The following is a 115,343-nucleotide window of genomic DNA, read 5'->3' as shown; positions in this document are numbered from 1 at the left end:
GCGGTAATTTATTTTATTAGTAAGTCGCTTAACGATATAAACCTAGAAAACAAAACCCAGCACGTTAAGCTGGGTTTTTACCATTTTCAACATTACTATGGAGGTGATTAAGCGCGTGAAAGAGAAGTCTAATCATAATAATGATGAATAAGTGAGGAGTTGTCAGGTTATATGATGAGTAAAAAATGATAAGGAAGAAGCGTTTCTTTGATTCCTTTGAAAATGAAACATGCTGCCACCATCCTATACAAATTGAATATGCGCCTATCACATCATTTCATCATGTTGCAGAACGTCAATTTCCTCAACCTTCCCCTTTCCGCGGGCCTCCTTAATAGAGGCATTCAGATATATGGGAATTCCATGTTCTCTCACTTTGGCCACTTTCTCTAAATCCCGTGCTGCAATATGAGATCCCTGTTCAATCGGTGATGTAGAATATAAAAGAACAGGCGGCTTGTCTCCTTTTTTCAATGAGAAAGATCCCGAATGTCGTTCATACAAAACCGAGCGAGCCCAGTACCGGAAAGAAATAATGTACAGAGGGTTTGTGCAAAAGTGTACTGACCTAAAATTACATCCGGCTGTTTTCATCTAGGCAAGTAAATAAGCCCTTATGGTGGGCTGTGTACCCACACAAAAGAGCTTTTATATCACTCAAGTAGTGCAATGTCAATTCCGTTGGCCATTGCCTGGAATCCAGCATCACTTGGATGCAGATGATCACCCGAGTCAAAAGCAGGCAGCAGGCGTTTTGGATCTGCCGGGTCTTGGATCATCCGTTCAAAATCAATCACTTCGTCAAATGCCCCGCTTGTACGTATCCAATGATTAACCTCTTCTCTCGTTTTTTCTCCTTCTTCTGTAAAGTAGTTAGCGATGGTTGTCCCCCGAAAAGGTGTGAGTGTTCCCCCATAGACCTTGATTCCTTTCGCGTGTGCCTTGTCAATGATCTGCTGCATTCCGGCAATAATTTTGCTGGAATCGAACTCGTGTGGATCCTGTCCAATATCATTTATGCCTTCTAAGACAATCATATCGGTTACGCCAGGTTGCTCAAGTACATCATGGTTCAATCGATCGAGCGCCTTTTCACCAAAAATAGGAGAATCCCGAAGAATTCGATTGCCTGAAATACCTGAATTGATAACTGAAATTGAACGATGCTTGTACTTCTCTTGCAGTCTCTGATCAAAGTAATCTCCCCAGCTGCGGTTAGGATTCGAGGTGAATCCATAACTATCCGTGATGGAATCTCCCAACGTGATAATGACACGTGTTTTTTTATCCTTAGCGGCAACATCGATCCCTTCCATCCAAAACCAGTTTTTAAAGCCTTTTGTAAAGGAAGTACTCTGGTTTTCCGAAGTGTGATCACCCTGTTCTGATACATAGGTTGTTCGTTTTGATAGGGGATGCCAAGTCGTTGGCCCTGTGGCAGAGTGTGTATAGACGGATACAGTCAAATCTTGATTCTCTTTTACTTCAAAATCTACACTGTCACTGCTGATTTCCCTTCCCACAGGTATGACTGTGCGTTTCTTACCTTTAAAGGTAACCATACGTCCCGTTTTTGGTACCGTCTCAGCACCGGTTGCCGAATGAGCGAGTAATACTTTATCCAGCACCAAAGGCTTCACTCCATAAAGGTTAGAAAAACGCAGCCTGACATCTTTACCTCCTTGATTAGGATTTACAATCATCCGAATGGTTTGGTTCTTAAATCCATCGTGAGAAACACCGGATTCACGTGGCATCTGCTGGCTGGCTCCCCACGAAGCGATCCACTGATGGTGATTTGCCTGGGACGTATCGGCTGAAGCAATGGAGCATCCAGCCATAAGTCCAACAGCAGCAATGATTGAAAGAATCGAATGTTTAAGTTTATGCATGCAAAACAACCTCCCATCTAAATTTAAGACAATATAATTTTTAAGTATTCGAATAGTTTTGTCAATTTACGCAAAAATTGATTAAGGGCAGAGTGTAGTCGGTGCCAAAGAAAGTGTGGAGCTCAGGGATAACGGTCAATGTCCTAAATGACCTCATAATGGAGAAGAAAACCACGAATGAAGGGCAAGGACGTATCAAGAGTTAATTTAGCTCATCTAATAAAAAAACATGAATAATACCCATATCATTGGCTGATTTAATTAAATATTTAAAATTTTTTGGTAAATACATTGAAAAAAGAGGTTCATGATGGTTTAATGAAGTTAAATTTAAAACCTGATGCTATGAAGACTATTTTTTTTAAGATTATTCGAAACAGTGTTTCTTATTACCAAACAACAGGAGGTGTAAAGTATTGATCACGACCTCATTACACACGGATCTAAACTCCCTTTTACCTGAAGGTCAAATTATAACAGGTGAAAGCAAAAGCCATCCCCTGGGGAACGGGGGTTTCATCACTGTATTTCCAAAAACCGAAAAAGAAATCGAAAGAGTGTTGAAATATGCCAATGGTTATGAGAAAAAAGTTTGCGTTCAAGGGGGAGGAACGAAAAGAGGATTCGGTGGACTAATGGAAACGGCGGATATCTTGCTTTCATTATCGAAATATAAAGGCATTGTAGAACATACAGCTGGCAATATGACCATCACCGTGAAAGCAGGTACCCCTTTTCATGAATTGCAAACTTACTTAGCAGAGCATCAACAGAAGGTTTCACTGGATCCGGCTTGGCCCGAATACGCAACCATTGGCGGTATCATCGGTGCAAATGAAAGCGGTCCCAAGCGGCTCGGCTATGGTTCACCAAGGGATGTTGTCATCGGACTTCAAATGGTCTATCCCAATGGTTCAATGATTCGAACCGGTGGAAAAGTCGTAAAAAATGTTGCGGGCTATGATATGAACAAGCTCTTTATCGGGTCAATGGGAACGCTGGCCGTTATCTCTGAAGTTACACTCAAACTCCGTCCGCTTGCAAAGTATGAAAGTCTGATGCTTTTGGCCTTTCCGGAAGGAAAATTCGAGTCTATTCGTTCATTTGTCACTAGTCTTTTAGAATCGATGATGGAACCCGCCGCACTTGAATTGTTGACTCCATCCTTATCCGAAACCTTGACCGGAAAAAAATGTTATACATTAGCCATCAGCTTCGAGGATGTGGAAAGCGCTGTCCATTACCAGGAGGAATTTGTTAGGAGCATTCAGCCGGTCCAAACGAATTTGGACATTTTGCACCAAAAAGAAGCCGGGGCCTTTTGGGAGAAATTATATACCATCGGACCGAATGGAGCGATTGATTCAACTGCTAAAGAAACAGAAGCAGCGGTCAAAATTGGTGTGACGAACCTGGATGGTCTTCATGTATTAAAGGAAAGCGCTCTTATGCAAGACAGCCACAACCTGGTAATTGAGGGACATGCCGGATTAGGACATGGTTTATGCCAAGTGAATCTAAAAGGTGCGAGCGACGATGTCCTGCAGGCGATTCTTCAACTAAGAAAATTTGTTGAACAGTTAAACGGATATCTCATTGTTAGACATCTGCCTTACGTACTCCGGCAGCAATTGAGTGTTTGGGGGGAACAGCCGTGCCATTTCTATTTGTTTGAAGGAATTAAAGCCAAAGTCGACCCAAATAGAATTCTTAATGATCAACGATTTGTGGGAGGGATTTAAAGGTGAGTATAACGGAAAGCGATGTGAAGGAACGGCCAGCCTGTACAACAACCAGCCTGAGCAATTATCGATGGAGCGATCCCCCTGACGAAAACAAATGGGCGGATTGTGTACATTGCGGGATGTGTCTGGAATCCTGTCCTACATATGAACTCACCGGCCAGGAGCAGCATTCCCCCCGCGGCCGGGTCCATCTCATCAAATCGGTGGCAGAAGGAAAACTGCAAGTCAATGAACAATTTATGGATCCTGTGTTTGCCTGTCTTGACTGTCGTGCGTGTACAACGGCCTGTCCAGCTGATGTGGATGTCGGCGGTCTGATCGAAGAGGCGCGCGGGCAAATTCGCCAAGCGATGCCCTTAACCGGATACAAAAAGGCGGTAAGCAAGCTTTTTCTGGAAAGCCTGTTTCCTCATCAGCAGCGAATGAATGCCCTCGGTCGTTTATTAAAGTTTTATCAAAAGAGCGGTATGCAAAAGGTGGTCCGTAAATCGGGACTTTTAAAGGTGATGCCTGACCACCTCGCTGATATGGAACGGATCCTTCCAGACATTAAAGAACCTGTGCGTAAAAAATACAAGGGTGAAAAAGTGATCAATGCAAAAGGCGAAACAAAGCATGAAGTGGCGTTGTTAACGGGATGTGTCATGGATGTGATGTTCAGCGACATTAATGAGGCAACAATCAATGTTCTCACACGAAACGGAAATGATGTGGTCATACCAGAAACGCAAACGTGCTGTGGCGCGCTCCATGTCCATGCGGGTGAACGAGAAATGGGAAGAAATCTTGCCAAGCAGAATATCGAAGCGTTTAAAGATGCTGAAAAAATAATTGTGAACGCGGCCGGCTGTGGCTGCATGATGAAGGAATATGCCGAATTGTTCCGTGAAGAGCCCGAATGGCAAGCGAAAGCACAAGATTTCTCGGCCAAGGTTGAAGACATTTCGAAATATCTTCATGACACGGGCTATGAAAAACCGCAAGCGGAAATGAAAACTCGTATCACGTACCACGATGCGTGCCATCTTGCACATGGGCAAGGAGTGCGGGAGGAGCCCCGCAATCTTCTGCTTGATATCCCAGGGGTAAAAATGGTCCACATGCCCGATGCTGAACGCTGCTGCGGAAGTGCTGGGATCTACAATCTTACCAATCCTGAAATGGCTGGTGAGGTGCTGAAAAGTAAAATGAAGAACGTTCCTGAAGAGGTGGAAATGATTTCGATGGGCAATCCCGGATGCATGCTTCAGATGGCGATGGGTGTTCAAAAATATGGAAGAAACCAAAAAGTGGTCCACACTGTCCAACTGCTGGACTGGGCCTACCAGAAAGAAGACGAATTAAGGGGGGAGAGGGATGGCATTAAAAGAAGTCAAAACAAATGATAAACATATTAGGAACCTGGCCAACATTGTCGGAGGTGCCCGTTCGATTCTTTATCACAAAGAAGACTTGCTGGCGTATGACTGCGATGGCTTTACGATTCATAAGCATCTGCCGAAAGCGGTGGTTTTCCCCAAAGATACACAGGAAGTTTCAAAGCTCGTAAAATATTGCTCTGACAACCATCTGCCCTTTCTTGCCCGCGGTGCAGGGACCGGATTAAGTGGCGGGGCCATTCCGGTCAATGGCGAAGTGATTATTAGTTTAGTAAGAATGAAGCGGCTGTTACACGTAGATTTTGAGAACCGAAGAGCGATGGTTGAACCCGGCTTTGTGAACCTCAAGCTCACGAACTCCATCTCTGATAAAGGGTATTACTATGCACCCGATCCGTCGAGCCAGTATTGCTGTACGATAGGGGGGAATGTGGCTGAAAATGCGGGGGGAGCTCATTGCCTCAAGTACGGCGTAACCACGAATCATATTTTGGGGTTGGAGGTGGTTTTGCCAAACGGCAAGATTATCGAAATTGGGAAGAACGGCATTCCTGATTCGCCTGGATATGATTTGCTCGGGTTGATCACAGGGTCTGAAGGAACATTAGGAATCGTAACGAAAATCACCGTCAGAATTCTGAAAAACCCGGAAGCGAAACAAACCGTGCTCGCGTATTTTGATAACGTTTCCGATGGAAGCCGTGCGGTTTCTGACATTATCTCAGCGGGAATCGTTCCTGCTGCGCTTGAAATGATGGATAAGACGGCTATTGAAGCAGTAGAAGCAGCGGCATTTCCTGTAGGCCACCCTCGAGATATTGAGGCGTTGCTCCTCATTGAAGTGGATGGCATATCTGCAGGGATTAATGAACAGATTAGCCAGATCCTGCACGTATGTGAAAACCGGAACGTTCGCGAAGTGAAAGTCGCCAAGGATGAATCCGAACGAGCCAGATGGTGGGCGAATCGGAAGACCGGTTTTGGGGCAATGGGAGCCATTTCTCCGGATTATCTTGTGCAAGACGGGGTGATCCCGCGGAGCCGGCTTCCGGAAGTGTTAAGCAGAATCAACAAAATCAGTGAAGAATCTGGCCTTCGGATTGCAAATATTTTTCATGCGGGAGACGGCAACTTACATCCATTGGTCCTTTTTGACGCAAGGATTCCTGGCCAAACGGAAAAGGCTTTAGCAGCAGGGAGTGCCTGTTTGCAAGTATGTGCCGATGTGGGCGGTACTATCACAGGTGAGCATGGCGTAGGAATTGAGAAAAGAGAGGAAATGCGTTTCGTCTTCACAGATGAAGAAATCAAGGCTCAGACGGACATTCGGGAAGTATTCAATCCAGATAATCTATTAAATGCGGGTAAATTATTTCCAAGTCCGGGACGTTGTGCAGAGATTAAAAAAGAGATGAAAGAAGCGGCACTTTAAAATAGTGTAAATTTTCCGAAAGTAATTGAAAACCACGATCATTCCGTGCTATTCTTTTTTAAACAAAACACGAAACATCGTTTTGTAATAACAAACATCAAAGGTAATACAGGATTTCTAAAAAATTCGAATGGAGTTAAAGGAGGAATTTATGATGCAAAACTATGTAAAAAAAGGGAATCTTCAAGTGGCTGAAGAGCTTTATGAATTTATTCAAACGCAGGCTCTGCCGGGATCCGGATTGGATGCTGAAAGATTCTGGTCCGATTTTGAAAGGTTAGTCCAAGATTTAACGCCAAAAAACAAGGAGTTATTAGCTCGACGGGATGAAATCCAGGACCGAATTAACCGATGGCATGTGGAAAATCGGGAACGGTTCAATTTTGATGCCTATAAATCATTTCTTCAAGAGATTGGTTATCTTGAACCGGAAGCCGAGGAGTTTAAAATTACCACACAAGGGGTAGACGATGAAATTGCGGTACAGGCAGGGCCACAACTCGTCGTTCCGGTGAACAATGCCCGTTATGCGATTAACGCCGCCAATGCACGCTGGGGAAGCCTGTATGACGCTCTTTACGGCACCGATGCCATCAGTGAAGAGAACGGGGCCCAGCGCGGGGAGACTTATAATGCGGTGCGCGGGGAGAAGGTAATCGCCTTTGGGAAAGAATTTCTCGACCAGTCTGTACCTTTAAATGATGCTTCGCACGAAGACGCGGTTCAGTACCGCGTGGAGAATGGCAGATTATCGGTTACGCTGAACAACGGTAAGACCACTGGGCTCAAAGACCCTTCAAAGCTCGCGGGTGTTCAGGGAGAACAGGAAAACCCAACCGCCGTTTTGTTTAAAAACAACGGTCTTCATTTTGAAATCCAGATTGACCGCAACCACCCGATTGGTAAAACCGATGATGCTGGAATTAAAGACATCCTTATGGAAGCAGCAATCACAACCATCATGGATTGTGAAGACTCCGTAACCGCCGTAGATGCGGAGGATAAAGTGCTCGTTTACCGCAACTGGCTCGGCCTGATGAAGGGAGATTTATCGGCTGCCTTTCAAAAGGGAAGTAAAACAGTGACACGGACCCTTCATCCTGATCGCATTTACGTTTCTCCGACAGGTCAAGAATTCACCTTGTCAGGAAGATCTCTTATGTTGGTCCGCAATGTAGGCCACTTGATGACGAATAACGCGATTCTGCTTGAGGATGGAGAGGAGATTCAAGAAGGGATTCTAGACGGGGTGATGACAAGCCTTATCGCTATGCATAATCCTCTAGAAAAGGGCCCTTATCAAAACTCTTCTAAGGGTTCGATCTACATTGTTAAGCCGAAAATGCATGGATCAGAAGAGGTGGGTTTTGCCAATGAGCTCCTTGACCGCGTGGAAGACATGCTCGGACTTGAACGGAATACGATAAAAATCGGCGTAATGGACGAAGAACGGCGAACATCGCTTAACTTGAAAGCATGCATTCGTGAAGTCAAGGATAGAGTCGCCTTTATCAATACAGGCTTTCTCGACCGAACGGGTGATGAAATCCATACTTCTATGGAAGCTGGCCCTATGATCCTTAAGAATGACATGAAATCATCCAGATGGCTGCAAGGATACGAAAAATCTAACGTACTCATCGGGTTGGCTGCTGGCTTCCAGGGGCGTGCCCAGATCGGTAAAGGAATGTGGGCGATGCCGGATTTGATGGCAGATATGCTGAAGCAAAAGATTGGCCACTTGAAAGCAGGAGCAAATACCGCCTGGGTTCCTTCACCGACGGCGGCTACACTGCACGCGCTGCATTATCATCAAATTGATGTTTCTAAGGTGCAGAATGAGCTCGTTAAGGAATCTAAGGATTTGCGCGATGACATTTTAGAAATTCCTGCAGCGAAAACCCCGAATTGGAGCTCTGATGGTATTCAGCAGGAATTAGACAACAATGCACAAGGCATCTTAGGCTACGTGGTTCGCTGGGTTGAACAGGGTGTCGGCTGTTCCAAAGTGCCGGATTACAACAACATTGGCCTGATGGAAGACAGAGCAACGCTTCGAATTTCGAGCCAGCATATGGCCAACTGGCTGCATCACGGAATCTGTACGAAAGAACAAGTGTTAGAGACGTTAAAGCGCATGGCCAAAGTAGTAGATGAACAAAATGCTAATGACCCAGCTTATCGTTTGATGTCGACGGACTATGAAAATTCCGTCGCCTTTCAGGCGGCCTGTGACCTTGTGTTTAAAGGTTATGAACAGCCAAATGGTTACACGGAGCCGATCCTGCACCGCCGTCGTTTAGAGGCAAAGACGAAATTTGCCGTCAAACAATAGCATATAATCTAATCCACCTGGATTATTCAAAATGAACAATGGAAAAAGTAATCTCATGTCCTAGTGAGCCTTGAGATTACTGATTAACAAATAGATTAAGGAGGTGCCGGATATGCAAAACTTAAAGGAAAGGTCGCTAGAGCTCCACAAACGGTCGAAAGGAAAACTAAGTGTGGAAGTCAAGGTTTCCATAGAGGATGCGGATGATTTGAGTTTGGCCTATTCTCCTGGTGTTGCAGAACCCTGTAAAGAAATTTACCAGGATCCCCTGAAAATCTATGAGTATACCATTAAAGGAAACTTAGTGGCGGTGGTTTCTGATGGTTCGGCTGTCTTGGGTTTAGGCAATATCGGGGCAGGGGCCTCAATGCCCGTTATGGAAGGAAAAGCAGCGTTGTTTAAAGCCTTTGCCGGAATTGATTCATTTCCTATCTGTTTAAACACAAATGAGCCTGAGGAGATCGTTCAAATCGTGAAATCGTTGGAACCCACCTTTGGCGGAATTAACTTAGAAGATATTTCAGCACCTCATTGTTTCATCATTGAAGAACGGCTTAAAAAGGAAATGAATATACCTGTTTTTCATGATGACCAGCATGGAACGGCCATTGTGACAACAGCAGGTTTGATTAACGCGCTAAAGGTCGTTAACAAACGGATTGAAGATTCAAAAATCGTTATCAATGGCGCGGGGGCTGCCGGTATTGCCGTAACGAAGCTGCTCATTAATATGGGTGTGAAAGATCTCATTCTTTGTGACTCGAAGGGCGCGATTTATGAAGGGCGCCCGTTTGGCATGAACGCCATGAAAGAGTGGATATCCGCACGTACCAATCGGAACAAGTCCGAAGGGACATTACAGGACGTGATAGAAGGGGCAGATGTGTTTATTGGGGTTTCAGTGGCAAATGCCCTTTCGCCAGAAATGGTAGCGTCCATGGATAAAGATGCGATTATCTTTGCCATGGCCAACCCGATACCAGAAATTATGCCTGAAGTTGCAAAGGCAGCCGGCGCGGCAGTAGTGGGCACCGGTCGATCCGATCTTCCGAACCAGGTGAACAATGTACTTGCGTTTCCTGGTATTTTTAAAGGCGCTTTACGGGTGTTCGCGTCTGAAATCAATGAAGAAATGAAGCTAGCGGCGGTCTTCGCCATTGCCAACTTAATTGCATCTGAAGAGCTTACATACGATTACGTGATCCCAAATGCCCTTGATCAGAGAGTAGTAGAAGCCGTAGCGGATGCCGTAGCCGATGCCGCTATTGTTACGGGAGTTGCCCGAAAAATGAACATCGAACAAAAAGTTAAAACTTGAGAGGAGTGTCAGGATGAAATTTAGTCGATTTACGGTTCAATCTTCCGTATACAACGGTGTGATCACAGACGATAATATCATTCGGGAAATTAAGGGGGATATGTTTGGAGAATGGGAATATACAGGAAAAACGTTTTCTTGGACGGAAGTAAAACTTCTTTCTCCGCTGGAGCCTAATCAAATCATTGGAATCGGAGCCAACTACGTTTCAAACGTTGACGAACTGCCACGCGATCTGCCTGAGATTCCGGTATTTTTCTTCAAACCGACATCATCGGTTATTGGTCCAGAAGAAGAAATAGTAATACCAGATACTCTTGATCGAGTAAAGTTCGAATCTGAGCTTGCGATTGTTATCGGAAAAGAGGCGAAAAATGTTCCGGAAGAAGAGGTGTTACATTATGTTTTCGGCTATACGATCGGAAATGATGTAACCGCTCCCCAATATTTTCATCAAGACGGCCATTGGACCATTGGCAAATCGTTCGACACTTTTACTCCATTAGGCCCTGTAATTGAAACAGAGCTGGATCCTTTTCCCGTTGAAGTGACAGCAAAACTGAACGATGTTGAAAAACAAAACAGTTCAACGGAATTAATGATCATCCCTATCCGGAAAATGGTCTCCTATCTTACCCGTGTGATGACGCTAAAACCGGGAGACGTCATCTTAACGGGCAGCCCTGTCGGAGCAGAGCTAGTGGAAGCAGGCGATGTGATCGAATGCGAAATACAGGAGATTGGGAAGCTTCGAAACACTTTTGTTGCAGCAAGAGAGAGCATCAACGCTTAAGGTACGTCAAAGGCCCGGCGGCAGATATGCTATAATTTTCTTATATATACAGATGAGGTGAGGGGTTTTGGAAAGGGACAATATGGTCAAGTCCGTCAGCCGGGCATTAGATATTATTACTCTAGTAAGTTTAAAAAAGGGCGGTCTAGGGGTTACGGAAATATCCAAACAAATGGATATTAATAAAAGCTCTGTCTATCGAATCCTGTCCACTTTAGTGTTGTACGGCTATATCGAACAAGATGAAGAAACAGGGCGATATAAACTTGGTTACAAATTCTTAGAGGTGAGTTCAAAGCTGCTTGAGTCGATCGACCTGAGAGCGGAGGCCAAACCCTATTTGCAGGAGCTGGAAGATGAAACCAATGAGGTCGTTCATCTTGTCGTCTATGATCAAGGTGAAGTCGTCTATATCGAAAAATTAGATGGTAATGAAACATTAAGAATGCATTCGAAAGTTGGAAAACGTGCTCCCATGCATTGTACGTCAGTGGGAAAAGCAATCCTTTCATATTTACCTTCAAATGCTGTTATGGAGATTCTTGAACGTAAAGGAATGCCTATGCATACCAACAAAACCATTACAAATAAAGAGGATTTCCTTCAAGAATTGATGGAAGTGAAACAAAAAGGCTATGCACTCGATTTAGAAGAAAATGAACATGGAATTACTTGTATAGCTGTACCTATCTTTGACCATTTAGGAAAAGTCATTGCCGCCATCAGTATCTCAGGACCAACGATCCGTATGACAAGTGAGCGGCTTGAGCTACTTAAGCCACGGATGCAGCAGATTGGGCTGCAAATTTCTGCGCGGCTTGGATATAAGGCTCCTTAACAGGAAACATTTGAAATTCCTCTCCTTAAACATATTTCATGAAAGAGACAGCGACCACCAAGAAACGCTCAACCCAGAAGGTGAGCGTTTTTTGGTTGGTTGTCTTTATCGTTATACTATTCGTTCATCAGCTCATAAGCTTGCCCTTCAAAGGGTAATGCGCTTATTTGCCCATTTGTTTCTCTTTTAAATACCGGCCTTGCTTCCATCAACAAATCAATAGGATGAACAGCTCTTACTGAATCCTCCAGGCCCTCTCTTTTGATCCCGAGCTGCATCTGCAGGAGACAGCCGGGGTTCGTGGTTACGATCGTAAGAATGGCAGAAATCTGATCCTTTAATCACCTTCAAAAGCTGGGATGGAGATTCTTGAACGTAAGTTTCCAATAACAGCAAAGAAAAGCAGCCGTTTGGCTGCTTTTAAATTTAGGTCATCTGGATGGATTGACGTTCATATACACGCTGTATTTGTTCATTTTTAATATTAGCCTGAGCTGCTGCTAGGCGAGCAAGAGGCACTCGATATGGTGAGCAGCTTACGTAATCTAAACCTGCATCATGGAAGAATTGGATCGAGCTTTTTTCTCCTCCATGTTCACCACAAATTCCTGTTTTTAACCCCGGCTTTGTTTCTCTACCAAGTTTTACGCCAGTTTCTACAAGTTTACCTACGCCTTCTTGGTCAAGAGAAGCGAATGGATTTTCCGGCAGAATTTTGTTTTCGATATATGCCTGAAGGAACTTACCCTCTGCGTCATCACGACTATATCCAAACGTAGTTTGAGTTAAATCATTTGTTCCAAAGGAAAAAAAGTCTGCCTCGTGCGCAATTTGGTCAGCTGTTAGAGCTGCTCGTGGAACTTCAACCATCGTACCTATAAGGTAATCGTATTCGAGGCCTGTTTCTTCTTGAACTTGCCGCCCGGCATTAATGACTAGTTGACGCATTTCTTTTAACTCATTAACATGCCCAACTAAAGGAATCATGATCTCTGGTTTTACGCCAATTCCTTTTTGCATGACTGCATTGATCGCATAAAAGATCGCTTTTGCCTGCATCACATAAATTTCTGGATATATCATGCCCATTCTGCAGCCGCGGTGCCCTAACATAGGATTGAATTCATCCAATTGACGTACTTTTCTCAGAAGAAGCTCCTTCTCCTTTAATTCTTTAGAAGATGCGTTTTTCATCCGAAGCCTTGTCACTTCGACCAGCAGTTCTTCCTTATTTGGCAAGAACTCGTGAAGAGGGGGATCTAATAAACGAATAGTTACAGGGTGACCTTCCATGGCTTCAAAAATTCCTTCAAAATCTTTTTGTTGCATTGGTAATAGTTTATTAAGAGCCTCTTCACGCTGCTCGTATGTTTCAGCCAGAATCATATCCCGAACAGTAGGGATTCGATTGATGTCCATAAACATATGTTCTGTACGGCACAGTCCAATTCCCCCGGCTCCAAATTCAATCGCTTTTTTGGCGTCCTCCGGATTGTCAGCATTTGCTCTTACACCAAGTTTTCGTTCCTCATCTGCCCAAGTAAGCAACACTTGGAACTGGTCTGAAAGCTGTGGATCGATCATTGGAATTTCCCCTAACATGATTTCACCAGTGGAGCCATCTATCGTAATCATTTCACCCTGGTTAACAACCGTATTTCCTACTTTAAACCGCTTTGATTTTAAATCAATTTTTATTGCTTCACAGCCACAGATACAAGCTTTTCCCATGCCTCTTGCGACAACTGCCGCGTGGCTTGTCATTCCTCCACGGCTAGTGATAACCGCCTGGGCGGCAACAATACCATGAATATCATCAGGTGTAGTTTCTGTGCGTACAAGAATGATTTTTTTGCCATCCTTTGCTAATCTCTCTGCTTCATCCGCATTAAATACGACTTCTCCTGTTGCTGCCCCGGGAGAGGCAGGCAGCCCTTTAGCAATCTGTTTTCTTTCATAGGAATCATCAATTCGACGATGCAGTAGCTGATCAAGCTGGTCGGGATCTACACGTAAGATGGCTTCTTTCTTATTGATAATCTGTTCTTCTACTAGTTCAACTGCTATTCTAATGGCTGCTTGAGCAGTTCTTTTACCCATCCGCGTCTGAAGAATAAATAGCTCACCACGCTCTACCGTGAACTCAATGTCCTGCATGTCTTGATAGTGCTTTTCAAGCAATTGACATGTATCCACAAACTGCTGATATACTTCTGGCATTTCATATTGAAGTGTCGCAATGGGTTGAGGGGTACGAATTCCAGCAACAACGTCTTCTCCCTGTGCATTGATCAAATATTCACCATAAAGCTTAGCTTCTCCTGTAGACGGGTTGCGTGTAAAGGCAACGCCAGTACCAGAATCGTTACTCATATTTCCAAAAACCATGCTTTGGATATTAACTGCTGTTCCTAGGTGGCCAGGAATTTTTTGAAGACGGCGGTATACAATCGCACGTTGATTATTCCAGGAATCAAAAACTGCATTGATGGACAGGAATAATTGTTCCTTTGGATCCTGAGGAAAAGTTCTTCCAGCATGCTTCATAACAATCTCTTTATATCCTTTGATCACTTCCCGCCAATCTTCTGTTGCCATTTGGGGATCTGAAGTATATCCCTTTTTTTCCCTCGTTTCCTCTAATAGCTGCTCAAAGTAAAAACTGTCCACGTTGAGGACAACATCACTGAACATTTGAATGAATCTTCGATATGAGTCATATGCAAAACGCGGATTATCTGTTAGTTTGGCCAATCCTTCCACAGTGTCATCATTCATTCCAAGGTTTAATACGGTATCCATCATTCCTGGCATGGAATGTACTGCACCGGAACGGACAGAAACGAGCAGTGGGTTTGAAGGGTCTCCAAGCTTTTTTCCTGTTTTTTCTTCAAGTTTACCAAGGGCTTCCAATATTTGAAATTTGACCTCTGCAGAAATAGATTTCCTGCCATCATAATAAGATTTGCAAGCCTCAGTGGAAATAGTAAAACCATAAGGGACAGGTAACCCGATTTTTGTCATTTCGGCCAGGTTTGCTCCTTTACCTCCTAAAAGTTCCTTTAATTCGCTGTTTCCCTCATCAAACATATAAACAAATCTAGCCGTCATATCAACAAACTCCTCTCTTTTTTTAATATGGCTAATATGGAATCAGCGGTCTCTTCAACCGCTTTATTGGAGACATTAATAACCGGGCAGCCGATGCGTTTCATAATGTTCTCAGCATAATCTAATTCCTCAAGAATTCGATCTAAATTCGCATAATTTGCTTGAGTGGCTAACCCTAAATTCTTTAATCGTTCCTTTCTGATTTCATTCAGTTTGTCCGGTGTGATTACTAAACCTACGCATCTGTTTCTTGGAATATCAAAAAGCTCTTCAGGAGGTTCTATTTCAGGTACTAAAGGTACATTTGCCACCTTAAACTTCTTATTGGCCAAATACATAGAAAGGGGGGTCTTCGATGTTCTAGAAACTCCTATTAATACAATATCTGCACGTGTAATCCCCTGAACCTCTTGTCCATCATCATATTTTACGGCGAACTCAATCGCTTCAACCCTTCGGAAATAGTTATCATCCAATTTCCTCATTAACCCCGGTTGGCCTTTAGGTTCTTTATTAAACTTCTGACTAAATGCAGTCATAAGTGGACTCATTAAATCAATTGCGATAATCCCTTCTTCACAGGCTTTTTGATCCAGATATTTCTTTAAAGATGGAATGACAATCGTGTAGGCAATGATGCCATCACTATACTTTGAAACAGCAATGACATTATTCAGATCTTTGGTATCCTCTACATAGGAAAAATTTTGGATTTCAATATCTTCCCCAGTAAATTGAGAAGCAACTGCTTTTACCATCAACTCAGCTGTTTCACCGACCGAGTCAGATACTACATAGACAAATTTCTTCTTATTCACATCCTGATCTCCTATTCTCTTGTAATTACTACATGCGAGTGAACTTAATGAATATAGATACACTTTTTCACATTATTCAATTGATTTAGTTATACTATTCATCTTATTTTAGGGCATATGTGTTATACTATTTCTATTTTAAGTAGTATATTATCATTAAATATAATTAGATACAATCCCTCTTCTTGGGTTATGGTAAAAAAGTTTGAAACAATCAGTGTATACTACTGGCGAATTCACAATGCATTAAAGCGAGGGTATTTTCTTTTGCTTACTTACTAACGGTGGATTCATCAGGGTAATGGTCGAATAGACCATAAAGCCTAACAGATGAAGAGTTACAGAAATAAGTTTTTATACTCAATTAAGCAAAAAAAGAGACTGAACAAGGGAGGCATACGATCTAGAAAACACTTAGTAAAATCGGCGGCAAGTATGAAGGGGGACTATGAAATGAACGGATATTATCAGAAGGTACGGTAAGAAATACGGCTATTTACAGTATTGTTGATAATGAATGGCAGGAGGTAAAAGGTCTGCTTAGTAACCGTCTTAATGAAGTTCAATGAACATTTTTGAAGGAGGGCAATGATGAAAACGATCGGTTTGATCGGCGGGATGAGCTGGGAATCTTCGATTGAATATTACCGCATCATAAACGAAGACGTAAAAAATAAATTAGGCGGGCTGCATTCCGCAAAGTGCATTTTATACAGCATTGATTTTGAGGAGATGGAACGTTATCAAGCAGCAGGTGATTGGCAAAGAGCTGGTACATTATTAGGCGATGTCGCACAGTCACTGGAAAAGGGAGGCGCCGATTTTATCGTACTTTGTACAAATACAATGCACAAAGTCATAAAGGATATTGAGAGAAAAATCAGTGTGCCCGTATTACATATTGCTGATGCAACAGCAAATCAAATTCAACAGGCAAAGATAAAGAAGATCGGATTGCTCGGCACTAAATATACGATGGAGAAAGACTTTTATAAATCACGGATAGAATCTTATGGTATTGAGGTTTTAGTACCCAGTAAAGAGGATAGAGACGCCGTAAATAAAATCATATATGAAGAGCTATGTATTGGTAAGATTAGGAAGGCATCAAAGGATTATTACAAAAAGGTCATCCAAAGCCTGGTTGATAACGGAGCTGAAGGCATCATACTCGGTTGTACGGAAATTGGATTATTAGTTAAACGAGAGGATTCCGAAGTACCATTATTTGATACAACATTGATCCATGCTATTGAATCGGTTAAAAAGGCATTAGATGAATAACCTCCGGCCACAAGCTTAGGTGGCCAGGTCCAGCCCCTGAGGTTTTAATCGAATTCCGCCACGCTAATGCCGGCAAAATGGTCTTCAACCTTACGTCATTACAGGTACAGGGGAGAAGCAATAAAAAAGCTAAGGATTAGTATCCTTAGCTTTTTACATTTATAAAGTTGCTGTTTTGCGTTGATAGCTTAAGTGTCTCCCTTTAGTAAACGCAGGTAAGTAATCTGCATGGGCTTCCAACAGTTCTTTCGTCATGTTCCATATTTCATCCAGTGTTAGGACAGAGGAAGTGTGGGGATCGAGCATGACCGCTTGATATACATAGTCTACATTGTTTGTAAGTACAGCTTCAACGACCAGTTGCTGAACATTGATGTTGGTCATGTTCATCGCAGCCAGATGGGGTGGAAGCACGCCAACATGGATAGGCTGAATCCCTCGTTTATTCACCAGGCAAGGTACTTCCACACAGGAATTTGTCGGCAGATTTGTGATAAGGTGTGTGTTTAGTACATTTCCCCAGATCTCTCGATTGACCCCTGTTTCGAGAGAATGAATGATGGGAGCACCAAATTCATGGCTTTTTTCCATCGGAAAGGTCTGTCCTTGGTCAATCATCTTTTGTGTTTTGGCAAATTGATTTAAATTGGCTTCGCTTCTCCTCACATATTCATCAATCGGAATATCGAAGTCTCGGATTAACTGATCCCGTTTGATAAAATATGGTGTGTATTCAGACATATGTTCACTGGATTCTGTGATAAAGAAATTTAATCTTTTCATCATTTCAAAACGGACTTTATCTTTGGCATAAATGCTTGGGTCTTTCATAGCTTCAAAGAGCGAAGGATAAAGATCTTGGCCATATCTTTTTAACTCCAAGAACCAGGCCATATGATTGATGCCCGCAACTTTGTATTCCAGTTCTTCCACTGGAATGTTTAAGTAAGAGGACAACTCATCTGCTGTGTTTTGAACACTATGGCATAAACCAACAGATTTAATGGGAGAAGCTTTCTGGATGGCCAGCATGAGCATGGCCATCGGATTGGTATAGTTCAGCAAATACGCCTCTGGACAAACTTCTTCCATATCTCTGCAGATATCGATGAGAACCGGGATGGTCCGTAATGCACGGAATACCCCTCCAACTCCAAGTGTGTCGGCAATGGTTTGTTTTAAGCCATATCGTTTTGGAATTTCGAAATCAACCAATGTAGCCTCATGCATCCCCACTTGGATTAAGTTCAGTACATAATCAGCATTGACCAGTGCCTGTTTTCGATCGATGTGAGCTTCCACCCGGGCATTGTTTCCGAACTGGGCGATGATGGATTGTGTCATTTTTTCTGCGGTTTGCAGCCGATCGGCATGGATATCGGTTAAAGAAAAGACAGTATCCCGCAATTCAGGAAAACTTAAAATGTCTGTAATTAAACGCTTGGCAAAAACCACACTGCCTGCACCAATAATCGTAACCTTCATCATAAACCCTCCACTTATTTTTTATCCTTTTATTGAACCAGAAGCCAAACCTTCAATAAAATGTTTTTGCAAGAACAAGAATAGGATGACCATAGGAGCTACGGCCATGAGGGCCGCTGCCGCTACGAGATTTAAGCTGTTCGTATTTTGGCCAAAGAAGCTGGATAGTGCGACGGTAATGGTTTTTACTTCTTCAGCTTGCAGGAAGAAAATCGCAAATTGATAATCATTCCATATAAACACACAAGAAATGATTAGGATGGAAGCGGTAACTGGTTTTAAGAGCGGAAACACTACTTTAAAAAAGATAGTTAGGGTGCTGGCTCCATCCATTTTCGCTGCTTCTTCCAATTGTTTAGGGATCGTAGAACGTATGAATCCGGCGTACAAAAAGATGGTGAGCGGCATATAAGCCGCAACGTTATTTAAAACGGCAATTGTACGTGTGTTCATCATTCCGATATCCACGACCAGCTGATATAAAGGCACCAGAGCGGTTAATGGGGGAATGACCATAATGGCGATAAAAAAGACATAAACAAACGTATTCAACTTTGTATTTCTTCTCGCCAATGGGTAAGCGGCAAGTGAACCAAGAAAGATGAGAAGCAGAGCCGAAAAGAAAGTAATGATCAACGTATTCAGTAATGATGGACCTAAATTCGCCATTTCCCATGCTTCTCTAAAGTTATCCAAAGAAAGCCGGTCGGGGAAAATCCATTTCGAACTGAAGTCTCCCTTCGCTTTGAGCGCAGTCGTCAGTAAGATATAGAAGGGAACCAGATGATAGAGCGCGATGACCAAAGCAACTATTGTGAGCAGTGTTTTAGGTTTATTGATGCTTCCCATTACGCTTCTACCTCCTTGCGTTTGAAGAAAATCAAAGCAGAGATACTGATCACTAGAATAATGACGGCCATTAATACACCTTCTGTTGCTGCATACCCAGCGTCCTGCCGATTGAAATACAAGTCGTACATGAACGTGGACATGGATTGAGAAGCATTGCCGGGCCCGCCGCCCGTCAACGAGACGATGACATCAAACAGTTTAAGGCCTCCGATGATATTCAGCACAATGTTGATGGTAATGGAAGGCATCAACAGAGGCAGTGTAATATTTTTAAACTGCTTAAAAGGGGAGGCGCCATCGAGCTGGGCTGCTTCATAGTAATCTTTTGAAATGCTTTGCAGTCCGGCAAGGTAAATGATCATTGCTATGCCAACGAACTGATAAGTGTTAACAAAAACAATGATCCAAGTGTTCACGCTGGGGTTGGCTAAGGCATTGATTTTATCGAATCCCATAAGAATCAAAATATCGTTTAAGGCACCGCCTTGATAAGCAAAGAAAAAATACCAAATGTATCCCATGATCAGTGGACTGATAATAACCGGCAAGTAGATGATCGTCCGTGTTAATCCCCTTACTTTAATACTTTGATTAAGCAATAAAGCATACAGCAAACCGATAATGTTTTGAAACAACGTGCTGCCCAGTCCGTAAAGCAGCGTATTTTTAACAACCAGCCATGTATCAGGATCTTTTAGCAGGCGGCTATATTGCTGGAATCCTACATAATCATAGACTTGAGAAAAACCATTCCAGTTGGTAAATGAGATTTTTAAACCATTGAGAAACGGATATAAAATGAACAAGCAGACAGCACCCAGAGCAGGTAAATACATCCACCATAGTGAGGACTGAGGGGAATTTCTCGGTCGTTTTTTTACATTAGTAAGGACAGCTTTTTCTTTTTTGAAACCAATCAGGGTATTCAAGTATTTCAACTCCTTTACGGTCATGGACTCAGGGATGAAATAAGCTTGTCTTACTTTTTGGGTTTATACAGGCGTTTATTTTCTTCACCGATTTTCTTGGAAACTTGTTCCGGTGTCATAGATTTGGACAAAAGTTCTTGACCGGAGGCACCGAGTACATCCCACATTCCGCTAGGGAGGTAGACTCGATCGAAATAAGGTTCAACCTTTATGTCTTTGTATTTTTCATAGTCTTTAGCGAAGTAGTTATTAGCTTTGGTGTTGGTAAGTCCTGCAGGCAAAGAAGTCGCTTCAGCAATCTTTTTTACCATTTCCGGCTGAGACAGGAAATCGATAAATTTTTTAGCTTCTTTTTTATGCTCGGAATCCTTCCAGACGGCCAGTGTGTGCCGTTCTCCGCCAATCCAGCTCGGCTGGTCACCTTTATGGATGACAGGCATTGGAATTACGCCTAGCTGGACCTTTGGATTTAATTCCTTTACAGCAGGACCGAGCAGCCCTCCGCCAATAATGAACCCAATTTTGTTTTGTGCCATCAAATCTGTCATCTGCTGGTTTTGAGCGGTTAATACGTCTTTGTTCAAGTATCCTTTTTTCTGCATTTCTTCGAGTTTTTCAGGAAGGAAGGTGAATTTCGACCAGTCAAACGTTCCGGCCAAGAGCTCCTTTCTATAATCATGTTTGGGATCGGTGATCAGTAAAGGAGTGGCGAATTGATCAAAATATTGTCCAAACGAACTTTTATCCGATCCTGCAAACCAAAGAGGAGTGACTTCACCTTTGCTCTTCTTTTTAATGGCTGCCATGGCGCTCATCCAATCATCAAACGTTGCGGGTGGCTGGATTCCGTATTTTTTTAATAGGGTAGCGTTGTACGTAATGCCGTCTTTCGCCTGATTTAAAGGATAGGCATAAACTTTGCCCGACTTGTTTTTAAGAATGTCGTTCATCGCTGGATCCAAGTCCTTTACCCAGTTCATGTTTTGTAAATCCTCCACATATTCACCGTACCGGTCCTTTGACCAGCCGTGGGTGTCAAACAAATCGGGCATATCATTGGCTGCCATTTTTACACGGAGCATTCCTTCGTATTTATCAGCGGGAAAATTTTCTTTAATATCAATGTTTGGATTTTTCTTTTCAAACTCTTTAATGGCATCAGCCAAAGCCGCCTTGTCGGATTCGTTGGTGACGGTAGAGAATAAGGTTAGTTGCACGTTGCCTCCGCTTCCAGAACTGGACTGTTTGTTACAGCCCGACAATGCCAGAGCAAACGCTGATGTAAGCAATAATGTTTTACCAAACTTTTTCAATGTCATTCCCCCTAGTTATTAATGGTTTTCAAAACCAAAACAAACGATCTTAAGATGTTTGCACAATGACTGGGGCTCCTATATAATTTATAGTTGCTCCTTGGTAAATGGAGTGCCGGGCTATTCGCTTTAGAAACGAGTGATAGGCAGTCACTTATGCCTATGGCTAGATAGGCAGGTTTCTGGGCGAATAATCCTTTTTTGTTCAGATCTCCTTTTAATCTATTGAATCACCTCCTTAAAAGGATGCTCTGTTACAGATGTTCCGCAGCTTTGGCGGATGACCAGTGAAGTTGGAACCGTAACCTTAACAGGGAGCTCCCTTCCCTTCATTCGATCCATTAACAGCTTCACTCCGGTTTGTCCCATCTCCTTTGTATAGACTTTCACCGTCGAAAGGGGAGGACTGCTATATTTTGCTGCTTCAATATCATCGAACGCAACAAGGGCGACATCTGACGGAACAGACAGTCCTGCTTCCTGTAAAGCACGTAGAGCACCGATGGCCATCGGATCACTCGCAACAAAAAATGCTTTTGGAACATTCTTCTTTTTGAGTGCTTTCTTCATGAGTTCATAGCCATGAGTCATCGTATATTCACCGATGTATATATCCTCTGAACCTTCAAAGTATCCATGTTTGATCATGTTTTCAAATGTGATGAGCCTTTTGTCTTCTGATATCACTTTCTGTTGCTTAAGATGTTCTCGTTCAACCCCTCCGATGTAACCGATTCGTTTATAACCCAAATCAATGAGATGCTGTAAGGCTTTCTTTGTCGCTTTTTCAAAATCTATCGACACTGAATCGTAACGCTCCTCATCAGGAACATAATTAAGGTAGACGATGTTCTTTATGTTTTCAGAAACCTGATTGAGAACGTCTTCTCCCAAACGGCCGATTACCAGAAGGCCGTCTAAAGAAAGGAAGTCTTGGGGAACCGTCAGCATGTCATTTAACCGGTAACTTCCAACCTTATTAATCCCTTGTTTATATAATTCTTCTTCAATACCCTGGCGAATGGAGATAAAGTAAGGGTCGTTTAATTCCTCTTCGACCGTCTGGCAAGCAATGATTCCTACACTGAAACTGGTTTTTTTTGATTGCGTCTGTTGTTTTTTTCGTCTCTCATGGATCGTTTGATAACCCAGTTCTTTCGCTGTCTGCAGGATTCGCTGCCGCGTTTCGTCCTGGACAGAAATAGAGTGATCATGGTTGAGCACCCGCGATACAGTCGCTGTCGAGACATTCGATTTTTGAGCGATTTCTTTAATGGTCACCATAGTTATAAACCTCTTAACTTTGAAATGGTAGAAAATATTTACTAAATATTACTAAAATATTGATTGGTTGACTGAATCGTAACATTAAAATGATAGGGCTTACAATAGTAGAATTTAATTATTCTGACTATTAAAAGATGGATCGAATTAGTAAAGATGTAACAAAAATTTAAGTTAAAATTTTACTAAATAAATATTCTGATGCGAGGGAAGTAGATGATATGAATTTGGGGGCATCGCTTTTAGTTCGGAAGAAGGGTGGGGAGGAAGACCAGGTAAAAGATGAGCAGGAATTTTTAGACCGCCATGCATCCATTACGAAGGCGATCATGAACCTGGACTATATTTGTGGCTATTGTTATACCCAAATTACTGATGTTCAGCAAGAAGTTAACCGAAAGCAGAAAACTTAAAGTGACTCTAGCCAAAATTAATCAAATAAATTAATGAATTTACCGCAGTAAAGAAGGAGGGAGGGCCCTCCTTTTTCTTCTTGTAGAATTATAATTTCACGTACCGTATTTTAAATAATTATAATTTTCAAAATTTTTATTGACATCGGTTAATCGAAATGGTATTTTTTAGATGCAAAATTAGTCATAGACTATGATTAATTACCGACGAAAAGAGTGAAAAGACAATGAGTATACGGCTAGGAACGTCCAAACAGGAAATAACTCCCTTTCAGCCCGTCTATTTAGCTGGTTTTTCTCACCGAAAAGAACCATTTACAGAAATTAAATCGAAGTTGTATGTACGTGTTTTTTGTTTCTTAGATGAAACAAATAAGAACCCATCGCTGTTAATTACGGCGGATTTGATTTGGTGGGGATCCGATCTTGTTTCAAAACTCGAAAAGAAAATCATCGAACAATTTTCTATTCCAGCAGAGTCAATCATATTTCACGCGACACACAATCACTCAGGCCCGCAAACAAGCAAGTTATTTACATCCTATCTGGGAAGGTACAGTGACTCCTATATCGCTTTTTTGGAGAAACAGCTTCTTTCGGCGATAGAGGCTGCAAAACAAAATGCAGAAGAAGTGACGGTACAAAGAGCAAGCAGTACGGCTGATATAGGGGTTAACCGCAGAAAAGCAGTAAACGGAAAGATCATCATGGCGCCTAATCCTGATGGTCTGGTAGACAATGAAGTCATACTAGTTCGCTTCGAAACCCTACAACAAAAGACAAAAGCTCTGCTGATTCATTACGCATGCCATCCCACGACAACCGGAAATAATTATGTATCTTCTGAATTTCCTGGAACTGTGCTCGAAGAAGTTGAAAAGAGAATCGGAAATGGGTGTATAGCTGGTTATTTACAGGGTTGCTGCGGTGACATTCGGCCCGCTCTGATTAAAGGAAATGCCTTTTACAGGGGAGAGGAAGAGGATGTGGAACGTCTTGGAAAACGATTAGCCAGCAACGTACTGAATTGCTTCAATGAAAACCATTGGAAGGAAGTAGCAACTTCGAAACTACAAACTTCAACCAAGGTTTTGCACTTGAATTTTGAACACTTGCCTTCAAGAGAGTTCTACGATCCCTCCGCATTTCCTGAAGACCTTTTAATGAAAGAATGGTGCACCATTATGAACGAACGTTTTTCGGCATTTGAAGCGGGGGTACCGTTAAAGCTCCATTTGATGACGTTTGGTGAAGAACTGTCCTTTCTTTCCATGAACGCCGAAATGGTGACACAGTACGGACTCAAGTTAAAAGAAAAATATGGAGGACGAATCATCCCCCTTCCATATAGCAATGGAATGATTGGTTATGTTCCAACAGCAGGCCAGCTGAGTGAAGGGGGATACGAAGCCAATGACTCCATCTATTATTTTGCGCTTCCTTCTCCTTTTTCCAGTTCGATTGAAAACAGTATAAATAATGCAATTGATAAACTCATTCGGAAGGAAAAGAGGGAGGAATATGACGGTTTATCCATTCATGTGCAAGGCAGATCGTTTAAATGTAAAAGTATTTGAAACGAGAAAAGAGATGGGACAGCAAGCAGCAGGGGATGTCAGCAGCAAGATTAAGGAACTTCTCTCCGTTCAGGAAGATCTTCGGATGGTTTTTGCTTCTGCTCCTTCTCAAAACGAATTGCTGGAAGGTCTGGCAGCAGATAACAGGATTGACTGGAGCAGGATTACCGTTTTCCATATGGATGAATATATGAATCTGCCGCCCGGAAATTCAAAAAGCTTTGCTTCCTTTTTAAAGAATAAGTTATTTGATCGTGTTCATCCAAAGGAAGTCCATCTTATTCAGACGGCGAATGGAGCAGAAAATGAATGTGCCCGCTACACAAAACTAATCAAGGAAAAACAGGTTGATATTGTTTGTTTGGGTATCGGTGAAAACGGCCATATTGCCTTTAACGATCCTCCAGTGGCCGATTTTGATGATCAAAAAACAATGAAAGCGGTCAAACTGGACGGCGCATCCCGTCGTCAGCAAGTGAATGATGGCTGCTTCGCTTCACTCGATGAGGTGCCAAAAGAGGCGCTGACATTAACGATTCCTGCTTTGGTTTCAGCAAAATTCCTGTACTGTGTGGCTCCTGGCAAGACAAAAGCAAAAGCTGTACAATTGGTCCTTCATGGGGAAATTACAGTAGATTGTCCTGCTTCTGTTCTTCGAAAACATGAAAATTGTACTTTATATCTAGATCAAGATTCATTTGGCGGTGGCTGTTAAGTGAAACAAGTCTCCGGCATTCATTATAAAACGGGCAAGGCGGTAAAAGTGAGTTTTGAAGATGGCGTGTTTGTTTCTATTGAAGGCGAGGAACAGCGAAAGGAACTGCCGATTATTGCACCGGGATTTGTTGATCTGCAAGTGAATGGCTATAGAGGTATTGATTATAATGATACAGCGCTCACAACAGCTTCTATTGAATCTACCGTACGCCATTTATGGTGTCAGGGAGTGACTTCATTCTATCCCACAATCATTACCAACGAGCCTGAAAACATAATAAACACGATGTCTATATTCCAAGAAGCCGCTGAAACAAACGCAGCGGTTAATCAGGCCATACCCGGCATTCATTTAGAAGGGCCATACTTATCTCCCGAGGATGGTCCAAGGGGAGCTCATGCTAAACCATTCGTTAAAGCTCCTGACTGGACTGAGTTTCAGATGTGGCAAAAAGCTTCTGGAGGACGGATATCCATCATCACCGTTTCACCCGAATGGCCTGAGTCGGCATCTTTTATCAACAAATGTACAAATCATGGGGTTCTCGTTTCCATAGGGCATACAGCTGCCACTCCTGAAAATATCCACGATGCCATTCAAGCGGGAGCGAAGATGTCTACCCATTTAGGAAATGGTGCTCATGTGATGTTAAAGCGGCATCCCAATTACCTTTGGGAACAGCTGGCAAGCGATAAGCTTGCCGCTTGTATGATCGCTGATGGCTTCCATCTTCCCGATTCAGTGTTAAAAGTTATTCTGAGGATGAAAGGGGAGGGGGCCATTCTTGTCAGTGATTGTGTTTCCCTAGCCGGAATGCCTGCTGGCTCCTACCATCTTCATATTGGCGGCGATGTCGTTTTGGATAAGAGCGGAAGGTTGTATATGAAAGAAAATGAAGACCTTTTGGCAGGTTCAGCTCAAACGCAGTTATGGGGGGTCAACCATTTGTTAAGGAGGGGGATGTGCAGCTTGCCCTTTGCTGTTGATCTGGCTTCAATCCATCCTTCCATGGTAATGAATCTGCCGCAAAGGAAAGGCATCTGTGAAGGTGCACCAGCAGATTTTCTTTTGCTTCATCAATCAGGCAAGAACGTAACCCTATTCGAAACGTACAAAAACGGCATTTCAGTATACAAGAACAGGGAGGTTTGTTCTCATGAAAACACCTTTAATGACTGAATACTTGCAAGGCATTATCCTTCATTTGGAAAAAATACACAAGGAAGAGCAGCATGCCATTAAAGAGGCTGCAAAACTGGTGGCAGAACAAGTGAAACAGGATAAACTCATTTACGCATATGGGCCAGGAGGCCATTCCAATTTAGGTTCCCAGGAGTTATTTTTCCGTGCCGGCGGTCTTATGCACATCAGTGCTATGCTGGATGAAGGAACGCTCCTGAGCGGAGGAGCTCTTCGTTCCATGGCGATAGAGCGTAAACCGGGCTATGGAAACATTGTGATCGAAGACTATGGGCTGGTGAAAGACGACCTTCTAATCATTATCAACGCTTATGGCATTAATGCCGCCACCATAGATGCGGCATTGGAAGCGAAACAGCGAGGTATAAAAACCATCGGTGTAACCTCTGTGGAGCATGCATCAAGCACTCCTGCCAACCACCCTGCCCGTCACCCTTCCGGACAAAACTTGTTTGAATTGGTGGATGTCGTTTTGGACAGCAAGGTTGGAGTGGGGGATGCGATATTGCAGATCAGCGGACTGGAGCAAAAGATTGCCGCTGTTTCTACCTTTGCGAATGCCTATCTGTTGAATGCCATGACAGCTGAAGCAATAGAGATGCTCGTTGCTGAAGGCATTCAGCCGCCGATTTGGATGAGTGGAAACGCTTCCGGAGGGGATGAATGGAATGCTCAATTTATCGATCGATTTAAAGGAAAGATTAAAAAGTTATAAAGAAGTACGGAAAAAGGACAGGAGAGTAGAGAATGCCGGCAAAAGGAACTTCCGTGTTACGGGAAATCAATCAAAAAAATATTTTACACTATATTCGGGCTCATGAACCATGTTCAAGAAAGGAGATTGCTCATGCGCTGAACGTGAGCAAAAATACAGTGTCACTTGTCGTTGAACAATTGCTGAATCAAAACATGATCGCTGAGTCGGGAATAAAAGAACCGGTTGGAGCAGGAAGACCGAGAGTTTTGCTGCAATTAAGGCCTGACGCGCTGCAAACCATCGGGTTAATGGTTCAGCGGGACAACATCTCCTATATCGTGTTGGATTTTCAGCTGAATGAACTAGAGGAAGGGTCAGTCGCCATCGACAGACATTCGATCCTGGATGAGGTGATCAACCTTTCAAAAAACTTAACTTGCAGATTCCCAAAGGCAAAAGGAATTGGTATTGCCATACCTGGTATTGTGGACCAGACAAGAGGATATGTATATCAATCGGCAAACCTGAATTGGAGGAATGTTGAAGTAAAACAAATCCTTAGCTCAGTGGTAACAGTGCCTGTGGAAGTGTATAACAATGTAAAAATTGCAGCGGCCAGAGGAGCCGAAACGGTCCTGCAAAAACCCAAATCCAGTTTCTTTTATATAAGGATTAGCGAGGGGATCGGAGGAGCCTATGTGGCAGACCATCATGTAATGAATGGCAACAGCTGGACAGCTGGTGAAATTGGCCATCTATCTGTTGCTTCACAGGGTCCAATATGCAAGTGCGGACAACAGGGTTGTCTTGAAAAAATAATCAGTATGGGCGCTTTTCGGGAATTTCTTCAAAGCCTCACTTATCGCCCTTCAAACAATGAAGACTTGGATATTGCAAAGTTAGCTCAGCAAGACCATAGGGTACACCGTAAGATAGGAGAATATGGAGAGTATTTGGGCCGTGCTCTGGTACAGGTGATTCATTTGCTAAATCCTCAAGAGATCATGATTGAAGCTCCTTATAACCAAATTCATGAATTTCAAGAAAAGACGATTTCGTCCGCAAAACAACGTACCCTTTCAGACGCTTTTGCTCAAACAAGGATTGTTTTTTCTAAAGAATTCTATTCTCCGGCGAAGGGAGCAGCGGCTTCTATACTTCTGAATGCTTAAATTTTCTCAAGTTTGCTCCATCTAAACGGAGAAAGGAATGATGATATGAGGCAAGTACGTGAGCTAATCGAAGAATACAGTGACTATAAACCAATTCTATCCGCAAGACATGATTTTCATTCTTTTTGGTCCCATGCACTCCAAGAGCTGGATCGTATTGAATTAAATGAAAAGGCAGAAATCATCGATTATCCCATCAAACAAATCCAATGTGAAAAGGTTACCTACCGTGGAGCATACGGAACACCGATCAAGGGGGTATTTCTAAAACCAAAAAGACGGGAACAAAATCTTAAATGTCTTATCTTTTTTCATGGATACAACAGCAGTAAAGGATCGATCTCCCAGTATATGCAATGGCTGATTCAGGATTATGCTGTATTAGCAGTGGATTGCAGGGGAATGGGAGAGACAGGGGATGATTCCTGTTATGGTTCGGGAACATTAGGCAGCTGGGCAACACAGGGACTTTTAGATAAGAAAGAATACTACTATTATAAAGTCTACCTGGACTGCAAGCGGGCCATTGATTATTGTTTGACTCGCCCAGAAATAAACCCGCACAAAATCTGTTTGATAGGATCGAGTTTAGGAGGGGGGATTGCCCTAGCCGTGGCAGCTTTGGATTCCCGGCCTCAATTGGTAGTAGCCGATGTACCAAACATGTGTGATCTGGAGCTGGCCATTCAGCTAAAAACAGAAGGTTCCCTCGTTTTTATCGAGAATTATTTAGCCAGGTATCCACAATACACAGAAAAGGTTTTTGAAAACCTTTCTTATTTTGATAATGTTAATTTTGCTTCAAATATGAAAAGCCAAGTAAGACTATCCGTTGCGTTAAAGGATGCGGTGTGCCCTCCAAAAACAATTTTCGGCGTATATAATCTCATACCTTCTGAGAAAACGATAGAGATCTATCCTTTCTCGACACATAACGCTCCAGGAAGCCAGGAACATATTGATAAAACCCTGCACTATATCAATACGAATCTTTAAGGAAAAACCCTCTGGAACATTCCAGAGGGACGATGCTTACATCTCGCTTTCATAGTAGGTTAGCAGTTCGTCAGATATGGATTGCCATTTTTGTGCCATTTCCACGGGAATCTCCCGTCCGCTTTTCACCCGTATTTTGTTTTTCAGCTGGCGAAGCTTATTGATCGCTTTTCGATTTTTCTCTGCGAAGTAATGATCCATCACCATCTCTGCCTTATCTGCTAAATCAGTCTTTAATTGTGGCTTAAGATCTGCAGTATAAATGGAGTGATACAACCCATAGGTTAAATAGGACTTTTTCGTTTGTCCATAGGCTCTTTCTGCTCGTCTTTCATCGTATTGCATAATCTCGCCAATAATGGCGGCAGAGCTAGAATTAAATTTCCAGCTGGTTGTATCAGCAAAATCACCATTTTCTACAGTAAATCCTTCTGGTTGAAGACCATCAAAACCTGCATAAGTCCAGAAGTTCTTTACAGGTTTGGCCTCATAAAAACGAAATGAGAGTTGGGCAGTCCTTTTGCCGCTTAAATATGGCGAAAGATCGACGTTAATCGTATTCCACTGCAAATCTGTTTTAATTTCGGCAGCATCCTGTTCCCATACCACCTGGCCATCAATCAGCAATTGTTTTTTATGATAACCCATCGAGTTGGGGCCATGATCCATTGTCTGGAAAGTTAACGCATATTGATCCGATTTACGGTCTATCCGGATTTTCTGTGAAGCTTCTTCGTTTTCACCGGCTGAAGTAGGTGCACCCGCACCAACAAAAAAGTTAAGATACCCAGTATCGTTATAAGCCTTGTCATCTATCGGTTCAGGTTCAAAGTTCTTTTTGAGAACATACGTAATCACCCCTTTAATTTTGCCTGTTTTCATGTTATCCAGGGCAATTTGCACCACTTCTCTTACGTAGTTTGCTGAAGGATTGGCCGGGGTAAGGGAAAGCTGTGAGGCATACAGCATCCAATAAAGCGGAAGGTTATAGGAACTTAAGAGGCTGTACGCGTTATCAATTTGCTGTTGAGCAGATTCATAGACTTGTGTATTCCGATAGATTCCATCTCGGAAAGCCAATATGACGCCATCGATGTATGCACCTCTGGTTTGTAGAAAGCTTTCATTCAAGGAGTCAGTATACATTTGCGGAGTAAATACGAGTTTTGGGTTAATGGCTTCAGAAGTTTGTTTCATTCGAGCCATATATTCGGGGGTGTAAGTCGTCAGGTTGTGGTTGAAATCATCAATCGCCCATCCAGTAAGATTTGGGAACTCAAGTGATAGTTGGGCGATGGCTTTTGACCATGCAATGTAATCGGTGGTGTAGGGGTAAGACTTTCGAACGCCAGTAGATTCTGAGGGAGGCACGAGATAGACGACAATGTTAATATTGGCATCACGCGCTGCAGGTAAAAACTCGTTTTTTAAATCGTCCCAATCCGTTTTCTCATGCCAAACAAGGTAATAGTACGTATTAATATGAAGTTCTTTCAGTATTTGAATGGATCTTGGGGTATCAATGTGGTATATCCCATCAGAGCGAGGGGAGGTCTCCCTGACAACACCAGCATAATCTGCCAAAATCTCTCCTGGCTGTCCGTCAGTCTGGGCCGCCGCTCTTGGGAGAGGAGCGAATCCTGTCAGCAGGCTGTACATGAAGATGGAAAACAAGAGTACGATAACACTCATTTTTCTTTTCATCATTATTCTCCTTTTCAGGTTATTTTATTGTACCTTAACGTTATCAAATAGAGACGCGTCTTTAAAATGTCTAATATTAATAAAGGGAAAAATCAGGAAGTTAGTCATGCTTCAAGAAAGGAGCTTTAAAATGATTATTTCTAGCATAGAAGTTTTTCCTTTAACATTACCCATGCTTCAGGACTTTAGGATTTCAAGTGGTTCAGTTGGTGATAAGCAAGCAGGAGCTCCACATGTTTATGTGAAAATTACCGACAAGGACGGAATGAATGGATGGGGGGAAGCGCGGCCCAGCCATCGATGGAGCTATGAGACGATTGAATCAGTTACTGCCACCATCAACACTTATTTCACTCCGGCTCTTATTGGAAAAAGGATCGACAATTTTTCTTATGTGCATCAAGTGATGAACCGGGAAATTAAGAGTGGACTCACTGTTGGCCAGCCGATTGCAAAAGCGGCGATCGATACTGCGCTGCATGATTTAATTGGACAAAGGAATAAAAAGACCATTGGTGAACTATGGATGGGACCAACGAATTCAACGATCAATCTGTCCTATCTTATTAGTACAAGGGACGTGAAGGAAGCGGTTCAAAAAGCAACAGATGCGAAAACGAAGGGATACAAGGGCTTGGATGTTAAGATCGGATTTGATCCTGATCACGATATCTATATGGTCGACGCGGTAAAGGAAGCTGCACCCGGCCTATTTTTCCGGGTGGACGCGAACCAGGGGTACACAGTGGCACAAGCCATCTATGTTGCCAAGAAGCTTGAGAAATTGGGAGTGGACGTATTCGAACAGCCGCTCATCGCAAACAATCTCCTTGGCCACGCAGAAATCCGAAGGAAAGTGCATATTCCGATCGCTCTGGATGAAAGTATTTGGAGCCCTGGGGATCTTTTGCAGGCTTTTCGCCTGGAAGCATGTGATACAGCGGTAATAAAGCTGACAAAGATGGCCGGTCTGCACCGTGCGAAAATATGCGGGGAAATAGCAAGGGAGGCGGGCTTGGATTTACTAGGAGGAGGCTTGACCGAATCAACCCTTGGTCTTGCAGCGAGTGCCCATCTTTTTAATTACTTGCAAATTTCAGCGCCGGTAGATTTGAATGGACCTTTTTTTCTTGCAGATGACCCTGTTTCGGAAGGGCCAGTACGGGAAGAAGGCACCGTATTCCTTGGTGATCGGTACGGGCTCGGGTGTAAGGTTAGCAGTGATAAGCTTCAAAACTACACAGTGGAATAGAATGGTCTATTCCACTGCTTCTCTTATTTTTTTTAAATGGTCGGCAACAAATGAAAGCCGGTAAATTTGACGGGGGCGGCCTTTTGATGAGATTTTTTCCTCTCCAACAACGTCTACCAAACCTGCATCTATCCATTGTCCAAGGATCCGGTGAGAGCTTCGGATGGTAATACCAAGGATGGCTGCGAGTTCTTGAGCGGTGTAGTTTGCTTTTTTGTACCTCGCGACTTGCGCCATCAATTTGCTCATATAAGCTGCCGACATTCCAGCTTTTTCTGCTTCCTCCAGAAGTTTGTCATCCGTTATGGAAAGATCATAGATCATCGGGTGAGTGATTTCTACCGGGCCGATCACACTGAGATCCTCCCTGACAATATAGCAGGCTTTTCCGCCAAATTCCTTGCACTGGCGAAGCGCCACTCTCGCATGGTTTCCCGCATCGGTGGCTGTTCGGCCAAAGCCGATGCCAACACTTAAGGAAATGCCCAATAGTTTTTCAGCCTCATCAAGGACAGGCAAATATTTATAGCCTCTGGTTTCTCTTTCAAAGATGCCCCTTGTCGTGAAGAATAAATATTCTCCTCCGCCAAGATTTGTTAAATGGCCGTCGAGAAGTTTTACGTAATCGAGCAGGAGCCGATGTAGATCAAGCTTCAGCTTTTGAACCTCATGTTCTGATGGGTAGCTGTCCACCATCTTGCGAAACTGATCAATGTTTACTAAACCTACGACAATTTGAGATTCTTTGTTTCTTCTTGTCCGCGTGGCTAATAGGGCCCTCTCCAATGATACGATTAAATCCTGGTGGGTAGGGGTGACCCATTCATTTGGTATTCCGAGAGCGGTAAGTTTTTCGGAGACAGCTTCAACACCCGTCAACACAGAAGAGCCTGGCCTGTTGTCAAAATGCGATAAATGAAAGTTGACCATTTCCTCCGTTGTAGCCAACGGACTTCCTTGGAAAATATGCACGTCCGTGTTCTTTTCATTGAGCTCCGTTAATATTTGATTCACATACTGGTTAGGCACCGAATCAATGGTCAGCATCCTCAAGCCATACAGGCTCTTACTTCGAAACAAAGAACGATACAATCCGGTTCCCATCAGCGGTACGTAATGAACGGGAATATGAAAATTCATTTGTTCTTTGACCTTCCTGAACAAGTGATATTCCAGGAATAGCAATACTTCTACATTTGCCAGTAAGTCTTTAGTGAGTTCCAGAACTTCACTTTCTTCCTCATAACTGCGCAAAAGCGGTATGAAATTGGGAAAGGAATGCAGCGCTTCACGGACTCTTTCGATTAAAGCTGAAGGGCCGATCACACCAATAGCAACACCATTTTCCGTTTCCGCCGGAGAAAGAGCCGCCATACATTTTACCTCCTAAATATAGACATGTGTGCACATATTATAGCGGAAGAAGAATAAGAAAAAAAGACTTTTTATAGACTTGTCTTTAAATTAATATTGCCTTTATAATGAGATTGATTATTCAGAAAATTACTGGAAGGAGTTACGTAACCGAAATGCTGAAAATTGGAATGATTGGCCTTGATACCACTCACTGTCCAGCTTTTACCGATCTTTTAAACAATGAAAAAAATCCTCATCATATCAAAGGTGGCAGGATAGTTGCTGCCTACCCTGGGGGCTCGGCGGATTTTGAATTGAGCAGCTCGCGGGTTGGACCGATTACACGTCAGCTAGAAAAAGACTTTCATGTGAAAATGCTTGGCAGTCCCGAAGAAGTAGCGGAACAAACGGATGCGATTTTATTGACTTCCGTCGATGGAAGAGTACACCTTGAACAATTCAGTAGAGTTGTACCTTATGGGAAGCCGATTTATATTGACAAACCTTTAGCCTGTTCATCTGCTGATGCACGCCGGATTTTTGATCTGGCACAGCAGTACAACGTGCCGGTCAGCAGCAGCTCGTCCCTGAGATTTTCTGAGGAACTTCAGCAGGCCGCGATGGATCAAGGATCGATCTTCGGGGCAGATACATACGGTCCAATGAAAATCGAACCTCCGCTGCCCGGCCTTTTTTGGTATGGGATTCATTCGATAGAGATGCTGTTCACTGTAATGGGAACCGGCTGCCGGCAAGTGGGCTGCACTGTCAATAATGATCACGATGTTATCGTTGGCAAGTGGGCGGATGGAAGAATTGGAACGGTCAGAGGGAATCGTACAGGAAATCATCAATTCGGTGCTTTGGTTCACCGCCGTTCAGGTACTGCATTCGTGGATTGTCAGAAGGGGACAAAGCCGCATTACGCCAGCTTACTGGAAGAAGTAATGAAAATGTTTACAACCGGAGAATCTCCAGTTGGCATGGATGAATCCATGGAAGTCATCCGCTTTATCGAAGCGGCCAATGAAAGCCGGCAAACGGGTAAAACTGTTCTGCTCGGTGAAAGGATGGCCCAAAATTGAGGATGGCAAGGGTAGGTGTGTATGTGGACAAAGAATGTGCCCTCTATAAATGGGAAAAAGGCGAAAACGTCTTTGAATTATATTTTCATTCTGTATTTCAGTATGCGGGTATCCCATTCACACCGATAGTAGAAACAAATCAGCTTCATCACTTTGATGTGATTGTGTTGGCTTTGCCGCCGATTAAACATGAGGAGACAAGGGATCTATGGGATTACATCCGCTCGGGTGGCTCTGTTATTTCCATTGGCAAATTGACAGAGTTTGCAAAGGGCATGGGATTCACAGAGCACCGAATAGATGATGGCTATGCCGTGCATAATCAGCAATTTTTACGGTTTTTTCAAGCTTTTACTTGGACTGCATCATCATCTCAATTTCATTGCCAAAAATACGGAGAAATTAAAACAGGTGCGAAGAATGGACATCGTGCAGGCGCCTTAATTGAGAAATGGGATATAGGAGAAGGAACCCTTCAGCGCTGGACGGTGGATATCATTGGGGCCATCGTCGGCATGCAGCAGGGAAGAGAACCTGTCACAAAGGATGGGCAGCCAGCTCCGGATGGCACGGCTAACTTGAATGACGGGCTGTTAAAGGCAGACGATGGTTTTGCCATGGATTGGGAGATGGATCGTTTGCAAACGCCCACTGGCCAGCCCTATTTTGCTTTCCCCTATGCTGATTTATGGAAAGAAGCAATCATTTCTCATTTATTGAAAATCGTTCTTGATCAGGGATTGACACTGCCTTTTCTTGATTATTGGCCAGATGGCATGGAACAGATAGCCATGATCTCACTGGATAGTGATGTAAACGACGATGCATCCGCATATACCACTCTAGCTGTTTTGGAGGAATGTCAAATTCACAGCACATGGTGCATGCTGGAGCCGGGATACAGTCCTTCTCTCTATCCTGTTATTCGTGAAAAGGGCCATGAAATCGCGCTCCACTACAATGCCAGGAATGAGGATGCCGGTTTTTGGGATCAATCTGAAATGAAAAGGCAATTAGAGTGGCTTAATCTAGTGAGCGGTGAAGATTCCATCGTCTCCAATAAGAACCATTACACGATTTTTCAAAACTGGGGAGAATTCTTTGAGTGGTGTGAAAGCTTCGGCATCCAGTCGGATCAGACGAGAGGACCCAGTAAAAAAGGGAATGTTGGCTTTCTGTTTGGCACATGCCATCCTTATTTTCCCATTTCATGGGCCGATAAGAAAAACCGTATCTATGATGTTTTAGAAATAGGATTTTTAACACAGGACGTGGATTTATCTAGACTTGCAGACACATCCATCATTGAGCCTTTTTTAAAAACGACGAAGGGTATGCGCGGAGTTGCCCACTTTTTATTTCATCAGATCCATATTTACAGGGATCAAGCGGTGAAAGAGGCACTGAAAAAAGTGGTGCAGCGCGCCAAAGAGTTGGAATACCATTTTTGGACCGGAGATCAGATCAACGAGTGGGTAAGGCGCCGATCAAGGATGCAGATCCAAGGGATACTTTCAGGAGGAGAAGTGAAGTATTTGAACGGTTGTTCAGGTGCTGTCATTTGTATTCCGGTAAAAGAAAAAGAAAACAGTTCAGCATATATCGAACGTTTTGGAGTTTGCTGCAAAAAGCAAAAAGTCGAAGAACGAGCTGGAGAATGGGTGCTTCCTGGAAAGGAGACAAATTTCCATGAGTGAAAAGCTGGCGATCCACGGCGGCCGGAAAGTGAAGGATACGCCGTTTGGAACAGGAAAACGATTTGGGTTGGAAGAGGCAAAGGAACTGGTGGAGGCATTGGAGCAAAATACGCTCTTCTATCATAACGGAGAAAAAGTGAAAAAATTTCTTGATGCATTTAATGAAATGTACGGAATTTCCTACAGTGTAGCAGTTTCATCCGGTACTGCAGCTGTCCATACCGCACTGGGTGCAGCCGGGATTACAGTAGGAGATGAAGTCATCACGAGTCCCATCACTGATCAAGGGACTTTAATAGGAATTCTTTATCAAAATGCCGTCCCTGTTTTTGCTGATCTTCATCCTCACACGTACAATATGGACCCCAATTCTATTGAAAGGTGTATAACACCCAGGACGAAGGCGATTTTAGTTGTTCATTTAGCAGGCAATCCTGCAAATATGAATGAGATCATGGATCTGGCAAAAAAACACCGGTTAAAAGTGATTGAAGATTGTGCACAGAGCTATCTTGCTTCTTACAATGGAAGATTGGTTGGCACTATCGGTGATTATGGCTGTTTCAGCACCAATGATTTTAAGCATATCAGCACAGGTGATGGCGGTATGGTAACGGTAAATTCTGCAGAGGAGCAGGATTTTAAAGTGACCCATGCTTTTGCCGATAAGAATTATTTAAGACTGGGAGGCATCGTAAACAGGGACCTATCTTATCTTGCTCCTAACTACAGAATGACGGAACTTCAAGGAGCGGTTGGAATCGCGCAGCTGAAGAAACTCCCTGGAATTTGTTCGAACAGAACAGCCTATGGAAACAAGATTACCGAAGGCATTAAAGAGCTGGATGGCATCCATCCGCATCAAGTAGACGAGGGGAATGTCTGCACCTATTGGTTCTATATGTTCCGTATTGAACCTTCCAAATATGATTGCACAAGGGATGAATTTGCTGCTGCCTTGAAAGAAGAAGGAATACCTGCATCAGCAGGCTATATTCCGGAAGTGGTGTACAAAAGCGGATTATTCCAAAAGCGTTCGGCCTATCAAAACAGCACTTTTCCTTTTGATGTGACAGGTGCTGTCTATGAAGGGGAATTGTGTCCCGAAGCTGAAAACATACTGAAAACCGCCATTCGGCTCCCTGTCAATGAGTTTTATACAATGGCAGATATTCAAGCAATGATCGCGTCCATCCGGAAAGTAGCGTGTTTTTACCAAAAACAAAAAGTTGCCGGTACGTTACAGAGAGGAGAATCACATGGATAAGCTTGCCATACATGGAGGCGTTCCCGTCAGGAACAAGCCCTATCCCAACTGGCCTATTAGTGAAGAAGAAGAAAAACGGTTACTGTCAGAAGTGATTGATTCAGGAAAATGGGGAGGTTCAGGCGGATCCAATCTAGCAGGTTATGAAGCAAAACTTCCTGTTTTCGAAAACAAGTTTGCCAGTTTTCAAGATGCTGGTTACGGAGTCAGTGTTGTAAATGGAACCGTAGCAATCACTGTTGCTTTGCAGGCAGCGGGAGTAAAGCCCTTTGATGAAGTGATCATGCCTCCTTATACCTTTATCGCTACAGCAACAGCCCCATTAATGTTTGGAGCGATACCTGTGTTCGTGGATATAGAAGAAGATACGATGCTTCTCGACCCTGAGAAAGTGGAGGGAGCCATCACCCCGCGGACGAAAGCCATCATTGCGGTTCATATCGGAGGCACGGTAGCAGATTTGGACAGGTTAAGTGCTATCGCCCGGAAACATGGGATTGCGCTTATCGAGGATGCAGCCCAGGCGGTAGGATCTCAGTGGAAGGGAAAAGGAGTGGGAGCCATTGGTGATATAGGCACGTTCAGTTTTCAATCAAGCAAAAATTTAACCGCTGGTGAAGGAGGAATGATCGTTACAAATGACCGCACTCTTGCTGACAAGGCATGGTCACTGTGCAACGTAGGAAGGAGCCGTGACGGTGCCTGGTACCAGCATGACACAATTGGATGGAATCTGCGTCTTACTGAATTTCAGGCAGCGGTATTGCTTGGACAGATGGAGCGGCTTGAGGAACAGGTGGAACGGCGAAATCGAAACGCAGTTCTTTTGGATCAATTGCTCAAAGACATGGAGGGGGTACGATTGTTTAAAAACGATAACCGGGTGACCCGCAACGGTTTTCACCTCTATATGTTTTATCTGGAAGAAGAGTTTGCCAGGTCCTTTCCTAAGTCTGAGTTCATGAAACGGCTTTCTGCAGAAGGAATCCCATGCGCAAGCGGATATTCGTCTCTTACGAATTACGACGCCATACAAAAGTCAATCGAGGAATGGACGGGAGAAAAAAGGATACAGACATGTCCCGTTGCTGAACGAATGGGAGACCAGCAGGTTCTATGGATTACCCAAACCGTACTTTTGGGAGATGAAGAAGGGATTTATGATGCAGCAAGGGCACTTAAAAAAGTCGCTCAATCGCATCATCCTGTCATGTGAGGAGGTTGACGATGAAACTATCATTTCTGGGTGAATGGGACACATTACGAGAAGGAATTGAGAAACTCGCTCCTCAGCTTGAAATCGAGATATCAGAAGACGGTATACCCGTTAAAGTGGTCAAATCTTCTAAAGCTTTGCTTGAAGTGCGTCTGGAAAATGGAGAAGGGTTGATTACGTACCAAAAAACAATACATTTTTTCCGGGCACTGGGCCTGTTTGTAGAAGCATCTCGTAAAAAGGAAGCTTTCCGTATAATAGAGCAGCCGTATTTTGAAACGAACGGCGTCATGTTTGATTGCTCACGAAACGCAGTTATGAAAACGGAAACGGCTCAAACCTTTCTTCGATATATGGCCATCATGGGATTAAACGTCTTGATGATGTATACAGAAGACACGTATACCATAGATGACGAACCGTATTTTGGTTACATGCGGGGCCGTTTCTCTAAAGAAGAGCTGCGAGTGATTGATGATTATGCCTGTTCTTTAGGAATCGAAGTTATTCCTTGCATTCAGACACTTGCCCATTTATCAACGTATTTAAAATGGTCCCATACATCAGCTATTCAGGATACGGAAGACGTTTTGCTGGTAGAGAACCAAAAGACATATGACTTTATCGAAAAAATGATTGTTTCGGCCTCATCACCTTTCCGAAGCAGGCGTATTCATATTGGCATGGACGAAGCTCATGGACTAGGCAGGGGACGGTATCTGGATCTGCATGAAAAAAAAGACCGCTACACTTTAATGACTCAACATTTAAATCAGGTCGAACGAATCCTGAACAAATATGGATTGCGCCCCATGATTTGGAGTGATATGTATTTTCGGGTTTGGTCTGAATCAGATGCTTATTATGACTTAAATATTGAAATTCCAGTGGAAGAGACAAAAAAAGTCCCTGAAAATGTTCAAATGGTGTACTGGGATTATTACAATGAAGATGAGGCTTTCTATGAGGAATATATTAACAAACATGCAGCTTTCGGACGTCCGCCGGTCTTTGCCGGGGGAATCTGGACATGGCATGGTCCTACTATTCATTACGAAAAGACGTTCAATACAACCAATCCAGCGTTGACGGTATGTAAAAGGAAAGGGGTGCAAGAGGTTTTTGCGACTTTGTGGGGTGATAATGGAGCGGAGAGCAATTTCTTTTTTGCATTGTTAGGTATGCAATTATTTGCGGAACACGGGTTTCACCGCATGGTTGAGAAAAACCAGCTGAAGAAACGGTTTGAATTTTGCACTGGAGCTCATTATGAAGCATTCATAGCTATGGGAAAGTTAGATGTTCATCCCAAGGCAAACATACATGCCTTAATTCCGGACAGTCCGTCAAAGTACTTATTGTGGCAGGATATTTTACTGGGTTTGTTTGATAGAAATATAGAAGGCCATGGCTTTTCACGGCATTTTCAAAACATAAAAGAACAACTTCAGGGATACGTGCATAATTCTTCTCAATGGGGACAGCTGTACTCATTTATGATTAAACTGTGCACAGTATTATCGATCAAAAGTGAACTTGGGTTAAAAATAAGTGAATTTTACCATGCAAACAGGAAGGAAGAACTAAAGGGAATCGCAACAAAAGAATTGAACCTTTTAGAGGAAGCTGTGAAGGAGCTGCGATTATGCCACCGCAAACAATGGTTAACAAATAACAAACCATTTGGATGGGAGATCCTTGATATTCGGTACGGGGGACTGCTGACAAGAATCGATACAGCACGCGACCGGCTTCTCTCTTATATTGCAGGAGAAATTGACAGTATAGCGGAAGTGGAAGAGAAAAAGCTTTTTTACAACTCATACTCACCTGAAGTGGAAAAGGGGGTAGGCAAGGAAATTAAGTACCAACGCATTGTTTCTACAAACCCATTGTAAATTTTGTAAACTATTCATTTAAAGACAGTTAAAAGACTTGTCTATAAATATAGGGGTAAATATAATGAAGGTAAGTTTATAAAAGCGTTTTTACTAAAAACTTTTATAAACAAAGAAAAAAAGGTTGGGGAGGTACTTGTGTGAAAGGGAAAAAACTTGCTGCGTTCATTCTGGTGTTTTTACTCGCATTTATACCTTTGTTAGCATGTTCGAATGATGAAAAAGCTTCAGGTGACGGCAAAAATGGAAACAAAATCGAGCTCGAATTTTGGACGATTAATTTAAAGAAGAACTTCAATGATTATATTCAAGGTATGATCAGTGATTACGAGAAAGCCAATCCGAATGTCAAAATTAAATGGGTAGATGTTCCAGGTGCCGACGCGTCCAAAAAGTTTTTAACATCTTTGCAGAGTAAAAAAGTGCCGGATGTGGTTAATCTGGCCAGCAGTGATATCTCCATGATTCAGCAGTACAATGTTCTGTCCCCCATTAACAAACTTGTCTCCAAAGATGAGCTCAATGCATATATTCCTGGATTGATCGACAGCTTAACCTTCCAGGATGAACTTCAAGGGCTTCCTTGGTACTATGGCGGACCTCCAATTGGCACCATTAATACAGAAATCTATAAAAAAGCGGGTTTAGATGCTGACAATCCGCCAAAAACATGGGAAGAAAGCTTGAAAAACGGAAAACTGATTCATGAGAAACTGCCAAAAGTATATGGTTCAAACGACTTGCCGGGTATTGAAGTTTTTGTGAGCCAGGGGCTGCCAATCCTTAATGATGATCATACAAAAGCCGTTTTTAATTCCGATGAACACGTAAAATTTGTACAAATGTTCGTAGACGGGTACAAAAATGGAGCAATTGCACCTGGTGCGGTAACGAAAGATGACCGTCAGCTTCAGCAAACCTATGAAAATAAGCAGCAGGCACAGGCAGGCCAGTCCGTAGCAGCCGCTTTGCTGAATCTGGAAAAAAATGCTCCGAATGAAATTACGAAGATAAAAGTGACTAAACCTGTGACCGGAGGAGATGGAACCATAGCCGTTAAAGCCATTCAAACCTTCGTCGTACCAAAGAAATCAGAGCATCCAAAAGAAGCAGCCAAATTTGCTCTTTTTGTTACTAACGCAAAGAATCAATTGGATTTTGCCAAAATTGTTCCTATCTTCCCATCGACTACCGAAACACTGGAAGACCCATTTTTTAAAGAATCAAAGGGGAAGACCATACATGATGAAGCAAGGAAAATCATGGTGGAAACAGCTCCTCATTTAAAGGTAAACATTTTAGGGATCAAAGATGAGGAAAAGCTAAGAGACTATTATACTGAACAAATCCGTGCTGCCATGATGGGTGAACTATCGGCGAAAGAAGCACTGGATAAATCGGTTGACTATTGGAATCAAGCACTAAAGAACCAAAAATAACAATCGGTGCCTTAGAACAGCAGCGGAGGATTTCGCGTCCGCTGCTGCTGTTTGATTGAAAGGAGTGGTAATATGGCCGTCCACCAAGTAGAAACAAATATCCATCAAAAAGTAAAAGTTTCCATCAAACAAAAGAAAAAGAAAAAGTTCAACTATGTTCCTTATGTATTCCTGCTGCCGGCAATTGTACTCCTTTTGGTTTTTGAATACCTTCCTACCATCAATGCTTTCTATTATTCTTTTACCGAATATCATATTTTATCTCCTGCTGAATGGACGGGGCTTCAAAACTACAAAATGATGATGGAGGACGAAAAATTTTGGATTGCACTGGGCAACTCGATGAAATACTTTGTGATCACCGTCCCTATGCTGATCACTCTTCCTTTATTTCTTGCCATTCTTGTGAACCGGACAATAAAAGGAATCACGCTCTTCCGTGTTATTTACTATCTCCCTGTGGTAACAGCGATGGTGGCCGTAGCCATAGTGTGGAAATACTTATATCATCCTACCGGTTTAATTAATGCAGCCCTTCATGGAATGGGATGGGACCATGCGAACATTAATTGGCTGTTAAATAAAAAAACGGCACTTCCAGCAGTTTCTATGCTGGAGGCTTGGAAGGCTGCGGGCTTTTATATGCTGATTTATTTAGCGGGCTTGCAGACGGTCTCTAAAGAGTTGATCGAAGCCGCGAAAATCGACGGGGCATCAAAAGTGAGAATTCTATGGCATGTATACTTACCCCAGCTGCGGCCTGTTTTTGCTGTAACCGTTGTTATGGCGACACTCGGAACTGTTCAAATGTTTACGAGCATTTATGTAATGACAGGTGGAGGTCCCCTGGACAGTACAATGTCTCTCCCGCTTTATATCTATCAAAAAGCGTTTGTTGAATTTGATATGGGCTACGCTACTGCTATGGGTATGGTCCTATGGCTGATCCTTATGGTCCTGACCATCATCAATTACAAGCTTTCAAGAGGGGGGCAATCGATACAATGATAAAAAGACCAAAAACAAACTGGATGAAAATTAGTAAACTCGCTCTCTTGTATTTGCTTTTAATTGGGGTCGCCTGCATCTTCATAGGACCATTTCTATGGCTTTTGTCTACTGCTTTCAAGTCGAACAGTCAAGATGTATTCAGTTTTCCGCCAAGTTTTATACCAAAACCCGCCGTCATCGACCATTTTATAGAAGCGTGGACGGCAATTCCTTTTCCGCGTTACCTATTAAATTCCTTTCTATTAATCATCATCATGGTTCCGGCCCACATCTTTTTAACGGCGTTAACGGCCTATCCATTGGCCAGGATGAACTTCCCAGGCAGAAATTTTATCTTTTATGCCATTATTGCCACGATGTTTCTGCCGGAAGAAGGGAAACTCGTGCCTTTGTACATTATAGTAGAAAAACTGGGATTGGTAGATTCATGGTGGGGACTGATTTTACCGGGTCTCGTTGGAGGTTTTTCCATCTTTTTAATGAGGCAGTCCTATTTGGCCATTCCAAAAGAAATTGAGGAAGCTGCGATTATCGATGGTTGTGGCCCCTTTCGGGTTTGGTGGAGTATCATTCTTCCATTAACAAGGCCGACACTTGCCGCTCTAAGTGTATTTGCGTTTATTTCTGTATGGAACTCATTCATGTGGCCTTTGATCATATTAAAGGATGATAGTTTATTCCCGATCTCCTTGGGCCTTGCATACTTATCCGGAACATTTGGCACCGATGTAAAAACGATGGCTGCAGGTGTGGTCATTTCCCTTGTACCCGTTATTATTTTTTACATTGCCATGCAGCGCCATTTTGTAAGCGGGCTGCAAGGGTCGATTAAAGGTTAAGGAGCATTGAAAACCAATGAAAACATTAACATGGAAACAAAAGCCGCTGAGGATCGTCGATTTTATTCCGCCTGGGCCAGAAGTTTATGAAAGGCTCGATCTTCAAGAGCAGTTTCGCATTCGGAAAAGCCTGGGCTTTAATTGTGAACACGTAGAAGTACACGATATTGCAGAAGGGGAGTCAGGCATAACATACTACCCATCTGATTGTGCTGTAGAAGTAAGAAAAAATATTTTGGAACAGATCGAAGCCGAGTACGAAAATCTGGAAATTAACCCTATTGTATACTTCAATGTTCATTGGCTTTCATCCTCGCTCGCTGTGCACCATCCTGACTATCAGCAGGTATTTCCGGACGGCCAGCCCATACCGAGTGCTTATGGATCGGGAACATATTCTTGCATAAATTCTCCTTTTCGCCAGTATGCCCTTCAAGTCATAAGAAATCTGGCAGCGTATAAAATAAAAGGGATTTTCCTGGACGGTCCCTTTTTCCGTATTGAGGGATGCTATTGCCAAAGCTGTAAACATGATTTCCAAACGGCTTTTCATTATGAACTTCCTGTGTGGGAAAAAGCAGGGCCACAAGAAAGAAAGGATTTATTTCGTTTTAAAAGGGAGTCCATTGCCCTTTTTATGAAGGAAGCAAACGAGTTATTAAAAAGCAAAAAAACGGATGCCATGATTTACATGAACAGCCCTCAACTGGTACCAACCATTTATTGCAGCCGGGATAACCGGCTTACCGTTAAACATCAAGATATGCTTTTAGCCGAAGGGGGTTTTTTAGGTGACGACCTGAGGCAGGTCCCGATCTGGAAACCTGCAGCAACAGCTCAGTTGCTTGAAACCCAGTCCGAAGGTAAACCTTACTGTGTAGCCATTGCAGGACGGCATGCTCCCTGGTCCCGTTATCTATTATCGGCAGCTGAAACATGGCTGACGCATGCGATGGCTGTATCTCACGGTGCGAATACATGGTATGGCGTTTACAATGACAATAATATTGACGCAAGAATGGAAACGGTGAAGGAAATCAACGCCTTTCTAGAAGAGAATGAAAACCGTTTTACCGACACAACATCAATGGCAACTGTTGCTTTAATGTGGTCTTATGATACGGCCAATTTTTATCAATCTTCGTCAGAAGAAACTGATTTTACAGCAGGTCAGGATCAATTGAGAGATCCTGATAAGAGCGACGCCAGAGGTTCCTTTATGGGGTGGTACGATGTTTTATCAAGAAGCAGGATACCGTTTGATATAGTAGACAATACATCAATAACAGATGGATCATTCGCAAAGTATGAGCTTGTCATTTTGCCTAACGTGAGTGTCATGAGCGAAGAAGAGGCGGATCATTTCAAATCTTATGTTAACAGGGGAGGGAAGATCATAGGAACATTTGATACATCCCTTTATCAGGAAGATGGGATGAAAAGGGATCAGCCTTTGTTAGCCGAAGTCTTCGGCATAACGCTGCATACCATTCGCCACTGCGAGTACGATCATATCGAATGCGATCCCCATCATCCTATGCTTACATCCGTTGACCAGCAATTAATTCCAGCCGCACGTTTAGGAACTGAAGTTACTGCCAAAAAGGGTTCTGAAAGCGTGATGTTCTATCGGGAGAAACAAAATTCAAGATATTGTGATCTTCCTCAAAAGACCTCTTACCCTTATATTGTAAAAAGCAGTTATGGGTTGGGAGAAAGTATCTACTTTGCCGGGAATGTCGGAAAATTTTATGAATCTTATGCCATTCCTGAATATAGGAGGATCATGGTGAATGCTGTTAGCTCACTTGTAGAGATTCCTTTTAATATCAGTACGGCACAACAGACAGAATCCTTACACGTATCCTTGAGAAAGCAAGGGGAGAACCGCGTCCTTGTCCATGTAGTCAATTACACAGCTTCCATGACGAGACCGATTAACGAAGTAATGCCTTTAACGAATCTGACAATTAATATCCAATTGCCAAAAGAAGTTCATTCCGTCAGTTTTTTGCGAAACAAAAAAACCGGAGCCTTTGTGCAGCATGGGGGCCGGGTAACCATCCAGCTACCGGAAATTAAGGAATATGAAGTAGTAGACATCTGTTTAACGAGTTCGTGAAGACATGGTGCTCCTATATAAAGACATCGAAAAGACTGGTCTTAATAAGCCTATGAATTACGGGCGATCATGAAGGAAAGGAGGATGCTAATACCGCTGGTCAGGTCGAAAGAAATGGTGATGGATGCTTTTCAACAAAACTTTGCTGTCGGAACATTTCCTGCTTATAACTGGGAAATAATTCAAGACTTCTCGGAGGCGGCCGATGAACTGAAAGAACCCGTTATCCTGCAAACGGCCCCGTCGACCATTGTATATACAGCATGGCTCATGTCGTAAACATGGTTCGAACCGCTGCTGAATGTGTGAAGGTTCCAGTCGCCCTTCATCTGGTCATGTCTGAAAAGAAGTGAATAATGTTTTAAAAAAAATAATTTTATTAATTTAATGCATAAAAGCATTTACTTATTAAAGCGATATGGTTATGATAAGGAGTATAATCGTTGGGATTTAACGATCTCTTGACACACCCCCTAATGAAATACCCTCATTGGCAGCCGGATCTAATAGATTCGGTTCTTTTTTTTGCATAAGAAAAAGCGGGAGACATCCCGTTCATCTTATTCCATCAATGAAAGCAAACGATTTTTTTAAATTTCTCATCCGTAATGATGAGGCTGAAGAATCCCGCGATCTGGAACGATCAAATCTCACTCTGTACCAGTGCTCGGCAATGATCATTCTTCTGTTTTCCCCTGTATTTTGAAGATCATAATGTGCTTCCTCCAGCAGGTGTACAGCTGTATACACATCATACATAAAATAAGCCAATTTCTTTGCAAGAGCGTCTGATGACGGGCATCTAGTCTAATACATGCTCAATCAGTTCTTCCACCCCATAGAAGAAGTGTTCGTTATTTCGTGACATGATGGCAACACGTTCGTTTTTCCTGATGCGTTTTTCAATCAGGAGAGGGGCAAACTGATTGGCTTTGGCATTCATCTCATCGTATTTCATTCCAAGACATCCGGTTCACAAGCTTTAGCTTCAAAGCATTGTCTAATGAAGGAGATGAGGTCTGGAAATACGAGTACGAGACAAAGTATCGACATTTTCTGAAAAATGGAGATGGATTTCTTATTCATAAGATCAATTTTAAGGTTATACATACACCAGGACACACACCTGAACACATTTCACTGCTCGTAACAGATATCAATAGACATAAGGACCCACTCGGAATCTTTACAGGGGATTTTATGTTTGTTGATAATGTGGGACGTCCAGATTTATTAGAAAAAGCTGCGGATGAAATAGGTTCATCAGTAAAAATGGCGCGATTAATGTATCAGTCTCTGCAGCAGTTTAAAAAACTTCCAGATGATCTTCAAGTATGTTGTCCGATGTTATAAATTATGAAGAAGTGAAAACCGAATGGATATATGATGCTGTTCAAAAAGAAAGCGTATTTGTACTTGATGTCCGAAACACGAGTGAATGGAAACAGGGACATATTCCCCAGGCAATGCATGTTATGCTGGGTGACTTACAGAATCAGCATTACAAAATTCCCAATGATAAGCCACGCGTTTTTATTGTTAACTGATCGATGGAATGACAAAGTCAAATCCCTTGCAGCATCAACCGAAATCACACCCGGGAGAAAGGAGACGCTAGGATTTTTGGATTAAATCCCAATTATTAGTTATTTATTTAGACCCGGATTATAATATGTATATTGTGGCTCTTTTCAAAATTTATAAAAAAGTGGCGGGTGAGAGTGTGGAAACATTCAGGAAGCTGAAAGCATTTTATTGGCCGTATAAAAGGTATTTCATCTGGTCAGTCCTAGCGCTCATTTTCTTAACGGGCATGACGGTCATCTATCCGATGGTGCTGCAATATACGATAGATGATGTCATTTTAAAAGGTAATTATGATAAAGTTCCAATGCTTGCCTTGGCCTTCGTCGTTCTAATGACAGCAAAAGGCGGATTTACATTTATTCATCAGTATTTTGGGGATCTATTCGGTGTCACTGCAGTGTACCGGCTCCGAAAGGCACTTTATGAAAAACTTCAGTTTTTGCCCTTTCGTTATTACGACAATGCCAAAACCGGTGATCTGATGTCCAGGCTCACTGCAGATGTCGAAGGTTTTCGTTTCTTCCTTTCATTCGGCTTTGCACAGTTGATCAACTTTGTCTTTCTCATTGGTTTCAGTTTGATGGTGATGTTCTATTATTCAGTACCGCTTGCTTTTGTCACTTTAGGTGTGCTCCCGTTTTTAGGGATTGTCGTTTATCGGTTTGATAAGGCGGTTCATCCTGCGTTTCAATCGATACGGAAATCAATGGGGAACCTGAACACCAAGGTTCAGGAAAATGTAAGCGGGATGCAGACAGTAAAGTCCCTGTCCAGAGAAGATTACGAGATTGGCAGGTTTATGTCTACAAATAAGGATTATAAAGATAAACAAATCTTTACAGCTGATATCTGGGCAAAATACTTTCCGCTTATGGAACTGATCGGTAACCTGTGTGTCGTTTTTCTTCTATCGTATGGCGGGTATCTTGTCATTCAAGGGAAGCTCATGCCTGGCGAGCTTGTTGCTTTTTTCAGTTTGGTCTGGTATATCATTGGACCCATTATGGGTCTTGGTTTCATCATTAATACCTTCTCGCAATCAAAGGCGTCGGGGGAACGGTTAATAGAGCTCTTGGAAGAACCGGGCGAACTCAAAAATCAATCAGACGCTATCGGATGTGTGGAAGGGGATATTGAATTTAAGGGGGTTACTCACCGATATGGAACAGAAGAGCATCCTCCCATTGAAAATGTGTCATTTCATGCTAAGAAAGGCCAGATCATTGGCTTGATGGGAGCGACAGGTTCCGGGAAAACGACACTCACCCAGCTCATCTCCAGATTTTACGAACCACAGCAAGGCGAGATCCTCATTGACGGTAAATCAATATCTAATTATGATCCCATAATGCTCCGGCAGCATATTGGAGCGGTGTTTCAAGAATCGTTTTTATTCTCTTCAACCATCAAAGATAACATTGCCTATGGAAACCCGGACGCGGACATGGACCAAATTATTGCAGCCGCAGTACTGGCACAGGCACATGATTTTATTATGGAGCTTCCTCATCAGTATGAAACTCAGCTCGGAGAAAGAGGGCTGGGCCTTTCCGGTGGCCAAAAGCAGCGGATTTCCATCGCAAGAGCACTCCTCGTTAATCCGAGCATCCTCCTTTTAGATGATGCGACGAGTGCTGTGGATACGGAAACGGAATCTAAGATTCAGCAGGCGTTCCAGGAAGTAATGAAAGGACGAACGACGATTATTATTGCCCATCGCATCTCCTCCCTGAAGCATGCTGATGAAATTTTAGTGCTTGAGAACGGAAGGGTTGCTGCAAGAGGAACTCATGAACAGTTAATTAAGCGAGAAGGCTTGTATAAACGGACGTATGACTTTCAATACAAGGATAGGGAGGCACTCGAAGCTAAACGAGTGTCAGCGGGGTATTGAACATGGTTAAACGAAAAAAAGAACGTTTCTTTTATTCCAGCGAACCACCTATTGATAAGCCGTTTAATTGGGGGCTCATGCTCCGGCTGTTCGAGTATATGAGGCCATACAGAAAATCGCTGCTGCCGAAAGCCGTGATCGCCATGCTTCTCACGACAGGAATCCGGCTCGTCGTCCCCATATTTATCGGAGTTCTGACGTTTGATCATGCAATTAAGAATAAGAACACACCATTGCTCATTGAGCTGATCATGTCCATTGCTGCCATGTACATTGTGTCATGGGTCGCCAACACGTACCGGATCAGGTGGATGAATGAATTGGGGCAGCTCGTCATTTGTGACATACGCCAGCATTTGTTTAAGCATATCCAGCGGCTGTCCCACCGTTTCTTTGATGAGCGTTCGGCAGGCTCCATACTTGTACGGGTCATCAATGATGTAAATTCGCTTCAGGACCTTTTTACGAACGGGGTTATCAATGTCTTAATGGATTTAATATTGCTTGCTGGGATTATTGTGCTTATGTTTGTTTACAGTCCGCCCCTTGCGCTCGCAATCATGGTCGTTGTCCCGCTCATGTTTATCATTTCGACAAGTATCCGACGGCATATCCGCCGTTCCTGGCAGGTGGTGCGTGCCAGGCAGGCCAAGATTAACTCTCATCTGAACGAAAGTATCCAGGGGATCAGGGTCACTCAGTCGTATACTCAAGAACAGGAGAATATGAACTTTTTTGAAGGGATCAACAACGACAACCTTTTAAGCTGGAAACAAGCGACAAGGCTAAACGCCATGTTCCGCCCTTTTGTGGATGTATCGAATGCCATTGGGACCGTCATTCTGATTTGGTTTGGATCGCATCTCATTCAGCAAGGCTCTCTTGAGATGGGGGTGTTCATATCTTTTGCTTTCTATCTCGGCATGTTTTGGGAGCCGATTTCAAGGCTTGGCCAGGTGTACAATCAGCTGCTTGTTGGAATGGCCTCCTCCGAACGTATTTTTGAATTTTTAGATGAAAAACCAAATGTTGATGAGATTCCGAACCCGGTGGAGCTGGAAGACGTCAGGGGGAATATTACGTTTAAAAAGGTGGAGTTCTCGTACGATGGAAAGCGTAAAGCCCTCAACGGCATTGATTTGACCATTAATGCCGGAGCGACTGTTGCTTTAGTCGGGCATACCGGTTCCGGAAAATCTACCATTGCCAATCTGATCTGCCGCTTTTATGATGCGACAGCGGGAACCATTGAAATTGACGACATTCCTATTAAAGACTTAAAGCTTGATAGTCTTCGCCAAAAAGTAAGTATTGTTCTCCAAGATACTTTCATCTTCTCAGGAACCATAATGGAAAATATCCGATTTGGCCGGCCGGATGCAACGGATGACGAAGTAGAACATGCTGCAGAAGCAGTTGGAGCTCACTTATTTATCAACAAGCTGAAAGACGGCTACCATACAGAAGTAGAAGAGCGGGGAAATGTTCTGTCTGTAGGTGAGCGGCAGCTCTTATCATTTGCAAGAGCCTTGCTTGCCGATCCACGAATCCTCATTTTAGATGAGGCGACAGCAAGTATTGATACAGAAACGGAAGTCAATATTCAAAAAGCACTTAAGACCCTTCTTGCGGGGAGGACCGCCATCATCGTTGCGCACCGCTTGTCTACTATTCGTGAGTCAGATACTATCATCGTGCTTGACCACGGCAACATTGTTGAACAAGGAAGCCATGATGAACTGATGGAACTGGAAAAGGAATATTACCGGCTGGTCCTTTCACAATTTAAAAGGCTTGAAGTAGGGTGAACGGAGTTTGTAAGACGTATATAAAAAGGCCTTTCTCTTCATAGAGAAAGGCCCTATTAAGTTTATTCGCTAATAGAATGCTAGTAAAAAAATAACTATGGTACACTGGTTCTAAGCCTATAAGAAAAGAGGTTGATCAATGATTGCTTTATACAAAGTGGATAAGGAGCTGGAGGAATTCATCGCTCATATATTAAAAGAGAGCGGGATTCAAGCATTATCCTTTCACTCAAGAAAAACGGTCATGGATCATGTCATGAACCCTTTTGTCCTCATCACTCCATCCATTTATGTTAACGAGGTTCGTTCTTTTTCAATTCCCATTGTCCCCTTATCCTTGCATTTAAGTGACTTCGAACAAACAATTAAAGTCAATTCACTAACTAACAAAAATCCTTTGATCATTGTTTCTGGTGAAGAGAAAAAATGGCTGGATGCTGAAAATGCCAATCAAAAAAGTATATTGGAAATCAGGAGCAGGGAGCAAGTTAACCTTGCGAATGCAAAGACCAATACCTCATTTCTTGTTCCTTCCTGGGAAAGTCATCTGCCTATGTCCCAACAAACCAAAGAACACATTTATTATGTCCAGCCGTCGAAGGACACCATATTTTCCGCAGTACGGCAGGCGATCAATCTCATAGGTATAACGAGAGAGATGTTTAAAGAAAAATATCAGGTGAAAGCCATCGTCGATTCTGCACATGATGGATTAATAGCGGTAGACCGCCAAGGAAAAATTACTCTAACCAATGAAAATGCAAAAAAGTATCTGGGACTTGAAGGTGAGGTAGTTGGAAAACACATAACGGAATTTATTCCGCACTCCGATATGCTCAGAGTGCTGCAGACTGGACGAAAAGAAATAGGGGATGTAGCCAAGATTCTTGATCGGCAGATTATTATTAACCGTTTTCCAGTTATGCTTAATCAAACTGTAGTTGGAGCTGTATCCAACTTTAAAGAAATTACCGATCTTCAAAGAATGGAGATGAAACTGAGGAAAAAGTTACATGAGAGCGGGTTAGAAGCAAAATACAGGCTTGATGATATTATTGGTGAATCAAGAACGATTAAGGAAGCGAAAGAACAAGCAAAAATTATTTCGCAAACGGATGCAACGGTTCTGATTACAGGGGAGTCCGGAACAGGTAAGGAGCTGTTTGCTCAAGGCATCCATTTGGGGAGCAGCCGCGCTATTGGTCCTTTTGTCGCTGTTAATTGTGCAGCTTTTCCTGAAAGTCTCCTGGAGAGTGAATTGTTTGGATATGAGGAAGGAAGTTTTTCTGGAGCAAGAAAAGGCGGGAAACAAGGACTCTTCGAATTAGCGCACGGAGGGACTTTGTTTCTAGATGAGATTGGCGAAATGCCATTACAGATACAAGCTCACCTGTTGCGTGTTCTACAGGAAAGATCTGTCCGCAGAATTGGCGGCCAACGAAATATACCTGTGAACGTCCGTATTATTGCAGCAACTAACTCAGACATCGAAGAAGAAATGAACAAGAAGGAGTTTAGAACGGATTTATATTATCGGTTGAATGTACTGTCACTGGAATTGCCAGCGTTACGAGAAAGATTGGAAGATATCCCTTTGCTTATGAGACATTTTCTTGAGCAGTTCAATGAAATGCATCGGAAGCAGATCGCCAAAGTGGAAGATGGCTTTGTCCCGGTTTTGCAGGATTATCACTGGCCAGGCAACATCCGTGAATTAAGAAATGTTTTGGAAAGGATTGTTTTGCTGCAAAAAGGCACAGAAATTTCAGCTAAGGATGCTTCCTTCTTTTATCCAAAACTCAGGAAGAGACAGAGTAAGGAAACAGTGGGCAGTGAAGCAACCATAAAGGAAAGTGAAAGGGATTTAATCCGGAAGGCACTCCTTAAATATGACAGTAAAGCAAAGGCGGCACATTCTCTCGGGATTGACCGATCGACACTTTGGAGAAAAATAAAGGAATACCAATTATGAGGTTTCATCTTGAAACGAGTGTTGTAATTTGCAACAGTGAGTTCCGCATCATACTTTTCTATACGCTATAATTTCTGAAAATTTAAAATAAACTAAATTGGCACAAATCTTGCAAGTGTATGTTACTAACAATACAAAATGAGGTGATAACTTGCAGCACTTTTCAATTGCCGCCATACCTGGTGATGGAATAGGGCCTGAAGTCATGGCAGAGGGATTAAAAACGTTAACCAAGATAGGGGAACTTCATGGAGGGATTCATTTTTCCATTGATTCGTTTGATTGGAATTGTGATTACTATTTAAAACATGGAAAGATGATGCCGGGGAACGGCCTGAAAATTTTACGTGATTATGATGTGATTCTTCTAGGCGCAATAGGTGCCCCAACTGTACCTGACCACATATCGGTTTGGGAGCTGATCTTGCCTATTCGCAGGACCTTTCAGCAATATATCAATTTACGTCCGATCAAGCTTCTGAGAGGATTGGACAGCCCTCTCCGATATAAGGCGCATCATGATCTGGATTTTGTGGTGATCCGTGAAAATACGGAAGGAGAATACTCGAACATGGGAGGGCGGTTACATGAGAATACCCCCTTTGAGCTTGCAGTACAAAACAATGTGTTTACTAGATATGGAACCGAACGTGTGATCAAATATGCCTACTCACTTGCCGAAAAAAGAAATAAAAAACGGCTGACCGCAGCAACGAAATCAAACGGAATTAATTTTTCAATGCCATTCTGGGATGAAATCGTAAAGGAAGTCAGCCGGACTCATCCTTCTATACGAACGGATATATATCATATTGATGCGCTTGCCGCCTATTTTATTACACGGCCAGAAGAGTTGGATGTGGTTGTAGCAAGCAACCTTTTCGGTGACATCCTGACTGATCTTGGGGCGGCTATTGTAGGCGGTCTTGGGCTGGCACCTTCAGGAAATATTAACCCTGAAAAGACGTATCCTTCAATGTTTGAACCGATTCATGGGTCGGCGCCTGACATCGCCGGAAAAGGAATAGCGAATCCCATCGCCCAGATTTGGAGTCTCAGCTTAATGATGCAGCATCTAGGTTTTCCTGATATGGCAGACTTGATTGTTGAGTCTATCGAAGAGGTCCTTCTGGAAGGAAAAGTTTCCACGAGAGACCTAGGCGGGAAACACACGACATTTGAAATGGGAAGTGCCATTCGTGAACAAATGACGAGTAGGAGCATGAATTTTAAATAAGGAGATGGATAAAGCATGACCGACACACAGACTCCATTAAAGAGTGACAAAAAATTGCATCTGTACATTGATGGCAAACATGTTCAAACCGAGAAAAGTATTCCTGTGTATCATAAATACACAGGGGAGGTGATCGCTGCCATCGCGAAAGCAGGTAAGCATCATGTCGATCAGGCGGTGACTGCTGCGGAAAAAGTTTTTAAGGCGGACCAGCTAACAGCCTGCCAGAGATCTGCAATTCTTTCAAAAGCCGCTGATTTAATGGAAAAAAGGCGCAGGGATTTTGAACTTTCCTTAGTAAAAGAAGTAGGGAAAACCCTAAAAGATGCGGCAGGAGAACTAGACCGGACAATTAACACGATCCGTTTATCCGCAGAAGAAGCGAAAAGGATCGCAGGTGAAATGATTCCCCTTCAGGCAACGGAAGGAGCCGACAACCGGTTAGGCTTTACCATTCGCGTTCCAAAAGGGGTTATCGGAGTGATTACCCCATTCAATTATCCTTTGTTATTAGGGGTTCATAAGATCGCTCCCGCCCTTGCTGCCGGAAACACGATTGTCATTAAGCCTGCTACCACTACACCATTGGCCACTTTCCAGCTGGTCGAACTTTTGGAGGAAGCGGGTCTTCCGAAAGGCTACGTCAACATCGTCACTGGGGCAGGGAGTGAAGTGGGGGAATGGCTCTTGGAAGATGAGCGCATCGCAATGTATACATTTACTGGTTCAGGTGAAGTCGGAAGGCATATTAAAGAACGAAGCGGCTTGAGGCCGGTGGCTCTTGAATTGGGCAACAATTCCCCGAACATTGTACACAGTGACGCAGATTTAGAGTTGGCAGCGAAACTAACGGCAAGCCGCAGTTTTCATAACGCTGGACAAGCCTGCATAGCAGTACAGCGCCTTTATGTTCATCAATCAGTCTTAAATGAGTTTACGGAGCGTTATCTACATCATGTTCAACAATTGAACGTTGGTGATCCTGAAGCAGAAGAAACAGACGTAGGACCGATGATCAGTGAAAAAGAGGCCATTCGTTCAGAGAAATGGATCAATGAAGCAATAGAACAAGGAGCTAAATCCTTACTTCCTGTTAAAAGGGAAGGTGCCCTGTTATTCCCGACAGTGCTCGTCAACACAAAACCTGACATGAAGGTGGTCTGTAAGGAAGTATTCGCTCCCATTGTGAGCATCATTCCTTATCAAGATATTGATGCGGCTTTTCAGTTTGCCAATCAATCAGAGTATGGACTTCAGGCGGGTATTTTCACAATGGATTTACAGCTGGCGATGAGAGCGGCCAAAGTTCTGCAATATGGCGGAGTGATCATAAATGATGTATCAACATATCGGAATGATGTCATGCCATATGGCGGCGTTAAGAACAGCGGGATCGGAAAAGAAGGGCCGCATTATGCGATTCAAGAAATGACAGACGAACGAATGGTGGTGATTAACCTATGACTGCGGGATTGCTTGAAGGAAAAACAGCTATCATTACAGGAGCGGGCTCTGGTATGGGGAAGGCTGCAGCCAAGCTGTTTGCAGCCGAAGGAGCAAACGTCGTTTTAGCTGACTTAAATCGTGAAGCGGCCAATTGTACTGCTGGGGAAATAGGAAATACAGGGGAAGTAATGGTGATTCAAACAGATGTTGGAGAAGACGAAAGTGTCCAGAAGCTGGTTAATGAAGCCGTCCATCAATATCAGCATTTAGACGTTTTGCTGAATTGTGCCGGAGTACCTCAGTTTTTCACTCCCATTGAAGAAATGAGCATAAATGAATGGGACAAGATTATGAACGTCAATGCGAAGTCGATTTTTTTGACCACACGGCACCTTGTTCCTCACATGAAACGAATCAGGAAAGGTTCGATTATAAATATCGCTTCCATTGCGGGTATACGGGCAAGACCTGGTTTAAACGCTTATTGTGCATCGAAAGGCGCCGCGATTATGTTAACGAAAGCACTGGCGCTTGAATTGGCACCTTTTAAAATTCGGGTGAATGCCATTAATCCAGGACCCGCTGAAACGCCGATGCTTGGAAAATTCCTGCCTGGTGATGAAAAAAAAGTTGAGGAAGACAAAAAGAAAATTTTTCTGGACAGTGTTCCTTTAGGCACCTTGATTCAACCGGAGGACATTGCTCAGGCCGCTTTATATCTGGCTTCCGACTTGGCAAAAGCGGTCACTGGAGAAATCATGAATCTCGATGGCGGCCGAGGGGTCTAGTCTAATTTTATGCTTTTAAAAGAAATCAGAAAGAGAAAGGGAGGTTTATATGAATCTATCAATTGAAGAGCGAACAACAAAAAAAGTGTTTTGGAGAATAATTCCGTTTATTTTTTTGTTATACATTGTAGCCTTTCTTGACAGGGTCAACCTTGGATATGCTGCACTGGATATGAACAAAGATTTAGCCTTGGCCAGCTCTACCTTCGGATTAATCTCAGGTATTTTCTTCTTTGGATACTTTCTCTTTGAGATTCCCAGCAATATACTTCTCCACAAATTTGGAGCAAGAAAGTGGATCGCACGGATCATGGTCAGCTGGGGATTGGTTGTGATTTTGACCGGTTGGGCAGAGAGCGCCGCACATCTCTATGTTCTGCGATTTCTTTTAGGAATAGCGGAAGCGGGATTTTTTCCAGGCATTATTTTATATATTACTTACTGGTTTCGTGCAAAAGAACAAGCCAGAGCTTTCGCCTTGTTTATGACTGCGCTGGCAGCCTCAAATATCATTGGAGCTCCATTATCGACCTGGATCATGGATTCCATTCAATGGGCAGGTATGCCGGGATGGCGATGGATGTTTGTTTTAGAAGGAATACCGGCCATCATTATAGGTATTATTACGTACTTTTACTTAACGGATCGCCCTCAAGATGCGAATTGGCTGGAACAGGAAGAAAAAGATTGGCTCATAAAAGAAATTGAGCGTGAAAGTAGCCAAAAAGGAAACCTCAAACAGTCTTCAACCCGACAAGTGCTGACCAACCCTCTGGTTTGGAAGTTCTCTTTGATTTACCTAACTCTCGTAGTCGGTCTATACGGCATTGGATTTTGGATGCCGACCATCATTAAATCCTTCTCGACGGTGCTCTCTAACACTCAGGTAGGACTCATTTCCATGGTGCCCTACATTGCTGGAGGAATCTGTATGATCTTGTGGGCCAGGCGTTCAGATCGAACGGGTGAGCGAAGATTATCTACTGCACTGCCGCCTTTACTGGGAGCCCTAGGCTTGATTGGGGCTGGGATGACGTCAAATCCCTATCTTTCGATTTTGATGATGTCTATTGCGACCGTTGGAATCTACAGCTTTTTTGGTCCTTTCTGGTCATTGCCTGCACTTTTTTTGACAGAAGCTTCAGCCGCTGTAGGGATTGCACTCATTAATTCAATCGGTAACTTAGGAGGTTTTGTTGGACCCTATATGATCGGATATTTAAAGGATGCCTCCGGAAAGATGGAAGCAGGACTATTCTTTCTAAGTTTTTCTTTAATCATTACGAGTTTGCTAGTATTTAGTTTAAAAAAGGAAGGTTCAGGAATGAAAGCCGATGAACCGTTTGTAGAAACAAAATCTTTGTAGATGTGCACGCAGAGGAAGGGGATATGCATGATAGAACCTCTTATTAAAGTTAACGACCTTTCTTTTGAATACAAGTTAAATAATAAAACCTCCATTCCCGTATTGAAGGGTGTTTCCTTTGATATATTTCCGGGAGAATATGTTGCGATCGTCGGACATAACGGCTCTGGAAAGTCTACCCTTTCAAAGCACTTGAACGGGATTTTAAAACCCAGCAGCGGTGATGTTCTGGTAAGTGGCAGCAACACAAAGGAACTACAAATGCTGCGCGAAATTCGGCAAAAGGTAGGTATGGTATTTCAGCATCCCGATAACCAGATTGTTGCGACCATTGTTGAAGACGATGTGGCCTTTGGTCTAGAGAATATTGAAATCCCTGCAGCAACAATGAAGGATAGAATTGATTATGCACTAGAAGCAGTCGGGATGAGTGAGTTTCGGCAAAGACCGCCTCATCACCTATCCGGCGGACAGAAACAGCGGGTTGCCATTGCGGGTATCATTGCGATGAAACCGGATTGTTTAGTGCTCGATGAAGCAACCAGCATGCTGGATACCTACGGAAGAAGAGACATACTCAATGTTGTGCGCGAACTGAACGATGACGGGATGACCATTGTTTCCGTTACTCATCATATGTCAGAAGTGGCAGAAGCCAGCCGGGTCATCGTCATTGAACAGGGACAAATTGTTATGGATGGGTCACCAAGGGAGATTTTTCAACAGTATGAAAGGATGCAGCAATTGAAACTTGATATTCCAGTTGCGAGCCGATTAGCAAGATTGATTCATGAATATGACGAAGAATTCCAGTCAGATCTGATCCGGAATAACGAGATTATACAAGAGGTTGTCCGTCTATCAGCCAAACGGGGGGTGTTTGTGGGATGAGTGAATCTGCCATTTTAGAAGTGAACAATTTGTACCATACCTACATGGAAAAGACACCTCTTGAATACAAGGCACTGGCCGGGATTAATCTGCAGGTGAAAAAAGGAGAATGCGTAGCGGTTATTGGGCATACCGGTTCTGGAAAATCGACATTAATTCAGCATTTTAACGGACTGATGCGTCCTCAGCGGGGAGAAGTATTAGTGGATGGCCAGAATTTATCGGATCCAAAACTGGATGTTAAAGCGTTGAGAAGAAAAGTAGGACTTGTGTTCCAAAATCCTGAAGATCAGATTTTTGAGAAGCTGATCGGTGATGATATCGCTTATGGCCCTTTAAAAATGGGGCTGCCGCTAAAAGAAGTAAGAGATCGTGTGAAGTGGGCGATGGAACTGGTGGGCCTGTCTTTTGAGGAATTGAAAGACAGGGTGACCTATGCCTTGAGCGGCGGACAAAAAAGAAAGGTAGCTCTAGCCGGTGTTCTGGCTCTCAAACCAGAAATTTTGGTGCTCGATGAACCGACAGCTGGTCTGGATCCCTTTTCCAGGCAAGAATTATTGGACAGAATTGCTCTGTTGAATAAGCAAGAAAAGATGACCGTCATTTTTGTCTCACACAATATGGAGGAAGTCGCTTATTTAGCTCAACGGATATACGTATTAGCTGACGGAAAAAATCTCATAGATGGAACGCCTCGTGAGATTTTTGGCAATACAGAAATACTTCGCAGACACCATATTGCCGCACCTCAAACGGTTGAGATCCTGGCACATCTAAAACAACGGGGCTATTCCGTTGATCTAAAAGCATTTGAGCGGGAGTCTGCCGCCAAGGAAATCGTATCTATTCTTCAGCCGTTCAGGAGGTGAAAATATTGGCTGGTTTTGAATTTGAATTATCTCGCAATATAACCATTGGCCAGTATTTGCCGACAGGTTCACTTGTCCATCGTTTAGATCCGCGTGTGAAGCTATTGTCCTTCACCATACTGGTCATTGCAATGGCTATATGTGATACCTATGTAGGTAATATTATTGCCCTCGCATTTGCCATTTGCTTATTTTATATCTCACGTATTCCGATAAGTTATGGTTTGTCAGGTGTCAAGCCGGCAATCCCATTCATTTTGATATTAGCCGTACTGCAATTGATGTTCTATAACAAAGTGGCTTCCGGAGGAACGGTTTTAGTTGATCATGGTTTTATCCTGATTACCTCTGACAGTATACGGCTGGTCATCGTATCTGCATTGCGTTTCATTGAAATCATCTTTTTGAGCAGTGTACTGACACTAAGTACATCTACCACACAGATCACTCATGGGATTGAGAGTTTATTACGGCCATTAAAGTATGTAAAGTTTCCGGTTCATGAATTTGCACTGATTATTACCATCGCTATCCGTTTTGTCCCAACGTTTGCAATGGAAATGGAAAAGATGATGAAGGCCCAGGCATCAAGGGGGGCAGAGTTTGGTACAGGTGCCTGGTGGAGAATCATACAGAGGACAAAAGATGTGTTTCCGATCATTATCCCATTGTTCAATGTAGCGATGGCACGGGCAGAAGACTTAGTGCTCGCCATGGAAGCAAGATGCTACACACCAGGAAACGAACGGTCCATTTACACAAAATACAAAGCACAGAACAAAGATTATATCGCTATTCTTTTTTGTATTTTATTCGCTTCTCTCTTATTGCTATTTCCATTTCCCTACTAGATATCAACCTAACCATAAAATGCAAAACTTACAATTCTTTCAATTATAAGGAGGGTAATCAAATGGAAAGAGGATTAACGACTAGAAAGATTGTCATTGCAGGTGTATTGGGGGCAGTAGCTATTTTGCTTGGTGTCACACGGTTAGGCTTCATTCCTGTTCCAACAGCAGCCGGGAACGCAACCATCATGCATGTTCCTGCCATCATTGGAGGGGTAATGCAAGGTCCGTTTGTTGGACTGGTCATCGGATTAATCTTCGGAGTTTCATCCTTTTTGGATGCAACGATTCCGCTTTTCAAGGATCCTCTCGTCGCGATTCTTCCTCGATTGTTTATTGGTGTCACAGCCTACTTCTCATATCTCTCCTTGAAAAGAGTAAACGAATATGCCGCTATCGGTGTAGCAGGCTTTATAGGAGCATTTACGAATACCCTCCTCGTTTTAATCATGGCTGTAGTCAGAGGCTATATTGCACCTGGGGTCGCGGTTACAATTGCAGTTACCAATGGGATTCCTGAAGCTATAGTCTCCGTGATCATCACGCTGGCTGTAGTTGTGGCTTGGAAAAGACTGGACCACAGCGGAAACAAAAAATCCAAGATCTCTGGAGAAATGTAGTGGGTAATTTCCAGAATATCACCGATGTTCCGGGCATTAAAGTCGGCAATGAAGAAGATAGCAAAGGCTATACGGGCTGTACTGTATTAGTGATGGAAAATGGTGCTGTTTGTGGTGTGGATGTTCGGGGATCAGCTCCAGGGACCCGGGAAACGGATCTCCTTCACCCGCTGAATCTCATGGAGAAGGTACATGGTATCTGCCTGGCGGGAGGCAGCGCCTATGGACTTGATGCGGCAAGCGGCGTTATGAGATTTTTGGAAGATAAAGGGGTTGGCTTGGATGTTGGCGTAGGAGTTGTACCGATTGTTCCCTCAGCTGTCCTGTTTGATTTGCCGGTTGGAGATCCTTTGGCCAGGCCTGATCAAAAAATGGGTTATCAGGCCGCATCAAATGCAGCACAGGGACATTTTCCCTTGGGTAACTCTGGGGCAGGATGCGGGGCTACGGTCGGTAAAGTGGCTGGCCATCATCGTGCGATGAAGGGAGGCCTTGGCTCTGCCTCTTTCAACCTGCCCAATGGTTTAATCGTAGGTGCTATTGTCGCTGTCAATGCCATAGGCGAAATTAGATATCCGAACACTGGAGAAGTGATTGCCGGTGCAAGAGATGATCTGGGATATATCAGGAGCAGCTTGGAGTGGATGCTTGAACAGCCCGAGATTCCATTAACTGTCGGTACGAATACAACGATTGCTGTGGTCGCGTGCAATGCTGATTTAACAAAGTCACAAGCGACAAAAGTCGCCTCCATGGCTCATGACGGATTAGCAAGAACGATCTATCCTGTGCACACGATGTATGATGGGGACACCATATTTTCTCTCGCTACTGGAGAAGTGAGCGCTTCAGTAGACCTCATTGGAACCCTGGCAGCAGACGTTTTAGCAGAAGCAGTCATCCAAGCCATTCTGAACGCTGAAGGAATTGTAAACTTTCCTTCAAGTAAAGACGTCAGAAAATCACTTAGGAAAGGAAGGGAGTAATGACAACTGCCATTGAATCGATTCTGAACCATGTTGATGAAGAAGAAGTAGTCGAGCTGACAAGAAGACTCATCCGGATAAAGAGTGTTTATCGTCCCAATGTTGAAGGCGGTAATGAGGAGAAGGTTGCCCGTTTCCTCCTTGACTACCTAAAGGACATCGGGCTGGAGGTCTACTATGAAGAGGTAGTGCCAGGACGGCCAAATGTGATCGCGGTCTATGACTCTGGCCTTCCTGGTAAAACACTTTTATTTGAAGGGCATACAGATGTGGTAACTGAAGGGGACCTGGACTCCTGGACCTATGACCCATTTGGCGGAGAAATCAGTAACGGGAGAATATACGGAAGAGGTTCTTGTGATACAAAAGGAAATTTAGCTGCTGCAATCTCTGCTGTTCATTCTTTGAAAAAATCACAGATTCCTTTCAAAGGTAAAATTATACTATGTATTCCTTGTGACGAAGAAGGCATGATGATTGGAATAAAAGAGTTTATTAATAATGGCTGGGCTAAAGATGTGGATGGAGCGATTATTTGTGAACCAGAGGAAAACCAGCTATGTATAACTCAAAAGGGTGCAATGCGGATCGTTTTGAAAACGTTTGGAAAAATGGCCCACGGCGCAATGCCGCTCACCGGAATCAATCCTGTCACAAGAATGGCAAGATTGATTGTGGAATTGGATAAACTGGAACAAGCGGAAAAAGAAAGGCTGGGAGAACATCCTTATCTCGGCTGGCCGAGTATCACGCCAACTATCCTTCAATCACCCGTAAAAGGAGAACCACAAATCAATGTCGTTCCTTCACAATGTATGGCCTCTCTCGACATACGGACGGTACCTGGACAGGATCATTCACAACTCAGAAGGAATATGGAAGATATCATTGAGCGGCTCAGCAATGAAGATGATCTTTTTAGTGCATCTCTTGAAGTGATCGAAGACCGCCCTTGGACAGAGACACCAAAAGATCATGAAGTTGTTCAGGCTGTGGCAAAGGCTTATTCCGAATTGACGGGAAAGCCTCCTATCTATAATGGTGTTCCGGGGGCAACAGATGGCACGTTCCTTCATCTTGCTGGGGTGCCAATTATTACTACAGGAGCAGGTGATCGCTATATCCCTCACCATGCCGATGAATATGTTGATATAGAGGAGCTTGTTCAAACAGTGAAGCTTTACACATTTTCCGCTCTTAATTTTTTGAAGTAGTTTTCGAATGAAGAAGAAAGGCAGGTCCTTTGGAAAAAGGATTCTGCCTTCTATATGTTTGACAAATTATTGTTATACTGATTCTTTCGTCACTGCTGAAGCTAACTTTTTGTGATGGAAAACATAAGAACCGGCAATAAGAATGAATCCAACAAAAAAACCTACCCATGAACTGAACGGATCTCCGACTGCGATAGTGGAATACATGGCACCGGCAAGATCAAAGACAAACCCCGCATAAGCCCACTCTTTTAATCTTGGAAAGCCTGGAACCAGAATGGCGATGACACCTAATAATTTGGCAACGCCAAGAAAAGGTAAAAGGTAGTCAGGATAGCCCAAATGATTAAATAAATCGACAGCACTAGAAACAGATAGAATATCAGGAATGGAACCTGCTAGCATTAAGGCTGACAATAATGCTGTGAAGATCCAATACCAGACACGAATTCGCTTCATCATCTCATTCCCCTCTGCAAAATTTTGGATTGAATTTTTGTTTCACCATCATGCTTATACACAGGGGATGAGGAGTAGAATGAGACTTTATATTCAATTTAATATAAGAACAACATAAGTAGACTCGTAACAATCCCGGTCCAAATGCAGAGAATAAAACAGTATCCCATGATATCTTTAATCTTTAAGCCAAGTACTCCTAATAAGGGAAGTGCCCAAAACGGCTGAATCAAGTTTGTCCAAGCATCTCCCCACCCAACAGCCATGGCAATGGTTGCTGGATCAACACCTAGTTTTAAACCTGCGGGAACTTGTAGCGGTCCTTGTAAAGCCCATTGGCCGCCGCCTGAAGGAGCCAAAAGGTTAACTAAGCCTGCTGACCAGTATGTAAAGAGATCAAAGTTGTCTTTAGAGGCTATGGAGGCCATCCATTCAATAATGTTTGCTCCAAGCCCTGAACTTCCAAGAACGCCAATGATACCTGCATAGAAAGGAAATTGGAGAATAAGAGGAGATATGGTTTGAGTCGCCTCCTCAAACCCTTTGGCAAAGTTATTCAATGAGCCATGTAACAACAAACCTAAAGACAAGAAAAAGATATTGATAATATTCAGATCCAGACTGCGTCCATGAAGGAATTCATACCCGCAATACATTACCCCGATGGCACCGAGAACGATTCCCAAAAAAGGAGTCCATTCTAACCTTTCTGCTATTGTTACGTTTTGGGGTTGAACTATTGTATTTGAAGGCTGGGGTTGTCCTTTATAAGCAACGATATTTTTCTTTGGGGCCATTAATAAGATGATAATAGGCATCGTGACTAAAAGTACAAGAAAAATTATGATTGTGGAAGGACTAAAAATGGTCTGTGAAGTGGGAATGACTCCCATTTGTTTCATAAGGAAGTGGTCCGATGTTGCAACAGTAAGTCCAATTGAGCTTGATAGCCCTGCACTATATAGGGCAGTAGGAGCATAAGCAGCAGCGACAAGCAAAGGGAAATGAGAATAAGCATTTTTAGAGGCTACTTCTTTTGCCATGATGGCGCCAACCACGACCGCCAATCCCCAATTGATATAGTATGCAAAAGCACTGATCAAGAATGTCAGTATATACGCTTTCTGTGGGGTGTTTGCTAACCTTGCTATCGATTGAAGTCCTTTATTCAAGAAAGGCACACTTGCCAGCGTCATGCCAGTCACCATTAACAAAACCATCTGCATGGTAAAAGCTAAATATGCCCAGAAGCCATCTCCCCATGATTTTATAATGCTCATCGGCTCTGAAGGATGCATAAAAACGCCGATGAGCAGAACGAACAATGTCAGAAGAACGGCGATCACAAAGGCATCCGGAACATATTTATGGGACCAGTTTGACAATACATTTGCCAATCTTGTAAACAATGATTCTCTTGCACCTTCATCATCCACTTTTTTCTGAGCTTGGAACTCCATGCGATCATCTCCTCCTTTTATGAAGCATGAAAGAAGCATCATAAGCCCAAATCTGAACTCATGACGCTTTTTACTTAGTACCAGATGGTTTCGGCCACTTTATAGGCATCACTGTTTGGTATGGCATGTTTGCCCTGTGCTTTTGCTTTTCTTGGGTCATAATCATATACCATTCCTGTGTAACAGGAAGTTTGTCCCGTATTTACCGAACCGTTTCCGCCTGAACTGTCGCACGTTAGCGCTTTGCCATCCGTACTGCGCACAATCCTTGCATCCGCTTCATAATTGGATGTCGCTTTTCGGGTGATGGTTACCTTTGCCCAAGCGGTTTTGCATGCCGTGCTAAACTTCAGCTCTACGTAAGAAACAGAGTCGATCCATTTTTTATCTTTTGTAACCGCACTGTCATCACAGTTATTGTAGTATGGACTCTTTCCGTCATACGAATGGTTTTCTGCATGGGCAGACTGTTCAAACGTACCGAAAGATGTAATGATTGCAGCTGCAATGATCGCTATGGACAAAAAAAATCCTTTGATCTTTTTCCTCAACAAAAATCATCCTTTCTTTTTTAATACCAATCTGTCTCTCCACGGGTATACGGCCAAAATCCAACTGCCTTTGCTTTCCGGGGATCCAAGTCATATACCATAGGGGTGTAACAGGAAGTCTGCCCTTTGTTGATTTCTCCGTTACCGCCAGCATTGTGGCACCCATACTGTTTATTATCTGTATTTCGTACGACCAAGGCAGTGGCTTCACCATCTGTTTTGGCTGGTCTGCTCAAAGTGATCTTGGCCCACGCTGTCTTGCATGTGGTGCTGAATCTCAATTGCAGGGTGGCATAAGAGCCATCAGGATTGGTGATCTTCAAGGATTTTTTCGTCACACCAGAGTCATCGCAATTGTTGTAGGAAGGGGCTTTACCGTCATAGGTGTGTGTCTCCGCTATAGCTTTGCTCGTAAAGCCCCCTGGGGCGACGAGGAATGTAATACTTAAAAAGGCAACAAAGATGCAGGATGTTACTTTTTTAATCAGTCTCAACCTTATCCATCCTCCCGTTTTTTTATTCCACCCTAGACTAACGCGGTTGGAATAATATGTTAAGTGCAATTTATCCCAAAAAATTCTAGTTTTTCGAAAGTAAAATCAGCAGATAGTCGGAGAATGAATCAGGCAGAAAGTAACTGATGAAACAGGATGAGTGCAATAATGCAAAATCCCTGATCCGTTTAGGATCAGGGATTTTGTTCACTAATAACCGCGTGCCAGGCACCTGGATTATTTTAAAGCGTTTTGAATCGTTTCAAAGCTCTTTTCAATATGTGAAAGCATTTCCTGTTCGGCTTTACTGGCATTTCGTTCCTTCATCGCCAAATAAATCCGTTCGTGATCATCAACAAAATCTGAGAAGTTCTTAAAATGATTTTTTAAAACATTATTCCTGATATAAAGCGTTTTTGTTTTGATCACATCGCATAATTGGATGAGCTGTTTATTATCGGAGGCGATGTCAATCATATCGTGAAATTTTTGATTTAGATTGGTAAGGGTTTGTGCATCATTTAATTTTACAGCCTTTTTTGATTCCTCAAGAACAAAGCCGAGCTCATTCAGCTGCTCGTCCTGTATATGAGCAGTTGCCAATTTGACGGCAAGAGACTCGAGACTTTTCCTGCATTCATATACATCCACTATATCTTGAACACTAGGATTATAAACAAATATGACATTATTTTCCCGTGTGAGCAAACCATCTTTTAACAGCATCTGGAAGGCTTCCCGAACGGTTCCTCTGCTGACGCCAAGCTGTACGGCGACCTTCGTCTCAACCAATCGTTCTCCAGGTCGGAATTCACTATCCATGATCATTGCTTTTAAGATCGTATACACCTGACTATGCAAAAGTTCTGTTTTTTGTATTTCCCTCAATTCAAGACCTCCTATAAAACATAAGTTCAAGTCGTTATTTTCTGTCTAATTAATAGTTTACAACAACTCAAGGAGTTTGTGAAAGAATTTCGTCAACGGTTAACCGTTGACAAAGAAAACATAGATAATTATTATTATAATTATCAGAATTTTGGAAACAGATAACAAGTTCGCTTATGCGTACGTAAAGCGCTTACATCATTCGGGGCTAATCTACTAAATGGGGTGGAGTATGATGGATAAACAAAAGATCGGGCCGTTAAACGGGCTGAAGGTTTTGGAAATCGGCAGTTTAATAGCGGGGCCGTTCGCCGGAAGATTATTGGCGGATTTCGGTGCTGAGGTTATTAAAGTTGAGCCGCCAGGAAAGGGGGATCCCATTCGGAAATGGAGAATGCTGCATGAGGGGACTTCTTTATGGTGGTATGTGCAGTCCAGGAATAAGAAAAGCATCTCTTTAGATCTTCGAAAGGAAGAAGCGCAGGAAATCATTCGAGAGCTTGCTAAAGAGATCGATATTATTATTGAAAACTTTAAACCTGGCACGCTGGAAAAGTGGGGCATTGGTTATGAGGACTTAAAGAAATATAATCCCTCTATCATTATGGTTCGTGTTTCAGGTTATGGCCAGGATGGCCCATACCGGAATAAACCGGGCTTTGGCAGTATTGGGGAAGCAATGGGAGGAATTCGGTATTTAACCGGGTATCCTGATCGTCCTCCGACAAGAGTAGGAATCAGTTTAGGAGATTCTGTAACTGCTCTCTATGCCGTTATGGGAGCTTTAATGGCTGTCTATCATAGAGATCAAACCGGAGAAGGGCAATGTGTGGATGTCGCACTTTACGAGGCGATCTACAGCTTGATGGAAAGTGCTGTCCCAGAGTATGACCAATACGGAGTGATCCGTGAAAGAACGGGCAGTACTCTGCCAGGAATAGCACCTTCCAATACATACCTTTGCAAAGACGGAAAGTACGTTGTTATCGGAGCAAATGGGGATGGCATCTTTAAAAGGCTGATGGAAGCCATCAATCGAGAAGATTTGCGAGATGATCCTGATTATGCTTTCAATCATGGACGAGTACAGAAGGCGGAGTACCTCGATAAAGTTATCGGTGGCTGGACAATACAGCATAACTTAAAGGATGCACTAAAAATATTGGATGAATACAACATACCTGCCGGCTCCATCTATAGTGTGGAAGATATGATGCAAGATCCGCACTTTATTGCTCGTAAAATGATTTGCGAGCTGGATGTAGAAGGGCTGGGAAAACTTAAGGTTCCTGGTATTGTTCCAAAAATGAGCAAGACACCTGGAAAGATTAACTGGCCCGGTCCTAAGCTTGGAGAACATACGGAAGAAGTTTTAAAAGAAAAGCTGGGTATCACAAAGACCCGATATGAAGAATGGCAAGAGAAAGGAATCATTATCAATAACGAAACAGGAATTCTGAAATGACAGGAAGGAGAGCAGCTGATGAATTTACCGAAACGTGTAGAAATCATTGAATCGGGACCGCGGGATGGCATCCAAAATGAAAATACGTTTATCCCGACCGAAAAGAAACTGCAGCTTATTCACGCCTTAGGAAAGACGGGGATCAGAAGGATGGAGGCCACCTCGTTTGTTTCGCCAAAGCATGTGCCGCAAATGGCAGACGCCGATAGGGTCTATCGAAACATCGATCAACAGCCAGATGTGCAATACCTGGTCCTTATTCCGAACAAAAAAGGATTTGAACGGGCAAGAGATGCGGGAGCTAAAAATCTTGCTCTTGTTGCCGGGGCAAGCGAGACGTTTAACAAGAAGAATGTTCGGATGTCCGTAGAAGAATCACTTCACCAGCTATCATTAGTAGTAGAAGAGGCAAAAAGCGAGAACATGTTTGTAAGATTCAGTATCGCTACCGCCTTTCACTGCCCGTATGAAGGTCTTGTGGCAGAAGAAAAAACATTGAATATCGTGAAGAGATTGGGAACGTTAGAGGTAGATGAAATTGTTTTATGCGATACGATCGGCCGTGCGAATCCAAACCAGGTCTATCAGTTATTTTCAAAAACATTAGACCTCGGCACAAAGGGTAAAGTTACAGCACACTTCCATGATACATACGGATTTTCCAAAGCGAATTCATTCGCTGCTTTGCAGGCTGGAATTACCTCTTTCGATACTGCCATTGGCGGTCTCGGGGGGTGCCCATTTGCACCAGGTGCTGCAGGAAATGATTCGACCGAAGACTTTGTATTTATGCTTAATGAAATGGGCATTGAAACAGGCATTGATTTTGACAGGCTGATGGATTGCGTAAGTCAGGTTAAAGAAATGACGGAACGGAGGCTTACAGGCCACCTGCAGCAGGTGAGAGGAGGGAATATGGAACAGAGGGTGTAGGAGACGTGGTTTAAGCGTCTATCAAGGAATTGTAACCGCTTTCTAATCAATGGATATTAAGGGGGTTTAGGGAATGGCTATTTTAGGTTTTTTAATGATTGCTACGTTTCTTTATTTGGTCATGACGAAACGAATTTCAGTATTAATTGCTTTCGCACTCGTGCCGGTTGTCTTTGGCCTGATCGGAGGCTTTCGGCTTGAAATGGGACAAATGATGCTTGAAGGCGTCCAGAAAGTAACACCGACGGGCATCATGATCGGCTTTTCTATCTTATATTTTGGATTGATGATTGACCGAGGATTGTTTGATCCGATGATCTCCCGTTTGATTCGATTCGCAAAAGGAGATCCGCTCAAAATCGTGATGGCCTCTGCTGTCATTACGTTAATCGTGGCTTTAGACGGTGATGGTTCTGCGACGTTTATGATTACAATCACTGCTTTGCTCCCTGTTTATAAAAGGCTGGGCATGAATCCTCTTATCCTGGCGAGTACCGTGGCCCTTGGTGCAGGAGTCATGAACATCATCCCTTGGGGAGGACCGCTGGCAAGAGCCATGGTCTCACTGGATGCCTCTTCTTCACAACTGTTTAATCCGATTATTCCCTCCATGCTTGCAGGTATGGCCTGGGTTGTGTTTGTTTCGTACGTACTTGGAAAAAAAGAGCGAAAACGTCTTGGAGTTGTTCAATGGACGAATCATCAGGGGAAAAATGCGGAAGAAGAGACAGCGGCCGCTTTGGACATGCCGGCAACTCGCCTGCCAAAAATGTTCTGGTTCAATCTTATTCTAACAGTTGTTCTTATAACGGTTTTAATCATGGAAATAATGCCGGTACCTGTCTTGTTTATCCTTGCGTTTGCCCTTGCTTTAATCGTGAATTTCCCTGATGTTAAAAGACAGAATGAACAGATCGCCGCACATGCAAAAAGCATGGTAATGGTGTGCTTTACCATTTTTGCAGCCGGTATTTTCACAGGTGTCCTTTCAGGTACAAAAATGCTCGATGCCATGGCCGTGTCTATGGTCTCTATCATACCGGATTGGATGGGTCCGCACCTGCCGACTTTAATAGCCGTCATTAGTATGCCGTTAAGCTTAATTTTCTCCCCAGATGCCTTTTATTATGGAGTGCTTCCGATCCTTAGCGAATCAGCCGCCTCTTTCGGTATTGATCCTTTAGACATCGGCCGAGCCGCATTACTCGGAAACGCAACAACAGGGTTTCCGTTAAGCCCATTAAATCCATCGGTCTTTGTTCTGCTAGGGTTGTGTAAGGTGGATCTCGGTGACCTTCAAAAGAGTATTTTCTTCTGGGCATTTGGGACGACGATCGTTATGACGGTTGTTGCGCTTATAACCGGAGCTATTTCTTTCTAAATTTCATTGAATAGGAGGGAGAATATACATGCTGCCGTTAGGAGGAATAACAGTTGTTACGCTGGAGCAGGCCGTAGCGGCGCCTTTTGCTTCCAGACAACTGGCGGATTTAGGGGCACGAGTCATAAAAGTTGAGCGGCCGGTCACCGGGGATTTTGCCCGTCATTATGATTCAGCCGCCAAGGGCATGTCCAGCCACTTTGTCTGGCTCAATCGCTCAAAAGAGTCAATCACACTTGATTTGCAGCAGCAAGAAGGAAAATGTATATTGGAAAAAATTCTATCGGAAGCGGATGTTTTTATTCAGAATCTAAAACCTGGGGCAGTTGACCGGCTTGGGTTGGTTCCGATGTTTTAAAGGAAAAGTATCCGCATCTCATCATCTGTGGAATTTCGGGGTATGGAACGTATGGATCGTATAAAGATAAAAAAGCGTATGACCTTCTTATTGATAATTATCGGACAATAGGAGTTTTGTAAGAGCTTAAGAGAGTGGTGATGTGATTGAATGGATATCGAACATGGATGTTTGTTCCAGGGTCGGATGAAAAGAAATTACAGAAGGCAGGCAGCTTGAGTGCTGATGTGCTCATTTTTGATTTGGAGGATGCTGTGTCTCCAAATGAAAAAGAAATGGCCAGGTCAAGAGTGAGAAAAGCAATCGCTCTTCATAAACAAAAAGTGAATTTTGTAAGAGTGAACAGCTGCCACTCTCCTTACTTTTATGAGGATCTGACGAGTATGGTAACTGCGGGTGTATCAGGGATTGTCTTGCCAAAGGCAGAAACGAGCGAACAAATCCTTTTTCTTGACCGCATGATCAGCGAATTAGAAGCAAATAGGAACATGGATACACCCGATATTAAAATTGTTCCTCTTATCGAATCCGCTTTAGGGCTGCATCAAGCCTTTGAAATCGCGTCAGCAAGCCCTCGTGTATTACGGATGGCGTTTGGATCCGTGGATTTCGCATTGGATATCCAGGCGGATCTGACGAAAGACGGATTAGAGCTGCTTTATGCACGGTCCCAAATCGTGATAGCATCCAAGGCGGCCCGCATAGAAGCTCCAATTGACACGGTGTACGTTGATATAAGAGACAGCGAAGGGTTTTTGAAAGAAACGACATTGATCAAACAGCTGGGCTTTCAGGGAAAACTGGTTATTCATCCTGACCAGATAGAGCTGGTTAACCAGGTCTTTGTTCCAACACAAGAAGAGATAGAAGACGCGGAAAGATTAGTGAAAGCCTTTGAACATTCATTAGAAAACGGCTCCGGTGTTTTGCAGCTGGACGGTAAAATGGTGGATTTGCCAGTTGTGGATCGGGCCAGAAGGATACTGAGATTAGCAGGGGTCCTTTCTTCTTAAGCGGACAAACGGATGGGAGAGAAGAACGTGAGGACGATACGGATTGGTGCAGGTGCAGGCTATGCCGGCGACCGGATTGAGCCTGCCGTAGAATTAATGAAAAACGGCCGTTTGGATTATATCATTTTTGAGTGTCTGGCTGAACGAACCATTGCCTTAGCTCAACAAGAAAAATTGAAGGATACAGAAAAGGGCTTCAATCCATTGCTGGAGTATCGAATGGATAAAATATTGCCCTTGTGTGCTAAAAACCCTATTAAAGTGATTACGAATATGGGTGCTGCCAATCCCGTTTCAGCAGCGAAAGCAATCAAAGCAATGGCACAGGAACGGGGAATCCGCGGCCTCAAAATTGCTGCAGTTACAGGAGATGACGTGTATTCGAACATCGGGCAGTATTTGGAGCTAACCGTGATGGAAACTGGGAAGAAGCTGAAAGAAATCCAAACATCCATTATTTCCGCGAATGCCTATATCGGCATGGAGGGAATTGTTAGGGCTTTAAAAGAAAATGCGGATATCGTGATAACTGGGCGGGTCTCTGATCCTTCACTAACGGTCGGCCCGTTGATGCATGAATTCGGCTGGGAGCCTGCAGATTACGAACGGCTGGGTAAAGCGACGGCAGCAGGCCATCTACTGGAATGTGGAGCCCAGGTAACTGGAGGATATTTTGCCGATCCTGGCTATAAAGAAGTGGAAGGCCTATGGAATGTCGGTTTTCCTATCACTGAAATCAATGAGAATGGGGATATTACTTTAAGTAAACTTCCTGAGGCAGGCGGGGTTGTTTCTACTGCGACAGTAAAGGAACAAATCGTGTATGAAATTCATGATCCGGCGATGTATTTAACCCCTGATGTGATCGCGGATTTCTCCCAAATTGAAGTGGACGAGACGTCTCCTGATCATGTTTTGGTCACGGGAGCGACAGGAACAAGAAAAAGCGGCTTTTATAAAACAAGCGTAGGATATCAGGACGGTTACATTGTAGAAGCCGAAATCAGCTATGGGGGTTCAGGCTGTTTTCATCGAGCAAAGCTGGCTGAGGAAATCATAAGGAAAAGGATCGAACACTCGAATATTCACATGAAGGATTTTACCATTGATTTTATCGGCGTTTCCTCATTGTACGGGGAGTCTATATCAAAATCATTGAATCCGAACAACTTGCCTTCAGAGGTTCGGTTACGAATTGCGGCAAGGACCAGCGAACAGAAGGATGCCCTGGCAATAGGACAAGAAGTAGAAGCCCTCTATACGAATGGACCAGCAGGAGGCGGGGGAGTAAGGGTCAACATTGAGGATATCGTTTCCATTGCCTCAATACTCATCCCGGAAAGTGATATACATATCGACGTTCTTTGCGAGGAGGTGTAATTGTTGAAACTAAAGGAAATTGCCCATTCCAGAACAGGTGATAAAGGAAATATCTCGAATGTTTCTGTCATCGTCTATGAAATGGGTGATTATGAGAAGGTGAAAAATACTGTAACCGCGGATCGGGTAAAAGAGTATTTTCAGGAAATTGTGAAGGGAGACGTGAAACGATATGAACTCCCTAAGATCGGAGCTCTAAATTTCGTTATGGAAAACGCATTAGGCGGGGGTGTAACTCGCTCCCTTGCCATCGATCGCCATGGGAAAAGTTTGAGTTCAGCTCTGATGGATATGGAAATCGATCTGCCTGATTGAAATGGAAGGAGGTAAACATCCCTGTATTGACAGGGGTGTTTTAAACATGCTGAAGACTTTTTGGATTATAATGAAGTGATTCAGTTCCTTTTAGTAAAAAGAGAGGTGAGAAAAATAAAAATTAATAATTTACTAGTCGTAAGCCCCATGTACAACAAACTTAAGACGATTATTGATAAGGAGGAGCTTCATAAAAATTTTCGCTTTCTGCCTGAAGAGGAGATGACGCAGGAGGATTTGGTGTGGGCGGATGCTTATGCCTCCTTTAATTTGAAGTCCGATTATGACTACAGTTCACTTAAGTGGGTGCACTCCCTGGGAGCGGGTGTTGACTGTTTTTTATACAAAAAACAGTGGAACGAAGATGTCTTATTAACCAGAACGATTTGTTCCTTTGGACAAAGAATTGCCGAATATTGCTTGAGCTACATACTTAAGGATTTACAGTTACATGACCCCTTTCAAAAATTAAAGAATCAAAAAAAATGGCATCCCTTGACACCTGGATTATTAAATACACAAAAAATCATGGTATATGGAACTGGTGAGATCGGCCAAACGGCTGCGAAGATTTTCTCAGGATTAGGGATGGAAGTATATGGGGTGTCGTTAACAGGGAAGAACAAAGAATATTTTGAAGAGGTCTTGACTGTAGCTTCTCATTTCTCGCGGTTACAAGAAATGAACTATGTCATTAATACGTTACCCCTGACGGACCAAACAGCCCATTTCTTTGATGGACGAATCTTTCATCATTTAACTGATGCAGGTTTTATAAACGTAGGAAGAGGTGCATCGGTTGATGATCATGCGCTGATTCAGGCTTTAAATCAAGGTCAAGTCAGTTTTGCTGTGCTCGATGTATTTAATCATGAGCCCCTGCCAGAAGACCACCCATTTTGGCATCATCCCGATGTTCATATCACCCCCCATATCTCAGCAGTCACCACACCTGAGGAGGGCGCAGCCTGTTATGTGGAAACACTTAAAAGAATCGAAGGTAACAGGGTGCTTCAGAATAAGGTGGATTTTAAAAGAGGGTATTAAAAAATCTTGCCAAAACTGGACAGCAGGTAAGGGAAGGAAAAAGGCCAGCTTCGAATGCCGGCCTTTTTCTTATACAACGATTATTCCTTGTCTCTATTTTCTGGTCGAGTATGTGGACTGATTTCTTCTGATGCTTCTGTCTGAAATTGCATTCTATTAGGAGCATCAGAGCTGTTTTTTAGTACCTCTCTAGAAACATATTTATGGTAAAAATATTCAACAATTGCGATTCCTAAAGAGGCAATAAAGGAATTAAAAAACGTGTTTTCTTGATACGTCATCGTTTCACTCATACTCCAAATAACAGCAAAAGCTAATACAAAATCAGATACAGTTGCCACCGTATTATTTGTCCTGGGCAATATTGTTAAATCACCCAAAGCGTAAGCCACTACTGTTAAAACGAGAGAAATGGTAAATATATCCCGAAAAGATACATCATCTACGAATCCTAAGACAATGTACAAAATAGCAAAACTTGCAATGAATTTTATTAATAATGCTCTAAGATGTCTCAAATGGTTCACCCCCTTATGGAATTATTATCCCTTCTCCTTTTATATGTAATACATGAATTGTTAAATTTACATAGCTTTAAACGAACGTGATTTCTTCAATAATACATCTATAATCCCAAGATATTGATGAAAAACCATGGAAATGGGTGTTATAAAAAATCTGTAATTTCGAGTGCTGTCTTTTTTTAACAGTTCTTCTACGTTGCATAAACTACGTTGGATAGAGAAATGCCATTTTTATTAATAAAAAAAGACAGAGGTATTTCTCTGTCTTTTTTACTTGCGTATTGCTGTTACAGGCCCATCTAGCTGAAGGGGCAGGATTAAAAAAATTGTAACCTATTACACCTATACCGAGGTAGAGGTGCTTCTGAATTTTTCGTGCCTTTTAGTACTTGTATTCTTCCAATTCGACTTCCATGCGATTGCCATAGCGATCAGGAGGAAGATTCCCGTTATGAGAAAGACAGTATGGATCGTGAAAACTCCACCGATAAAACCTCCCAGGACGGGACCGAGCATCCCTCCGATCTGATTAGCGGTTTGATTGAGTCCGAAGGCTCTGCCTCTAAAGTCATCTGGTGTGAGTTTAACAACCAGACCATTTAATGCAGGAAAGACCGCGCAGAAGAAGATGCCGAAAATAAATCGTATGATGGAGAATCCCCATATATCGTGAAACAAAATCTGTGCTACCGTGCCAATTCCGCCGCCGCATAACCCAATAATCAAAATCGTGCGGAACCCGATTTTATCTGCTAATCTACCCCAGAACGCTCCAAATAAAATACTTGCAATACCAGGCAGTGAAAAGATCACACCTGCCAGGAATGAAATATTCTCGACAGAGCCGCCTAATTTTTTTATGTATAAAGGCAGGACAGGCTCAATGGTCATTAGCGAGCAAACAGTCACCATCGTTAATAACAGGACCAACATAAATGGGCGGTTAGCTCTCGCTGTACGTATATCATTAATGACCGATCCTCTCGTTGTACATGGGGTGAAATTATCCTCAGTTACCATATAGATGACGAGAATCGTTGATAATAGCACCAATAGTCCTCCGCTGGCAAACGACCAGCGGTTTCCGACTAACGTGGAAATACCGCCACCGAGCAGAGGTCCAATGATACCGCCAGAAGCCGTTGCTGTTGATATCATGGCCAGTGCATAACCTACATTCTTCTTTGGTGTATTCGTACCAATTAGAGCGATGGCTCCTGGAATGAATCCCGTCAGAAGCCCCTGCATGATCCGCAAAAGCAGCAATTCATAGGGATTGTTCACAAAGGCGGTAAGCGTATAGATGACAAAAAGAGAAAAACCAGCTCTAATGATCATCGGCTTTCTTCCATATTTGTCCGCTAACATGCCCCAATAAGGTGAGGAGATGGCACCTGCCAAAAATGCTGCACTGAATAATACTCCAGCCCAAATTTCAGTGTGCTGGTGGACACCGATCTGTAGAAGAAACAGAGGCAAAAAGGGGATAACCATAGAATAACTGGCCGAAGTGAAAAAAACTCCGATCCATAAAACCCACATATTTCTCTTCCATCGTTCCATCCGTCATCACTTCCTTACAATTTTCATGTAGGTTAATATTTAGCAATTATAACATTAAAGATAGTGGAATAATGGAAAGAATTGAGTGTTTTCCAAAAATGGGGTGGAACAAAAAAAGACGGATGATGCTCCGTCATTTCGCTCTTCTCCTTTCGACGAAAAATCAATGAAGCAATAAGGAAGAGGAAAGGGACAAAGAAAGTGAGGTCACAGAACTAAAGGACACATACTTGGAAAAGGTAGCGATCTCGTACGTTCCATTAGGGATTAAAGCAATAAGAAAGGGCGGAAAGGTCAATAATCGTATGGTTGTACTCATCTCATACGAAGGGATCGTGAATGAGGATATTGCTGTAACAGCAATGACGATAACCATAATATTTGGAGGCAGCTTAGGTGTAGATCGGGAGAGAACAATGGCCATAACCCCAATGAAGTTGGCTATTCTTTAATACCTTCTAGCCATTCAGTGTAGCAAACCGCACATAATGGTTCCATTTGTTCATCACCATCTCTTAAAAATGAAACGGTATAGTGTTTTCCTTCTTCGAATTCGTGGTCACAATAAAAACATTTTTCTTTCATAAGATTGATCTCCTACGGGTTAATTTCAAGTCTTTTCAACTGCAGATTTTTATGGGGATGGGTCATTTTCGATACATTCAGCCTGGTAGGAATTCTGACCAGAATGAACGGACAACAGGGTATCTGCATATCCAACAAGGCGATTTATGATTTCATCAGCCAGGGCGTAAACGAGCATGTGATACTCTGGCTTATGTAGGCGGCGATCATCAAAAATCACTGTTGTATTAATAAAAACATCACGATTTCCGTAAAGGTTGTAATGGATTATCGCTTTGCCGGCAGCGCCATGAGATGCAGGGTCACTAAATGAGGGGAGAAAAATGAACCATTCCTCTGCCGTCGCAGAACGGAAGTTCTTGGTGAACCTCATTAGATTTATCTCCTTTTCTATTGCTGCGTTCATTTTTGAGGTAGACATAGGCGGCTTCGTTATTTATTCCCCAAATTTGTTTTTTTGTTCTCGTGCAGCTAATTCGTCGGGTTGGTCTGCAGTGACCATCTCATGTACTTCACTTGGCGTTTGTTTTGGCCCTATGTTTTTTATTTTATATTGATCGGTATCCGTCTGACCTGTTCTTTCTGACATTTGAATCACTCCTTTAATTGATTTTAGTATGTTGAATTTGGCTGAATTTATTAAAAGTAACTCTACTCTCTTTACGTTTCTTCCACAAGGACACATTCTGTCGGAGGCACATCAACAAATGCTTGTATACTCGGCTGACGCAATTTTTGTCCTTCCGTCCATTCTGCAAAATGAATTTTCGCCGTGATATGCGGCTTAACCCAATGTGCGTCAGAATGGCGCCCAACAGAATTAATAAAAGGGGGCTGCTTGATTTCAAGAGGTAGCAATTGCTTCGTTAGTTCCCGCCACTCGAGGACAGAAAGTTTTCCCGTTCCTGTATGGCCTATATAGATAAATTCTCCTGATCGATCGTATAATCCGAGTAAAATGGAGTTCACGATGCCGTCTCTAAGGGTGAAACCTCCGATTGCTGCAATCAGATCACGCGTATTTTTAATTTTTATCCAAACCTCATTCTTTTCACCGATGTAATAACGGCTATCCAGCTGTTTCATAACGATTCCTTCCATGCCCGTCTGTTTAATGGCGTCAAACAAGGCTTCACCATCATCATGTGATCGAACCAGCTGCACGTGTTCATTTGGGATAATTATATTGGATAATAACTTCTGTCTCTCTTTGAAGGGTTGATCAGTTACCCATTCACCATTGTAAAACAGAACATCGAAAATCATGTAGGTGATCGGAACCTGACTTTGAATAGCTGGAATACGGCTTGGGTTACGAATTCCGTCTCTTTTCATCACCTTATGGAAACTGGGCCTGCCGTCATCTGCTAAAGAAATGATTTCACCATCTAATATCACAGAATGAGCAGAACAATAGGAGGGGACATTCGTTAATTCAGGGTAGTTTAACGTTCTTTCACGTCTTTTTCGATTAAATAGATGTGCCTCCCTACCATCGTAATACGTTAAGACATGAACACCGTCCCACTTGATTTGAGCCGTCCAATCACTCGTTGTGGGGATTCTAGCTGCCATTTTAGGTTCCATCGGTGTGATCGGTTTCAATTATTTCACCTCAGGAATAGTTTGTACGAAACTGATTTACAATATGAACGTTTAATTTAGATTAATGGAGGCATAAAACATGATCGTTCAAGTGGACGGCAGAGAAATCGAGATTACATCACCAGATAAAATCCTCTGGAAGGACTCCCAAACGACAAAGTTGGATTATGTCAACTATCTCTTGCAAGTATGCGATTATATATTGCCTTATACCAAAGATCGGATGTTGATGTACTGGTTGTTTCCTCATGGATTACACCGCTCCAAGATCGAAAAGAGGTCATTGCTTGCCAGCGCTCCGAGTTGGGTATGCAGCACTTTTTACAAAGAGAAGGAAAGAATTTTGCTGAATGATAGGGCTACTTTGATTTGGCTGGCGAATATAGAGGCAATAGAGTTGCATGTTCCATTTGACAGGTATGTCCGTCAAGACTATCCCACTGATCTTGTTTTTGATTTAGACCCTTCAAATAACGAAATTGATCTTGCTTTAGAAATCTCCTTAGAATTAAAACAGGTTTTAGGTGGAATAGGTCTGAGAAGCACGGTTAAAACCTCTGGAAAAACCGGTTTACATATTTTTGTTCCCATCCAGCCCGTTTTTCGATTTGAAGAGACAAGGTTAATCAATAAATTTGTTGCAGACTATATGCTTGAAATGTATAGCCAAAAGGTCACTATTGAAAGAGTAAAAGAAAGAAGAGGTACAAAATTATATCTTGATTATCTTCAGCTATGGAGGGGCAGAACAATGGCTGTTCCTTATTCCATCCGCGCAGCAAACGATGCTTTAGTTTCAACACCAGTTACCTGGGAGGAAGTAAGTCAAGGGTTCAAACCCGGTCATTTTACAATGGAAAGAGTATTAAACCGTATCAAGGAAAAAGGAGATATTTTCAGGCCGGATGAAGCAGTAAGAAATCAAAACAATGAACGGATTAGTCGAATATTAACCATGCTTAAATCCCGAAAATGAATAGATTGATCAGAGGAAATGATGAAACTGGATTTAATGATTTATTGAAACAGGGCGTCCAATTTGCTTAAATGTGCTACCTATAGGTTGCACTTCTGGGCGTTATGTGCTATGATTTGGTTGCACATATAAAAACAAGGAGGAATGGTAAATGGATAATGATAGAATCGAACGAGAAATTTTCATTGCTGCTTCTATCCAAACAGTTTGGATGTTGATTAACCAGCCTGCATGGTGGGTGGGAGATGCCCCGGGACCTGACAGAGTACAGGTCGATGGAAATCGTGTAGTGGCTGAAACAAAGTACGGTAAATTCCCTGTATTAATTGAACAAATGGATCGGCCGAACTGCCTTGCGTGCCGATGGGCAAGTTCATTTCCTGGAGAGGAACCAACAGAAGGAAATTCTACACTAGTTGAGTTTACATTGACTGAAAAAGATGGAGGTACTCTCCTGAAGGTGGTTGAAAGCGGTTTTTCCAAGCTTTCCGTATCAGAGCTGGAGCAACGTAAATTTCTACAAGGAAATGTGTCCGGATGGCTGCAGCAATTGGAAGTTTTGAAGAAGCGGGCGGAGCAATGAAATGGTATCAACAGATGAGACTCATTTTGAAAATGTTTTAATTGCTTTAGCAGACCCCACTCGCCGCCAATTGCTTACCTTAATTGCTGCTCGCGGGAAAGCTTCCGCAACGGCATTAGCTGCGACGGTCACTGTATCTCGCCAGGCTGTTGTCAAGCACTTAACTGTCCTTAATGGAGCTGGATTAGTGAAAAAGGACCGGATTGGACGGGAAGTGCTATTCACAGTGTGTCCGCATCAACTTTCCACTACGGCTAAGTGGATGGAGAGTCTGGCAGCCGACTGGGATCAACGATTGGAGTGGATTAAGCGCATGGCGGAAGCGAGTAATGATCCAAATGACGCTAACCTGTAAAATCTATAAAAAGGATGATTTAGCCATGAATACCGACGTAACCACGAAATTAAAAATTATGAAGCCGGCAAATGAAGTTTTTGAAGCAATCGTTAACCCTGAAGAAATGTCTAATTACTGGTTTTCTTCAGGAACCGAAAGAGTGGAACAGGGAAAAGCGATTACTTGGAGATATGATGAATACGATGCAGAAGGGGTAATCAAGGTACTGGAAGTCGAGCATAACAAGAAAATAGTGTTCTCATGGGGAGGATATGGTGAACAAACCGTTGTTGCCATTAGGCTAAAAGACGAGCATGAGAGTACAATTATTGAAGTGAATGAATCTGGTTTGAAAGAGGATGATCCTGATATTATAGCTAAAATGTTAGGACAAAAAGAAGGTTGGGTATATACGTTAACTTGTTTAAAAGGGTATCTGGAAAATGGTATCAGCACTTTGAGAGCTTCTCTAATTCATTAGCATCTCTATCAATCACAGACGTTTCCTCAACATGGGAAGCGATTGTTTTTATTTTTTCCTCAATAGATCAACTAGTGTTCCTCAGAAGTGAAAAGGCGAATGAAACTCTCTGTTGATGGGAAAACTTTTATTAAGGTGTAGACAGAAACTAACAGTGAAAAGAGGCTATGGGACATGAAGAAGCACCAGGAAAAAAAGCCATCGGTCGCTCCAGGCATGAATGATGCAGAAGAATTAGACCAAGAAGCCACACAGGAAGACATTGAAAGCGGCAATTATACAGAAGTAACAACGATGTCTTGGGACGAAGTAGACCCAAGTGAGTAAAACGATATAGGGACCGATGGCAAAACCGAAATACATAAACTGAGCGGATTTCGGCATCAATGAAGCTAAAAGTTCCCTGAATACCTAAATTGAAAAAGAACGGTTAGGCCCCTTGTTCAAAGGGGCCTTTTCAAATTCATAACGCTTTCCGTTTCAGTATCAAGAAGAGCCATCAGAGCAAGACGGCACATAAAATTCATGTTTTCAACTGGCCATTGCGGGTAATAGGTTACTATGCAAAACCATTTATAAGGAGGTAGTTGTTATGGCACAAAACAACAATGGCACTCACAATGATCGAGACTCTTATTTTGAGGACCGGGCTGGAACCAATGAAGCCCATTTTCATGTAGTACCTCATGGGGAAGAGGGCTGGGCTGTAAAAAAAGAAGGTGTCGATGAACCGAAGTACACAGCCGATTCCAAGACGGAAGCGGTAAAAGAGGCTGACCGTTTGGCCGAAGAAGCAGGTACGATGGCGGTTATCCATAATGAACACGGACGGATCGAGGACCAGCATAATTTTGAATAAGATCAAAAAAGCGGCAAACTTTGGCCGTTTTTTTGTTGGATCCGTTTGCATCGCTGCAAAAATTATTGTTTATCCATGTTATCTCCATTATCTCCATTTATATAAGGGTTGTCTGTCGTTGCGAAACGTACCGATTGAAGACTTGTTTCCGGGTCTAGACCAAATAATCCATCTACTGTTTGCTTATCATTTTTCTCTCCATTTGGAGAAAGGGACTGTGGGTTTTTTCTTTTCATCATGTTCCTCCATCCTATTATGTAGTACATATCTAGTACATATCATGCCCTGATTTTATGAAATCTTCGCCTAAATTACAGACAGTCATAAGAAACGCTGCAGTGGATTAAAGTCGCTGCTTGGAATAGAGCCGAACAAATACAAATTATTTGGCCACTTCAAAGACTAAATTTTAAATGTAGCAAAGAAGGAATTAGAGGAAAAAACCGATTTGCGTTTTGAGTATGAGGAGATAAAAGTCGGTCGAAAGGTATCCTCTATTATGTTTAACATCTATAAAAACCATGCCAAACAAGGCGATCCACTTTTCGGGTGACTTAGAATTCGAAGCACAAATTCAATAATCCTTAGAAAGAATGGGAGTATCTAAACCGGTTATAAAATCGTTGATTAGTGATTACGGTTATGAACAAGTGGAAAGAAATCTTGATAAGCAGATCTTCGAAGAGGGGAAGGAGCCAGCACTCGAAGAGAAGCGGTTTAAAGAAGAGGCAATTCGCTGTTTTAGTGACATTATCCGTGAAAAGGAAAAGTTGCAGCTCCCTCAATTTAGAGAGGAAGATTTTAGAGATAGTGAAATTAAAAGGATATATAACTCACTATTACATGTTGATGCATTACGCTGATTTAGTGAAATTTAGGAAGCTAATAATGTAAAGGTTGGAAGGGGGTCATTATAATATCAAATCATTGAAATGCATGATTACGAACGTACTACATGGTTTGAGAAATGGTCGCAAAAGTAAAACCGAAAATTGAATGTATATGTAGACCAATTAACCAGCCGATACGGCGAGGTACTCCGATCGAATGACCGTCTCCAAGAACCAGGGAAACGGAAGGTTTGAAAAGAGATGAAATTATTTCAGCAATAGCAAGCCTGGTTCAACGTCTCTCCAAAACGATCAAGACACCTTGAATTTTGGGTATTCCTCAAGGACCAACTGCGGAATGATGTTTTCATACTTGGTTGCTTATTATTTGCAGGCAGGTTGAATAGTAAATAAAGCTAAGCCCCTCACTAACAGTGAGAGGCTATAAACTGTTGTTACTAACGAAATAAAGTAAGGTCGATTGCTTCAGCCATCGCGTGATAACCTGCATCGTTTGGATGTAAATGATCCCCCGAATCATACTCTTTTCGAAGTTTTTGAGGATGTTCTGGATCCTGCATAACTTTGTCAAAGTCAATGAAATCATCAAACACTCCACTTGTACGGATCCAATGGTTCACTTCTTGTCTTACGATCTCTCCCTCCTCCGTAAAATATCCATTTATTGTTGTATCTCTAAATGGTAATAGTGTCCCTGCATAAATTCGTAACCCCTTGGCATGGACTTGTGCAGCTATCTGTTCCATTCCAGCGATGATTTTTCCTGAATCCAAGGTGTGGGGAGTATGGCCGATATCATTGATACCTTCAAGCAGGATCACATCGGTTGCACCTGTTTGTGACAATACATCACGGTTAAGTCGTGCCAGAGCATTTGCACCATATGAAGGAGAATCTCTTAAGATTTTATTACCAGAAATACCTGAGTTTAAAACGGAGAAATTTTTGTTCGCATACTTTTTATCAAGTCGATCATCCAGAATATCAGGCCACCGTAAGTTTGCATCGATCGTCGAACTATGGCCATCTGTAATGGAATCCCCTAATGTAACAATGACGCGACCATAATTGTTCTTTGTCAGCACATCTACTGCTGAGAGCCAAAACCAGGAGACAACTGAATCAGTATAAACGTTTCCGTCTGCTTCGTCTGTGTGATCTCCGCTTTCAGAGATATAGGAAGTTTGCCTAGAAAGGCGATGCCACGTGGTGGGACCACTTGCTTCTGGAACGTAAACACTGATAGCGAGATTTTGGCCATCTTTCACTTTGAAGGCGAGCGGGTCACTTATCACTTCCGCGCCGGGCTGTAGTGTAATACTTTGCTTTCCTGAAAAAGTCACGTGTTTTTGTGAGCCAGGTATGGTTTCTGCCCCACCGTTTGAAAGCGCAATACCTACTTTTCCAAAAGTCAATGGTTGTAAACTAAACGTATTAGAAAAACGAAGTCGAACCTGATCCCCAAATGCATGCGGATTGACGATCATCCTGACGGTTTGATTTTCAAATCCTTCTTGGGAAATCCCACTATCATAGGGTGATTGAGGACTAGCCGACCAGGCTCCGATCCAATTCAGATGATGGTCGCTCTTGTTCCTTACTTTGGTGTTTTCGTTGTTTTGATTTGTAAAACCTGCTGTAATACCGAGAAGTACAGTTGCTGCAACGATCAAAAAAAACATTTTCGAGCGTAACATAATCACGGCCTCCTTTTATTTTTGGAATTTTAAGAATATTTATTTCCCAGTTCAGTATGATAAGGTTTCCAACCTTCTAAGCAAGGGATTTTCTATAATAGTAACGAGATTTCCAGTCAGATAATCCTATTTATATAATAATTACATATCAAGTGGATTTGCTTTCCAAAGAGATTAGGATTTCTAAATGTTTTCTAAAGATGGACTAGGGTTTTTATTACTTTTAAGTGACTTCATGACATATGAATGACTCATCCCAAAAATATCGTGCAGGTCTTTGTATATTTGATACTTTTTTTCATACGATTGCACATTTTTTTGAATCGGGTAATATGTTTTTTCGATAGGCTGGGACATTGATTTTATTGCTTCTTTAATGTTGTCAAACCCACCACTATGTGTTCCTGCAGCCGTTGCTCCCAAAATTGCAGCACCTATAGCAGGAGCGTAATTTGATTTAGAAACTTGGATAGGAATATTTATTACATCTGTATAGATCTGCATGAGTAATGCATTTTTTTGTGGCAATCCACCGCATGCAACAACATGCTTAATATTTAATCCGTAATTTTGGTATGTTTCAAATATTATTCTTGCTGAGAAAGCAGTACTCTCTAAATAAGCACGAAAGATTTCTTCTGGCTTAGTATGAAGAGTCAATCCAACTAAAGCTCCAACTAAATCTGTATTACACAAAATCGATCGGTTTCCATTATGCCAGTCTAAGGCAATCAACCCGTTTTCCGGCGGGAGTTGGTTTGCTTTTTCTTCAAGATAATCAAAAATAGAAATTCCTCTCATTCTTGCTTCTTGTGAATATGTTTCTGGGATATGCTTATTTACGTATGCACCAAAGATGTCACCAACAGCTGATTGACCTGCTTCATAAGCATATACACCCGGTAATATTGCATTTTTTACGACACCTGAGATTCCAGAGATCTCTTTAAGTTTGTTATTCAGCATCATATGGCAGGTGGAAGTTCCCATAACCATTAATAATGTTTCTGAATGGTGAATACCGGTTCCTAAAACTGCTGAATGAGCATCAATGATACCAGTTGCAACAGGCAGGCCAATTGGCAGGTCGAGTTGATCGGCCCACTTTTCGGATAAATAGCCTGCACATGTGCCTACATTTTTTATTTCGCCTTTTAATTTTGATAGTATAGTGTCTCCAAAATTCACATCGATGGAAGAAAAGAATTCGATTGGAAATCCGTCTTCTTCATTCCAAAATGACTTGTAGGCGAGTGAACAATTACTTCTCGTAATTGTGTTTGTTAGGAGTGAGACGATCCAATCATTTGCTTCCATAAAGTACTCTGTTTCCCTGTAAATATCCGGGGCTTCTTCGAAGACCTCTACAATCTTAGGAATCATCCATTCTTCTGAAATGTTATTACCTAATTTATTCAGCCACTTTTCCTTTCGTTCAGTCGCTAGTTTTAACAATTGCTCTGTTCGATTTTTAGTTGGATGATGTTTCCAGAGCTTTACCCATGCATGCGGTGAGGAATGATATTTTGGATAGTCGCATAAAGGGTTCAAATATTTATCAACAGGTAAAACAGTAGACGAAGTAAAATCTACTCCGATTCCTACAATTTGGTGGGGGTGTAAACCTGCTTTTTCTAGTGCGAGGGGTATCCCATTTTGCAAAACGTGAAGATAATCTTTCGGATTTTGTAAAGCGCTACCAATTGGAAGTAGGTTTGAATGGCTTGGCAGAGTATCCGTTATAACACCATGAGGATAGCATTCTACGTGCATGCTCTTAATCTCGCCGGTATTAACGTTTACTACGAGAACTCGTCCTGATTCCGTTCCAAAATCAATGCCGATTGAATATTTGGCACTCATTACCGCATCCCTCCATTATGTAAGTCCATTATGTAAGCCCTTTCATACTCATATTCTAACAAAATAAGCAATAATAAACAATTCCGAACTTTTGTAAATGTAATATATGATAAAAAAACTTTACGCAATACTAACATCTTAATGAAGATATGAGTAGAAGATTTTCTCGCTTCCGAAAGAAAGTGAATAGAATAATGGGCATGTGCAACAAAGCTTTCAGAAGTATTTATCTTCATGAAGCACCATTCGTAGCGACTTGAATGCATCTGACCCTTTGGTTCCACAACTATTAAGTATAATAGAAGCCGTTTCGGCCGATCACACATAACTTGGTAGAGTAATAATATAAAGTTACCTCTTTTGAATGGCGATAGAGCCATTGAGAGATGAAGAACTAGAATATAGTTTAAAAATAAAGTCCTATAGAATGTTTGGGTATTAAAAACATTCTTTTTTATTTTTCAAATATATGTTCATTTATATAAAAAAAACACTCGTTTATGAGCATTTTATAGTTGACAGGTTTAATTTATATACATATATTGTTAATAACGAGCAAAAACGAGCATAGACATATTAATCATAAGAACCTAACTCTCGATAAGTAAAGGCAATGGTTGCCTTTTTATTTCATAAAGAGGAGGAAAGAGAATGAATATGGTAATGCAGTTGCAATCACGTGCTTATAGACTGATTAGTCCATTTCAATTACAGGAAGTGATGGTTGAGCAAACGCTAAAGGAGGGCCAAGTAGTTGTAGAACCCATTATTGCTAGTATTTGTCATGCGGATTTACGGTATTACATAGGACAAAGAAGACCGGAAGCACTTTCTAAAAAATTGCCTATGGCACTCTTGCATGAAGGAATTGGTAAGGTTGTAGAAAGTACTTCTAATGACATAAAGGTCAATCAAAAGGTCGTCATAGTTCCCAACATACCTGGACATCTTCTTCAAAATGGATTTTCGAAAGAATGCAGTTCGTTATGTGATCAAGAATTCATAGACAATTATAGCGAAAAAAATATATTTTTAGGCAGTGGATATGATGGAATTGCCCAAAATCGATTAATTCTACCTGCAGAATGCGCAATTCCAATACCCGAAAATATTCCTGATGAAATAGCACTTCTTTCAGAATTATGTACTGTTTCTTATCATGCCTTAAGCCGCGTTAAGAATAAGCTCACTTTGCCAAATACAAGGGTTGCTGTCTTTGGAGATGGTCCCGTTGGTTACCTAACCGCTGCAATGATTCATCATGTATACGGATTGGACTCAAATCGATTGACCGTTTTTGGAGCAGTTCCAGATAAGCTGGCGCATTTTGACTTTGCGAAACAAATTTTAGTACAGGAATATGATTTTCATAGCGGTGAAAAAGTGGATATGGTAGTGGAATGCACAGGAGGATCTTTTAGTGAAAGCGCGATTAATCAGGGAATTGATATTTTAGCAAGAGGAGGCTTAATAATTTTAATGGGTGTTAGTGAGGAACGGGTTCCAATTAATACAAGGGATGTGTTGGAGAAAGGCATTACCTTATTTGGGAGCAGTCGCAGCTCTTGTATGGATTACCGCGCAGTCCTTTCCGAAATGCAAGATTTAGAGTACCAAAAAAAATTAAGAGCCATTCTTCCATTGAAATTTACCCCTGTTAAAAGTATTAAAGATTTTAAACATGCGATGGATATTGCAGCTAAACATAGAAGTTGGGAGAAGATAGTCTTAGAGTTTGACTGGGAACAAACTTGAAAAAAATCTCTCTAGTCTCTGCCGGAAGACTTGACAAATAAACATTACTGAACTTAATTTTAATATAACTCTACATAAATAAGCATTTTTTAAATATTGATAGCAAAAGGAGGGAATTCAATGCTGGCAGCCGAACGGAAGTTAAAAATAATTGACTTTGTCAAAAAAAATCACGTTGCCTCAGTTACTCAACTATCCGAAGAATTCAGGGTTCACGAAGCAACAATACGAAGAGACTTGTCAGAAATCGAACGAGAGGGACACTTAAGAAGAACCCATGGCGGTGTGGTTTTAGCTGAAGGAATAAGCTCAGAGCCTTCATTTAACGTACGTGCGATGGAAAGAGTGGAAGAAAAGCAGAGAATTGGTGTGAAGGCAGCAGAAATGATAAATGAAGGAGATCATATCATTTTAGATTCAGGTACTACCACACTTCAAATCGCCAAAAATATTGTAAACAAATCAAACATCACCGTAGTGACAAATGACGTAAACATTGCTGCAGAATTTAAAGATTCAAAAGGCATTAAAGTCATTGTTACGGGAGGAATCCTTTTTCCAGAAAGTTTTATGTTAAATGGCATGTTTACCAATGAGGTGTTAAAGACACTTCATGTACACAAAGCGTTCATTGGCACGCCTGCTATCCACCCAAAGCATGGCATTACCCATTTTGAGGAACAAATGGTACCAGCGAAGATAGGTATGATCCGTGCCGCACAAGAGATAATCGTAGTTACAGATCATACTAAAATAGGTGGTGTTTCACTTCACAGGGTAGTGCCGGCTAATGGGATTGATAAATTAGTTACTGGAGAAGAGGCTTCAGAAATGCAGATTCAACAATTCGAGGAAATAGGAATAAGTGTTTATCTTGCGTAACTATATTTATAATTGAGCAATAATGATCAAAATGTAGCAACAAAAATGAACAATTTCAAGCGCGAATTATGGACCATTTTTTGTTTTTTCACGTAAATGAGAAGCAAAGAAAATGATTAAAGAGCATCCTGCTCAAAAGATATAACCATTTTTAATATGTAAGCGCTTTAAATAAAAAGCTTTTATTGAAAGGAGGCATCTTTTTTGGCATCAATAGAATTTGTTAACGTTACGAAAGAATTTGAAAAAAAGGAAATCATTAAAGATTTAAACCTAAGAATCGAAGATGGAAAATTTACCGTTTTAGTTGGACCTTCAGGATGCGGGAAAACAACACTGTTGCGAATGATTGCTGGAATAGGTCCGCAAACTTCTGGCTCAGTCCTTCTTAATGGGAAAGATATTTCAAATATTGCCCCTGGTAAAAGAGGGGTAGCGATGGTGTTTCAAAATTATGCAATATACCCTACGATGTCTGTTCGAGAAAATATTGAGTTTGGACTCAAAAATAATAAAGTGAATAAAATTGAAAGAAAAAAATTAGTGGAGAGCATCAGTGAAGCAGTGGGTTTAAGTGAGTATCTTGGCCGCAAGCCATCCACTTTATCGGGAGGGCAGCGTCAGCGGGTTGCACTGGCCCGTGCGATGGTTAAGCAACCCTCGGTCTTTTTAATGGATGAACCTTTGTCAAATCTTGATGCGAAACTTAGAGCACAGATGCGTATCGACCTCATAGAATTACATAAAAAACTTGGAACGACTTTTGTCTATGTGACACATGATCAGGTAGAAGCGATGTCAATGGCAGATACCATTGTACTAATGAATCAAGGACTCATTCAACAGGAAGCTCCTCCAGAGGAAATATATCATGAGCCTAACAACATTTTCGTGGCTCAATTTATTGGCACACCACCTATGAATATTGGTGAGCTAGGTGTAGATGGAGTTAGATTCGGCTTTCGCCCCGAGAGTGTAACTGCTTCAACTGAGCCAGTTGAGTCACCTTTTACCCTTCAGGGAGAAGTTACAACAAGAGAGATGCTTGGTTCAGAAACACTCTATCAAATAAGGTACAAAGAAACCTCCTTTATGATTAAAAGTCTCATTGATAAGTTCAGTGTAAATCAAAAAATACACATCGGTGTCAATTCGGATAAATTGTATTTCTTTGCGGATGATGGGGACCGCATACATAAAGACCATATCCACTATCGAGATTACTTTGAGGCGTTGAGAGGTTATTGAGATGAAAAACAATAAGGTATGGGAAATACTCAGGCCGTATGTAATGATAGGCCCCGCGATGATAGGCATATTCCTATTTGTAATCTATCCTATGATCTATCTGCTCTATTTAAGTTTCTTTAAGTACAACTTGTTAAACAGTGCCATGAGTAAATACATTGGATTTAGTAATTATATACAAATCTTTAGCAGGGAAGATTTTTATAAATCCTTATTAAATACGGTGATTTATACCGGTGGTGTTGTTACATTAACCATGCTTATATCCTTGCTCATTGCTGTATGGCTAAGTAAAAGAACAAGAATGAACTATATTGTTCAAGCCGGAATATTTACACCTCATATCATTTCAATCGTATCGGTTTCTCTTGTATGGCTATGGATGATGGAGCCCAATTTAGGATTTCTTAATTATGTTTTAGAAAGTTTGGGCTTACCACCTTCACAATGGCTGCAAAGCTCAAAGACAGCACTATTTTCAATCATTATTGTTTCAGTTTGGCATGGTATTGGTTACTATGTATTAATTTTAGTAGCTGCGCTTCAAGGAATATCACCAAACATATACGAAGCAGCAGCATTGGATAATACAAGTAAATTCAGAGTATTTCACAGGATCACACTGCCACTGATTTCACCTCAAATGTTCTTCATCTTAATTATTATGACGATAGGCTCTTTTAAGGTCTTTGATACTGTTAGGATCATGACCGGAGGAGGTCCAAACAATGCAACCAACACGCTTGTCTACTATATCTACGGTTTTCGGACCACTAATATTGGCTATGCAGCTGCTACAGGGGTAGTTTTGATGGCGATTATCGGCATTCTGACTATTATCTACTTTTGGTTACTTTCCAGGAAGGTGCATTATCAATGACAACCTATGAAAGAAATACAAGAAGGGGGTATATCATTTGAAAAAATATAACATATGGTTGTCATTGGATTATATATTAAAAGCTGCAGTTTTATTATCTTTCGTCTTTCCATTCATCTGGATGATTTCTACATCACTTCAAACATTTGAAGAAACCATTAAAATTCCGCCTACCATTTTTCCGTCATCTCCACAGTGGATTAACTTTGTGGATGCAATGAGTTCCGGCCCTTTTGTCACCTATGCAAAAAATTCCGTAATTATTACCTCATCCATCATAATTATACAGTTTCTCGTAATGATTCCAGCGGCTTATGCGTTTGCAAAGTATGACTTTGCTGGGAAAAAAATTTTGTTTGGTATGGTATTAATTGCCTTCATGATGCCGGGACAGGTTACATTTATTCCTATTTATTTAATGATGGCTGACTGGGGACTTATTAAAACATTGGTTCCACAAATCCTGCCTTTTATGTCTAATGCATTTGGAATCTTCCTATTGCGGCAATATTTTATGCAGATCCCAGAAGAAATTATTGAGGCGGCAAGGTTAGATAATGCCAGTGAGTTTAAGATCGTATGGAAAATCATGACACCCATGGCTAAGCCGGCGTTAGCCACTATTGCATTATTCAGTTTTGTCAGTCATTGGAACGATTATTTTTGGCCTCTTGTCATGACAGATACAAATGAAGTTAGGCCATTGACTTTAGGAATTGCAATGCTTAAACAATCAGAAGGAATTAGTAACTGGCACATCATTATGGCAGGGAATGTCGTCTTAGTTGTTCCTATCCTTATTGTCTACTTGTTATGTTCAAAACATATTGTTAAAGCGTTTGTTTACTCAGGGATTAAATAATTTTCATCATTTAATAATGAGGGGGCTTTATTATGAAGAAAAGCTATTTATTGAGTTTAGTCGCTATTATGATTTTTGTTCTTCTATCAGGCTGTAATGGGGAAGAAAAAGCAAACGGTTCAAATGGTAATGGCGGCAAAACTACTATTCAATTTTGGCATTCATTAGATGGGAAGAACGGTGAATATATGGATGCCCTCATTCAACGATTTAATGATAGCCAAGATGAGGTAAAAGTTGTAGGAACTTTTCAAGGATCGTATGATGAAGCCGCAACAAAGCTTCAACAATCCATTTCAGCTAATACAGGGCCTGATGTAACCATGCTGGAACGTGCATATGTCCAACAATTTGCAGAATCGGATGTATTAGAAGACATGTCTTCGTATCTAAAATCGAGTGGCCTTAAGAAAAGTGATTTCGCAAAGGGTTTGATGGGCCACTCAACTTTTAATGAGAAATTGGTGTCTTTGCCTTTAAACAGGTCCACACCGATCTTACATGTGAACAAAACAATCCTGGATGAAAAAGGGTTGAAAGTTCCTACAAACTGGGAGGAACTAAAAAAAGTAGCAAATGCACTGGTTGTTAAAGAAGGTGGCAAAGTTAACCGCTACGGGTTTACGATGCCTTATGATACTTGGTATCCAATTGCGATGATTTCGCAATCCAAAGGAACTTTCTTTAATAAAGACAAAACATCAATTGGCTTTGAGAAAAATGATGTTGGAGTTAAAGTTTTCGAATATCTAAAGGATATGCAAAAAACAGGTGCGTTATATTACCCACCATCCCAAGATTCCGGAAATATTGTAAACCAGATGTTTACAACAGGCAAGGTACCTATGATGTTTCAATCAACAGGCACAATCGGCGATATCAGCCAAAATGCTAAGTTTGATTATGTAACAGCTTTCTTGCCCAAAAATGATGTTTATGCGACTCCTACTGGAGGAGGAAACGTGGCAATGCTTGCTTCATCAAAAAATAAAGAAGCTGCTTGGAAGTTTATAGATTTTATGATGGAGGATCCAGATGGACTTTTACAGTTTATTTTAGATACGGGTTATCTTCCATTTACGAAAAAGATGGCTGAGTCGAAAGAAATACAAGACCTCTGGGCAAAGGAGCCAAATCGTAAAACCGCATACGATCAACTCAAATATGCTGTAGATAATAACAAAAGTGTCGCTTGGCCGCAAACCATGCATGAGTTTTTCTCTGCTATAGAGGCCATTATGTACGATGATGCTAAGATTGAACCAACACTTAAAACGTTCAAAAAAGAAACAGAAAGAATACTATCAGAAAATTAATTTCTTAAATACTTTGGAGCCTAGAAAAATACAGATGAAATTTACAAAAAATTTGTGATTTCTATTGATTTTCCAGGCTCCTTTTTTATATGAAAGGACTGAGGTATTTGATTGACCGTCTTAAAGATAATTCTTCCCTATATATTGCAGGGCACAGAGGATACATGGCAGAGTATCCTGAAAATACGCTCTTGTCTTTCCAAAAAGCCCTGGGGTTAGGTGTAGACATGCTCGAATTTGATTTAAGGTTTTCCAAAGACAATATTCTTATGGTTATACATGACGAAACACTTAATCGAACGACCGATGGTAAAGGAAAAATTAATGATTACACTCTTAACCAACTCAAACAACTAAATGCCGGAGTGGGATATGGCACTTCAGGTCAAGAGTTTCAAATACCAACCTTGGATGAACTTTGCGGGCTGCTTAAATCTTATCCTGAAGTTCTATTAAATGTAGAAATCAAACCGAGTAGTAACGCAAGAGAAGTAGCAGATGCAGCCATTGCAAAGCTGGAGGAATACAATTTTCTCTCCCGATGTGTGTTTACTAGTTTTGATGCGGAAATCGTGGCGCATATCCATGACAACTATCAACTGAAAACACAAGGATTTCCGGGACAATGTATGTTCAATTTTGTACCAGGTGCAGATGGGACGTATTCAAAAATGTGGGCAGTAGGCATCAGTATGAAACTATTAAACGCAGATTTAGTTAAGGAATTTAAGGATCTAGGGATTTTATGTTGGAGTTATTGTCCTGACAATGATCAGCAGGTATATCAATCACTGGAATGCGGAATTACTCTTATGACCTGTAATAATCCTATTCCAGCATTAAAAATACGCAATAGTAACTACGAACGTGCTTAATCAGAGGGGGGATGGATATTACCTTTACGTGGTCAAATGATTATGAAATGTATGTTCGTGTGTTGATTAGTGCTTTGTTAGGTTTTCTTATTGGCTGGGATCGTGAATCTAAAAGCAAACCAGCAGGAATAAAAACGTATATGTATGTTTGTGTAGCTAGTACATTAATAACGTTAATCTCGATTTATAGTGTGGATAAATTCAGTTCGATGAGTAGCACGATAAGAATGGATCCTATGCGATTGACTGCTCAAGTGGTAGCAGGCCTCGGTTTTTTAGGAGGTGGGGTCATTCTAAAAGACGGAATTCAAGTTAAAGGTCTTACATCAGCGGCTATGATATTTTTAGCTGGGGGAGTCGGAATTGGAATTGGAGCTGGATTTTACGGAATAGTTTCCTTTGCCGTCATCATATCGCTGGTTTTAGCGAAAATCGGTAACTTGGTTGAAAGAAGGAAAATAGTGAACTTAAAAGAACGAAAAAAAATTAAAAATATTACCATGTAGAAAAATTAAGGAGAGATGATATGAAAAAAACTAGATTACTAGGTAAAATAACCATTAGTTTTCTTCTATCTAGTATGATTTTTGCTATTTCTTCAAATACAAGTGCACAACCAATCAGTTGTACTTCGAAAGTATTTGATTTATCTGCTCCCGGAACTCCGTTTTTCCGAGATAAACCACTCCACAACGGTACGGTCCTGCAATCGTTTGCTTTCGATAACGTACATAAACATACTTACGTTGTACAGTTAACCGCAGGAGGGATACAGCTTCCTGGAGAACCTGCACCGGTTAGTGGAGCTAATAGAAGTTTAAACGGAGATTTGACCTTAACTAAACTTGATAGTGAAGGAAACGAGTTAGGGCATATGTATCTTAAAGGTTTCGGTCATGGTGTCCAAATTGGTCTGGAAACTCATGGAGAAACTGCATATATCTGGTCTGAAACAGATTCTGTGGCAGAAGGAAAAGAAGGTTGGGGTACAAAGCTTGCCAGATTTCCTTTCAATGACGGAGCTATAATGACTCCTGATAGTCCAGAATTAGAAAAACACCAGCTAATTCAGGGTGCAGACCGTACTACTGTGAATATTGATTCAGCCAACAACTTATTAACCATGCGTTACAGATTAAATGGTAGTTTTTACTTTGCATTGTATAATCTACAAGATGTAAAACAAAAGGTATATAAACCTATTGCGGATGTGGAGCAACCCTCCATGGGTACCTTCCAGGGATTTGCATCGTTTGGCAGGCATTTATACTTACTTGAAGGCAACGCTTATGGTGCGAGTGGATCTGTGGAACCTTATGGCAATACCTATATTACCTCAGTAGATTGGTTTACATCTAAAACAGTAGATAAAAAACTTTTCACTGGCGGAAATGATCTCACCTATAGAGAGCCAGAAGGCATGGGGGTCCGAATTCCGGATATCAAACATCCTCGTAAAGCACAGCTAAGTGTCGGCTTTGCTTCTAATTTCACACCAAACCGGTTGGCGAATATTTATTACTTGGACCGATTAATATCTGAGAAAAAAATCAATGGTTCTAATAATTAAAAAAGGTAAACTTAGTTTATTGAGAATTCGAATAAGATAGTTATTGATTACTGGAGCAAGGAGTAAGTATCAATAACTTGTCCATACGGTTGACATGATCAGGTAATCTATTGTCACCGCGGCGCACTTTCGCATCAATCTGCATTTCACACGGCGGTTACCCCGGAGTAGAACATTGTCTATAACTTTGCAGATTAGAAAAGAAAAAATTAAACCTTTAACCTTCAGACAAAGGCAGCCTGATAAATCGCGTTACGGGTGAGTAAATGAATAAAGAAGATTATGATAGAAGATTGGAAGAGAAAAAGGTATTTTGTAAATAATGGCTATCGTTATATAAAATGGGATGTTAACTCAAGCTTACCTAAGATTCCGTCGAGCCATAATAAAAATCACGTACCGTAAAGTGATATAAATTATTAAAACCTCAGTTCTACGCTCATCACGATTAATTTATCCATTTACTAAAATACACCACAAATAAACTGGTGAGGTGACATATGAAGGATTTTGAACTAACGAGAGTATAAGTTCTAATGCTAAAACCCGTTTTTGAGAGTATCATCTCCAGAAAGTACGGCTGAGATTTAAGGGTTCGTTCAATTAACCATTGGGAATGTGAAAGTTGATAAAAGAACATGAAGAGACTTCGGTCTCTTTTTTTATGTCCTCTTTTAAAAACACTGTCATCGCGAGCGTGATAGGTGGTAGCTTAGACACTCTTCGAAAAAGCCGAATGTACGTCGAAATGTACATCGATTTAATCAACTTTATCAGCCCGTCTTAGTGGAACCGAAACTACTCGTGGGTGATGTCCCTCGTCTAGTTGGGCTGGATGGAAACAATAAAATGAAAAAAACATCGGGAATGCCATTCATTTAGATTCTACAAAAGAAGAGGTTAATGAGAAGATTAAAAAGGCGAAAACTGACCCTGCCCGAATTCATAAAACGGATCTCGGTCATCCTTAAGTTCGCCCAACCTATGCATATCATCATGCATTTCGTAAATGAATAGAGAAAAAATTCCAAGAGATCGGCAAAAGCTAGAAGTGTACCTCCAGCCCTTCAGAGGTTCTAGTATGTAAAAAGGTAAAAAAGAAGAAGAAGGATAAAGATAACCTCCATAAAAAGCCGCTAATTATTCGGCTTTTTTATTCAATTCGAGGATTTCACAATATACAGGTATTACTGTATTAATTACGTTTATGAGCATCATTCCATACTTCGATGAGGATTGAAATATTCTATCTATATAATACTGGAGAAGGCAAAATTATAAATAAGGAGACTCAAGTATGAATAAGTTGAAATGGATATCACTTGTGCTTGTTACAACATTTTTAATGGGTTCTTCCTTTACTGTTGGAAAGCTTGGCTTGGCCTATTCTTCTCCCTTGTTGTTGGCAGCTTATCGTTTTATACTTGCCGGAAGCATCCTTGCGATCATTGTACGTGTTTTAAGAAGAGCACATCCAGCTGCAAAAGAGGGATGGGTGAAGATGCTACTGATCGGTGTTTTTCAAACAGCAGGTGTCATGGGTTGTATTTTCTTAAGTTTACGTTCGATTACAGCTAGTGAATCCTCTATACTTACGTTTACCAACCCTTTACTTGTTGTAGTATTGGGCTCCTTTTTGTTCAAAGCACGTTACAAACTTTATCAATGGGGAGGAGTTCTGTTGGGATTGACAGGGGTTGTAATTACACAGGGAACCCATCTTAAATTTGAGGTTGGAACTTTATTTGGAATTTTATCCGCTTTGCTGTGGGCGGCTTCTACCTTGTTAGTTAAGAAATGGGGAACGAATTTTGATACATGGGTTTTATCTGCGTATCAGATGCTTTTTGGTGGATTACTCCTTTTGGCAGCGAGCTTTTTACTTGAACATCCTTTTTTTCATCCTAATACTCATTCATTATCCATTTTATTATGGCTGAGTGTCATGTCCTCTATTGTTCAGTTTGCCGGGTGGTATTACTTATTGCAAAACACGGATCCTGGAAAGACAAGTGCCTATTTATTTTTGGCGCCATTCTTTGGTGTATTAACAGGCTGTATACTATTGAACGACCCTCTATTTCCGTCCTTTATCGTCGGAGGCTTCTTTATTCTTACTGGTATTTATCTTGTGAATCGAAACTTTCAGCCGAGCAAAGCAAAACGAAAATTATTTATTACCCACTAGCGGTTAAAAGATAGAACTTGAAAAAACGTCTTGAATTAAAAGAAACCTCGACCGTTTAAAACTAACGTGTTTCCATTTATTATTCCCACTTAATCTACATTATCCGTTTCAAATCCTTCTATATGGAGATACTGACAAATTAGGTGACAAAAATGATATAGGAGGATTATATGGACAGCACATACGAGGTATTAAACAAGCAAATTTCCAATTGGAACATATTATACGTTAAACTTCACAATTATCACTGGAACGTAAAAGGGCCCCATTTTTTTACTCTCCATGAGAAATTCGAAGAATTATATAATGAAGCCAATCAACATATTGATGAATTAGCAGAACGTTTGCTTATGTTACAGCAACAGCCTGCCGCAACAATGAAACAATATTTAGAACTGGCTACAGTCAAAGAAGCTTCAAATAATGAAACATCAGAAGGGATGGTACAAGAGATCATCGATGATTTTGCATTAATGAGAGATCAATTAAAGCAAGGTATGGAAATTACGGAAAAAGAAAATGATGAAGTTACCCATGATATGTTACTAAGTATTTCATCACAATTGGATAAACACACCTGGATGCTCACATCATTTTTAGCGTAAGTATCCTTGATACGTGTCCATTGTAAAAAACTACCTCGTGATCACAAGGTAGTTTTTTAACGTTCTTATGCACACCAAATTCAGTAGCGATTTCATACTTTACGACCTCAATCACGATTGCTGTATTTTTCCTTCTTTTTTATAACATTTCTCTCGAATGTATTTTTATTCTTAATGGTTAAAAGGACATTGCCAGTTGTGGTTTGAGTTAAGTATCGTGCTCTATTCCTCTCTTGGCATAGGGGGTTGGTCCTCTATGGAATCCGATACAGGTACACATTCACCACTCATATAGTAATCACTCACTTGTTCATGTGTAGTGGCCATACCTACAGAAACCTGATCTTTTCCTTTATAGTCCTCAGTCTCATAATTTCTTTCGCCCACAGTATTGCCTTCATTACTTTGTTTTTTTCTCATTTTTTTAACTCCTTCATTTCGATTATAATTTTTCTTCAACCTGCTTTCATTCATACAACAAACAACTCGTGCTTTCCCAACAAAATATAAAAGGGCTACCTATATTGAATAGGTAGCCTTGTCCATCAATATTTTGTTGTAATTAACAAAATTATTGTTGTTGCCCACCAAATCCAGAAATCTGTTGTTGTGCAGTAGCCACTAGACGTTTAGTGATTTCTCCACCAACTGATCCGTTTGCACGAGAAGTTTGGTCAGCTCCAAGTTGTACACCGAATTCAGTAGCGATTTCGTATTTCATTTGGTCGATCGCTTGTTGTGCACCTTGTACTAAAAGGCGATTACGATTTCCTCCACCAGTATTTGCCATGTTTGTTCACCTCCTTTTCACTGTTATTTTCTGAAATTGTGCCAAATACATGCCTTGAAATTTATGTAAAAACCACGAAAGGCATTTGATATAGAGGATTATGCAGGCTTTTTGGATAATGTTATTTATTCTGGTTATATTAGTCTGTATGGGCATGGGATAACATTGTTGTTCGCCAAAACACTTCCTTGGTTATCTCTTGCCTTTGATTTCATGACCACCATTCAACCCCCATTCCTTTGGGGTTTTTATCGTGAGGTTTTTTATGCCGCGCGGCAAGAGTTTAACGCTAATTCTTTGACAAACAATGTGTTTTTTGAGGCAGAAAAAGCTAAGTATTGGACCGGTTACACAAGAAATCATGAACTCACTCACAAAACAGCGGAAACCAGCGAGGTGGTTTTTCACAACAATACGGCAGCTTAATGGGTCAAACTGTTTTTTCTGGATTCAGCGGATAGAGCAAGGTTTAGGGAAAAAACTGTCAAAAGGAGTGCAGTCCTTTATGGACAAAAAATTCGTATGGAAAAAGAAAATACAAAACCAAAAAGCAGAGACTGACTTTAACAAAAGCAGAAATTAATCAAGGTTTAGTGTTGGCTTTGTGACTTTCAGGGCATCAGAACGATTTGGACAAGGATACGAACCGCGTTACACATAACAGTGCACACAAAGGTCGATCTGGAAAAGCCGGGATAGTACAGTTTTTTTAATTGCCGGTGTTATTAGCCACAAAACATATATACTTAGAGGTTTCTCTTTAACCTTGTAGAAGTAATACTTGGGAAACCTTGCGTCAAAAAAGACTGAATTTTCATAACTATTAAAAAGGATTGTTATTAAACTAGGAAGGGGGCTCTTTCTGTGGTTTCAGTTCTGCAAATACCAAGAACGATACTTTACGGCCAACATTCATTCCAGAAAGTGGGGGAGGAAACGTCTAAACTCGGAAACAAAGCACTCATCATCAGCGACCGAATGATGGAGAAGCTGATGTACGTTGAAGAATGCCAACATCTTTTAACACAAGCAGGAGTATCCTCAGTCAAGTATTTGGACATCGATTCTGAACCGACAGATACGTTTGTTTATGAAGCGCTGGACACGCTTAAAGCGGAATCGTGCAATGTGATTATTGGCTTAGGTGGAGGAAGCTGTATTGATACAGCAAAAGCAGTTGCAGTTCTGGGTACGAATGGGGGATCCATCAGCGATTATATGAATAGCAGAAAGATTGCACAAAAGTCTGCCGTTCCCTTAATTGCTATTCCTACAACGGCAGGAACCGGATCTGAAGCAACGGATGTAACCGTCATAACCGATATTGCGCTGGATATTAAAATGATGATTAAGCAGCCCGGATTCATGCCGGCAGCAGCCATTGTAGATCCGGTCCTCACCATTTCTTCTCCTAAAAATATAACAGCGGCAACCGGCATTGATGCACTTACTCACGCTATTGAAGCCTATCTTTCAAGGCGTGCCCATCCTTTTACCGATTCTTTGGCGTTAACTGCCATTGGACACATTATGGAAAGTATACGGGATGCATATCATCAACCTCAGAATATAAAGGCGAAGGAAAAAATGTCCCTTGCTGCCCTCCAGGCAGGAATGGCTTTTTCGAATGCATCAGTCTGTTTGGTTCATGGAATGTCCCGCCCGATAGGAGCCTTGTTCCACGTGCCTCATGGCATCTCGAATGCAATGCTTCTTCCTGTTGTTCTGGAGTATAGTCTAGAAGATTGCTATGAGAGGCTAGCTGATATCGGGAATATCATTTTTCATGACACGCAAGGGCTTACAAAACAGGCAATAGCGCAGAAACTAATAGACGAAATAAAAGCCCTATGCGTCGAGCTATCTATTCCTAATTTGAAAGGTTGGGGGATAATAGAGGATCTTTTTTTGCAAAGTCTAAAAAAGATGGCAAGAGATGCCCTGGCAAGCGGCAGTCCCGGCAATAATCCGAAAGTGCCGGATGAGATCGAATTAATGGAGCTGTACAAATTATGTTATGATTACCAGTTTAGTTCTCAAACGATTAAATCATAGAAATCGTACTGCCATTTTAAAAAGGCAGAAAGAGGAGGGCTTTTTTTAAAGAAGAAAGAAAACCCCTGGCTTTTTTCCAGGTGTTTTCTATACATACAACCAACCTACCATAATAAGAAAGCACGCCTATTGTCCAAATATGGAATACGAATCATTTTTCTAAATTATGTAAAATGATGATTGACCACTCTGGAATTTCGATGCTAACCTGTCATTGAAAGCAATTACATTTTACTTAAAGTGTCTGTTCTCGCGTTTCATATACTGAAGGAGGGAAATAGTGATGAAGAAGATGAGTGCTTTATTCAGTTCTGTACTTCTTAGTTCTACTTTCTTATTGCCTCTTAGTGCCAGTGCTGATCAATCGAACGGTAAATCCGATCCATCCATCACGTCCAGTAACCGGGTGGTCGAACGAATCGTAGCCCACATGACTGACAAGGAAAAGATAGGACAGCTGGTGATGCCATCAACACACGATAATACCAGTAAAATGCCGGATGACACAACCAGGCAACTTATTCAACACTACAAGGCTGGCTCCGTCATCGTTTATGGTGCCCGTGATGCCCGAACGACAGCAAAATATAATAATCAGCTGCAAAAGTGGGCTTCCAAAACACGTCTCAAGCTTCCTCTTTTAGTATCAGCGGATCTAGAGTTTGGAACGAAACAACATGTGACAGACGCAACGCCTTTCCCTCGGCAAATGGGAATCGGAGCAACAAGAGAAACGAAGACCGCCGAGGACGTGGCCAAGATCACAGCGTTAGAAGCAAAAGCTACAGGATTTAATTGGAACTATTCACCGGTCGCTGACGTAAATACGAATCCTGCCAATCCTGTAATCGGTGTACGGTCATTTGGGGAGAAAACAAACCTGGTCTCTGAAATGACGGCTGCCCAAATTAAAGGCTATCAGAAGAAGGGGGTAGTCGCGACAGCAAAGCACTTCCCGGGTCATGGGGATACGAGCGTGGACTCACACTTAGGATTAGCTGCAGTTACATATGACCGCCATACACTCGAGACCGTGCATCTTCCTCCTTTTAATGCTGCCATTGATGCAGGAGTAGATTCCATTATGACGGCTCATGTCATTATTAACGCCATTGATAAGGAGCTTCCCGCCACCCTTTCCAAGAAAGTGCTCACCGGACTTCTCAGAAAAGAGATGGGCTTTAAAGGTTTGATCGTTACAGATGCCATGAGCATGCATGCCATCGCAAAAGAATGGGGTGCTGGACAAGCCGCTGTGATGGCTGTTAACGCAGGTGCGGATATTGTAATGGCCACAGGAAATTTGGATGAACAGCTGGAAACCTATGATGCCCTTTTTCATGCACTTAAATCCGGCCAGCTATCAGAGAACAGGGTGAACGAATCGGTGAAAAGAGTCCTGGCGCTGAAGATAAAGTATAAGCTTTTTAGTGACCGTTATGATGATCCAGAAGAAGCAGTAAATGTAGTCAACAAACCTTCACATAAAGAAACGGCAGCAGAGGTTGCAAGAAAGTCCATTACGGTCGTCAAAAATGAGAAGATACTTCCTTTCAACCCGGCAGAAAAGAAAAATACACTAGTAACAGGGCCGATAATCTATGGATCTACTAATTTTATTAACAATATTGCCAGTATCGTTGATGAAAAATCTGCCGGAAATGTTATGAGTTATACTACTTCAACAGATTCGAAGGATACTGAAATCCAGCAGGCGGTACAACTCGCAAAGCAAGCGGATCAAATCATTGTGCCGACTTTCTCTCCTAGTGAACTTCCAGCCGGACAGGCGAAGCTGGTGAAGGAACTGCAGAAAACTGGAAAACCTCTGGTAGCGGTTGCCCTTGGCCTTCCTTACGATATTAAACAATATCAAGAGGTAGGCGCGTATGTGGCGACTTATGCGGTTGAACGGTGGGGCTCTCCTGTGCCGACCTCATGGAAAGCCGCAGTAGACGTGATCTTCGGAACCCAGCCAGGTGGAAAGCTGCCCGTGTCGATCGAAGGATTGTATCCATACGGAACCGGTCTGACCTATTAAAGGCGAAGCTGTAACGACATTATCATTGTGGTTTTACTTTGGATTTAGGACTAAAACTTCATTTATATATTTTCCCTACGCAAAAGCCCTGAATTCTGCTATTCTGCTGAATTCAGGGTTATTGCTTGCTTCGGTTAACTGCCGTTATGTTGACCAGCGAAAATAAATACTTATTGTTAAAGCTTAAAGAAATAATATTCCTTATTGAAATCACATACTGTATAGGTCTCCATAAGGGCCAACTGATCTCCAATCGTCGTGATCGATGTCCCTCGTTCCCAAAACCTCTCCACCTGGTCCACACGATCTCCAATTTTCGTCGTCTCTAGTGTCCATGGTTGCCCAATCGTCTGCATGAGTGCCACAAATTCTACAGTTGTGATCGTAACCATCAGTCATAGTTCCCAAAACTTCTCGATCAGGGCCGCAACACCTCCAATTGCTGTCTTCGTTGGTGTTCATCGTTTCCAAAACGTATTGTCCCTGATTGTCGTCTTTCGTCAACAAATAAGGTTGGTCCAAATCATTCATGACAGGCCATTCATTCATTTGCTGACCGCAGTCACAGCTTTGAGTAACATTTAATACATTCCCGCTATTCCTCATTTTCATTTGTTGCAATTCATGAATGAAGTCCATTGTACCCATTCTACCCATAAAAGAACTGGAACTGCTTGAACTGCTTGAACTGCTTGAACTGCTTGAACTGCTTGAACTGCTTGAACTGCTTGAACTACGTGAACTGCTTGAACTGCTTGAACTACGTGAACTGCTTGAACTGCTTGAACGGCTGCTTGATGACTCTCCTTGCCTGTTATTAGGTGAACTAAGGGAGGTACTGGACCTGCTTGATGATTCATATCTCCAATGGTATCTAGGCAAACTGGAACCAAGGGTATCACTCGGACTGGTAGGACTGGTGGGACTGACAGGACTCGTAGGTGGACTGGTAGGACTGGTGGGACTTCCAGGACCTGTAGGTGGACTGGTAGGACTGGTGGGGCTTTCAGGACCTGTAGGTGGACTGGTAGGACTGGTGGGACTTTCAGGACCTGTAGGTGGACTGGTAGGACTTTCAGGACTTGTAGTTGGACTGGTGGCGCTGGCAGGATTGCTGGGATCGCCGCTTAAATTGCTGGCAATGGCGCTTAAGTTGCTGGCAATGCCGCTTAAATTGGTAGCAATACCGCTTAAATTGCTGGCAATGCTGCTTAGATCGGTGGAACCGCTGCTTAAATTGGTGGGTTTGCTGCTTGATGCCTTTTTGCTATCGTTTCTCATCATCTCATTTGAGTTCCTTACTGGAAAAACCCAGTTAGAACCGATGTAACGGCTACTCGATGACTCTTTTCTTTTGTCTAACATCATACTGCCCCTTTCAATTTACTATATTCAGTACGGATGTTTGTAGAAAGGGACAAGTATCATGATCTGAAAAAACGGGCTGATAAACGCGTAAACGAGTGAGAGTGAACCTGCAATAGTAGATGTCTGTACATTTCATACCAAAGCCAAAGGATTTGAAATTCCAATATAGGGGCACACTTCCACGATAAGATGTATTATTTCACCCGTATTAATGTTGATCTGCCATAATAAAGTCCAACTTCAATATAGGCGGTTGCCGATAGCGACAGTGTGCAGCCCCTAGGTAATGAAAAAAATTCTGCTGTTCTTCACAGATTGTTTCTGTAAAAAATCAGAGGGCGGGGGAGACACAATGGAATGTGTGCTTTTCATTGGTATACAAGGCTCAGGGAAATCGACTTTTTACAAAGAGCAATTCTTCCATACCCATGTAAGAATTAATTTAGATATGTTGAAGACGCGGAATCGAGAAGATCTATATCTCGCCGCGTCTTACCAATCCAAGCAAAAATTTTAGTGGACAATACGAATCTTACGAAAGAAGTGAGAAAAAAGTACGTTGCTTTATCAAAACAATTTAACTATAAGGTCATCGGTTATATTATGGATTCCGACATTGACAGTTGTTTAGAAAGGAATAATAGACGCGAAGGAAAACAAAAAGTCCCGCCTGAGGTAATTAGAAGCGCGCTAAAAAAATTACAGATACCCACTTTCGAAGAAGGATTTGACGAATTATTTCAGGTGAAAAATGAGAACAGGCAATTCGTAATAACCAAAATATAAGGTTGATCATCATGGGTAGCCCATTTTTTGGCATTGGATTCATTTTACAAGTCCAATATGCTGTCTCTTTTTTAAGGTTCGGCATTCTCACTTCGGGAGAATAAAGCAAAGAACAACGTTTATTGTATTAATGCTTGGAGAGAGTGCACATTTTACACAGATGCAGAAAAAGTTGCTTTAGAGTTAACGGAACATGTGACATTGATTCCGAATAAGCGTGTACCGGATGAATGTATATAATCGCATACGTAAACATTACAGTGAAAAGGAATAGGTTGACCTTGTACTAATAATTAATCAAATTAACAGTTGGAATAGAATTTCTATTGCAATGTGGAATATAGCAACTGAAAAATAATTATACAAGAACTTGTTGCAGAGGGCAGACCGAGGAAATTCTAAACGATACTCGTGACCTACAATCGGCGATCGATCTTTTTTTAATCAACAATAAGGCCTTTTCCGGCTCTTCTTGTTCGGGATTCAAGTGCCTTCCGTTGCGGAATACAACAAGCGGAAAAAAGAAAAGACCATTAAGGCGCAAAAGGCGAAGGAAGAAGAGAAAAAGCCCTATAACGTGCTGGAATAGACACAAATAATAGCTAAAAATACAGAGAAAGAGCATTTCTGCCCTTTCTCTTTTTACCAATCACAACCACAATGATTATGCTGCTTTTCCTTCTCGCGGCATAGGCATGCTCGTAAGGCAGCCCTTGCTCGTTCAGCCTCTGCTTCGGCAAGAGCTGCTTGGCGTTCAGCCTCTTCTCGTGCGGCTTCCTCTGCTCGTAACCGAGCCAATAGTTCTCTTTCGATCGGGTCTCTTGGTGGAATATCTACTGGTTGGAGTGGTGGTGCTGCACTACACCTTCCATTGCGCTTTGCTGCAATCATCCTTCTATTTGCCATACCTTTCAACCTCCCTTGTGCTTTTGGTTTAAAAAAATATAGCCTATTTTTGGGACCAATCGAAGAGGGGTGTTCCCTGATTGGCCTTGCTATTAATCTATGAAGAAATCTATCAATGGTGTGGGAAAATAGAACGGATTTTTTTCTGCACTCTATATGAATTAAACGTAGAGTACTGCCAAATATTCTCCAGCTAATGAAGAGGGGGAACTGGAGCGGGTAATTTGCTCCCGGTACATATTTCGGTTCCCACATAGAGAAATTTTCTTCACTTTGCTCTCTGTTGATGAAACGACACAGAACAGAGACAGTTCCGCATTTTAATTTTACCTTGGAACAAAGGATACGCCCGCGTAGCAATAAATGTAAACGTAAAAATGAAATGAGGTACAGTCTGGCGGATTTAGTGAAAGGAATTTCTGAATAGAGGGGAGTAAAGCCTTAGCCTCGAACTCCTTTTTTTCACTTTACAAATACCGACGGGCGAGTCCTCGAAATATAAATCCAATCATCAAGCCAGGAAAAAGAAAAAGTATAGGAAGCCATACGGGTCCCCACAATTTGCCGAAAACATATAAAACCGGGGAATAAATTAATCCGATGGTTACAGAAAAAGCAGCGAATACAAAAGGAAAAAATGCAAATTTGGAAGATGAGTCAGTTGCATTCTTATAGGCATCCCATAAGGAAAAAAAGTAAAAACAGGGATAAAACATTAACCAATTATAATGAGTTGCGGACATTGCTTCCTCAATTCTTCCATGAAAACTCAGGAGGATGATTTGGTTAAAGTTTGCCTGAAGGTTAATGATCATTTCCAAAAGCAGAAATAAAAAACCTTTAATGTAATCCTTGTTTAACAGTTGGCCGACTCCAGGCAAAGCAACGCTCCAAAGGAGCCGCTCCCATTTATCATTCACATTACCCTACCCCTTCTTTCATGACTTCATTGTTGCAAAGGGACTTCTGATTTAGTCACCCATGGTTAGTATGGAGGGCTTTACAGTCGAACTTACTTTTTCTTTATTAAATGTTCGCGGTCGGGGGATTGAGGTGGTTCCTCTAACCAGCCATTGTCGATCATGAGGTTCGCACCGTCTTCTGCATAAAGGGAAACCTCCACTAAAATGCGCGAGTATTTCAATCCAATATCACGTCGGGGACTTGCTGCCATGCCGGCACCATAGTTTGCAATTCCGGCCGCTGACATGGCGGAGGCATGAAAAAGCATCAGCTTGTCGGAGAAAGGTGCAGCGGTTTCGGCCGTTACAATGGTATCCCAAAATCTTGGACCAGGAATGTCTTCATTTTCTAAAATAGTACTAAACAATGTAATATGCTTTTGGGCGATGTTTTTTCCTCTTAAATAATAAGCCTTGAGTTCGGGGTCTTGAGTAACTTGGGCAAATCCTAACATAAGACTTTTACCGATAAAATTAGTTTGAATGTTATTAAATATATGAGTCATTTCAATGACATTCAATGGTCGTTGTTTCCCAAACAGAGTTCCTAAATAGCTTTGTTTAGAAGCAAACTCTACTGTATCAGGGAAAGGGATATAGGGGGAACGAATGAATATACCTTTTTCAAGAGCAAGTTCTTTTACAATCAAGTGCAGTTCTAAGGCCTGATTAATCACACCGATTTGTATGGTTAAAACATCCTTGTGTGCGGCTGTTGCTAAGGCGAATGAACCAGCTGTCATACCAAGGATAGACATATTATTGAGGTATTGCAGGAAAAAGGGATCCGAAAATAAACGAGGGGCTTCAGGAAACACATCTTCTTCTGTAAAACCAATCGGTACAGGGAGTTGAACTTCATTAAATAGTTTCTTTACATCCTGAATTTGTTTTTCGGATTGGGAAAAACCTAGTTTTATTACTTCTCGAATTTCGGGATCTTCAACCTTTTCTAAAAAATAAGTCATCACACATCTCGCTGCCGTATTATTTATGTAAATTCCCCAAAGCCCTGCAATTTCTGCTGAGTTTATTGGAGTGTCGTGTTCAGCCATAAATATGCCCCCTCAACATTTTTGTGGTTAGTTTGTGTTCGAAACAAAAATCTATACACTTGGAATTCATTATGACGTTGAGGAAGTGACCTGATCAGTGGAAGACCATTCCTAAATGTAAAAAATAGATAAAAAAACAGACAGGAGCAGTCCTGACTGTTTTTTGTTTTGTTAAAAACACATGCACTTGTAATTCAGTAGAGCCTGTTAAGCAATGACTGTTTACTTTTCGAATAGAGGGAGAGATAAGACCTAGAAACGAAGGGGTTATACACCGAATATTGATCTAAAAAAGAAACGGTTTTGCTGCAACGTTATCCATCTTTTCTTTCTTGTTTTGAGACTGTCAACATTTTATATGGAATGCATTCTTGGTTTACTTTTTTTGCTTCCATTTTTGAAGAAGAGGCGATAGTACAAGATTCAATCCTAAAAAGAAAATTAATAAAAAGAAAACAAAAAACTCGGGAGCTTCCATCACGCGAAAAGGACTTAGGGCATTTTTTATTGCTGTATGGATTTCAAAACCTGCAAGAATATCCATTCCTAATGAAAACCCTAATAAAACCACGAAAATCAAAACAGTGATACAGATAATTTTCACTTTTATCACTCTCCAGCTATTAGGTTTTCCTTCTATGTGTTTTTCTATTTAAAAGATAAAGTGAATAAATGAGAAGGATTACGCTGAAACTTTAAAAAAAGAAAGAAAGGATCTGCTAATGCCTTCATTTTTCAAACGTGGAAAACAAGTGAAAAACAACCCAAACAAAAAAGACGGAATTAATCATAACCTTCCCCAACCCTTAAACATATCTTTGGCAGTGAACCTGGATTTCATCAATCAAAAAACGGGAAATAGTTCTGACATTGTGATTCGAACGAAAAAAATCGGCACTCATACCCAATTGACAACAGCAGTTTTGTATGTGGAAGGAATGGTGAACGAACAATCTATCCAGGATTTTTTAATTGAATCGATGATGAACAACAGTAAAGACCTAAATGCATTAGGGCCACAGGAAGCTTTAGAAAAACTAGCTGAAGATGTCGTTTCGCTTGGTCATGTCACGTGGGTTCAGGAATGGGATGCGCTGTTTTTGTCCCTAATGTCAGGGAATACTATTATTCTTGTCGACGGTGTAAAAAAAGCATTGAATGTTAGTACAAAAGGCGGGGAAAAACGCGCTATTGAGGAACCTTCGAGCCAAGTAACCGTTCGGGGTCCAAGAGATGGGTTCACTGAATCTTTAAGTACCAACACAACTCTGATACGGAAGCGTATTAATTCACCTAATTTGTGGGTTGAGTCCATGCAAATCGGTAGGGTGACAAACACCAAGGTAGCCATGGTGTATGTCCATGGAATTGCAAATGACAAAATCGTTAATGAAGTGCGTAGGCGGTTAAAGGCAATTGATATTGACAGCATTCTGGAATCAGGATATATCGAACAACTCATTGAAGATCAGACCTCAACCACCTTTCCGACTCTTTATCATACAGAAAGACCGGATTCAGTCGCAGGCAACCTCCTTGAAGGAAGAGTGGCTATCATTGTGGATGGTACACCGTTTGTACTACTTGCACCAGCGATATTTATCCAGTTTTTTCAAGCGGTAGAAGATTATTATGCCCGTTTCGATATCTCGACCGCTCTTCGCTTCTTGCGGATCTTGATTTTCTTTATCTCAATAATAGCCCCTGCTACTTTTGTTGCGGCAACGACCTTCCATCAAGAGATGATTCCAACCAACCTAGTGATTGCAATTGCAGCACAGAGGGAGACAGTTCCTTTTCCGGCATTTGTTGAGGCGGCCATGATGGAGGTAACCTTTGAAATATTACGGGAAGCCGGTATTCGTTTGCCAAGGGCGGTTGGATCAGCAATCTCGATTGTTGGCGCTTTAGTCATCGGCCAGGCAGCGGTGCAAGCTGGTATTGTTACCCCAGCGATGGTTATCATTGTATCCATTACGGCAATTGCCAATTTCGCGACCCCTTCCTTTGCGATGGCCATTTCTGCCCGTTTGATTCGTTTTGCCTTTATGGTAGCAGCCGCACTATTTGGTTTTTATGGAGTTATTCTAGGGCTTATCATGTTGATCCTGCATTTATGTGGGTTGCGTTCTTTTGGTGTACCTTATATGACACCAATAGCCCCCGTCATACCTGCGGAGTTAGGTGATACCTTCATCCGTGTACCTTGGTGGGCTTTATGGAGGAGACCAAGCTTCATCAGTTCGAATCGTACTCGCAAAGGGAAAAACAAACATCCGCAGCCTCCTCGAAGCCGCGGTATAGTAAATACCGACATGGAACAAGGGGACCGCAATGAATCGTAAAACAGTATTTCTTATCTTATTCTTAAGTGTTGCCTTCCTCTCTGGATGCTACAGTCAAAAGGAATTAACAGACCTAGCGATTATTTCAGCCCTGGGAATCGATAAAAATGAAAACGGAAGGTATGTTGTGACCTTTCAAATTGTCAATCCCGGAAACGTGGCGGGTGGACAACAAGTAAGTGGTGGCGCACAGGGTCCACCGATTACTGCCTTTTCGGTTACAGGGGACAATCTGGTTGAAATAAGCCGTAAAGCAACGACTAGGTTATCTCGTAAAATGTATTATGCCCACGCTAACTTATTAGTCATCAGCGAGAAGCTAGCAAAAACGGAAGGAATACTTAAACTGATAGACGCCTTTGATCGCGATCCAGAGTTCAGGAATACTGCCAGTATTGTGATTTCTCGTGACGTAAAAGCCGCGGATTTTGTGAAAACATTGACGCCTGTCGATAAAATCCCTTCGAATAAAGTAATAAAAACATTGAAATTTTCGGAACAAAGATGGGGAAGAATTCTAGATGTCAACCTTCAAGATGTGATGAAAAGCCTCATTTCTCCAGGAAAAGGGCTTGTGCTAAGCGGATTCCGGTTGTTTGGAGATCGTCCGCTTGGAAAAACGATGCAGAACATTCAACAAACCAATCCCCTGGTAACAATACGAGCTGATGGATTAGCTGTCTTTAAAGATGGAAAGTTAGTCGATTGGATTGAAGGAAAAAACGCAGGTGGTACATTGTGGATCCTGAATAAAATTAAAGCCACAGATGTCGATATCCTATGGAAGAAGGAAAAAGATGCGATTTCATATCAAGTAACCCGGCAACAAACAAAGGTCTCAGCTTCTATGAAAAAAGGGGTACCTGTTATGTTAGTAGATGTCCGTGCCGAGGGAGGAATTGGAGCAGTAAAAGTGCCGGTTAATCTGAATAGTCCGAATGTAATTCTTGCTGTAGAAAGAGCCTTGGAAAAAGAGATTCAAAAGGAGATTCAAGGGGCTGTCCAACACGCTCAAAAAGATAAATCGGACATTTTTGGGTTTGGTGAAGTGGTGCACCGAACCGATCCGGCGGCTTGGAAGAAGCTAAAACACGACTGGAATGATGCTGCCTTTCCTAAAGTAAAGGTGAAGGTGAAGGTAGACGCCTTTGTGCGACGCAGCGGTTTGCGAAATAAACCTTTCCTTTCTAATTTCGAAAAATAAATAACGGGTCAAAGGAGTGAGAAATCAGTGGAGAAGGCGAAGATCAGTTCATACCAGCTATTTGTCCTCATGTTTTTATTTGAATTGGGCAGTGCCTTATTAGTTCCTCTTGCTATGGGAGCAAAACAGGATGCCTGGATCGCCATTCTTATTGGGATGGTGGGTGGATTTTTCTTATTTTTTATCTATCTTCGCTTGTACTTCTATTATCCAGATATCCCTCCAACAGAATATGCCCAAAGGATCATGGGGAAATGGCTAGGACGCTGCATTGCTTTTTTTTACATTCTCTATTTTGCGTATCTCGCCGCAAGGGTACTACGAGACTTTGGAGAGATGTTAATCACCTTTGCCTATCCAGAAACACCATTGTTCATTACCAACACGCTATTTATGCTTGTAGTAATTTACGGAGTCCGAAAAGGAATTGAAGTAATGGCTAGGGCGGGAGAGTTGTTGTTTGTTTTAATGTATCTTCTTGCTGCTGTGGGTTTCGTTTTGATCGTTGCCTCTGGTCTAATTGATTTGAATAACATAAAACCCATACTAGAAGAAGGTATTAGACCTGTGGTGAAAACTGCCCTTACTCAAACGCTATTTATACCCTTTGGGGAATCTGTTGTTTTTGCAATGATTTTTCCCTATTTAAATAACCCCAAAAAGTTAAAATGGACGGGTTTGTGTGCGCTGGGTTTAAGCGGCTTTAATCTTGCTATTGCTATGGCCATTAACATTAGTGTGCTGGGGGTGGATCTGGCGACACGTTCACAGTTTCCCCTACTATCAACTGTACAATCGATCTCGATTGCAGAATTTTTGGAACGTCTAGATGTATTTTTTATGCTTGCACTGATTATTAATGGATTTTTTAAGATCGGCCTTTTTTTCTATGTAACTGTAACAGCAACTGCAAGTCTGTTTAAGATCAAAAAACCATCAAGCCTTGCTTATCCCCTTGGGATAGTTACGCTGTTGTTATCCAATACGATTGCGAGTAATTTTTCAGAACATCTACAGGAGGGGTTAAGACAGGTTCCATTTATTCTCCATCTTCCTTTTCAAGTGATAATACCTCTTTTGCTTCTTATCGTTGCTTTTTTTATAAACCGAAAAAAAAGTTCAAAGCAAAAAAACGATATTCATCGTTAACTTCACAAATTTTCATGCCCTGAACGGGATGGGATTACTTGTGACAAGGTGCTGTTATGACTAATTCTTTAGGAGGATATAAATGTTGGAAAATCAGGAACAGATGCACCAAAATATGCATGTAGGGAATATTTCCCCACAACTGAATCATGGAGGACATGAGGTTTTTGACACGAAGTCCTGTCAGGAACAGTAAGCACACTCGATCAATACATGTTATTGCGTCCTCATGTAAAAGACCAAGAACTGTTAGATATCATGGATCGTCAATATACATTTATTCAATGCAAATCGGATTTAAGAAGCTCAGTTACAATGAGCTTCTTTTTTGTCAAACCGCATCTTACTGGTTCATATAGTACCTCTTCATGATAAATTTTGAACGATCTCCACGGACAATACTAGAGGATAGTTCGATCGGAAACTGTTTCGTCGAAAAGGTGACAGACTCTAATAAAAAAGCTGGAGAACCTGTCGGAATGTTTAGCAGTTCACTCTTCATTATCAACTGACGATGTTGCGACACTATGTTCATGCGGCCACACGATGATTGATAAAGATGCAAACGAAACCGGCTTAATTGACTGGACCGAAGCAAAAGTAACCGTGTGTCAATCGACTTTGTTTTCCAGTACCAAGCCTTCCGATCAGCTATTACCGTGAAATTTACTGGCCGGCCATGAAGGAGCACATCATTGAACTTAAAGCAGCATATCCTGTTGCGATGGCTGAGTTTGCGAACATCTCAGGCTTGGAAGAGTATGAGCAGATGGCAAGAGAAACATTGGAAGTGAGTAAAAAAAGGTAAATTATTTCTCAGGAAACAATAACCAATTT

110 protein-coding genes and 8 pseudogenes (1 of these 118 running past the window's edge) are annotated in these 115,343 nt (G+C 41.9%); 81 read left to right on the top strand and 37 right to left on the bottom strand.

Going from position 1 to position 115,343, the window contains the following annotated elements:
- A protein-coding gene (locus tag QYF49_RS15775) for an enoyl-CoA hydratase/isomerase family protein (protein ID WP_290400566.1) crosses the window boundary here: on the top strand, positions 1–7 show its 3' portion. Its footprint begins 782 nt before the window's first position; the window shows 7 of its 789 coding nt (coding positions 783–789); the start codon falls outside the window, past its left edge; it ends in the stop codon at positions 5–7.
- 260 nt (positions 8–267) lie between these two features.
- Here the strand turns inward: QYF49_RS15775 and QYF49_RS15770 are convergent, their stop codons facing one another.
- Both QYF49_RS15770 and QYF49_RS15765 read right to left on the bottom strand, forming a co-directional pair.
- Positions 268–474, bottom strand: coding sequence for a hypothetical protein (locus QYF49_RS15770; RefSeq protein WP_290400565.1), 207 nt, complete (start codon positions 472–474; stop codon positions 268–270).
- A gap of 179 nt (positions 475–653) precedes the next feature.
- Positions 654–1,892, bottom strand: coding sequence for an SGNH/GDSL hydrolase family protein (locus QYF49_RS15765; RefSeq protein ID WP_290400564.1), 1,239 nt, complete (start codon positions 1,890–1,892; stop codon positions 654–656).
- 416 nt (positions 1,893–2,308) lie between these two features.
- On the opposite strand from QYF49_RS15765, the gene QYF49_RS15760 reads away from it, so the two are divergent.
- The 7 genes from QYF49_RS15760 (at position 2,309) to QYF49_RS15730 (ending at position 11,732) form a co-directional block, all read left to right on the top strand.
- Entirely contained in the window at positions 2,309–3,634 is a 1,326-nt protein-coding gene (locus QYF49_RS15760) for an FAD-binding oxidoreductase (RefSeq protein ID WP_425589596.1), read from the top strand.
- Positions 3,635–3,636: 2 nt separating this feature from the next.
- Positions 3,637–5,022 (top strand): (Fe-S)-binding protein, encoded by a 1,386-nt coding sequence (locus QYF49_RS15755; protein ID WP_290400563.1) that lies wholly within the window; start codon positions 3,637–3,639, stop codon positions 5,020–5,022.
- Positions 4,994–6,448, top strand: coding sequence for an FAD-binding oxidoreductase (locus QYF49_RS15750; protein WP_290400562.1), 1,455 nt, complete (start codon positions 4,994–4,996; stop codon positions 6,446–6,448). Before QYF49_RS15755 ends, QYF49_RS15750 begins: the two co-directional genes overlap by 29 nt.
- A gap of 154 nt (positions 6,449–6,602) precedes the next feature.
- Positions 6,603–8,783, top strand: coding sequence for a malate synthase G (locus QYF49_RS15745; RefSeq protein WP_290400954.1), 2,181 nt, complete (start codon positions 6,603–6,605; stop codon positions 8,781–8,783).
- 112 nt (positions 8,784–8,895) lie between these two features.
- Entirely contained in the window at positions 8,896–10,101 is a 1,206-nt protein-coding gene (locus QYF49_RS15740; protein ID WP_290400561.1) for an NAD(P)-dependent malic enzyme, read from the top strand.
- 13 nt (positions 10,102–10,114) lie between these two features.
- Complete coding sequence (locus tag QYF49_RS15735; RefSeq protein ID WP_290400560.1) at positions 10,115–10,894, top strand: fumarylacetoacetate hydrolase family protein; 780 nt, start codon at positions 10,115–10,117, stop codon at positions 10,892–10,894.
- 67 nt (positions 10,895–10,961) lie between these two features.
- The gene (locus QYF49_RS15730) at positions 10,962–11,732 is read left to right on the top strand and encodes an IclR family transcriptional regulator (RefSeq protein WP_290400559.1); all 771 of its coding nucleotides are present in this window, start codon (positions 10,962–10,964) and stop codon (positions 11,730–11,732) included.
- A gap of 116 nt (positions 11,733–11,848) precedes the next feature.
- Here QYF49_RS15730 and QYF49_RS15725 read toward each other — a convergent pair.
- The 3 genes and pseudogenes from QYF49_RS15725 to QYF49_RS15715 all read right to left on the bottom strand — a co-directional run.
- Positions 11,849–12,046 (bottom strand): annotated as a pseudogene (locus tag QYF49_RS15725) (hypothetical protein); the annotation flags it as partial.
- A gap of 112 nt (positions 12,047–12,158) precedes the next feature.
- Positions 12,159–14,843 carry a pyruvate, phosphate dikinase gene (gene ppdK / locus QYF49_RS15720; protein WP_290400558.1) on the bottom strand — a complete coding sequence of 895 codons (2,685 nt, stop codon included), beginning with the start codon at positions 14,841–14,843 and terminating at the stop codon, positions 12,159–12,161.
- Positions 14,840–15,661, bottom strand: a complete 822-nt coding sequence (locus QYF49_RS15715; RefSeq protein WP_290400557.1) for a pyruvate, water dikinase regulatory protein — start codon at positions 15,659–15,661, stop codon at positions 14,840–14,842. Before QYF49_RS15715 ends, ppdK begins: the two co-directional genes overlap by 4 nt.
- Before the next feature lie 591 nt (positions 15,662–16,252).
- Here QYF49_RS15715 and QYF49_RS15710 point away from each other — a divergent pair.
- Positions 16,253–16,945 (top strand): aspartate/glutamate racemase family protein, encoded by a 693-nt coding sequence (locus tag QYF49_RS15710; RefSeq protein ID WP_290400953.1) that lies wholly within the window; start codon positions 16,253–16,255, stop codon positions 16,943–16,945.
- 159 nt (positions 16,946–17,104) lie between these two features.
- Here QYF49_RS15710 and melA read toward each other — a convergent pair whose 3' ends face one another.
- The 5 genes from melA to QYF49_RS15680 form a co-directional block, all read right to left on the bottom strand.
- Complete coding sequence (gene melA / locus QYF49_RS15700; protein ID WP_290400556.1) at positions 17,105–18,433, bottom strand: alpha-glucosidase/alpha-galactosidase; 1,329 nt, start codon at positions 18,431–18,433, stop codon at positions 17,105–17,107.
- An 18-nt stretch (positions 18,434–18,451) separates the two neighbouring features.
- Entirely contained in the window at positions 18,452–19,279 is an 828-nt protein-coding gene (locus QYF49_RS15695) for a carbohydrate ABC transporter permease (protein ID WP_290400555.1), read from the bottom strand.
- Positions 19,279–20,118 (bottom strand): carbohydrate ABC transporter permease, encoded by an 840-nt coding sequence (locus QYF49_RS15690; RefSeq protein WP_290400952.1) that lies wholly within the window; start codon positions 20,116–20,118, stop codon positions 19,279–19,281. The genes QYF49_RS15695 and QYF49_RS15690 overlap by 1 nt, the downstream gene beginning before the upstream one ends.
- A gap of 143 nt (positions 20,119–20,261) precedes the next feature.
- Positions 20,262–21,524, bottom strand: coding sequence for an ABC transporter substrate-binding protein (locus QYF49_RS15685; protein ID WP_290400554.1), 1,263 nt, complete (start codon positions 21,522–21,524; stop codon positions 20,262–20,264).
- Between the two features lie 222 nt (positions 21,525–21,746).
- Positions 21,747–22,808, bottom strand: coding sequence for a LacI family DNA-binding transcriptional regulator (locus QYF49_RS15680; RefSeq protein WP_290400553.1), 1,062 nt, complete (start codon positions 22,806–22,808; stop codon positions 21,747–21,749).
- 221 nt (positions 22,809–23,029) lie between these two features.
- Here QYF49_RS15680 and QYF49_RS15675 point away from each other — a divergent pair, with 221 nt between their 5' ends.
- The 7 genes from QYF49_RS15675 (at position 23,030) to QYF49_RS15645 (ending at position 29,581) form a co-directional block, all read left to right on the top strand.
- Positions 23,030–23,221 carry a hypothetical protein gene (locus tag QYF49_RS15675; protein WP_425589595.1) on the top strand — a complete coding sequence of 64 codons (192 nt, stop codon included), beginning with the start codon at positions 23,030–23,032 and terminating at the stop codon, positions 23,219–23,221.
- Positions 23,222–23,448: 227 nt separating this feature from the next.
- A complete protein-coding gene (locus QYF49_RS15670; protein ID WP_290400552.1) occupies positions 23,449–24,798 on the top strand; it encodes a neutral/alkaline non-lysosomal ceramidase N-terminal domain-containing protein in 1,350 nt (449 codons plus the stop codon).
- Complete coding sequence (locus tag QYF49_RS15665) at positions 24,743–25,513, top strand: glucosamine-6-phosphate deaminase (protein WP_290400551.1); 771 nt, start codon at positions 24,743–24,745, stop codon at positions 25,511–25,513. The genes QYF49_RS15670 and QYF49_RS15665 overlap by 56 nt, the downstream gene beginning before the upstream one ends.
- Positions 25,514–26,695, top strand: a complete 1,182-nt coding sequence (locus QYF49_RS15660; protein WP_290400550.1) for an N-acetylglucosamine-6-phosphate deacetylase — start codon at positions 25,514–25,516, stop codon at positions 26,693–26,695.
- The gene (locus tag QYF49_RS15655; RefSeq protein ID WP_290400549.1) at positions 26,673–27,431 is read left to right on the top strand and encodes a sugar isomerase domain-containing protein; all 759 of its coding nucleotides are present in this window, start codon (positions 26,673–26,675) and stop codon (positions 27,429–27,431) included. The genes QYF49_RS15660 and QYF49_RS15655 overlap by 23 nt, the downstream gene beginning before the upstream one ends.
- 32 nt (positions 27,432–27,463) lie before the next feature.
- Positions 27,464–28,585: an ROK family transcriptional regulator gene (locus QYF49_RS15650; RefSeq protein ID WP_290400548.1), complete on the top strand. Its 1,122-nt coding sequence runs from the start codon at positions 27,464–27,466 to the stop codon at positions 28,583–28,585.
- A gap of 45 nt (positions 28,586–28,630) precedes the next feature.
- Positions 28,631–29,581, top strand: a complete 951-nt coding sequence (locus QYF49_RS15645; RefSeq protein ID WP_290400547.1) for an acetylxylan esterase — start codon at positions 28,631–28,633, stop codon at positions 29,579–29,581.
- Positions 29,582–29,617: 36 nt separating this feature from the next.
- Here the strand turns inward: QYF49_RS15645 and QYF49_RS15640 are convergent, their stop codons facing one another.
- Positions 29,618–31,288 (bottom strand): hypothetical protein, encoded by a 1,671-nt coding sequence (locus QYF49_RS15640; protein ID WP_290400546.1) that lies wholly within the window; start codon positions 31,286–31,288, stop codon positions 29,618–29,620.
- Positions 31,289–31,415: 127 nt separating this feature from the next.
- Here QYF49_RS15640 and QYF49_RS15635 point away from each other — a divergent pair, with 127 nt between their 5' ends.
- Positions 31,416–32,537: a mandelate racemase/muconate lactonizing enzyme family protein gene (locus QYF49_RS15635; RefSeq protein WP_290400545.1), complete on the top strand. Its 1,122-nt coding sequence runs from the start codon at positions 31,416–31,418 to the stop codon at positions 32,535–32,537.
- A gap of 6 nt (positions 32,538–32,543) precedes the next feature.
- Here QYF49_RS15635 and QYF49_RS15630 read toward each other — a convergent pair whose 3' ends face one another.
- Positions 32,544–33,911 carry a GTP cyclohydrolase IIa gene (locus QYF49_RS15630; protein ID WP_290400544.1) on the bottom strand — a complete coding sequence of 456 codons (1,368 nt, stop codon included), beginning with the start codon at positions 33,909–33,911 and terminating at the stop codon, positions 32,544–32,546.
- Positions 33,912–34,066: 155 nt separating this feature from the next.
- Between QYF49_RS15630 and QYF49_RS15625 the strand changes: the two genes are divergently transcribed.
- From QYF49_RS15625 to QYF49_RS15580, 10 genes are all read left to right on the top strand, one after another.
- Complete coding sequence (locus QYF49_RS15625; protein ID WP_290400543.1) at positions 34,067–34,978, top strand: Gfo/Idh/MocA family protein; 912 nt, start codon at positions 34,067–34,069, stop codon at positions 34,976–34,978.
- Positions 34,975–36,675: a polysaccharide deacetylase family protein gene (locus QYF49_RS15620; protein WP_290400542.1), complete on the top strand. Its 1,701-nt coding sequence runs from the start codon at positions 34,975–34,977 to the stop codon at positions 36,673–36,675. Before QYF49_RS15625 ends, QYF49_RS15620 begins: the two co-directional genes overlap by 4 nt.
- Positions 36,668–37,942: a DegT/DnrJ/EryC1/StrS family aminotransferase gene (locus QYF49_RS15615; protein ID WP_290400541.1), complete on the top strand. Its 1,275-nt coding sequence runs from the start codon at positions 36,668–36,670 to the stop codon at positions 37,940–37,942. The genes QYF49_RS15620 and QYF49_RS15615 overlap by 8 nt, the downstream gene beginning before the upstream one ends.
- Positions 37,935–39,158 carry a DegT/DnrJ/EryC1/StrS family aminotransferase gene (locus tag QYF49_RS15610; RefSeq protein WP_290400540.1) on the top strand — a complete coding sequence of 408 codons (1,224 nt, stop codon included), beginning with the start codon at positions 37,935–37,937 and terminating at the stop codon, positions 39,156–39,158. The genes QYF49_RS15615 and QYF49_RS15610 overlap by 8 nt, the downstream gene beginning before the upstream one ends.
- A gap of 11 nt (positions 39,159–39,169) precedes the next feature.
- Positions 39,170–41,056, top strand: a complete 1,887-nt coding sequence (locus QYF49_RS15605; protein ID WP_290400539.1) for a beta-N-acetylhexosaminidase — start codon at positions 39,170–39,172, stop codon at positions 41,054–41,056.
- 140 nt (positions 41,057–41,196) lie between these two features.
- Positions 41,197–42,495 (top strand): ABC transporter substrate-binding protein, encoded by a 1,299-nt coding sequence (locus tag QYF49_RS15600; RefSeq protein ID WP_290400538.1) that lies wholly within the window; start codon positions 41,197–41,199, stop codon positions 42,493–42,495.
- Positions 42,496–42,567: 72 nt separating this feature from the next.
- Positions 42,568–43,503 (top strand): carbohydrate ABC transporter permease, encoded by a 936-nt coding sequence (locus QYF49_RS15595; RefSeq protein ID WP_290400537.1) that lies wholly within the window; start codon positions 42,568–42,570, stop codon positions 43,501–43,503.
- On the top strand, positions 43,500–44,345 hold the full coding sequence (locus tag QYF49_RS15590; RefSeq protein ID WP_290400536.1) for a carbohydrate ABC transporter permease: 846 nt from the start codon (positions 43,500–43,502) through the stop codon (positions 44,343–44,345). Before QYF49_RS15595 ends, QYF49_RS15590 begins: the two co-directional genes overlap by 4 nt.
- A 16-nt stretch (positions 44,346–44,361) precedes the next feature.
- The gene (locus QYF49_RS15585; protein WP_290400535.1) at positions 44,362–46,467 is read left to right on the top strand and encodes a beta-galactosidase trimerization domain-containing protein; all 2,106 of its coding nucleotides are present in this window, start codon (positions 44,362–44,364) and stop codon (positions 46,465–46,467) included.
- A gap of 84 nt (positions 46,468–46,551) precedes the next feature.
- Positions 46,552–46,746, top strand: coding sequence for a class II fructose-bisphosphate aldolase (locus QYF49_RS15580; RefSeq protein WP_290400534.1), 195 nt, complete (start codon positions 46,552–46,554; stop codon positions 46,744–46,746).
- 523 nt (positions 46,747–47,269) lie between these two features.
- Here the strand turns inward: QYF49_RS15580 and QYF49_RS15575 are convergent.
- Complete coding sequence (locus QYF49_RS15575; RefSeq protein ID WP_290400533.1) at positions 47,270–47,425, bottom strand: hypothetical protein; 156 nt, start codon at positions 47,423–47,425, stop codon at positions 47,270–47,272.
- A gap of 242 nt (positions 47,426–47,667) precedes the next feature.
- On the opposite strand from QYF49_RS15575, the gene QYF49_RS15570 reads away from it, so the two are divergent.
- From QYF49_RS15570 to QYF49_RS15505, 15 genes are all read left to right on the top strand, one after another.
- Entirely contained in the window at positions 47,668–47,820 is a 153-nt protein-coding gene (locus QYF49_RS15570) for an MBL fold metallo-hydrolase (RefSeq protein WP_290400532.1), read from the top strand.
- The gene (locus tag QYF49_RS25825; protein ID WP_354005843.1) at positions 47,802–48,014 is read left to right on the top strand and encodes a rhodanese-like domain-containing protein; all 213 of its coding nucleotides are present in this window, start codon (positions 47,802–47,804) and stop codon (positions 48,012–48,014) included. The genes QYF49_RS15570 and QYF49_RS25825 overlap by 19 nt, the downstream gene beginning before the upstream one ends.
- A gap of 176 nt (positions 48,015–48,190) precedes the next feature.
- The gene (locus tag QYF49_RS15565) at positions 48,191–49,948 is read left to right on the top strand and encodes an ABC transporter ATP-binding protein (protein WP_290400531.1); all 1,758 of its coding nucleotides are present in this window, start codon (positions 48,191–48,193) and stop codon (positions 49,946–49,948) included.
- Between the two features lie 2 nt (positions 49,949–49,950).
- Positions 49,951–51,756, top strand: a complete 1,806-nt coding sequence (locus QYF49_RS15560; protein ID WP_290400530.1) for an ABC transporter ATP-binding protein — start codon at positions 49,951–49,953, stop codon at positions 51,754–51,756.
- Positions 51,757–51,895: 139 nt separating this feature from the next.
- Positions 51,896–53,728, top strand: coding sequence for a sigma-54 interaction domain-containing protein (locus QYF49_RS15555; RefSeq protein WP_290400529.1), 1,833 nt, complete (start codon positions 51,896–51,898; stop codon positions 53,726–53,728).
- Positions 53,729–53,879: 151 nt separating this feature from the next.
- Positions 53,880–54,965 (top strand): tartrate dehydrogenase, encoded by a 1,086-nt coding sequence (locus tag QYF49_RS15550; RefSeq protein WP_290400528.1) that lies wholly within the window; start codon positions 53,880–53,882, stop codon positions 54,963–54,965.
- A 15-nt stretch (positions 54,966–54,980) separates the two neighbouring features.
- Positions 54,981–56,429, top strand: coding sequence for an aldehyde dehydrogenase family protein (locus QYF49_RS15545; RefSeq protein WP_290400527.1), 1,449 nt, complete (start codon positions 54,981–54,983; stop codon positions 56,427–56,429).
- Positions 56,426–57,199 carry an SDR family oxidoreductase gene (locus QYF49_RS15540; RefSeq protein WP_290400526.1) on the top strand — a complete coding sequence of 258 codons (774 nt, stop codon included), beginning with the start codon at positions 56,426–56,428 and terminating at the stop codon, positions 57,197–57,199. The genes QYF49_RS15545 and QYF49_RS15540 overlap by 4 nt, the downstream gene beginning before the upstream one ends.
- Before the next feature lie 49 nt (positions 57,200–57,248).
- Entirely contained in the window at positions 57,249–58,565 is a 1,317-nt protein-coding gene (locus tag QYF49_RS15535) for an MFS transporter (protein WP_290400525.1), read from the top strand.
- A gap of 27 nt (positions 58,566–58,592) precedes the next feature.
- A complete protein-coding gene (locus QYF49_RS15530) occupies positions 58,593–59,456 on the top strand; it encodes an energy-coupling factor transporter ATPase (RefSeq protein WP_290400524.1) in 864 nt (287 codons plus the stop codon).
- A complete protein-coding gene (locus QYF49_RS15525) occupies positions 59,453–60,325 on the top strand; it encodes an energy-coupling factor transporter ATPase (RefSeq protein WP_290400523.1) in 873 nt (290 codons plus the stop codon). Before QYF49_RS15530 ends, QYF49_RS15525 begins: the two co-directional genes overlap by 4 nt.
- A gap of 5 nt (positions 60,326–60,330) precedes the next feature.
- A complete protein-coding gene (locus tag QYF49_RS15520; protein WP_290400522.1) occupies positions 60,331–61,176 on the top strand; it encodes an energy-coupling factor transporter transmembrane component T family protein in 846 nt (281 codons plus the stop codon).
- A 62-nt stretch (positions 61,177–61,238) separates the two neighbouring features.
- On the top strand, positions 61,239–61,796 hold the full coding sequence (locus tag QYF49_RS15515; protein WP_290400521.1) for an ECF transporter S component: 558 nt from the start codon (positions 61,239–61,241) through the stop codon (positions 61,794–61,796).
- On the top strand, positions 61,796–62,782 hold the full coding sequence (locus QYF49_RS15510) for a P1 family peptidase (protein ID WP_290400520.1): 987 nt from the start codon (positions 61,796–61,798) through the stop codon (positions 62,780–62,782). Before QYF49_RS15515 ends, QYF49_RS15510 begins: the two co-directional genes overlap by 1 nt.
- Complete coding sequence (locus QYF49_RS15505) at positions 62,782–63,996, top strand: M20 family metallopeptidase (RefSeq protein ID WP_290400519.1); 1,215 nt, start codon at positions 62,782–62,784, stop codon at positions 63,994–63,996. The genes QYF49_RS15510 and QYF49_RS15505 overlap by 1 nt, the downstream gene beginning before the upstream one ends.
- Before the next feature lie 72 nt (positions 63,997–64,068).
- Here QYF49_RS15505 and QYF49_RS15500 read toward each other — a convergent pair whose 3' ends face one another.
- The 5 genes and pseudogenes from QYF49_RS15500 to QYF49_RS15480 form a co-directional block, all read right to left on the bottom strand.
- Positions 64,069–64,458, bottom strand: a complete 390-nt coding sequence (locus tag QYF49_RS15500; RefSeq protein ID WP_290400518.1) for a DoxX family protein — start codon at positions 64,456–64,458, stop codon at positions 64,069–64,071.
- A 95-nt stretch (positions 64,459–64,553) separates the two neighbouring features.
- The gene (locus QYF49_RS15495; RefSeq protein ID WP_290400517.1) at positions 64,554–65,915 is read right to left on the bottom strand and encodes a short-chain fatty acid transporter; all 1,362 of its coding nucleotides are present in this window, start codon (positions 65,913–65,915) and stop codon (positions 64,554–64,556) included.
- Positions 65,916–65,989: 74 nt separating this feature from the next.
- Positions 65,990–66,379: pseudogene (locus QYF49_RS15490) on the bottom strand (DUF2690 domain-containing protein); the annotation flags it as partial.
- Positions 66,380–66,486: 107 nt separating this feature from the next.
- Positions 66,487–66,960 (bottom strand): DUF2690 domain-containing protein, encoded by a 474-nt coding sequence (locus tag QYF49_RS15485; protein ID WP_290400516.1) that lies wholly within the window; start codon positions 66,958–66,960, stop codon positions 66,487–66,489.
- A gap of 237 nt (positions 66,961–67,197) precedes the next feature.
- Positions 67,198–67,848 (bottom strand): GntR family transcriptional regulator, encoded by a 651-nt coding sequence (locus QYF49_RS15480; protein WP_290400515.1) that lies wholly within the window; start codon positions 67,846–67,848, stop codon positions 67,198–67,200.
- 232 nt (positions 67,849–68,080) lie between these two features.
- Here QYF49_RS15480 and QYF49_RS15475 point away from each other — a divergent pair, with 232 nt between their 5' ends.
- From QYF49_RS15475 to QYF49_RS15440, 8 genes and pseudogenes are all read left to right on the top strand, one after another.
- The gene (locus QYF49_RS15475; protein WP_290400514.1) at positions 68,081–69,313 is read left to right on the top strand and encodes a CaiB/BaiF CoA transferase family protein; all 1,233 of its coding nucleotides are present in this window, start codon (positions 68,081–68,083) and stop codon (positions 69,311–69,313) included.
- Between the two features lie 18 nt (positions 69,314–69,331).
- Positions 69,332–70,246, top strand: a complete 915-nt coding sequence (locus QYF49_RS15470) for a hydroxymethylglutaryl-CoA lyase (RefSeq protein ID WP_290400513.1) — start codon at positions 69,332–69,334, stop codon at positions 70,244–70,246.
- A gap of 73 nt (positions 70,247–70,319) precedes the next feature.
- Positions 70,320–71,627 carry a CitMHS family transporter gene (locus QYF49_RS15465; protein WP_290400512.1) on the top strand — a complete coding sequence of 436 codons (1,308 nt, stop codon included), beginning with the start codon at positions 70,320–70,322 and terminating at the stop codon, positions 71,625–71,627.
- 28 nt (positions 71,628–71,655) lie between these two features.
- Positions 71,656–72,107, top strand: a pseudogene (locus QYF49_RS15460) (CoA transferase).
- A gap of 24 nt (positions 72,108–72,131) precedes the next feature.
- Positions 72,132–72,998, top strand: coding sequence for an HpcH/HpaI aldolase/citrate lyase family protein (locus QYF49_RS15455; RefSeq protein WP_290400511.1), 867 nt, complete (start codon positions 72,132–72,134; stop codon positions 72,996–72,998).
- A 27-nt stretch (positions 72,999–73,025) separates the two neighbouring features.
- A complete protein-coding gene (locus QYF49_RS15450) occupies positions 73,026–74,378 on the top strand; it encodes an acyclic terpene utilization AtuA family protein (RefSeq protein WP_290400510.1) in 1,353 nt (450 codons plus the stop codon).
- Between the two features lie 3 nt (positions 74,379–74,381).
- The gene (locus QYF49_RS15445) at positions 74,382–74,693 is read left to right on the top strand and encodes an AtuA-related protein (protein ID WP_290400509.1); all 312 of its coding nucleotides are present in this window, start codon (positions 74,382–74,384) and stop codon (positions 74,691–74,693) included.
- 105 nt (positions 74,694–74,798) lie between these two features.
- The gene (locus QYF49_RS15440; protein ID WP_290400508.1) at positions 74,799–75,740 is read left to right on the top strand and encodes a D-2-hydroxyacid dehydrogenase; all 942 of its coding nucleotides are present in this window, start codon (positions 74,799–74,801) and stop codon (positions 75,738–75,740) included.
- A gap of 80 nt (positions 75,741–75,820) precedes the next feature.
- Here QYF49_RS15440 and QYF49_RS15435 read toward each other — a convergent pair whose 3' ends face one another.
- The 7 genes and pseudogenes from QYF49_RS15435 to QYF49_RS15405 form a co-directional block, all read right to left on the bottom strand.
- Complete coding sequence (locus QYF49_RS15435; protein WP_290400507.1) at positions 75,821–76,258, bottom strand: YndM family protein; 438 nt, start codon at positions 76,256–76,258, stop codon at positions 75,821–75,823.
- 348 nt (positions 76,259–76,606) lie between these two features.
- Positions 76,607–77,827, bottom strand: a complete 1,221-nt coding sequence (locus tag QYF49_RS15430) for an MFS transporter (protein WP_290400506.1) — start codon at positions 77,825–77,827, stop codon at positions 76,607–76,609.
- Positions 77,828–78,098: 271 nt separating this feature from the next.
- Positions 78,099–78,209: pseudogene (locus tag QYF49_RS26015) on the bottom strand (spore germination protein); the annotation flags it as partial.
- A 59-nt stretch (positions 78,210–78,268) separates the two neighbouring features.
- Positions 78,269–78,412: a hypothetical protein gene (locus tag QYF49_RS15420; RefSeq protein WP_290400505.1), complete on the bottom strand. Its 144-nt coding sequence runs from the start codon at positions 78,410–78,412 to the stop codon at positions 78,269–78,271.
- A gap of 49 nt (positions 78,413–78,461) precedes the next feature.
- Complete coding sequence (locus tag QYF49_RS15415) at positions 78,462–78,833, bottom strand: hypothetical protein (protein WP_425589594.1); 372 nt, start codon at positions 78,831–78,833, stop codon at positions 78,462–78,464.
- A 15-nt stretch (positions 78,834–78,848) separates the two neighbouring features.
- Entirely contained in the window at positions 78,849–79,001 is a 153-nt protein-coding gene (locus tag QYF49_RS15410; RefSeq protein ID WP_290400504.1) for a hypothetical protein, read from the bottom strand.
- Positions 79,002–79,072: 71 nt separating this feature from the next.
- A complete protein-coding gene (locus tag QYF49_RS15405; RefSeq protein WP_290400503.1) occupies positions 79,073–80,017 on the bottom strand; it encodes an ATP-dependent DNA ligase in 945 nt (314 codons plus the stop codon).
- Positions 80,018–80,096: 79 nt separating this feature from the next.
- Here QYF49_RS15405 and QYF49_RS15400 point away from each other — a divergent pair, with 79 nt between their 5' ends.
- The 6 genes from QYF49_RS15400 (at position 80,097) to QYF49_RS15375 (ending at position 83,253) form a co-directional block, all read left to right on the top strand.
- Complete coding sequence (locus QYF49_RS15400) at positions 80,097–80,993, top strand: DNA polymerase domain-containing protein (RefSeq protein ID WP_290400502.1); 897 nt, start codon at positions 80,097–80,099, stop codon at positions 80,991–80,993.
- Positions 80,994–81,144: 151 nt separating this feature from the next.
- The gene (locus QYF49_RS15395) at positions 81,145–81,576 is read left to right on the top strand and encodes an SRPBCC domain-containing protein (RefSeq protein ID WP_290400501.1); all 432 of its coding nucleotides are present in this window, start codon (positions 81,145–81,147) and stop codon (positions 81,574–81,576) included.
- 1 nt (position 81,577) lies between these two features.
- Positions 81,578–81,931 carry an ArsR/SmtB family transcription factor gene (locus QYF49_RS15390; RefSeq protein ID WP_290400500.1) on the top strand — a complete coding sequence of 118 codons (354 nt, stop codon included), beginning with the start codon at positions 81,578–81,580 and terminating at the stop codon, positions 81,929–81,931.
- Between the two features lie 25 nt (positions 81,932–81,956).
- Positions 81,957–82,394, top strand: a complete 438-nt coding sequence (locus tag QYF49_RS15385; RefSeq protein WP_290400499.1) for an SRPBCC family protein — start codon at positions 81,957–81,959, stop codon at positions 82,392–82,394.
- Between the two features lie 174 nt (positions 82,395–82,568).
- On the top strand, positions 82,569–82,721 hold the full coding sequence (locus QYF49_RS15380) for a hypothetical protein (protein ID WP_290400498.1): 153 nt from the start codon (positions 82,569–82,571) through the stop codon (positions 82,719–82,721).
- A 265-nt stretch (positions 82,722–82,986) separates the two neighbouring features.
- Complete coding sequence (locus QYF49_RS15375; protein ID WP_290400497.1) at positions 82,987–83,253, top strand: DUF2188 domain-containing protein; 267 nt, start codon at positions 82,987–82,989, stop codon at positions 83,251–83,253.
- 62 nt (positions 83,254–83,315) lie between these two features.
- Here QYF49_RS15375 and QYF49_RS15370 read toward each other — a convergent pair whose 3' ends face one another.
- A complete protein-coding gene (locus QYF49_RS15370; RefSeq protein ID WP_290400496.1) occupies positions 83,316–83,492 on the bottom strand; it encodes a hypothetical protein in 177 nt (58 codons plus the stop codon).
- 167 nt (positions 83,493–83,659) lie between these two features.
- Between QYF49_RS15370 and QYF49_RS25815 the strand changes: the two genes are divergently transcribed.
- Positions 83,660–83,806 (top strand): replication initiation protein, encoded by a 147-nt coding sequence (locus QYF49_RS25815; protein WP_354005848.1) that lies wholly within the window; start codon positions 83,660–83,662, stop codon positions 83,804–83,806.
- A gap of 40 nt (positions 83,807–83,846) precedes the next feature.
- Positions 83,847–84,116: a hypothetical protein gene (locus tag QYF49_RS15365; RefSeq protein WP_290400495.1), complete on the top strand. Its 270-nt coding sequence runs from the start codon at positions 83,847–83,849 to the stop codon at positions 84,114–84,116.
- Positions 84,117–84,285: 169 nt separating this feature from the next.
- On the opposite strand, the pseudogene QYF49_RS15360 reads toward QYF49_RS15365, so the two are convergent.
- The 3 genes and pseudogenes from QYF49_RS15360 to QYF49_RS15350 form a co-directional block, all read right to left on the bottom strand.
- Positions 84,286–84,461: pseudogene (locus QYF49_RS15360) on the bottom strand (ClpP family protease); the annotation flags it as partial.
- An 80-nt stretch (positions 84,462–84,541) separates the two neighbouring features.
- A complete protein-coding gene (locus QYF49_RS15355; RefSeq protein WP_290400494.1) occupies positions 84,542–85,801 on the bottom strand; it encodes an SGNH/GDSL hydrolase family protein in 1,260 nt (419 codons plus the stop codon).
- 183 nt (positions 85,802–85,984) lie between these two features.
- The gene (locus tag QYF49_RS15350; protein WP_290400493.1) at positions 85,985–87,664 is read right to left on the bottom strand and encodes a ribulokinase; all 1,680 of its coding nucleotides are present in this window, start codon (positions 87,662–87,664) and stop codon (positions 85,985–85,987) included.
- A gap of 651 nt (positions 87,665–88,315) precedes the next feature.
- Between QYF49_RS15350 and QYF49_RS15345 the strand changes: the two genes are divergently transcribed.
- From QYF49_RS15345 to QYF49_RS15305, 9 genes are all read left to right on the top strand, one after another.
- Complete coding sequence (locus QYF49_RS15345; RefSeq protein WP_290400492.1) at positions 88,316–89,419, top strand: zinc-binding dehydrogenase; 1,104 nt, start codon at positions 88,316–88,318, stop codon at positions 89,417–89,419.
- Between the two features lie 120 nt (positions 89,420–89,539).
- Positions 89,540–90,301, top strand: coding sequence for a DeoR/GlpR family DNA-binding transcription regulator (locus tag QYF49_RS15340; RefSeq protein WP_290400491.1), 762 nt, complete (start codon positions 89,540–89,542; stop codon positions 90,299–90,301).
- A gap of 204 nt (positions 90,302–90,505) precedes the next feature.
- A complete protein-coding gene (locus QYF49_RS15335) occupies positions 90,506–91,549 on the top strand; it encodes an ABC transporter ATP-binding protein (protein WP_290400490.1) in 1,044 nt (347 codons plus the stop codon).
- A gap of 1 nt (position 91,550) precedes the next feature.
- Positions 91,551–92,429 carry a carbohydrate ABC transporter permease gene (locus tag QYF49_RS15330; protein WP_290400489.1) on the top strand — a complete coding sequence of 293 codons (879 nt, stop codon included), beginning with the start codon at positions 91,551–91,553 and terminating at the stop codon, positions 92,427–92,429.
- A 121-nt stretch (positions 92,430–92,550) separates the two neighbouring features.
- Positions 92,551–93,291: a carbohydrate ABC transporter permease gene (locus QYF49_RS15325; protein WP_290400949.1), complete on the top strand. Its 741-nt coding sequence runs from the start codon at positions 92,551–92,553 to the stop codon at positions 93,289–93,291.
- A gap of 32 nt (positions 93,292–93,323) precedes the next feature.
- The gene (locus QYF49_RS15320) at positions 93,324–94,607 is read left to right on the top strand and encodes an ABC transporter substrate-binding protein (protein ID WP_290400488.1); all 1,284 of its coding nucleotides are present in this window, start codon (positions 93,324–93,326) and stop codon (positions 94,605–94,607) included.
- Positions 94,608–94,714: 107 nt separating this feature from the next.
- Complete coding sequence (locus QYF49_RS15315; RefSeq protein ID WP_290400487.1) at positions 94,715–95,482, top strand: glycerophosphodiester phosphodiesterase family protein; 768 nt, start codon at positions 94,715–94,717, stop codon at positions 95,480–95,482.
- An 11-nt stretch (positions 95,483–95,493) separates the two neighbouring features.
- Entirely contained in the window at positions 95,494–95,988 is a 495-nt protein-coding gene (locus QYF49_RS15310; protein WP_290400486.1) for an MgtC/SapB family protein, read from the top strand.
- Between the two features lie 20 nt (positions 95,989–96,008).
- On the top strand, positions 96,009–97,052 hold the full coding sequence (locus tag QYF49_RS15305) for a phage baseplate protein (RefSeq protein WP_290400485.1): 1,044 nt from the start codon (positions 96,009–96,011) through the stop codon (positions 97,050–97,052).
- Between the two features lie 40 nt (positions 97,053–97,092).
- Here QYF49_RS15305 and QYF49_RS15300 read toward each other — a convergent pair whose 3' ends face one another.
- The gene (locus QYF49_RS15300) at positions 97,093–97,197 is read right to left on the bottom strand and encodes a hypothetical protein (protein WP_290400484.1); all 105 of its coding nucleotides are present in this window, start codon (positions 97,195–97,197) and stop codon (positions 97,093–97,095) included.
- Between the two features lie 715 nt (positions 97,198–97,912).
- On the opposite strand from QYF49_RS15300, the gene QYF49_RS25810 reads away from it, so the two are divergent.
- The 3 genes from QYF49_RS25810 (at position 97,913) to QYF49_RS15290 (ending at position 99,845) form a co-directional block, all read left to right on the top strand.
- Entirely contained in the window at positions 97,913–98,023 is a 111-nt protein-coding gene (locus QYF49_RS25810) for a hypothetical protein (protein ID WP_354005847.1), read from the top strand.
- Positions 98,024–98,349: 326 nt separating this feature from the next.
- Positions 98,350–99,240 carry a DMT family transporter gene (locus QYF49_RS15295; RefSeq protein ID WP_290400483.1) on the top strand — a complete coding sequence of 297 codons (891 nt, stop codon included), beginning with the start codon at positions 98,350–98,352 and terminating at the stop codon, positions 99,238–99,240.
- 170 nt (positions 99,241–99,410) lie between these two features.
- Entirely contained in the window at positions 99,411–99,845 is a 435-nt protein-coding gene (locus QYF49_RS15290; protein ID WP_290400482.1) for a Dps family protein, read from the top strand.
- A gap of 222 nt (positions 99,846–100,067) precedes the next feature.
- Here the strand turns inward: QYF49_RS15290 and QYF49_RS15285 are convergent, their stop codons facing one another.
- A complete protein-coding gene (locus QYF49_RS15285; protein ID WP_290400481.1) occupies positions 100,068–100,265 on the bottom strand; it encodes a YozQ family protein in 198 nt (65 codons plus the stop codon).
- A 151-nt stretch (positions 100,266–100,416) separates the two neighbouring features.
- Positions 100,417–100,635 (bottom strand): alpha/beta-type small acid-soluble spore protein, encoded by a 219-nt coding sequence (locus QYF49_RS15280; protein ID WP_290400480.1) that lies wholly within the window; start codon positions 100,633–100,635, stop codon positions 100,417–100,419.
- A gap of 111 nt (positions 100,636–100,746) precedes the next feature.
- Here QYF49_RS15280 and QYF49_RS15275 point away from each other — a divergent pair, with 111 nt between their 5' ends.
- The 3 genes from QYF49_RS15275 to QYF49_RS15265 all read left to right on the top strand — a co-directional run bounded on the left by QYF49_RS15275 (position 100,747) and on the right by QYF49_RS15265 (position 104,731).
- On the top strand, positions 100,747–101,061 hold the full coding sequence (locus QYF49_RS15275) for a hypothetical protein (protein WP_290400479.1): 315 nt from the start codon (positions 100,747–100,749) through the stop codon (positions 101,059–101,061).
- A 438-nt stretch (positions 101,062–101,499) separates the two neighbouring features.
- Positions 101,500–102,690 carry an iron-containing alcohol dehydrogenase gene (locus tag QYF49_RS15270; RefSeq protein WP_290400478.1) on the top strand — a complete coding sequence of 397 codons (1,191 nt, stop codon included), beginning with the start codon at positions 101,500–101,502 and terminating at the stop codon, positions 102,688–102,690.
- 283 nt (positions 102,691–102,973) lie between these two features.
- A complete protein-coding gene (locus QYF49_RS15265; protein WP_290400477.1) occupies positions 102,974–104,731 on the top strand; it encodes a glycoside hydrolase family 3 protein in 1,758 nt (585 codons plus the stop codon).
- Positions 104,732–104,907: 176 nt separating this feature from the next.
- Here QYF49_RS15265 and QYF49_RS15260 read toward each other — a convergent pair whose 3' ends face one another.
- Positions 104,908–105,123, bottom strand: a complete 216-nt coding sequence (locus QYF49_RS15260) for a hypothetical protein (protein ID WP_290400476.1) — start codon at positions 105,121–105,123, stop codon at positions 104,908–104,910.
- A gap of 236 nt (positions 105,124–105,359) precedes the next feature.
- Here QYF49_RS15260 and QYF49_RS15255 point away from each other — a divergent pair, with 236 nt between their 5' ends.
- From QYF49_RS15255 to QYF49_RS15245, 3 genes and pseudogenes are all read left to right on the top strand, one after another.
- Entirely contained in the window at positions 105,360–106,061 is a 702-nt protein-coding gene (locus QYF49_RS15255) for a hypothetical protein (protein WP_290400475.1), read from the top strand.
- 554 nt (positions 106,062–106,615) lie between these two features.
- Complete coding sequence (locus QYF49_RS15250; protein ID WP_354005842.1) at positions 106,616–106,885, top strand: AAA family ATPase; 270 nt, start codon at positions 106,616–106,618, stop codon at positions 106,883–106,885.
- 120 nt (positions 106,886–107,005) lie between these two features.
- Positions 107,006–107,243, top strand: a pseudogene (locus QYF49_RS15245) (carboxymuconolactone decarboxylase family protein); the annotation flags it as partial.
- Between the two features lie 284 nt (positions 107,244–107,527).
- Here QYF49_RS15245 and QYF49_RS15240 read toward each other — a convergent pair.
- The 3 genes from QYF49_RS15240 to QYF49_RS15225 form a co-directional block, all read right to left on the bottom strand.
- On the bottom strand, positions 107,528–107,791 hold the full coding sequence (locus QYF49_RS15240; RefSeq protein WP_290400474.1) for a hypothetical protein: 264 nt from the start codon (positions 107,789–107,791) through the stop codon (positions 107,528–107,530).
- Positions 107,792–108,803: 1,012 nt separating this feature from the next.
- Positions 108,804–109,808: a DUF3231 family protein gene (locus tag QYF49_RS15230; protein WP_290400472.1), complete on the bottom strand. Its 1,005-nt coding sequence runs from the start codon at positions 109,806–109,808 to the stop codon at positions 108,804–108,806.
- Positions 109,809–110,184: 376 nt separating this feature from the next.
- Complete coding sequence (locus QYF49_RS15225; protein ID WP_290400471.1) at positions 110,185–110,412, bottom strand: YczF family membrane protein; 228 nt, start codon at positions 110,410–110,412, stop codon at positions 110,185–110,187.
- A gap of 118 nt (positions 110,413–110,530) precedes the next feature.
- On the opposite strand from QYF49_RS15225, the gene QYF49_RS15220 reads away from it, so the two are divergent.
- The 4 genes and pseudogenes from QYF49_RS15220 to QYF49_RS15205 form a co-directional block, all read left to right on the top strand.
- On the top strand, positions 110,531–112,153 hold the full coding sequence (locus tag QYF49_RS15220; RefSeq protein WP_290400470.1) for a spore germination protein: 1,623 nt from the start codon (positions 110,531–110,533) through the stop codon (positions 112,151–112,153).
- On the top strand, positions 112,143–113,357 hold the full coding sequence (locus QYF49_RS15215) for a Ger(x)C family spore germination protein (RefSeq protein WP_290400469.1): 1,215 nt from the start codon (positions 112,143–112,145) through the stop codon (positions 113,355–113,357). The genes QYF49_RS15220 and QYF49_RS15215 overlap by 11 nt, the downstream gene beginning before the upstream one ends.
- A 27-nt stretch (positions 113,358–113,384) precedes the next feature.
- Positions 113,385–114,506, top strand: a complete 1,122-nt coding sequence (locus QYF49_RS15210; protein WP_290400468.1) for a GerAB/ArcD/ProY family transporter — start codon at positions 113,385–113,387, stop codon at positions 114,504–114,506.
- An 82-nt stretch (positions 114,507–114,588) separates the two neighbouring features.
- Positions 114,589–114,791 (top strand): annotated as a pseudogene (locus QYF49_RS15205) (spore coat protein); the annotation flags it as partial.
- A gap of 58 nt (positions 114,792–114,849) precedes the next feature.
- Here the strand turns inward: QYF49_RS15205 and QYF49_RS25805 are convergent.
- Positions 114,850–115,008 (bottom strand): UTRA domain-containing protein, encoded by a 159-nt coding sequence (locus QYF49_RS25805; RefSeq protein ID WP_354005846.1) that lies wholly within the window; start codon positions 115,006–115,008, stop codon positions 114,850–114,852.
- A gap of 35 nt (positions 115,009–115,043) precedes the next feature.
- On the opposite strand from QYF49_RS25805, the pseudogene QYF49_RS15200 reads away from it, so the two are divergent.
- Positions 115,044–115,314 (top strand): annotated as a pseudogene (locus QYF49_RS15200) (macrolide 2'-phosphotransferase); the annotation flags it as partial.
- Positions 115,315–115,343: the final 29 nt, after the last annotated feature.

This window comes from Fictibacillus terranigra (assembly GCF_030412265.1).
Taxonomy (GTDB): domain Bacteria; phylum Bacillota; class Bacilli; order Bacillales; family Fictibacillaceae; genus Fictibacillus_C; species Fictibacillus_C terrinigri.
The sequence above is the reverse complement of the archived record's forward strand: the minus strand, read 5'-3'. Positions and strand labels throughout refer to the sequence as shown.

What these genes read in the sequence shown, in the direction of transcription:
- QYF49_RS15765 (WP_290400564.1), bottom strand. Translation starts at nt 1,892, where the DNA reads ATGCATAAACTTAAACATTCGATTCTTTCAATCATTGCTGCTGTTGGA.
- QYF49_RS15750 (WP_290400562.1), top strand. Translation starts at nt 4,994, where the DNA reads ATGGCATTAAAAGAAGTCAAAACAAATGATAAACATATTAGGAACCTG.
- QYF49_RS15745 (WP_290400954.1), top strand. Translation starts at nt 6,603, where the DNA reads ATGCAAAACTATGTAAAAAAAGGGAATCTTCAAGTGGCTGAAGAGCTT.
- QYF49_RS15740 (WP_290400561.1), top strand. Translation starts at nt 8,896, where the DNA reads ATGCAAAACTTAAAGGAAAGGTCGCTAGAGCTCCACAAACGGTCGAAA.
- QYF49_RS15735 (WP_290400560.1), top strand. Translation starts at nt 10,115, where the DNA reads ATGAAATTTAGTCGATTTACGGTTCAATCTTCCGTATACAACGGTGTG.
- ppdK (WP_290400558.1), bottom strand. Translation starts at nt 14,843, where the DNA reads ATGACGGCTAGATTTGTTTATATGTTTGATGAGGGAAACAGCGAATTA.
- QYF49_RS15710 (WP_290400953.1), top strand. Translation starts at nt 16,253, where the DNA reads ATGAAAACGATCGGTTTGATCGGCGGGATGAGCTGGGAATCTTCGATT.
- melA (WP_290400556.1), bottom strand. Translation starts at nt 18,433, where the DNA reads ATGATGAAGGTTACGATTATTGGTGCAGGCAGTGTGGTTTTTGCCAAG.
- QYF49_RS15695 (WP_290400555.1), bottom strand. Translation starts at nt 19,279, where the DNA reads ATGGGAAGCATCAATAAACCTAAAACACTGCTCACAATAGTTGCTTTG.
- QYF49_RS15690 (WP_290400952.1), bottom strand. Translation starts at nt 20,118, where the DNA reads ATGTATTTACCTGCTCTGGGTGCTGTCTGCTTGTTCATTTTATATCCG.
- QYF49_RS15680 (WP_290400553.1), bottom strand. Translation starts at nt 22,808, where the DNA reads ATGGTGACCATTAAAGAAATCGCTCAAAAATCGAATGTCTCGACAGCG.
- QYF49_RS15675 (WP_425589595.1), top strand. Translation starts at nt 23,030, where the DNA reads ATGAATTTGGGGGCATCGCTTTTAGTTCGGAAGAAGGGTGGGGAGGAA.
- QYF49_RS15670 (WP_290400552.1), top strand. Translation starts at nt 23,449, where the DNA reads ATGAGTATACGGCTAGGAACGTCCAAACAGGAAATAACTCCCTTTCAG.
- QYF49_RS15665 (WP_290400551.1), top strand. Translation starts at nt 24,743, where the DNA reads ATGACGGTTTATCCATTCATGTGCAAGGCAGATCGTTTAAATGTAAAA.
- QYF49_RS15655 (WP_290400549.1), top strand. Translation starts at nt 26,673, where the DNA reads ATGAAAACACCTTTAATGACTGAATACTTGCAAGGCATTATCCTTCAT.
- QYF49_RS15650 (WP_290400548.1), top strand. Translation starts at nt 27,464, where the DNA reads ATGCCGGCAAAAGGAACTTCCGTGTTACGGGAAATCAATCAAAAAAAT.
- QYF49_RS15645 (WP_290400547.1), top strand. Translation starts at nt 28,631, where the DNA reads ATGAGGCAAGTACGTGAGCTAATCGAAGAATACAGTGACTATAAACCA.
- QYF49_RS15640 (WP_290400546.1), bottom strand. Translation starts at nt 31,288, where the DNA reads ATGATGAAAAGAAAAATGAGTGTTATCGTACTCTTGTTTTCCATCTTC.
- QYF49_RS15635 (WP_290400545.1), top strand. Translation starts at nt 31,416, where the DNA reads ATGATTATTTCTAGCATAGAAGTTTTTCCTTTAACATTACCCATGCTT.
- QYF49_RS15630 (WP_290400544.1), bottom strand. Translation starts at nt 33,911, where the DNA reads ATGGCGGCTCTTTCTCCGGCGGAAACGGAAAATGGTGTTGCTATTGGT.
- QYF49_RS15625 (WP_290400543.1), top strand. Translation starts at nt 34,067, where the DNA reads ATGCTGAAAATTGGAATGATTGGCCTTGATACCACTCACTGTCCAGCT.
- QYF49_RS15615 (WP_290400541.1), top strand. Translation starts at nt 36,668, where the DNA reads ATGAGTGAAAAGCTGGCGATCCACGGCGGCCGGAAAGTGAAGGATACG.
- QYF49_RS15610 (WP_290400540.1), top strand. Translation starts at nt 37,935, where the DNA reads ATGGATAAGCTTGCCATACATGGAGGCGTTCCCGTCAGGAACAAGCCC.
- QYF49_RS15605 (WP_290400539.1), top strand. Translation starts at nt 39,170, where the DNA reads ATGAAACTATCATTTCTGGGTGAATGGGACACATTACGAGAAGGAATT.
- QYF49_RS15595 (WP_290400537.1), top strand. Translation starts at nt 42,568, where the DNA reads ATGGCCGTCCACCAAGTAGAAACAAATATCCATCAAAAAGTAAAAGTT.
- QYF49_RS15590 (WP_290400536.1), top strand. Translation starts at nt 43,500, where the DNA reads ATGATAAAAAGACCAAAAACAAACTGGATGAAAATTAGTAAACTCGCT.
- QYF49_RS15585 (WP_290400535.1), top strand. Translation starts at nt 44,362, where the DNA reads ATGAAAACATTAACATGGAAACAAAAGCCGCTGAGGATCGTCGATTTT.
- QYF49_RS15580 (WP_290400534.1), top strand. Translation starts at nt 46,552, where the DNA reads ATGCTAATACCGCTGGTCAGGTCGAAAGAAATGGTGATGGATGCTTTT.
- QYF49_RS15575 (WP_290400533.1), bottom strand. Translation starts at nt 47,425, where the DNA reads ATGAAATACGATGAGATGAATGCCAAAGCCAATCAGTTTGCCCCTCTC.
- QYF49_RS15570 (WP_290400532.1), top strand. Translation starts at nt 47,668, where the DNA reads ATGTTTGTTGATAATGTGGGACGTCCAGATTTATTAGAAAAAGCTGCG.
- QYF49_RS25825 (WP_354005843.1), top strand. Translation starts at nt 47,802, where the DNA reads ATGTTGTCCGATGTTATAAATTATGAAGAAGTGAAAACCGAATGGATA.
- QYF49_RS15560 (WP_290400530.1), top strand. Translation starts at nt 49,951, where the DNA reads ATGGTTAAACGAAAAAAAGAACGTTTCTTTTATTCCAGCGAACCACCT.
- QYF49_RS15555 (WP_290400529.1), top strand. Translation starts at nt 51,896, where the DNA reads ATGATTGCTTTATACAAAGTGGATAAGGAGCTGGAGGAATTCATCGCT.
- QYF49_RS15545 (WP_290400527.1), top strand. Translation starts at nt 54,981, where the DNA reads ATGACCGACACACAGACTCCATTAAAGAGTGACAAAAAATTGCATCTG.
- QYF49_RS15540 (WP_290400526.1), top strand. Translation starts at nt 56,426, where the DNA reads ATGACTGCGGGATTGCTTGAAGGAAAAACAGCTATCATTACAGGAGCG.
- QYF49_RS15535 (WP_290400525.1), top strand. Translation starts at nt 57,249, where the DNA reads ATGAATCTATCAATTGAAGAGCGAACAACAAAAAAAGTGTTTTGGAGA.
- QYF49_RS15530 (WP_290400524.1), top strand. Translation starts at nt 58,593, where the DNA reads ATGATAGAACCTCTTATTAAAGTTAACGACCTTTCTTTTGAATACAAG.
- QYF49_RS15525 (WP_290400523.1), top strand. Translation starts at nt 59,453, where the DNA reads ATGAGTGAATCTGCCATTTTAGAAGTGAACAATTTGTACCATACCTAC.
- QYF49_RS15515 (WP_290400521.1), top strand. Translation starts at nt 61,239, where the DNA reads ATGGAAAGAGGATTAACGACTAGAAAGATTGTCATTGCAGGTGTATTG.
- QYF49_RS15505 (WP_290400519.1), top strand. Translation starts at nt 62,782, where the DNA reads ATGACAACTGCCATTGAATCGATTCTGAACCATGTTGATGAAGAAGAA.
- QYF49_RS15500 (WP_290400518.1), bottom strand. Translation starts at nt 64,458, where the DNA reads ATGATGAAGCGAATTCGTGTCTGGTATTGGATCTTCACAGCATTATTG.
- QYF49_RS15495 (WP_290400517.1), bottom strand. Translation starts at nt 65,915, where the DNA reads ATGGAGTTCCAAGCTCAGAAAAAAGTGGATGATGAAGGTGCAAGAGAA.
- QYF49_RS15475 (WP_290400514.1), top strand. Translation starts at nt 68,081, where the DNA reads ATGATGGATAAACAAAAGATCGGGCCGTTAAACGGGCTGAAGGTTTTG.
- QYF49_RS15470 (WP_290400513.1), top strand. Translation starts at nt 69,332, where the DNA reads ATGAATTTACCGAAACGTGTAGAAATCATTGAATCGGGACCGCGGGAT.
- QYF49_RS15465 (WP_290400512.1), top strand. Translation starts at nt 70,320, where the DNA reads ATGGCTATTTTAGGTTTTTTAATGATTGCTACGTTTCTTTATTTGGTC.
- QYF49_RS15430 (WP_290400506.1), bottom strand. Translation starts at nt 77,827, where the DNA reads ATGGAACGATGGAAGAGAAATATGTGGGTTTTATGGATCGGAGTTTTT.
- QYF49_RS15420 (WP_290400505.1), bottom strand. Translation starts at nt 78,412, where the DNA reads ATGAAAGAAAAATGTTTTTATTGTGACCACGAATTCGAAGAAGGAAAA.
- QYF49_RS15415 (WP_425589594.1), bottom strand. Translation starts at nt 78,833, where the DNA reads ATGTCTACCTCAAAAATGAACGCAGCAATAGAAAAGGAGATAAATCTA.
- QYF49_RS15410 (WP_290400504.1), bottom strand. Translation starts at nt 79,001, where the DNA reads ATGTCAGAAAGAACAGGTCAGACGGATACCGATCAATATAAAATAAAA.
- QYF49_RS15400 (WP_290400502.1), top strand. Translation starts at nt 80,097, where the DNA reads ATGATCGTTCAAGTGGACGGCAGAGAAATCGAGATTACATCACCAGAT.
- QYF49_RS15395 (WP_290400501.1), top strand. Translation starts at nt 81,145, where the DNA reads ATGGATAATGATAGAATCGAACGAGAAATTTTCATTGCTGCTTCTATC.
- QYF49_RS15390 (WP_290400500.1), top strand. Translation starts at nt 81,578, where the DNA reads ATGGTATCAACAGATGAGACTCATTTTGAAAATGTTTTAATTGCTTTA.
- QYF49_RS15385 (WP_290400499.1), top strand. Translation starts at nt 81,957, where the DNA reads ATGAATACCGACGTAACCACGAAATTAAAAATTATGAAGCCGGCAAAT.
- QYF49_RS15380 (WP_290400498.1), top strand. Translation starts at nt 82,569, where the DNA reads ATGAAGAAGCACCAGGAAAAAAAGCCATCGGTCGCTCCAGGCATGAAT.
- QYF49_RS15375 (WP_290400497.1), top strand. Translation starts at nt 82,987, where the DNA reads ATGGCACAAAACAACAATGGCACTCACAATGATCGAGACTCTTATTTT.
- QYF49_RS15370 (WP_290400496.1), bottom strand. Translation starts at nt 83,492, where the DNA reads ATGATGAAAAGAAAAAACCCACAGTCCCTTTCTCCAAATGGAGAGAAA.
- QYF49_RS15365 (WP_290400495.1), top strand. Translation starts at nt 83,847, where the DNA reads ATGGGAGTATCTAAACCGGTTATAAAATCGTTGATTAGTGATTACGGT.
- QYF49_RS15355 (WP_290400494.1), bottom strand. Translation starts at nt 85,801, where the DNA reads ATGTTACGCTCGAAAATGTTTTTTTTGATCGTTGCAGCAACTGTACTT.
- QYF49_RS15350 (WP_290400493.1), bottom strand. Translation starts at nt 87,664, where the DNA reads ATGAGTGCCAAATATTCAATCGGCATTGATTTTGGAACGGAATCAGGA.
- QYF49_RS15345 (WP_290400492.1), top strand. Translation starts at nt 88,316, where the DNA reads ATGAATATGGTAATGCAGTTGCAATCACGTGCTTATAGACTGATTAGT.
- QYF49_RS15340 (WP_290400491.1), top strand. Translation starts at nt 89,540, where the DNA reads ATGCTGGCAGCCGAACGGAAGTTAAAAATAATTGACTTTGTCAAAAAA.
- QYF49_RS15330 (WP_290400489.1), top strand. Translation starts at nt 91,551, where the DNA reads ATGAAAAACAATAAGGTATGGGAAATACTCAGGCCGTATGTAATGATA.
- QYF49_RS15325 (WP_290400949.1), top strand. Translation starts at nt 92,551, where the DNA reads ATGATTTCTACATCACTTCAAACATTTGAAGAAACCATTAAAATTCCG.
- QYF49_RS15320 (WP_290400488.1), top strand. Translation starts at nt 93,324, where the DNA reads ATGAAGAAAAGCTATTTATTGAGTTTAGTCGCTATTATGATTTTTGTT.
- QYF49_RS15310 (WP_290400486.1), top strand. Translation starts at nt 95,494, where the DNA reads ATGGATATTACCTTTACGTGGTCAAATGATTATGAAATGTATGTTCGT.
- QYF49_RS15305 (WP_290400485.1), top strand. Translation starts at nt 96,009, where the DNA reads ATGAAAAAAACTAGATTACTAGGTAAAATAACCATTAGTTTTCTTCTA.
- QYF49_RS15300 (WP_290400484.1), bottom strand. Translation starts at nt 97,197, where the DNA reads ATGCAGATTGATGCGAAAGTGCGCCGCGGTGACAATAGATTACCTGAT.
- QYF49_RS15295 (WP_290400483.1), top strand. Translation starts at nt 98,350, where the DNA reads ATGAATAAGTTGAAATGGATATCACTTGTGCTTGTTACAACATTTTTA.
- QYF49_RS15290 (WP_290400482.1), top strand. Translation starts at nt 99,411, where the DNA reads ATGGACAGCACATACGAGGTATTAAACAAGCAAATTTCCAATTGGAAC.
- QYF49_RS15285 (WP_290400481.1), bottom strand. Translation starts at nt 100,265, where the DNA reads ATGAGAAAAAAACAAAGTAATGAAGGCAATACTGTGGGCGAAAGAAAT.
- QYF49_RS15280 (WP_290400480.1), bottom strand. Translation starts at nt 100,635, where the DNA reads ATGGCAAATACTGGTGGAGGAAATCGTAATCGCCTTTTAGTACAAGGT.
- QYF49_RS15265 (WP_290400477.1), top strand. Translation starts at nt 102,974, where the DNA reads ATGAAGAAGATGAGTGCTTTATTCAGTTCTGTACTTCTTAGTTCTACT.
- QYF49_RS15260 (WP_290400476.1), bottom strand. Translation starts at nt 105,123, where the DNA reads ATGGTTACGATCACAACTGTAGAATTTGTGGCACTCATGCAGACGATT.
- QYF49_RS15255 (WP_290400475.1), top strand. Translation starts at nt 105,360, where the DNA reads ATGAAGTCCATTGTACCCATTCTACCCATAAAAGAACTGGAACTGCTT.
- QYF49_RS15240 (WP_290400474.1), bottom strand. Translation starts at nt 107,791, where the DNA reads ATGGCAAATAGAAGGATGATTGCAGCAAAGCGCAATGGAAGGTGTAGT.
- QYF49_RS15230 (WP_290400472.1), bottom strand. Translation starts at nt 109,808, where the DNA reads ATGGCTGAACACGACACTCCAATAAACTCAGCAGAAATTGCAGGGCTT.
- QYF49_RS15220 (WP_290400470.1), top strand. Translation starts at nt 110,531, where the DNA reads ATGCCTTCATTTTTCAAACGTGGAAAACAAGTGAAAAACAACCCAAAC.
- QYF49_RS15215 (WP_290400469.1), top strand. Translation starts at nt 112,143, where the DNA reads ATGAATCGTAAAACAGTATTTCTTATCTTATTCTTAAGTGTTGCCTTC.
- QYF49_RS25805 (WP_354005846.1), bottom strand. Translation starts at nt 115,008, where the DNA reads ATGAAGAGTGAACTGCTAAACATTCCGACAGGTTCTCCAGCTTTTTTA.